Raw genomic sequence first — 115,343 nt, 5'->3', positions numbered from 1 at the left:
TCTTTATCACGCTTGGCAAATACTCGAACCAAACAACCATCGACAGTCAGTATTCGCCCATGTCGATATGTTTCTTGATGGCCAACATGGCGAAATAACTCTTTAATCTGTACCAACTTGCCATGATGATTCTTAACTTTACTGTTCTTCTTAATCCGTATGGCAAAGGGTATGTGATTATTGGTGAGCCAGTTAAACCATTTTTCGCCAACAAACTCTCTGTCCGCTACTATCATCTCAAGGTTATCTTTGCCAAATTGTTTGATAAACCGCTCAATAAGTTCACAGCGTTCAAGATGGTTTGTATTACCTCGCTTATCTAGCATTTGCCAGTATAAGGGGATGGCTATCCCTTTATATACCACTCCTAGCATAAAGATGTTGAGGTTACTTTTACCCCATTTCCAGTTGGTGCGGTCAATGGTTAAGGTGACTTTGCCTAGCCCAAATAGTCGATATATCATTAAAGCCAGTTGATCGTAGTCTATCCTCGCTTCGGAAAAAAATCGCTGTAGTCTGCGATAGTGGCTGTCGGTTTTACCACAGGAAGGTGTCTTGCTATTTTTTTTAAGATTACTGCTTTGAGCAGTAATCAGGGCTATTACCATTAGGCTCAAACAATTGATTCTTGCCTTGTTCATACTCAGGTTTTGGGTTAAAGTTTCACTAAGTCTGTTAAGGTTTGGCATAGTCTGATTCGTCTTAAAAATTACTATTATGCCTTTGCTTTAACAGACTTTTTTGTTTTTTTGTCGTGTGCAGAGTAATGATTTATAAATATTTAGACAAAGCCCCACAATTTGCCGTTCCTTTTGAAGGGTGGGTGGCTGATAGCGCTCGAGTTATTGGTGATGTGTATTTAGGTCACAAAGCCAATGTTTGGTTTGGCGCAGTGATACGGGGTGATAATGAGCGTATTAATATAGGCAACTGTACCAATGTGCAGGAAAATGCGGTTATTCATACCGATGCTGGGATTGAGGTAAATATTGGTGACAACGTTACCATTGGTCATCTGGCGATGCTACATGGTTGCACAGTGGGTGAGAATAGCTTGATTGGCATTGGTGCCGTGGTACTAAATAATGCCAAAATTGGTAAAAACTGTATTATTGGGGCCAAAGCGTTGGTCACTGAAGGCAAAGAGATTCCAGACAATTCATTGGTTATGGGTGCACCGGCTAAAGTAGTCAAAACTTTGACCGATGAGCAAGCAGCCATGCTCAAAATGTCAGCGCTACATTATGCTCATAAGTCAGAGCAATTTAAAACCGGTTTACAGCAGATAGAGGCACCTGAGTAAGCAATTTTTAACAAACGGGCTTGTAGAGAATAGGCTTTGATTAACAAATTTATATTAATTTTTTGGGTAAAGAGGGTGAGGGGCTAAATGCATAACCAAGCAGCGAACAGTTCGCTAAATAACCAGACAGAGGCGCTAAATAACGGTAAAGAATTGGCATTATTCGATTTGGATCATACCTTACTTGATGTCGATAGCGACTATTTATGGGGTGAGTATATTGTCAAAAATGGCTTGGTAGATGAGGCGCAATACAGAACCGCCAATCAGCGATTTTATGAAGAGTACATCGAGGGCACCTTAGATGCGACGGAATACAATGAGTTTGTGGCAGAGTTTTTAACCACTTTGCCGCTAGAACGACTTCATGACATTAGAGAAGCGTATATCAAAACTGAAATTGAACCGCACATTCGCCCCCAAGCTATCGAGGCTATTCAACGACATCTTGAAGCAGGACATGATGTGGTGATTATTTCTGCGACCAACGATTTTGTAGTATCAGCAATTGCCGAGCGCTTTGGTATTGAAGCTGCCAATGTGCTGGCCACGCCGCTTGAAGTAAAAGACAATCGTTATACTGGAAAATTAACAGACAAACCCAACTTTAAAGAAGGTAAAATATACCACCTTAATAAGTGGCTAAAGGCCAAGCAAGAGCAGGGTATTCACTATAGTAAAACCTATGGTTACTCAGACTCAAAAAATGACTTACCTTTATTAGAATGGGCTGATGTCCCAGTAGCAGTCACCCCAGACGAGGTATTACATGCTCATGCATTAGCCCATCGCTGGGCAGTAGAAGATTGGTCTATCCCTAAGCCAAACTAAGTTAGGCTAAATTAAATTGAGCTAAGCTAATAGGGTCTACTCAAGACATCTGTCTCATTGAAAGACAATCGCTTTAAACTTTTGGAATATTTATGGAAATCAACCAGTACCAAGAACAAATTAAAGATTTAACAGCACGTTCACAGGATCTACGGAGGTATCTTTGACTTCGAGGGTAAGTCAGAGCGCCTAGAAGAAGTTAACCTTGAGATGGAAAGCCCTGAGCTTTGGAATGATCCTGAGCGAGCGACCAAAATTAGCAAAGAAAAAAGCCAATTGGACGCTATTATCAATACCATTACCGGACTTGAAACGACGCTAGAAGATGCCGCAGCCATGCTTGAGTTGGCGGTAGAGGCTGATGATGAAAGTTTGCTTTCAGATGTACAGCAAGAGCTAAATGCGGCCCAAGCGCAAGTGGAAGACTTAGAATTTAAGCGTATGTTTAACGGGGAGATGGACCCTAATAACTGTTTCGTTGATATTCAGTCAGGCAGTGGTGGTACAGAAGCTCAAGACTGGGCAGAGATGTTACTGCGCATGTACACCCGCTGGTGCGAGTCGCACGGCTTTAAAGTGGATGTTACTGAGGTTTCTGCCGGTAGTGTGGCAGGGGTTAAATCAGCATCCTTTAAAGTGACCGGTGATTATGCCTTTGGTTGGCTGCGTACCGAGACAGGCGTGCATCGTTTGGTTCGTAAATCACCTTTTGATAGTAATAATGGCCGCCACACGTCATTTGCTGCAGTTTTTGTGTCTCCTGAGATTGATGATGATATTGACATTGATATCAATCCAGCGGATCTGCGCATCGATACTTACCGCTCAAGCGGTGCCGGTGGTCAGCACGTGAACACCACAGATTCAGCAGTTCGTATTACCCATGAACCGACCAATACCGTGGTGCAGTGTCAGAACGAACGTAGTCAACATGGTAACAAAGCGACAGCAATGAAAATGCTACGCGCTAAGCTGTATGAGCTTGAAATGCAAAAGCGTATGGAGAAACAGCAAGCCGTTGAAGACAATAAGTCTGATGTGGGCTGGGGCAGTCAAATTCGCTCTTACGTGTTAGATGATTCTCGCATTAAAGACTTACGTACTGGCGTTGAAACTTTTAATACCGGTGCCGTATTAGATGGTGATTTGGATCAATTTATTGAAGCCAGTTTAAAAGCAGGGTTGTAGGCTCAATAAACTGCTTTAGCTTGAATGTAAAAGACCGTTGGGTAAGAGGTAGTGACCTTAAGCCAGACGGTCTTTTTTAATGGCAGTTTGTGAATGGCAGTTTGTCAATGGAAATTTGGTTATTTTATACTTTGATGAAGGTTTAACTGTTTGCAACCTCAAGCAAAGGATGCAAGACTTTCTGTAAGCCATACTCTTCAATACTCCCAGTAATCCAATCTGCCTTAAGTTTTAAAGCGGGCTGCCCATCACCCATTGCCACAGCAAAGCCTACTGCGTCAAACATTTCTAAATCATTAAACCCATCACCAATGGCCATGGCATCATTAATGTCGATACTAAAGTACTGGCAAACATCACGCACACCTCGTTCTTTAGACGCATCAATAGGCAAAATATCGCCGCCAATTTGATGCCAATGAACCAGCTTTAGTCCAAACTTCGCAAAATCTACTTCCTGCATTTTTTGCTGCTCATCTTTAAAAAATACGGAACACTGATACACAGGGTTGGTTTTATAGTAATTTGGATCAATGATTGAGCTTGGTGTCATAGCGATAAAGGCGCGTATTTGTTCATTGTCATTGGCCCAAGCCAAATGAGTGTCTGAGTCAAACTTATGAATAAGATGATCTTGACGACACAATTCATCTATCTTGCTGGCTTGTTCTAAAGTTAATGGATAATGGCTAATGATCCCTTTTTTATCGAAACTGTATTGGCCATTGGTACAGACAATCGCATCAAAAACCCCTGACTCAAATAACGCTAAAATATCTTCAGGAATGATTGATTTAGAGCGACCAGTGGCAATGACCAGTTTAATATCGGTTTTCGATAGCTGCTCTAAGGTGGCTTTATTATGAGGCGCGATGATTCCGTCACGGCTTAAAGTATCGTCGATATCAAAAAATATAATCTTAGGTCTGAAAGAAAAGGTTTGTGCGGTCACTGTTGGCGTTTTATGCTTATTAATTGTGTCATCTAAAGTTAAATTTTTTGTCATGAGGGTCCTATAGAGCGGAAGTAAAGTTATAGTGCTATGTTTGTAGTTTTAGGTTTTAGTTTTATAGTACTGTATTTATAGCTTTGGTTTTATAGGCTGACTATAGCAAATTACTAAGAGTTTGATTTAACGCTGCTATCTGTTATTAGCTAGGGTCTCATGCAGCAAATTTATTCTATTTAATCGATTTAGGTTTAATGATAATTCGCTGACCTCAGCAAAACTGTCTTCTGATATCAAATCTGCGTAATGAGTGAGTTGATGCGCTACCCGATCTAACAAGTCTTGAGAGCAAGCAGCCACTAACTTTTTAAAAGCCTGATAAGACTCTGAATACTTTTGTAGTTTATAGGCATTGATGCACCATTCATAATAAGACCAATATTTATAGATGTCGGTCACGATAAAGAGCCGATTGCCCACAGGAAAAGGCACTTCACTGGCTTGTTTACCAAAAATATAGGCCAACTCAGTGTGCTTGTTCCAACTGTGTCTTCGAGCAGTGTGATACCAGCACTCGGCCCGATTAGGGTCATGGATTATGCCTTGTTGCCAGTAATATAGCGCCTGTTTAAAGTCGTTTTGTTTTTCGTATAACAGTCCCAGCTCGATATAACTACAATAGATCTCATCGGCCCAACCTGCTTTTATCTCAACTCGTTTTTTGTACCATTCAATGGCCTGCTCAGACATGGCAGCGTCTCTATAAGACTGAGCGCAATAAAAAGCATAACGGGGCAATAGCTCAGTATCTTCAGCAGCAAGGAAAGCCTCTTTTAGAATTTTTGCATCTTTCTGATATTTGTTTTTATCCAGACTGCGATTGCCTTTTCGACCAGAGACAATAGCGTAGTTACCATTAATCTCTGCAACATTTTCAGGGCGGTTGCATTTTAAAAATTCATGCAGCACCCCTTGCCAACTATAGCTGCCGTCATTTTTTATAATCAGCTTGCGAAGGTACTTTATACCGCCTGACTCACTAGTGAACTGCATCATGTAACTGTCTACATCCGTCTTCGAGTTCAGCTGCGGTAGATTAAGTTTGCCTTGAACATGATCATCAGCATCGAATATCAAAATATAATCGCTTTTACCTTCGCACTGCTTTAGCGCGGCATTTCTATTGTGACTAAAGTTTTTCCAAGGCTCATGATGGATATGACCTTCAATGCCTTGGTCTTTAAAAAATTGTTCTATCAAGGCAACGGTATTGTCACTAGAGCCTGTGTCTGAGATTGCCCAATAAGTAATGGGAAAGTTTTGGCAGATATTTTGTAAGGTGGTTTCTATGATGTGGCTTTCATCTTTCACAATCATATTTAGACAAAGTGACATAGTATTACCTTAAGATTATTTGTGGGCGCATTCCGTTGCGTATCAGATGTTGCGTATCAGGTTATAGCAGGTGACTAATGAATAGCATTATCTAAGTATAGACACAGTTATTTTGTATAGCAACCAATGCGAAAGCATAGCCCAATTCACCACGCAAACCTCAATTAAATAGTTGTCTAAGCTTAAGCTTATAAAATTCAGTCTCTACAATTCAGGTAAAGCAAGGGCAACAGACAAAGCGGCAATAGACTTTTAAACTGAGTTTATTTTTAAACATATTTGGAGAGGTAAATGGATACCGTTGGCCTGATTTTCTTTATTATAGGTTTTATTATTATTGTTATTTATGGACTAAAGTTGGCGTTGCTAGCCTTTGAAGAATCGACCGCTTGGGGCTTGATATACCTGTTTGTACCCTTTGCTAATCTGTATTATGTGATAACTCGTTGGGAAAAATGTCGGTCTCCTTTTTTAAAATCTTTAATAGCGCTGCCTTTTTTTGCGGTTAGTTTTTATCTAATTAGTAATCCAATGGGTGGACCTGGCTATCAGATGTTATAGTCATAGCTAAGTAAATAAGAGGCAACGAAATTGAGTGTAAGTAGCGCTTTAATACTGCTTTAATACTACTTTAAACGCAGCTTCGTATAACAAGCTTACCGAGATTAAAGCAGTCACTCTTGATTTCGCTCATGACGACCAGACGACTATATGACTTTAACGATTATAATCATGGTGAGTTAGGATATGCGTTATAATCCCAATCAAACGCGAGATGCCCTAATTAATAAGCAGATTATTGGCTAGGGTGTTTTTTATAATAAGAATAACCATAAGGTAATCCGCAATGATTAATACCAAAATATACAAAGCCATCTACAACTTAGCAGAAGATCTTTTAGAGGCTGACAGTCAAGATGATCAGCAGCAGTTTGACGCCTTATATGCTGAACTAAAAGCGCTTTGTACTGATAATGAAGGGACCGATAAAGACCATCCTGAGCAGTGGGAAACTTTGGCAGATTTCACGGTAGACTTAGAACAAGCGTTGGTTATTTATCAAAAAGCACTCGATAAAGCGGTTAAAATTAATTCAAAAGACCACATGGCCTCCATTGCTTACTCTATGGCAGAGCTACAGCTTGAATTGGGACAAAAAGAGCAAGCCATTGAGAGCCTGAAGAACGCCAAGATTAGTGCCAATAAAATAGAAGACAAAGAGTTTAAGACAGAGATAGATGAACGACTTAATGCACTGCTAGCAGAATAATGTTTTAGGCTGCTTTTTAGGTTACTTATTACTTTAAAAAACGCTACTTAAAAATAGCCACTTAAAAGCAGCTATTTAGAAAAGCCACTTAAAAATGGCTACTTACCATTAGAAGTTTTGTCATTATAAAAAGTCCATTCAATAGGAGCCAGCTTTGCATTCATTTACCTTGCCCACGATACCAACGATTGAAGATGCTGAACTTCGCCAACAATTACAAACCATCTTGGACAATAAGACCAAGCCTCAGGGCTCATTAGGTCGACTAGAATCATTAGCCGTAAAATTGGGTCTGATTCAAGGTACGACTCAACCGAAGATTGAACGTCCACAAATCAGGGTATTTGCTGCAGATCATGGTTTGGCACAACATGGCACTTCGGCGTTTCCGAGTGAAGTCACCGCTCAAATGGTGCTTAACTTTCTAAACGGTGGCGCCGCTATTAATGTGATTGCTCGTCAACATGATATTGCGTTAAAAGTGGTCGATGCAGGGGTCGCGGCTGATTTTGCAGAATTTGGGGTAAATCAACACCCGCAATTATTGGATTATAAAGTACGTTTAGGCAGTCGAGATGCATTGGCTGAGCCAGCGATGACTTTAGAAGAGTGTATTTCTGCCTTGCAGTCAGGTATGGAGATTGCCAAAGCGTTAGAAGGCAACCTACTTATCTGTGGTGAAATGGGGATTGGTAATACCTCGGCGGCCAGTTTATTGTTGGCAAAATTAACCGATACGCCTCTTGCAGAATGTATTGGTCGAGGCACCGGACTTGATGAAACTGGGTTACAGCATAAGTTACAGGTGCTAAGCCAAGTGCTTAAACGCTATGAGGCAGTTACCGAGCCACTTGAAATCTTAGCAGCTGTGGGCGGGCTTGAAATTGCAATGATGGCAGGCGCTTATATTCAAGCCGCGCATGACAGACGTGTCTTATTGGTTGATGGTTTTATTGCTAGTAGTGCGCTGCTAGTCGCTGAGCGTTTGGTTCCTGGGGTATCACAGTTTGCGATATTTGGTCATAGTTCGATGGAGCCGGGTCATAGACATATGTTACAAGCCCTTGATGCTCAGCCTTTGCTTGATTTCGATTTGCGTTTGGGTGAGGGCAGTGGTGCAGCTTTGGCTTATCCCTTACTACAGTCTGCTTGTGCCATTATCAATGAGATGGCCAGCTTTGATGACGCCGGTATCAGCCAAGGCAATTAACAATGAAGCATTCAACTATAGGCTAAAAGGCAATTGTAGCGAAGCCTTTCAATAGCTGTTAAATGCCATTAAATTAAGAGAAACAAGTTATAAGCAGGACACTCAATGTCGATTAAGCATGAACTGCGACTGGTATTGGTTGCCACTCAGTTTTTAACTCGGATACCAATACAGTTAAATCAATATCAGCCGCAGTGGTTGCACCAAAGCAGTCGTCACTTTCCAGCAGTAGGGATATTGGTGGGTGTGCTGTGTGCTTTGGTATATTGGTTGGCAACCCTAGCCTTCAACCCCTTGGTAGCTACTGTGGTGAGTACCGCTTTCGGTATTAAGCTGACGGGAGCGTTTCATGAAGATGGATTGGCAGATACCTGTGATGGTTTGGGTGGCGGCTTAACCCGCGAGCGTACCTTGACCATCATGAAAGATTCTAGAATTGGTACTTATGGTACATTGGGCTTGGCTTGCGCTCTACTACTTAAGATAAGTCTTTTGTCCTCTATGCCCGTGATGACCGCAGTGGTAGCACTGATTGTCGCTCATTGTAGTTCACGCTTATTATGTATAGGTTTGATTGTGGTGCTGCCTTATGGCGGCGAGATTGAACATGCCAAAGCTAAGCCTATGGCCCAGCAGATGAGTGGACGAGAGTGGTTGGCCAGTAGTCTTTGGGTAATAGGAGTATTGGCACTGCTACTATTGCTGTTACCTGAGGCAATGCGGCAGATTACAATGGTGCAATGGCTCTTGGTAGCAGCGTTCGCTTTGATGGGCGTGTATTATATGTACCGTCTGTTGAAACGACGTTTAGCAGGCTATACCGGCGATGGGCTAGGAGCCACTCAGCAACTGACTGAAATTGCTATTTACGCAGGCTTGGCAGTTAACTTTTCTGGCTCTTTTTAATAATCAGTATGACTGTCGATAGCAGTAAAGATGCCTTACCAAAACAAGTTGTCATATTAAGCTGATAGATTATGGACCTATACCTGTGGCGTCACCCAAAGCCTAACAATGTGCAAGGGCTTTGCTTTGGTCAAACTGAGGTGGCGGTTGATGCTAGAAAAATAAAGCGTCTGGCCCATCGAATTAACCATTATGTAAAACTACATAAGTTGCCGAAAGTTATTTGGGTCAGCCCTTTGTCGCGGTGTCGTCATGTGGGTGAGCAGCTACAAAAATTGGGCTTTCAATGCTTAGTCGACAGACGCTTGATGGAAACGCATTTTGGGGTATGGGAGAAAAGATACTGGCATCAAATTAGCAAAGCTGAGATTGATGCATGGTGTGATAACTTTGCCCAATTTGCACCTGAAGGGGGTGAAAGTCTGACTCAGTTGTTTGCCAGAGCCACTGACTGGTTGTCTGAGCTCAATCAACAACAAGCTGTTTTAGCTAATAGCTCTTTAATCAATAACTCTTTAATTAAAAGCTCTTTAATTAAAAGCTCTTTAATCAATAATGCTGTTTCAAGCGATAGTTATGTTGCAAAAGAAAGTGCAGTTTTAGTGGTGGGTCATGCTGGCTGGATTACCACGGTGAAAATGATTGCCCAAGGGCAGGACGTACCTAGTCAAGCTCGTGACTGGCCACGCCCTGTAAAACATGGCCAACTTACTGTGTTGACTGTATCGACTCGTTAGAGCGGTCTTCAGTTTGGACTCGGTTTTGAGATTGTATTTGATTTTCAGTAAAGTGAGAGTCAATATGATGCTCGATGTGGTCTTCGATACGAGATTTGACCAAGGCAAACCAGTAAGCCGGCCACTTTTCATTAGGTTTGATATTGTTGACGACCAACGCTACTGCAATCAACGCTAAAGAACCCGCTAGGACCGGTACTAGCAAAAAATCCCAGTCATAGGTCATTTCATTGGCAGTTAGCAACACGACTAGAGTCGTTGCCCCAGCAGGGGGATGAATGCATTTGAACAGATGCATCAAAAAAATAGACACGCCAACCCCCAATGCAGTAGTAAAAGCTGAAACCCCCACATATTTCAAAATAACCAAGCCAACGAATGCAGCGACAAGATGACCAAAGATAACATTACGAGGTTTTGCCAAAGGGGAGTGAGAAACAGCAAACAGTAAAACACACGTTGCGCCAAACGGAGCCATAATCAACTTATTGCCGCTATATTCACTTAACAGTAATAAGATAAATATCCCCAACGTTCCGCCAATTAGCGAACGTAGTAAGTCAACAAGTGATGCATTTTCAGGAAGCTTTTCTGCTCTATCAAATAAAAAATGCATTAATAAACCCCTAGATAACCTGCCTTTCCTTGGCAAAGAAATTTATGAGACAAAAGTCATTCAACTCAATTAAATCCATTTTCGTTGAGTGTTATTTGTTGGATTAAGGATGTTAGCATAGGTAGTGCTAAGGGCAGTAGCCAGTGAAATATGAAGTAATGAGCGTTAAAAATTCTTAATTGGAATATTAAAGTTAGCGGTAGGTAGTTTGTTTAATCGTCCATAAATACTAAGACACTATAAACACTGAGATGCTATAAATACTAAAAAGCTATGAATATTAAAAAGCTATAAATATTAAAAAGCTATAAATATTAAAAAGCTATAAATATTAAAAAGCTATAAATGCTACAACGTTATCAATACTGAAATGTGGTTATTATTTCTACCAAATTAGAAAAGTACGGTTATAATCGGCGGCTATTTTTTTGTTATTATCGCTGTCTTTAAAAATAAAAATAAATGAAAATCTTATCTTAAGGAGCTTTATGGAAATCTATGCAACAGCACTCACTTTGTTTTTAATTATGGATCCTTTGGGAAATATTCCTATTTTCCTGTCTGTTTTGGATAAAGTGCCGGAAGAGAGACGTCGGTTCATTATTATCAGAGAGTTGCTGATTGCGCTACTGTTAATGATTCTGTTTTTATTTGCTGGTGGCAGTATCCTGCACACCTTAGGTTTAAGCACAGAAGCGGTTGCTATTGGCGGTGGCTTAGTGATGATGATTATTGCCATCCGTATGATTTTCCCAACCCGAGGTGGGGTGATGAGTGATGAAGAAGATGGAGATGGTGAGCCGTTTATTGTGCCATTGGCCATTCCGCTGATTGCGGGCCCCTCTATTTTGGCCACATTAATTTTATTGACTGAAAAAAACCCTGAAAGTATTCCAAAAGCCTTGATTGCTTTGTTATTGGCGTGGTTGGTCTCTGCAATCATTCTATTTTTCTCGACCAAACTTTACAAAATTTTGGGCAACCGTGGCTTAAAAGCGATTGAGCGTTTAATGGGGATGATCCTAATCTCAATTTCAGTACAAATGTTGCTTAATGGCTTTAGTTCATTTATGGGTTAGCAAAAAGCAGTAATAAAGAATAAAAAGCTGACCATAAAAAATCTCGCTAAATTAGCGAGATTTTTTTATAGGTAAAATTTAAACCGGTTAGATTTAGTTGTTAATTGCTAACGGTTAACGCTAACCTGAGAGCGAAGATGGCCATTAACCCAAACCATTTGTAGTGGGTTTAAGCCCATTTGGTAGGCTAAATCTGCAGGACGCTCGATGTTCCAGAGGGTTAAGTCAGCCTGCAGACCCACTTCAATACGGCCTTTATCCTCAATGCCTAATGCTTTAGACGCATGGGTAGTAATACCAGCTAAAGCTTGCTCAGGGGTTAGGCTAAATAGAGTACAGCCCATATTTAACGTCATTAATAAAGAGGTAAGTGGTGAGGTGCCAGGGTTACAGTCAGTAGATAAGGCGATGGCCACATTGTGCTTATAGAGTGCTTCCATTGGCGGTAATTGGGTTTCTTTTAAGGTATAAAAGGCACCTGGCAACAAGACAGCAACCACATCCTGATCGGCCATTTTTATGATGTTTTTTTCTGATAGATATTCTAAATGATCAGAGGATAGACCATTATAGTCCGCAACTAAACCGCTGCCATCCATATCGCTTAACTGCTCAGCATGCAGTTTCACTGGTAGGCCCAATCCTTTTGCTGTATTAAACACTTTGGTCATTTGTTCTTTATTAAAGCCGATGTTTTCACAAAAGCCATCAACTGCATCAATTAAGTCTTCACTGTGCAAAATGGGCAGCCACTCACATACCGCATCGATATACTCATCTGAGCCATTTTTTTTATCTTTATACTCGGTTGGTAGAGCGTGGGCAGCAAGATAAGTGGTTTTTACCGTAATATTGTAATCTTTACCTAGTTGGCGAGCCACTTGTAGCATTTTACGTTCAGTTTCTAAATCTAAACCATAGCCAGATTTAATTTCAATAGTGGTGACGCCTTCAGCCAATAGCGCTTGCAGACGGCGTTCGGTTTGTGCATATAGCTCATCAAAATCCGCTTCTCGTGTTGCCGTTACTGTGGCGACGATACCACCACCGTTTTCAGCAATCTCTTTGTAGCTAATACCTTGCAGACGTGCTTCGAACTCATCACTACGATTACCGCCATACACTAGATGAGTGTGGCAGTCGATAAGACCTGGCAATAACCATTGACGATTGGCATAAATAATTTTGTCATCGGCATCTGCCTGCATAATAGCATTGTGATAGACCGGACTATTTAAGGCACTTTGAGTGTCGCCAATCCAGCTGATTTTGCCATCCTTAATAGTCAATGCTGCGTCTATAATTTGACCGTAAGGGCTGTGATATTTTGTATCGTTTTTAGGTTTTGAGTTGGCCACAGCCAATGCTCTATCAAAGCCATATTGTTCGGAGAAGGTCGCAATATTGGCGTGTAAAATCAGGGTGTCAAAATCTTCAGGAAAGTCTTTGATTATTGAGGATGTCATAACCGACTCCAAGTTTATTGGTGAGTTTGGTATAAATTTTATCGGGCTATTTACAGACTAATGAGATTCTTACGCTTGCAATAATAAATGATGTTGAATCATTAGTGCTAAAAAGCGGGCAGTGACCTTGCAGCTGCGCCCATCAATATCATATGTGGGATTAATTTCAGCAAAATCGGCCATTTTTACTTTACCACTGGCAAAGATAACTTCAAGACAGCGTTCAGCAAAGTCGATAGAAATGCCTTTAGCTGCAGGAGCGCTCACACCAGGTACGATGCTGGCTGGGAAGGCATCCATATCCATAGTGACATACAATACATCTACTTCTTCAATAAATTGATGTAGCTGTCTCACGATACACTCCCAGCTACTGCGAGCACACGAATCATCAGTAATAATGGTAATTCCCAACTCATTGGCTCTGTCGAACAAAGCGGTGGTGTTAGAAAATTGACTGATACCAATGGCACAGTAATGGAATGGCTGACCTTGAGATCGGTTGTGCTCAGCTATCTGTCGAAATGGAGTGCCAGAAGTGCCTTTAGGAGCATTACGAATGTCTAAATGGGCATCGAAATTAATAATACCAATCTTTGGGGCACTCGAAACTGTGGCATTGATATCGTTTAAGTCGGATTTATTATTTAATGCCTGCCAAAGCCCCATATAGCTAGCATAGGCAATGGCATGACCACCTCCTAGACCAATAGCCAAGCTGTCTTGACTGATAATACCTGCTACTTGTTTACTATATTGAGCTTGAGTTTGCTCAAGTATTTCAGGTATTAAGCTATCATTGTCATAACAGACAATATCACCAACATCCGCCAAGAACTTGTCATAGTCTGCTTTATCAAAATTGTTCTGTAGCGCAGAGGGAATCGGAAGTTTCGCAAAGGTTTGACGAATGGCGGGTGGGGCATGCCTAGCACCGACACGACCCAAGTTGCGGCGTACTCCTTGATCGCAGGCAAAACCCACTAAGGTGACTTTTGAGTTTGGCTGATTATGGTGGTGGTGCGACTGAATAAAACCATTTTGTGCGTTAAAGGGAGTGCGCGCTCGAACCAGCTGATACCAATATAGTGCTCGTTCTGACTCATCCGGCTCGTATCGACCTGTCCAGAGGCTGGCATCAAAAGGAATGTGTTCGACACCAATTTTAGGGTTATCCATCAAAAAGGATGACATTGACATAATTAGCACTCGTAAAGGTTAAGGTTTGGTTCAATATAGGGATTAGTCTAGTTAGCGTTAGTCTTGCAAAAACCAATCCGCTCGAAGTTCAGACCAATGTTTATTTAACGCAGCAGTCAGTACCAACTGTTTGGCTGCCTCTATGTCTGGGGCCAAATAGCGATCTTTGTCATAAAAAGCGACTTTTTCACGTAATAGCTGGTGCGCTTTGACTAAGGGTTTTGAGGTGCGTAGTTGTTTATGGAAGTCGATACCTTGCCCAGCAGCCAACAGCTCAATACCAACGATAGTAGCTGTGTTTTGCGCCATATCATAAAGACGGCGGCCGGCAAAGGTGGCCATAGATACATGATCTTCTTGGTTGGCAGAAGTGGGAATGCTATCCACGCTAGCAGGATGCGCCAATGATTTGTTCTCTGACGCTAGAGCAGCTGCAGTAACATGAGCAATCATAAAGCCTGAGTTAACTCCCGGGTTAGCAACTAAGAATGGAGGGAGTCCACCATTTAATGTCGCATCGATAAGCAAGGCAACTCGGCGCTCAGACATAGAGCCGATCTCAGCAATGGCCAAGGCTAAAGTATCTGCAGCAAAAGCAACTGGCTCAGCATGGAAGTTACCGCCAGAGATAGCAACAGGTCCATCTTCATTTCTAAAGATAAGTGGGTTGTCGGTTACCGCGTTGGCCTCAATAAGTAAGGTGTTACCGGCTTGGTTAATAATATCAAGGCAGGCACCCACCACTTGCGGCTGACAGCGTAGGCAGTAAGGGTCTTGGACACGGTCATCGTTTTCGGTGTGCGAAGCGCGGATGTCACTGCCGGCAATTAAGCTGCGGTGCGCCTTAGCAATTTGAATTTGGCCATGATGACCGCGCACTTCATGGATACGCGCATCAAAAGGAGAGTCAGAGCCGCGAGCAGCATCTACCGACAAGGCACCTACCACAGTCGCTGTCGCAACCAAATCACGAGCTAAGAAGTAACCACGTAAAGTAAGCGCTGTTGACACTTGAGTACCATTAATTAAGGCTAAGCCTTCTTTGGCAGCTAAAGTAACAGGCTCAAGTCCTGCTTGTGCCAATGCCTCTTTTGCATCAAGCTCTTGGCCGTTAACATAAGCAGTGCCTTGACCTAGTAGTGTTAATGTCATGTGCGATAAAGGTGCTAAGTCGCCAGACGCTCCCACAGAGCCTTTGGCAGGAATGTGTGGGATGATATTGTGGTTGATTAAGCTAATTAAACCATCAATTACTTCACGGCGTACTCCTGAGACCCCTTGAGCCAAGCTCGCGACTTTCATCACCATAATAAGACGGACCACGCCATCTTCTAAGCGTTCGCCAGTACCGACAGAGTGAGACACAATTAAGTTGTATTGCAATAAACCCAGTTGATCATCGCTAATACGGGTCTTTGCCAGTAGTCCAAAGCCGGTGTTAATACCATAAGCACTTTTGTCACGGGCAATAATCTCTTTTACACAGTCATGCGAGGCGTCGATATCTTGATAAGCAGAGTCAACCAAACTCACCTGTACTGGGGTGTCATACACTTGACGTAGCTGAGCAAAGGTAAGCTTACGTGGAGTAAGACTAAGGGTTTGATTAGAAGACATGAGAAAGTCCTTTATTAATGATTTATATAATTTGTTTAATACGAAGTTTTATTTGGTATCGTTTTTAAATTGTCAGAGCTAAGCTTATTAGCAGATTAAAACTCGGCCTAAGTAATTTTTTGGAGCCTAGACCATTATTGTTATTAGTGTTTTATTAAGTTCAACCTATCCAGCCTGCGGCAATAGCTATATGAGCTAGGGCAGAGGCTAATAAAATACTTAGAACGGTTCTTTGTAGCCAAATAATTAGCATTTTTGGAATAGACAATGGAATTTTTGTCGCTAGAATACAAGGAATCATAGCGGAGAAAAATAGCACGCTACTAATAGATACCACACCAGCCACATAACGGGTCACGAAATCGGCCTCGCTAAGCAGTAAAGCGGGCAAGAACATCTCAGCTAATCCGGCCGACATACCTTTGGCCGCAAGTAGAGGATCGGCTAAGCCGCCAATCAAGGTAAATGGATACAACACTAAGCCTAGGATTTCAAACACTGGAGTATATTTGTCCAATAGCAGACCAGCCAACCCGACAGCGATAATAGAGGGTACGATGGCAGCGGCCATCTCTAAGCCATCTTTAAAATTAGACCAGAATATTTTTGGTAAATTATTTGAGCGTCTTGAGGTTTCAATACCTAACTCGAAGGCTGCACCCAAGCGGTTTTCTTTAATATCAGCTAAGGCCTGCGCTGCAGGGTCAGCGTCATCGTTACGTTCCAAGCTAATGGGCGGAATGCGGGCAGTAATGGCTGTGACGATAAAAGTAATGATTAGTGTGGACCAAAAAAAGAAATTCCAAAGCTCCATTAAACCCAAAGTTTTCGCTACAATTACCATAAATGCTGCTGACACGGTGGAAAAGCCAGTGGCAATAATAATGGCTTCCCGAGTAGAGTAATGACCTTGAAGATAGACGCGGTTAGTGATGAGCAGACCAATAGAGTAGCTGCCTACAAAAGAGGCTACCGCATCAATGGCTGATGTGCCTGGAGTGCGCCAAATAGGTCTCATAATCGGCTGCATGAGCACCCCAATCATTTCAAGCAATCCAAAGCCAATGAGTGAGGCTAAAATTAAGGCACCAATGGGTACAATCATACCCACGGGTAAAGCAAGTTTTTCGAACAAAAACGGCATCATATCTTTTTCCATGATAACGTCTGGGGCCATACCAAATACATATAAAGCTGCCAATATCAATCCAACTACCTTAGCAAAGCTTAAAACGGCATGGGTAAAGCTTTCCTTATATTTACCTGTGACAATCGGCTTAATAGAGCCGTAAGCCATCAAAATAAATAAAAGTCCAACTGCCAAAGTGTGTAAGTCATTGACCAAATAAGAGGCGGCATGATCAAATAAAATGGTACTTTTATCATTAATGGTAAACGGTATAAAAAACGTGGTGATACCAATAATGCTAAAAATAACCAGCTGAAAGATGCCGCGTGATCGAGACAACAGTGAACCGGGGTTGATTGACGCGCTTGGCTGTAATTCTTGCTGATCTACCGTAAGTATTTCGATCTTGTTATCGATTTCCATGATGACAAATCCTTGTCTGTGGGAATAGGTTAAGCTTTATTGAGCTAACTAAATGGTCTGTTGAATAGAGTCAGTTAGTTAATTAATGCCTAATGAGACCCAGTTATTGAACCAATGGCTTAACTTGCCTATTTTGGGTAGGCAAATTAAGCTTGCTTGAAGGAGCTTTCCATAATGGGGTGAAACAAGCTATTTAATCATAGGCAAGTTCAAACCATACTCTTTAGCTGTCTTAATAGCTAACTCATAGCCCGCATCGGCATGGCGCATCACCCCTGAGCCACAATCATTAACCAGTACACGAGCCAGACGCTTGGCTGCCGCGTCGGTACCATCAGCCACAATCACCATGCCCGAATGCTGAGAATAACCCATACCTACACCGCCGCCATGATGCAGCGATACCCACGTTGCGCCACCGGCCACGTTTAACATACCATTTAAGAGTGCCCAGTCCGATACTGCATCCGTACCATCTTTCATACTTTCAGTCTCACGGTTCGGGCTAGCCACAGAGCCGGTATCTAGGTGGTCACGGCCAATAACGATTGGGCCTTTTAACTCGCCATTTTTCACCATCTCGTTAAAGGCTAGACCAGCTTTGTCGCGTTCCCCTAAGCCAAGCCAGCAGATACGCGCAGGCAGACCTTGGAATTTGATACGCTCATTAGCCATATCCAACCAGTTGTGTACATGGGTATTGTCTGGGAACAGCTCTTTGATTTTTTGATCGGTTTTGTAGATGTCTTCTGGATCACCTGATAAAGCTACCCAGCGGAACGGTCCTTTGCCTTGACAGAACAGGGGACGGACATAGGCAGGCACGAAGCCTGGGAAGTTAAAGGCATCTTTTACGCCTTCATCAAAGGCCACTTGACGAATGTTGTTACCGTAGTCCGTTGCTGGAATTCCCATCTCTTGAAAATCCAACATGGCTTGTACATGTACGGCACAAGACTCTGCAGCGGCTTTAGCCAGTTTTTCGTGTTGTGTCGCATCGGCAGCAGCTGCTTTCCACTCATCAACACTCCAGCCTGCTGGCAGATATCCGTTAATCAGATCATGAGCAGAAGTTTGGTCAGTAACTAAATCAGGTTTAATTTCACCGGCCTGAGCACGTTTAACCATTTCTGGCAAAATCTCAGCAGCATTGCCTAATAGGGCGATAGACAGCGCATCACCTGCTGCAGTGTGTTTTTTAATTAAATCATATGCCTCATCTAAGTCTTTGGCCTGCATATCGACATAGCCGGTACGTAGACGAAAATCAATGCTACTTTGTTGGCACTCAATATTTAAAGAGACTGCACCGGCAAATGTGGCTGCTAGAGGCTGAGCGCCGCCCATACCTCCTAGGCCTGCTGTCAAAATCCAACGGCCGGTCCAGTCACCGTCATAATGCTGACGACCTGCTTCAGCAAAAGTTTCATAGGTACCTTGGACAATGCCTTGAGTACCTATATAAATCCAACTACCAGCAGTCATTTGCCCATACATAAATAAGTCTTTACGGTCTAATTCATTAAAATGCTCCCATGTCGCCCATTTAGGCACTAGGTTTGAATTCGCAATTAAAACGCGTGGGGCATCTTCATGAGTTTGAAAAACGCCGACCGGTTTCCCTGATTGCACTAATAAGGTTTGATCATCCTCTAACTCTTTTAATGATTCTAAAAGTTGATCGTAACATTCCCAGTTACGGGCGGCACGACCGATGCCACCATAAACGACTAAGCTTTGAGGGTTCTCTGCCACGTCGGGATGTAAGTTATTTTGTAGCATACGAAAGGGTGCTTCAGTTAACCAACTTTTGCAGGATAAGTCAGTTCCTGTAGGAGAGGCGATATGGCGACTGGTGTCTGTGCGAGTGAATTTAGAGTTTGTCATGTCTAGTCCTTTAGAATTTGAGTTTTGATTTGAAAGGAAATCAAAATACGATAAATTATTTGTATATACAAATTATCAAGAAAAAAATATTGATGCAAGGATTTTTTATTTTTTAAACGTGGGCGTTGTAATGCTCTGTATTTATTTCAAAGCTTATATTTTTTGGAACTTGTTCCAGTAATAGATATGATGAACTAAATTTTTAGTTGTTTTTGATAGAATGGATTATGGTTATTACGATTTAGTTTAATGTTAATTAAGGATGATAGTATTGAGTACAAATATTCTATAATGACTGTTTTTGCTATTATTTAGGCTCACAACGTAATAGTACAAAATGGATAGCTAGGTTATTAAATCAATTGTATTGCTCCTCATATTTTGTTCTATCTAATAGATAAGTCACATACCATGTCAAAAATTAAAACGAATCAACCGAAGCCCAAGCCAGCCTATCAACGCATTAAAGACAGTATTTTAGAAAGCATTCATTCTGGAATATGGCAAGCAGGGGAGGCTATTCCGACTGAGTTTGAATTAGCAGATAAATTTGGTGTTTCACGCATGACCGTTAATCGAGCTTTAAAGGAGCTCAGTGAAGAGCGTGTGTTACAACGCAGACAAGGATCAGGTACTTTTGTTGCTCAACAAAAATATAATCATACTGTAGTAGAGGTGCGAAACATTGCTGCTGACATTAAGGCTATGGGGAAGCAGTATGTTGCTCAGGTAATCAGTCAACGTAGAGTGGCCGCTAGTAAAGTTAGCCCAAGAATTTTACAGCTATTAACCAGTGCAATGATTGAAGAAAGTACACCTTTAGAAAATAGCTTATTTCAACGTCAAAAAAGTGACCTAATTGATGAGGTTAAAATAATTCATATTGCCGATGGTAAACCTATACAGTTTGAAGAGCGCTGGGTGGATGCTTCACTAGTTCCAAACTTTATCGAAAAGGATTTCACTAAAATTAATACTAGCGAATATCTAATCGAACAAGCGCCTTTACAGGGTGGGAACTATACTATTAGAGCGATTGCTGCTCCAAAAGAAGTGGCAAAAGCACTCTCGATAAAAGTTGGTGCCCCTTCTTTATTATTAAGTCGGCAAACCTACTCTTCGGGGCGTGTAGTGACCTATGTAGATATGTGGCACGCGGGAGATAGCTATCAGCTGGCAGGTACTTTGTAGACAAATAATATTAATGAGCTGGTATTAGCCAGATAATATTATTTAAGAGATTCGAAAAAAGACCAATCAAAAATGATTGGTCTTTTTTATTGTTAAATTATTTTTATGTCAGATATAGCCAAACGGCATATACTTATGCAATAATAATATACAAAATTATATAATATATTTATGTGTAAGCTAGATTTGTTGTATATAATAAGCCTCCATAACAAAACGAAGGATGTTACAACAATGTCTACTGACACCTTACATTTACAAAGTATCGACGTAGAGGCTTTAAAGGCCTCTGCCTCTAAAGCATCAGCTCTGCTTAAGTCACTGTCCCATGCTGACCGTTTACTGTTGCTTTGTCAGCTCGTTGAATCTGAAGCTTGTGTCCGTGATTTAGAGCAGTCAACCGGCATTAAACAGCCAAGTTTGTCTCAGCAGCTCGGCGTATTGCGTGAAAATGGGCTAGTGAATACCAGACGAGAAGGCAGACAAATTTTTTATAGTATCGCCAGTGAAGATGCGCTGGCAGTTATGCAAGTCTTGTATCAGCGTTTTTGTGCCACCGACCAATAGCTTTAGCGGTAAGTTTTGATAGATTAGGGGTGTCCTGATAACTAACTTAGTAGTAGCTATCAGAGGTTATTCTAATAGACCTATGCCAACAACCTGATGCGTAGATGCGTAAAAAATATATATTAAATGTTAGGAGTAGTTATGTACGCTTGGATTGATGTGGCAAGTTTCACCCCTTGGAGCGCCCTAGTAGGTGGTCTAATAATAGGACTGGCCGCAGCAGTATTAATAGTGGGTAGTGGCCATATTATGGGGATGAGCGGGATATTAAAAAGCTCAATTGTACAGTTGCCAAAACTCAGTTGGCAGTTGGTCTTCGTGATAGGCATGGCAGTAGCAACTTGGGTCTATGCTTTGGTGTTTGGCTTTCCTGAGATTGAAATGGGTCAGCCTATTTGGAAGATTATTGTGGCCGGTTTGTTGGTAGGCTTTGGTACTAGATTGGGGTCTGGATGTACGAGTGGGCATGGTATCTGCGGTATTTCGCGACTGTCTTCTCGTTCCATCATCGCTACGATTTTATTTTTATCGAGTGGTATTGCCACAGCGACTATTTTTGCGATGCTGCAATCATAAACATTGAATATGAACATTCAATATAGACATTGCCTATAAGCCGTACTGGTCAATCTAATCTTTTGATTCCTAATTTTTACATCGAGCCTACTATAATGACTAACAATCGATTAACTCTAATTTTCAGTTTTTTATCTGGCATTATCTTTGCCATTGGACTGATTGTCTCGCAGATGGTCAACCCTGAAAAAGTACTTGGGTTTTTGCGTATATTTCACAATTGGGACCCCTCATTGGGCTTGGTTATGGGTGGCGGTATTGCACTGGCTATGCCTGTATTTTTCTATGTGAAATCTCGCAAAAGTGAAGGCAAAAAAGCTTTAAATCATGAGGGCTATGAGCTACCCACGGCGACCAAAATTACCCCTCAACTGGTCATTGGCAGTCTAATATTTGGGGTAGGTTGGGGGATACTTGGATTTTGTCCTGCTCCAGCCCTAGTGACTGCATTAGCGGGTTATAGTGAATCTATGCTGTTTGTGGTGGCAATGTTAGCAGGATTCTGGCTACACGCTAAGCTAATTAAAAACTAATTAACAGCTAAATTTAACCCGCTCAATCTAATGATAATGGAGGGTTAATAGTGCAAAAGTTGATGTTTGTCTATTAGCCCCGTATAATTTGTCTACTTTATTATCCAATCACTTGCTTTATAGCAGCGCAAACTGCATATGAGCCACAACCTACGGAGGATTCAACATGTCATTGTCTAAAAAGACTGTGTTCAAGATAATGCAAAGCAATACGATGTTTATGATGACTTCGCTCAGGTTAGACCAAGCTCAATTTAACTAAGCTTTTCCCTCTAGTTCTGACCCTAAGCGTCACTTCAAACTTCCCCTGCTTTCGTATTTTTGACACTCATTGACTTTAGGTTAATGGGCTTTTATGCGTTTGTCATTTAACACAGTCCTCACTCCTATTTCTCTATTTTGCATTTCTCTGTCTTGCATCTTTCTATTTGCAATAAGCAAACCAATATAAGTAAGTTTGTGCTTTCACTTTCTATATCAAATGAATAAATGCATGACTCAAAAAGCGGGCATAAGCTCAATAAAACTAATAAAAATTAAGGTAAGACAAAATGGGCATACAGCTAATTTTGAATGAAAATGAAAAACACGGTGTTCCGGTTAAGGTATACACCAAAGACATCGCGCCAGAAGCAATTGAGCAGTTACGCAATATGGCAAAGCTTGAATTTGTGCACTCGCACATTGCGGTGATGCCTGATGTGCATTTGGGCAAAGGTGCTACGGTAGGTAGTGTCATTCCAACCAAGTCAGCCATTATTCCAGCAGCGGTAGGGGTCGATATCGGCTGTGGTATGAATGCGGTTCGTTTGTCGCTAACTGCCAGTGAGTTGCCAGACAGTTTGCGCCGCGTACGTACAGCGATAGAGCAGCAAGTACCGGTTGGGTTTAATATGCACAACCAAATTACGGCGAAAGCTTCTACACTTGATCCACTGGGTAAACGACTAAAGCGGATTACCGACAAACACCCTGGGCTGCTAAAAATGCTTAAGAGTTTCGACCAAACCTGGGCCAAGCAGTTAGGCACGCTGGGCGGTGGTAACCATTTTATCGAAGTTTGTCTCGATGAAAATAATGAGGTGTGGGTGATGCTGCACTCTGGCAGTCGCGGTATTGGTAACTGTATTGGTCGCTACTTTATTAATCTTGCCAAAAAAGAGCATCAGTCTCGTTTTGGTCATGTTCCTGATAAAGACTTATCGTATTTTGCTGAAGGATCTACAAGCTTTGAGGATTATGTCGAAGCAGTGCAGTGGGCACAGGATTATGCGGTACAAAATCGTAGGGAAATGATGCGTTTGGTGCTAGATGCGATGCAGTCTAAGCAAGCAGGTTTACCACCATTTACGCTGACTAAAGAAGCCATTAACTGTCATCATAATTATGTGGAACAAGAGGTGCATTTTGGCGAAAGTGTCTATGTGACCCGTAAAGGCGCCATTAGTGCTTATAAAGATGAGCTGGGTATTATTCCTGGCTCAATGGGGGCTAAGTCTTTTATCGTACGCGGTTTGGGTAATGAGGAATCTTTTTGCTCTTGCTCACACGGAGCAGGTCGTAAGATGAGCCGTACCAAAGCGGCTAAAACCTTTACCATTGAGCATTTAAGAGCACAGACTCAAGGCGTTGAATGCCGTATAGATAAAGGGGTTATTGATGAAATCCCTGGGGCATATAAAGACATTGATGAGGTCATGGCCAACCAAAAAGACTTGGTAGAGGTGGTGCACACGCTGAAGCAGGTAATTTGCGTTAAAGGCTAATAGTGCTAACAAATGTAGAGCAAGACCTTATTGATTTATTTAAGGTCGATGACGCCTACCTTAGGCACGCTGCAACCCCCGAAATCTTAGAATAATCTGTAATTTAGGAATATAAAATGAGCTTAAAACAAACGTTAAAACAAGCAAAACGCTTAGAACGTGAGCTTGAGATGCGCAAACAAGCAGATGACAACACCACTGGCTTAAATCGGCCCTCTCAAGTTCTAAAACCCCGTAATCCGTTGGCTTTTAACCCTTTGCTTAAAAAGGGTGGGGTACACCAAGAGGATAACGTAAAAGCGGTACATAGAAATAGCCGACGTCAGACCAAGCAAAGTCTGCGTAAAATGGATTGGACACAACAGTAATTAGAACAATAGGGTCATTAATCACAACTTTATCTATTGACAATTTTAGTGTTAGTATCCATTGGTTATGATAAATACCTTATTATAACTGGTGTATGATAATGAGCTCATCATAGTCATGAGCCTGCTATAAAACCAGTTAACTATAGAAAGCCAATCCGCTCCAAACTATTTGACTGCTAATGCAGGGGGTTTGGTATTAACTCTCTAATCATCAACAACATAAATCATTAGGAACATATTATGCCAAGTGTAAATCAATATTTTGACAATAAAGTAACTTCAATCGCTTTTCAGACGTCTACTAAGCCAGCCACCGTTGGCGTTATGGAAATTGGTGAGTATGAATTTGGTACCAGTGAGTTCGAAACCATGACTGTGGTAAGCGGTGCGTTAACGGTTAAGCTACCCGGTAGCGATGACTTTGAAACTTACGAGGCGGGTCAAAGCTTTACCATTGAAGCCAACCAAAAGTTCCAAGTTAAAGTTGAGGTCGAAACCGCCTATCTTTGTACTTATGGTAAATAGCCTAAGCATTTAATCTCTATATGCCCTCTATATGTTGGTGGCTTAAATAATGCTTGGTTGAAAGCAGCAGTGATTATTTCATTGCTGCTTTTTTTAGGTACGGATTTTATAAATCGATACAAAATGTATTGATATATTGAGAAAAATCAGCTATTAATAGAGAGTATTAACAGGAAGTTAATGCGAAAAAATTGGGCTGTGAGGATAGCTCAATTTGTTATCTATCATTGTAGCCCGCTAAAGGAGTAGCGCTTATGTCACATACTATCGATAATCCAACCCTTATCCCAGACTATCTCGATTTCTATCAGCAGTTTACTCAAGCCAAGCTGATGCAAGACATCTACCAAGACCATTCTCAAGATGCGCTGAATGCCTACAATGCTTGCTGTGGCCGACATGTACGTAATGGCCTAGGTGACAAGATAGCTTTGGTGCATGAAGATACGCAACAGCAAGTGACTAAGCTAACGTACCGTGAGCTGACAGAGAAAAGTGCTCAAGTGGCGCATATGTTGCACAATTTTGGGGTGAAGCCTGGTGATAGAGTAGCCACTATGCTACCGCGCACACCAGAGTTGTTGATCGTGGTATTGGCTACTTGGCGTATTGGGGCTATTTATCAGCCATTGTTCACTGCCTTTGGCGTTGAATCTATCGAATATAGATTGGACAAAGCGGATACTAAAGTAGTATTTACCAATTTAGAGAATCGGGCAAAGTTTGATGATATTGCCAACTTGCCACAGATGGTATTGATCATTAAAGAAGAGGGCGTTACTAGCGATTATGCAGACGCGAATTTCAATGAGGCAAGCCAGTTCGATACTGAGTTTGAGCCCGTTAATTTAGAAGCAGAGGCGCCTTTTTTACAGATGTTTACTTCAGGCACTGTCGGTAAGTCAAAGGGAGTGAGCGTACCTCTTGCAGCATTGTCCACGTTTTATTTGTATATGCGTTATGCCATTGATTTACGTGAGACAGACAATTATTGGAACATGGCGGATCCTGGCTGGGCCTATGGTCTTTATTATGCCATCACTGGTCCTTTATTAATGGGTGCGACAACACACTTCAACGAAGCAGGGTTTGATGCGCAAAATACTTTTGACTTTTTAGTACGTCATAAAATCACTAATCTTGCTTCATCGCCCACTGCCTTTAGAATGATGAAGTCGAGCGGGGTGTTTGATAATGTGGCAGATAAGTTGTCGCTTCGCGTTGCCAATTCTGCTGGCGAGACTCTAAATACTGAAGTCGTGAGCTGGGTGCAACAAAATCTAGGCTGTGCTGTATTTGATCAATATGGACAGACAGAGACCGGCATGACCTGCTGTATGCACCATGCACTATCACATGATGTACCGACGGGTAGTATGGGTGTGCCAATGCCCGGGCACAAGTTAGTTGTGCTAGATGCAGATTTGCGGCCTGTGATGGATGGGATTCAAGGTCAATTGGCAGTAGTGGTTAGTGAGTCCCCCGCCTTTTATTTTAGAGGCTATAGCTGGAATGAAAAACAAGCGTTTTTTGATGATTACTATCTCACTGGGGATGTGGTTGAGCGTCATGAAGATGGTACGTTCTGGTTTGCAGGGCGTGATGACGATATTATTATCAGTGCAGGCTACCGTATTGGCCCAACCGATGTTGAAAACTGTGTGATGGAACATGATGCCGTTGCCGAGTCTGCGGCTGTTGGCGTGCCCGATGAACTACGGGGTGAAGTGATCAAGTCTTTCGTGGTACTAAAGCCAGGGGTCGTTGGTACCGAAGAATTGGTCAGTGAGATTAAGTCATTGGTTCACAAAAGACTGTCTGCCCATGCCTACCCACGTTTTGTCGAATTTGTCGAGTCGTTACCGAAAACGCCCAGTGGTAAAATTCAGCGTTTTTTATTGCGTCAATAAAGTATATTATTAGGAAAGCTAGGCTGGCATGGTCAAAAGGGTCTATTTGAATCAAAGACTTACGCGGCATGATCCAAGACGGTTTTGCCAAATTCAAAGTTATTGAACTCAAAATTACTAACTCCAAAGCTAGCAACTTTAAAGTCACCCATTTTAAAATCAGCTTTTTAACTAAATTTAGTTTGTAAAAACTATAGAAAAGCGGCCAGTCAATGGCTGTCTATGTGTTAACTTAATATATTATAAGGATATTATATGAAAACCGAATCGCAAACTTTTATCGTTACCGGCGGTGCATCAGGACTTGGTGAAGCAACCACAAGAGAATTAGTGGCACGTGGTGCGAATGTGGTCATTGCTGATCTAAATGAAGAGACGGGTGAGGCGCTGGCCAAAGAGCTTGGTGATGCGGTCCGTTTTGTACGCTGTGATGTGACCAGCGGTGAGCAGGTACAAGCTGCGGTAGAGACAGCTGAAAAAGAGTTTGGCGGTCTGGCAGGTAGCATTAACTGTGCCGGTGTTGCCATTGTGCAGAAGCTACTTGATCGTGACAATAATCCAGCGGATTTAGATAAGTTTAGTAAAGGGGTTCAAATCAACTTAGTGGGTAGTTTTAACGTGGCTCGCTTGGTTGCGGCCAGTATCGCTAAGCGTGTGGCGGCTGATGGTGGTGCTAAAAATGAAGACCGCGGTATTATTATTAACACTGCCTCAATTGCAGCTTTTGATGGTCAAGTTGGTCAAGGCAGTTATAGTTCCTCTAAGGCAGGTGTGGTTGGTATGATGCTACCACTTGCCCGTGAGCTAACACGTCATGGTATTCGCGTTATGACTATCGCCCCAGGTATTTTTGCCACACCTATGATGGCAGGTCTTCCTGAAAAAGCACAAGAAGAATTGAAAGCCAGTGTGCCTTATCCTAAACGTTTAGGTGAGCCATCAGAGTTTGCGAAATTAGTGGCTCATATTATTGAGAATGCTTATCTAAATGCGGAAGTCATTCGTTTAGACGGCGCTATCAGAATGATTTAATAGGGGCGGAAGACAGTACAAAGATTGCTGTCTAAATTGACCTTATTAATGATTAAAACTTTTGATGAGTTTTTGAAGGCTGTTCCTAGTAAAGGGATGGCCTTTTTTGTTTAGCGTCTGATTTGACCTTTACAGCCTAAGCAAATATCAACCCACCAAAAATGAAATTACATGGATTAACAGTTCTACTAAGCGGTTCCTCTGTGTTAGTACGCTCAGTATCTTTAAAATAACGATCACATAGCATATAAATATTTCAGTCATATTTTTTAGTTACAGGGGCAGTAATGAGTCAAATGAATCAATCAAAGAGCCGTTCAAAATCTGTCGTTTGTGATAGTGATATTCGACATGACTATGAAGCACTCGCTAAGCAAGCTAAATTGCGTTACGTCAGTGATGATGTGCCTGGCTACTCACGAAAGCGTTGTGGTAAAGGGTTTAGTTATCGAGATATTGAAGGTAATACGGTTAAAGACAAAAAGCTGCGTCAACGTTTTGACGCGTTGGCCATTCCACCAATGTGGTCAGAGGTGTGGATATGCGAGTATGAGAACGGTCACTTGCAGTGTACGGGACGCGATGAAAAAGGGCGTAAGCAGTATCTATATCATGAGCAGTGGAATAAAGTCCGAGATGAGGCCAAGTTCGATGCAATGATTGGTTTTGGTAGAAAGCTACCCAACCTGCGTGCTCAGATTGAACAAGACCTTGAGTCCGAGATGCTTAGCCGCGAAAATGTGTTAGCTGCAGTGGTTAAATTGCTAGAAACCACGCTAATTCGTATTGGTAACGACAGGTATGCTAAAGAAAACAAAAGCTATGGTTTGAGCACCTTAAGAAGTAAGCATGTGACTGAAACTGAGGAGGGGTTGGCTTTTGATTTCGTGGGAAAAAGTGCCAAAGAACATCACATAGAGTTGCAAGATGAGCGTCTGATAGACATCGTCACAGCCTGTTCAGACTTACCCGGCTATCGCATTTTTAAATACATCGATGAGGCGGGTAATAAACAGATTATAGAGAGCGAAGATATCAATGAGTATCTACGTGAGCATACGGGTGAGGAATATAGTGCGAAAGACTTTAGAACGTGGATGGCGTCAGTTTTAGCCGCTGATTATTTGTATCAACATGCAGATCAGACTGTACTTGATAGCGCAGCCGATAGCAATGAACGGCAGCAGTTGGTGGTTAATATGGTAAAAGAAGTGGCAGCAAATCTAGGCAATACCCCAAGTGTGTGCCGTGCCTCATACATTCACCCTAAAATCATCAATAGCTTTTTAGATAAGCAGTTTATAGAAAGCTATAAACTAGGACGTCGAGGCCGTACCCAACGTTATCAGCAGCCAAAAGAAAAAGCATTATTGGCATTTTTGACAGCAAACGAGTAATCTATCGTTTAGCTTTTATTCCTTCCTATTTATCTTTACATTAATCCTCAAATTAGTCGTATACCTCATGAGTCGCTTTGCTCCCTCTTCAGTCGTCTTAACTGCTCAATCCGATCTAATGCAGCAATTAGAGACGTTAACGGCATCGATAGAATCTATCTCGGCTGGAGACTGGGCTTGGGTGGGGGTATCGATTCACTTGTTATTAACTGTGTTCATGGTTGTGCGGATTTTGTCGACACAGCGCAACACTGGCATTGCCATTGCCTGGTTGGTCTTATTATTTGCCATTCCTTTCTTTAGTATAGTTGCCTACATCTTGGTCGGAGAGCCTTATCTAGGTAAAAGTTATAAGTTGCGTAACGCCCAAGCTCAGAAAATGCTTCAAGGAGTGGCGAAGCGTCAAGATATTCAACTGGCAAAAGTAGATGATACCTTACCTAAGCGCTACCAAGGGGTAAGCCGTATAGGTACCTTTGATACTGGCTTTGGAGTGTATGACAAACACCAAATGCAGCTATTAACTTCTGCCGATAGTATTTTTGATTCGTTAATAGCGGATATTAATGATGCCTCGACCTTAATTTTGATGGAGTTTTATATTATTTACCCTAAAGGGCGGGTTAAGGAAGTGTTCCAAGCATTGATTGATGCAGCTGAGAGAGGCGTAGAGTGTCAAATATTGGCCGATAGCGTGGGCAGTTTTAGTTTTTTTACAGATGACTGGCACGAGAGGTTAATTGCCGCTGGGGTCATTATTCATCAATCGTTACCGGTGGGCTTATTTAAAACCTTATTCAAACGCAGTGACTTGCGTAATCATCGCAAGATTGTGGTGGTAGATGATGATATTGGCTATACCGGTAGCTTTAACTTAGTTGATCCTGAGTTTTTTAAACAAGACAAAGCAGTGGGTGAGTGGATTGATCTCATCATGCGTATTCAAAGTGAAAATCCGGTCAGTGTGGTCACCGCTTTGGCTGCGGTAAATGTGACTGATATTGGCGCGGAGAGCACCCGTAACTTAGAACAGCTAGGTTATCGTATTGAAAATAACATAAACATGTATACCCGTAAGCTTTATCGTCCTAAGCCCGCAATTAATGATATTAATGGTAAAGCATCAGGATATTTGGCCAGACAGATATCTTCTTTCAATCTTAGTGATGAATATGGTCATGACTTTAAAGCCTCAGAACAAGACCCTGGTTATGAGATAACCCTAGAGGGTGTTGACCATGATTTACCCCACTATCTGCAGACTATTGCAGACATGCCTGTGATTGACAATGTCATGGCACAGCTTATTCCTTCAGCGCCGCGTATCACCGAGCATGTAATTTACAACACGTTACTGACAATATTTCATAGAGCCGATAGTCGCATTCAGATAACCACTCCTTATTTTGTGCCAGATGAGGCCTTATTGGCAGCTTTAACCACGGCCGCCAAACGTGGTGTAGATGTCACCTTAATTTTGCCCAAAAAAGTAGATTCGTTTTTTGTACAGCATGCTTCACAAGCGTCCTATGCTTTATTGATGGAGGCGGGGGTAAAAATTGCGCTGTTTAAAGGGGGACTATTACATGCGAAAACTATTGTTATAGATGATGACTATTGTCTGTTTGGGACGGTTAATATGGACATGCGTAGCTTTTATCTCAATATGGAAATTAGCTTGGCTTTATACACCCCAAGTATCGTTGAACAAGTCTATGCCTGTCAAAAGGCTTACTTAACACAGTGTGAAATGTTACAGTTGAATGATTGGGAGGCCCGGCCGAATTATAAAAGACTTTTTGATTCGGGCATTCGTCTGTTCAGCCCCCTACTTTAGGGGATAAATTATTGATAGCAATTGCTATTTTATAAAATTCAAATGCGGTAAAATAGCCGCTATTTTTTATACGGACTGTTTAAAGTATGTGCTTGCTGGGTTTTATGGTTTACCCAATAAGGGGATGCAGTCATTTTCTTTAACTCGGTTTTCTTTAGATTGATTTTCTTTAAAAGGTGACAATAGGTTGATTATGCCAGACAACAAAGACGCCAACGCTTCTAATTCAGCCTACACTTCAGTATCAAATGTTGCAAAATCTACCGAGGTAGTACCGCCACCTCGGTATTATAAACTGGTAATGAAGCTATTAAAGCCTGCCTATAGACTAGTATTGTGGCGCCGTCATAGTAAAGCCAAAAAAGGCGAGATACCAGTTGCTAATTATAAGCAGGAAATAGATGCCCGTTATGGGCGCCGCTATCCTGAACCTCCGGTGACGCAGCTTGCTTTAACCCAATCTACAAAATCTGATAAGTCGACGCCTTTGAACGGTGCTAATATATGGTGTCATGCTGTTTCATTGGGAGAGACCAATACCATTGCCCCTATGTTAAAGGTCATGCTACAGAAAGGGGCACGGCTTTGGGTGACCAACACCACGCAGACTGGCTTTGCACGCACAGAACAGATTTTTGCAGAGGCCATCGCTAGTAGACAAATGGTTCATACTTTCGTGCCAGTCGATGACAAAGCGGTGATTAAAAAGTTCGTTAACAAAGCCCAACCTGATTTAGCCATGTTTGTAGAAACTGAACTTTGGGCCAATATATTGTCTGTATTGAAGGAGGCAGGCATTCCTTCAGTATTAGTGAACGCTAGACTGTCGCAAAAATCATTTGAAAACTATGCCAAATATGAGTCTGTCAGCAAAAGTATGATGCACAATATTAGTATGATTATTGCGCAAGATGCTGATTCAGCAAAACGCTTTCGCCATCTGGGCACTGAAGTGGCAAAGATACGCCGAGCAAATTCTCTAAAGTGGTCTACCGGTTCAACTCAGCCAAATTCTGAAGCACTTACTGATGATGATTTGAATCTATCAGCCAAATTCAGTGCCCATAGTGATGCCATAAATAGACCTATTTGGGTAGCGGGCAGTACTCATGAAGGGGAAGAGCAAGCCGCTATTGATGCTCATAAACAGCTGATAGCACAGTCTAAGTTGGCCAATGCGCTACTGATCTTAGTCCCTCGCCATCCCGAACGCTTTGATGCGGTTGCAGCACTGCTTGAACAATCGGGTTTAATTTATCGCAGACGGAGTCAAGAGCAGCTTATCGAATCGGATACGCAAGTTTATCTTTCGGACACTATGGGAGAGCTAACAGCTTGTTATCAATTGGCGCAGGTGGCTTTAGTGGGTGGCTCTTTGGTGAATATTGGGGGTCACAATCCGATAGAAGTGGCCAGTTTGGCCAAACCTGTGATCATGGGACCCTATACTCAGTCTTGTCATGAAGTAGTGGCAGCCCTAAATGAAGTAGGGGCGTTGACCATCGTGGCTGCCGTAGATAATAGTCGCAAAAATAAAGGGTCTAAATCTGCTGAAAATTTGGCCAACACCACATTAGCTGAGAGTATTATTTATTGGTTAACTCATCCTGAGCTTGCTCAACAAGCCGGTAAAAAGGGTCAAGATCTGGTTAACAGCAAAAGTGATGCCATGCAAAAGCAGTTGGCCATGATAGAGAGTCTATTAAAAACCAGCCAACTTCCCCCACCATCTCCCGATCCTAAAGAGGAAGAGGTAGACTTGGATTATTTTAAAGTGCGTAAACGTGGTGAGGGCGAGATACAGTGAATATCTTACTGCTGCCTGAGATTGAAAAAGGACAGACTTGTTTAACTCTTACTGAAGTGAATCAGATTAAACATGTGCAACAAGTGTTAGAGTTAGAGACAGGCGATCGTTTAAAGGTAGGCAGTTTGCAAGGTAATTTAGGATCAGCGGTAATAGAAGCGGTGTCGGATACGCAGCTAAAATTGACCGATATTACTTTAGATATACCGCCGCCAATCAAGCTTGACTTGACGGTGATTTTGGCCTTACCAAGACCCAAAGTGCTACGCCGTTTGATTATGGACATGACTGCTATTGGCGTCCGTAAGATTATTTTAGTAAATAGTTATCGTACTGATAAAAGCTATTGGCAAAGTCCTATGCTGGCACGAATTGACGAGTTTATTAAAGAAGGTCTACAACAAGGCGTGGACACCATACCGCCGGTAATTCAATTAAAAAAACGCTTTAAACCTTTTGTTGAAGATGAGCTTAGCCAATGGGCTACAAGTCATACGATGGTGGTGACTCATCCTTATAGCACCTTATCATTTAATGAATTTATTGAGCAGACAGGCCTGCCGCAAGTCCTATGTATAGGGGCAGAAGGTGGCTGGATAGAGTATGAAGTGGGGTTATTGCAAGACCATGGCTGTCAGGCGGTTACTATAGGTCAAAGAATTTTGCGGACTGAAGCGGCGGTTAATGCGCTTTGTGGTCGTTATTTATAGTGTCGTTTTCGGTTATACTTAGTGTTTAACAAGATTTATCTTTAACCAGAATTTTGTCTGATAATATTTTCGTTCTATCCTCTACAGTCACTGTTCGCCCAGCTCATTTGCTTATCCAAATCCTATAGGTTTCCTTTCATGCTCAAGGTGGTTAGTTTAAATAGCAGTTTCTTAAACAAGACGTTGTCTTTATTGGTTTTTGCGGCAATAAGCTTAACGGGGTGTTCAGATACCCATAAAGATGAGCAAAAGCAGACGCCTAACAAAGTGCAAATTAGTCAAGAGAGATTTCAGGTAGGAACTGACCTTGATATCAAAAACTTAAGCGCGCTTAGTGAAGCGTATCGCAAAGAAACAGGTATCGTGATTGAATGGGTACCCGTGGATAAAAGTGTGTTTACCATTAGCTTTGATGAAGAGCCACCGTTGCACTTTGATGTTAAATTGCCCAAAGGTGTGGACATGTTAATGATGCACAGTGCCTACACCTTAGCTAATGCCAAAGCCAGTCATGTTTTACAGCCGATAGGATCAGAAGCCCTTAATTCGGCAGTGCCGATGCACTATCGAGATGCCGATGGGGAGTGGTTTGGTGTTGGTAAATATGCTCGAAGCATTGTTTATAACAAAGAAAAAGTTAATGAACGCGAATTGGTAAACTACGCGGGTCTAGGGGCAAATAAGTGGCTTGGAAGACTATGTATGACCGATATCTATAGCCCTGAAAACCAAGCCATAGCTAAAATGATGATGTCTTACAATGGCACCAAGCTTACCCCTGAGATTCTTGCCAATTGGCAGACCAATATGGGCAGCCCTCTGGCCAGCAATGCAGAAGTACTAAGCCGAATGGAGCAAGGCTATTGTGACGTGGGTATTGTAGATAGTGATGCGTTCTGGGGTTATGCCAAAGCCAATCCTCAGACTCAAATTCGACTTATGTGGCCCAATCAAATTAACAGAGGGGCGATTACCAATGCGATTAGTATAGGTATGGTTGATACGGGTGAAGAGGTGGGACAGGCTTTACGATTTATGGAATGGCTGGTCAGCGATCGTGGACAGGCGTTATTGGCCTTTTATACTAGCACTTTCCCTGTGGTAGATATTAAAGATGAAACGGTTAACCTTGATGCCATTCGTCCTGAGTGGACACAGTTTGAAGCAGATGTGACCCCTTTAAGTGATATTATGAGTAATCACAGTAAGATAGAACCGGCGAAAAAAGAACCTGAAATTAAGGAAGAAGATGCGAACAATGAGCTAAAAGTAGAGTAAATTCTACAAGATAAGCAAAAAACAAACCGCTACAATGACTAAATTAATGGCCTAGTTAACAGGCTAGATAAAAGGGTTAAATTGATTGAATATCAATTGCTATTGATAATTATTACCATTTGTATTAAAATGCGTTCTGTTGCTTAAGTAAACACTTTAACAACAATAAAAAATAGCTCAATAAATCATACGCTTAATTCTTCAAAGAGGCCAAAATGGGTACATCACGAGAAGCGAAATCAATTGTTAAATCTAGCACTAAATATTCAATGTTAAGTGCTGCTGTTATCGGTGCAATGGCATTGGTAGGTTGTAATCAATCTACTGAAGAGAGCGCAACCACAGCAGAGACCGAACAGAAAACAGAAGTGCAGGCGACTGATAAAGCTTCAAATGATACGGTAACTATTTACTCATCACGTAATGAGCAGCTTATCCAGCCTTTATTGGATGAGTTCACTAAAGAGACGGGCATTCCTGTTGAATTAGTCACAGATGATAGCGGCCCATTAATGGCTCGCTTAGAAGCAGAAAGTACCAACACCCCTGCTGACGTCCTGCTAACTGTTGATGCTGGTAACCTATGGCAAGCGGGTCAACAAGGTTTATTACAACCAATCAAGTCAGAAGTGGTCAACAGCAATGTTCCTGAAAAATACCGTTCAGTAGACGATCTATGGACCGGTCTGTCTTTACGTGCCCGCACTATCTTCTATGATCCAGCCAAAGTTCAGCCAACAGATTTGTCTACTTATGCTGATTTAGCTGATCCTAAATGGAAAGGTAAGCTGTGTTTACGCACCTCTAAAAAGGTATATAACCAGTCATTAGTGGCCAGTATGATTGAGCATTATGGTCCTGAAAAAACAGAAGAAATCGTAAAAGGTTGGGTAGCTAACTTAGCGGCACCTGTATTTAGCAATGATACTAAATTGTTAGAAGCTATTGCTTCAGGTCAGTGTCAAGTAGGTATTGCCAACAGCTATTATTATGGTCGCATCTTAGATGAGAACCCTAAATTCCCAGTGAAACTATTCTGGGCAAACCAAGGTGAAGGTGCTGAAGCCACAGGTACTCATGTAAACGTATCTGGTGCCGGTATCATCAAAAACTCTGATAATGTTGAAGGCGCCCGTAAGCTTATTGAATGGTTATCTTCAGATACAGCACAAGGCAAATACGCCAGCAGTGATAAAGAATATCCTGTTAAAGCAGGTATCGATGAGTCAGATATGCTGCGTTCATGGGGCAGCTTCAACCAAGATAATATTAACGTTAGTATCTTCGGTCAGCGCCAAGCAGAAGCCGTTCAGTTAATGGATCGTGCGGGTTACGAATAACCGTTTAGGATTAGTTAATAGGTTATATATAACAAGATAAATGAATGCTATATAACAAAACCATAAATAAATGCTAGAAATAAGGGCATCTGTCACAGGTTGCCCTTATGCTTTGCAATAGGGTTTTATGAGAGCAAATATTTCTAAAGGGTCAGTATTGGCGAAATCAGTCTTAGGATTGGTTTCGCTATTTATGTTGATACCTGTCATTATCGTCATGCGTTCTTGGTTTGAACCCATGGCGGACGTCTGGACCCATTTGGCTGAATTTGTACTGCCTCAGGTCATCAAAAATACACTACTAATTTTAGCTTTAGTCACTGTATTGGCCGGCAGCCTCGGGACTTATTTGGCGTGGCTAACCAGTATGTATCGCTTCACCGGACAAAGGTTCTTTGTCTGGGCACTCATGCTTCCCTTTGCCATTCCTGCCTACGTTTTGGCTTTCGTCAGCGTAGGACTCTTCGATTACAGCGGCTTTATTCAATCTCTGCTTCGTGAGTGGGGCATCAATGGCTCCTTTATCCAAGTACGTAGTGTTTGGGGCGCGGGTATTATTCTCTCCTTGGTTTTTTATCCCTATGTTTATCTGCTAGCCAGACAAGCGTTTTTATCACAAGGGCGTCGTGCTTTAGAAGCCGGACAAATGCTAGGTCTGACTCGCAATCAATCCTTTTTTAAAGTGGCATTGCCTCAAGCCATGCCTTGGGTCGTGGGTGGGTTATTATTAACTTGGATGGAAACACTTGCTGATTTTGGGGCAGTATCGGTTTTCAATTTAGATACCTTTACCACCGCCATCTATAAATCTTGGTTTGGTTTTTTTAGTTTGACCACGGCTGCTCAATTGGCCGCACTGCTCATTATCACGGTTTTTATCATTCTGTTGTTAGAGCGTTATTGGCAGAAAAAACGCAGTTATCTACCCAGTGCGGGCAATCGTCGACGGGAAAAGCTAACGGGCCTGCGTAACGTATGGGCAGTTGTCTTTTGCAGTTTTGTTTTTATCATAGCCTTTGGGCTGCCCATGGCTCAGCTACTAACCTGGGTGGTTAAAAACTATCATATTGATTTGGATGCTAGGTATTGGGGTTTTGTCAAAAATACGGTGGTAATAGCGGGCTCTACCGCGGCAGTTATTGCTATGGTTGCCTTGTTAGTGGCTTGGTTATTACGTCAATATCCGAATCGAAGCAATCAGCTTTTGGTGTCTATGGCCAATTTGGGCTATGCGGTACCCGGCACAGTATTGGCAGTCGGAGTATTTATTCCTATTGCTTGGTTGGATAATCTGTTAATCGCCCAACAAATTACAAGCGGTCAGGTACTTAGTGGCAGCGTGATAGTGATGTTGTTCGCCTTGGCAACTCGCTTTATGACGGTCGGATTTCAGCCTATCGATAGACAGCTGAACAGACTTACGCCAAGCCAAGAACAAGCCGCACAGCTGCTAACAACCAACCGTTGGCAACGTTGGCGCCAAGTGTATTTGCCGGTCATTAGTCCAGGCGTTTTTACAGCACTAATTATGGTTTTTGTGGAAGTAACAAAAGAGATGCCGATTACACTGATGACGCGGCGTCAAGGCTGGGATACTTTGGCGGTACGAGTGTTTGAGATGACCTCTGAGGGCATGTATGAACGTGCTGCCTTGCCGAGTTTAACCATCGTGCTAGTAGGTTTAATCCCGGTTATTTTATTGATACGCCAGTCAGATAAAACTTAGACTCTATAATCAATCAGCCTTTATGTAATTCTCGCATAGAGCACAAAACTTTATAACGATAATCTTTCATAATAGCCTAAGCAAAAAATGGTGAATTTAATGCAGTCAATAGTAACGCCACAGTCTCAATCAAATTCACATTATCTGATTCTGGATAACCTGAGTGTTAGCTTTGGGGATACTGAAGTCGTCAAATCATTGTCTATGCGCTTAGAGCAGGGTGAGATTGGCTGTCTACTTGGATTTAGTGGCTGTGGTAAGACTACGGCATTACGTGCCATTGCAGGTCTTGAACAGCCGCAAAGTGGTAGAGTGATTCTTAATGGCAAAACCTTAACCGACATCAATCAAGGCAAAGTGAAAGTTCAGATCATGCCTGCCAAGCGTGACATGGGTATGGTGTTTCAGGATTACGCCTTATTCAGTCATTTAACAGTTAGTGAAAATATTGGTTTTGGGCTGCACCGCTGGAGTAAAGCAGATAAGGTTGCTCGTATTAAAGAAATGCTAGAGCTTGTTGAGCTGACTGCCCATGCTGATAAACGTATTAATCAGCTTTCTGGCGGGCAACAGCAGCGTATTGCCTTGGCGCGTGCCTTAGCACCAAAGCCTGAGCTATTGCTGTTAGATGAGCCTTTTTCTAACTTAGATATGATGCTTCGTGAGTCATTAGCGGCTAAAGTACGCGATATTTTAAAGCGTACTAATACGACCGCAATTTTAGTGACTCATGATCAGCACGAAGCCTTTGCCATTGCTGACAAGATAGGGGTAATGCATAAGGGCAAGCTGGCACAATGGGCAACTCCAGATGAGTTGTATCATGAGCCAAACAGTCCTTTCATTGCAGAATTCATTGGGGAAGGGGCCATGATAAATGGCATCATCGAACAAGGCATAATCAAGACGGCTTTGGGCGATATTAAGCGTTATCCTGAACCAATTCACTCCGCTCAGCAACCTTTAGATTATGAGACCTACTTTAGCCAAGGAGAGGTGTGTGAGTATGACTTCCCTAACGGCACCAAGATTAAAGTTTTGATTCGACCCGATGATATTGTTCATGACGATAACAGTCCACAGCAAGCCATGGTAGTTGAGCGGGTGTTTCGAGGGGCAAACTTTTTATACCGCTTACGTTTAGACAATGGAGAGGATGTACTGTCTCTCATATCGAGTCATCATGACCATCCAGTAGGGTCTATGATAGGCTTCCGTCCGTTAATGGCCCATGTGGTACTGTTCCAAGGCAATGACTTAGACGTTACCACTTGGCAGCGTATTTAATTTTGTCGATCTATTGAATCAAGGTTCATTCGCATTTTTGAGCCAACACGTGAAGGTAACGTCCTAGCCATTTATAAGGGGCTTGGCCTGAGTAACGTAGCTCCATATCTATCACTGCTTCAGGATTGGTGTGGCCACCACGTTTTAACGGCGCATAATCATGAAATACTCTTAAACCGCTGACCTTGTTTATCTTAAAGCCTTGCTCTATAAGCCAGTTTTCTACTTCTTCGTAGCTTACTGGATTATTAGGGGTAAGGCTTTTTTTATTATCTGATTTAAATTCTGGATTATTTAATAGATTAAAGTTGCCCATAATTAGGTTGCGATAAACGAAACTAGCGGGGTTATAAAAGCACAAGGAAAGTATCCCAGTAGGGGCCAACCATTTATTAAAAAAGGGCATTATTTGCTGAGGCTCACCCAACCATTCAAGAAGGGCATGACACAAAATCAAATCATAACCAGCTATTTGCTCTGACGGCAATAATTCTTCGAGCTCTTGATAGGGGCAGACAAGCCAGTTAATACTTTCTAATACACCCAACTGCTGAGCTTGGGCTTTGGCTTCAGTAAGCATGTTGTGAGAAATGTCATTGATAGTGACGCTGTGACCGTGCGTCGCCAGTTCAATCGACAGTTGTGCCAGACCCGCCCCCACGTCCAATATTTTTAACGGACGACCCAGTTGGGCAGACAGTTCTGATACTGTCGTGCCAAGATCACGCTTTAACACGGCCAGTCTTATATCGCCTTTTAGTCCGCCATACACTTTTTTGACGAAGTGCTTAGTGATGGGATCAAAGTTACGGTCTTCTGTGATAGTCATGGGGGTCATACCTGCTTGATTAAATAGGAGAAATACTCGCTAAATTATAGCGGTATGTATGCTAAAAAAGTTGCAATTGTAACCAACTAATCCATTTTTACCAAGTAATATTAAAGTAACCTTAAGGTCAACAGTTGCATCAGATTTTTAATCACCAAAAAAACGCTAATTTCGTGCAGTGTTTCACAGTTAATGTCAGTAAAACCGCCCGTTTAAGCGTAATTTATGCTAGAATACGGCAGGTTATTATTAGCATAAAAAATTAAAAAATAGTTTGCAGTTTTTTGCCTTTGATAGTTTATTCATAACCGTTTCAAAGCAAGCCAGCTGCTAACATGGAGATGTATGTATGAGTGATTCGGTCAGTCCTATTGCCATCATTGATGAGATGAAGCAATCCTACCTAGATTACGCCATGAGCGTTATTGTATCTAGAGCCTTACCTGATGTACGGGATGGTCTAAAACCTGTGCATCGCCGTATCATGTATGCCATGCATCAGCTGTCAAATGATTACAATAAGCCTTACAAAAAATCTGCCCGTGTGGTCGGTGACGTAATCGGTAAATATCACCCTCACGGTGATACTGCAGTGTATGACGCCATTGTGCGTATGGCTCAAGATTTCAGCCTGCGTTATCCAATGGTAGATGGTCAAGGTAACTTCGGTTCTATCGATGATGACCCTGCAGCAGCGATGCGTTATACCGAAGTACGTATGACTAAGCTGACGCACCAAATGCTGGCCGATCTTGATAAAGATACGGTCGATTGGGAAGACAACTACGATGGCTCTGAGCGCATGCCCAGTGTCTTACCTGCCCGTATTCCGAACTTATTGGTTAACGGAGCGACAGGTATTGCAGTGGGTATGGCGACCAATATGGCGCCACACAACTTAACCGAAGTGCTCAATGCTTGTTTGGCGTATGCTGACAATCCTAATATCTCTAGTGAAGAGTTGACCAATTATATTTCTGGTCCAGATTTCCCTACTGGCGGTATTATCTATGGCCGTGCTGGTATCGTGGATGCATATCGCACCGGTAAAGGCCGTGTGCATATTCGTGGCCGTTACCATATCGAGCCGATGAGTGACACCGGTGTTAACCGTGATCGTGAACGTATCGTCTTTACTGAGATTCCTTATCAGTCGAACAAAGCTAAGCTGATTGAGCGTATCGCTGAATTGGTACGTGATAAGAAGATTGAAGGTATTTCAGAGATTCGTGATGAGTCTGACAAAGACGGTATGCGTATCGCCATTGATTTACGCCGCGGCGAAGTGGCTGAGGTTATTGTTAATAACCTGTTCTTACAGACGCCACTAGAATCTAGCTTTAGTATTAATATGGTTGCGCTTGATAATGGCCAACCAAAGTTGATGACCCTACGTCAGTTAATTGCTGCGTTTGTGCGTCACCGTCAAGAAGTGGTGACTCGCCGTACTATTTTTGAATTAAATAAAGCCAAAGCCCGTGGTCACCTATTAGAAGGTTTAACCGTAGCCTTAGCCAACATCGATGATATCATTGCTACCATTAAAGAGTCGGCCAACCGTGGTGAAGCACGTGAAAAGCTATTGGGTCAAATTTGGGATTCAGGTACTGTAGTAGCGATGCTACAGGCAGCTGGCCGTGGTACTTTAGAGGCAGGCGATTTACGCTCTGTACGTCCTGAATATATCGAAGGTGAGGATTTTAAAAACCCATTTGGCCTAATTGATAATGGCAATAATTATCGCTTATCAGTTGAGCAAGTTAATGCCATCTTAGAGATGCAGTTACATCGTCTAACGGGTTTAGAGCATGACAAGCTAACCGAAGAGTATCAAGATTTATTGCGTCAAATCGCTGAGCTAGAATCTATTTTGGCGGACTTTGATAAGCTAATGCTGGTTATCAAAAACGAAATGCTTGAGATTTTAGAGAACTTTGGTGATGAGCGTCGCACAGATATCGTTGACTCTCGTACTGACTTTAGCCGTGAAGATTTAATTCCTGAGCAAAGCGTGGTATTGACCGTCTCGCGTACAGGTTATGCTAAAACTCAGCCAATCAGTGATTATGTGGCCCAAAAACGCGGTGGTAAAGGTAAATCTGCTACTGCTATGAAAGAAGATGATGTGATTGACCATCTAGTAGTGACGTCGACCCATGCGACTGTATTGTGTTTTACCGATAATGGCCGTGTGTTTAGCTTAAGAGGCTTTGAAGTGCCAATCGCCAGTCGTGGTGCTCGTGGTCGTCCATTGGTCAACATCATCGGTCTAGATGCCGATGAAATTGTTACTACTATTCTACCGATTCCAAATTTATCGGAAGAAATTGACAGCCGTTTTGTGTTCTTTGCTACTGCCAACGGTACGGTAAAACGTGTTGAACTATCACAATTTGCCAATATCCGTTCTAATGGCCTCATCGCTATCGGACTAGAAGAAGGCGATAAGCTGGTATCGGCCCGTATTACCAATGGTGAGCAGGAAGTTATGCTGTTTGCTTCAAGTGGTAAAGCGATTCGTTTTGATGAAAATGATGCTCGTGTGATGGGACGTACCGCCAAAGGTGTCCGTGGTATGCGCATCGCCAAAGATGAGTCCATTAAGTCATTAGTTGTCATCGAAGATGATGTTAAAGAGATCTTGATTGCTTGTGAAAACGGCTATGGTAAGCGTACGCCAGTTGATGAGTTCAACGCTCAGAATCGTGGTGGTGGTGGTGTTATCGCTATCAAGACCAGTGAGCGTAATGGGGCACTGGTACGCGCTACTAAAGTTCAACCTGAAGATGATATTATCTTAATATCTAATAAAGGCACGCTGGTTCGTACTCCAGTAGCACAAGTTGCGACTTCAGGTCGAAACACGCAAGGCGTTACTTTAATTCGTTTGGGTGCTGATGAAGCGTTAGTTGCTATGGCACGCGTCGAGGACAGTGGTGAAGAAGATGAACTTGTTGAGGCCATGAATGAAGATGGCTTGTTATCTGATAGCAATATTGACAGTGACATCGACAATGAATCTTTTGATGAGTCACTAGACAGTGATACTGAGGCGAGTGCTGATAAGGGCTTAGATGAAGATGAGTAAATCGATGAGGATTAACCTTATTGTATAAGGCTTTATACAGTATGGGTTAACAAATTACCTCTATCAGCCATTGACGATAATCTATAAAATGCCGACATAATATGTTGGCATTTTTATTGCCTATAAATTAAGGAAGGTTTATGTCTGATTTACATTTACATCATTTACAAAATTCACGATCATTTCGTATTCTTTGGCTCTTAGAAGAGCTTGGTGTGGCGTATGACTTAACCACCTATGAGCGTACGAAGTCTTATTTGGCACCCAAGGCTTTAGAGCGGGTTCATCCTTCAGGCAAAGCACCTATATTAGAAGTGACAGGCCTCAATCCAAAGGACCCTGAACAAAAAACACCGCTGATAGAGTCGGGTCACATTATCGACTACTTGATGGCCAAATATGACACAGAATTTAAGCTACACCCTGAAGTAGAGGCAGACAGTAAAACTTGGCGTGATTATGATTTTTGGATGCATTATTCAGAAGCGTCAGCGATGCCTCCTTTGGTGATGCGTTTGGTGTTTAGCAAAGTGGTTGAGCGTTCTCCTACATTAATTAAACCCATTGCTAAAGGCATTCGTAAGCAAGTTGAAGCGCTTATGATTAGTAAAAATATCAGTATCGCTTTGGACTTAGTTGAAGCAAAATTGTCCTCTGATCAATGGTTCGCCGGCAGTGAATTCAGTGCAGCAGATGTGCAAATGTGTTTTGTTATTGAAGCGGCAAATTCACGCGAAGGTTTCGATACTGTCAGATATACCAACACACTTAATTGGTTGAAACGTTGCCAAAGCAGACCTGCTTATCAAGCCGCTGTCAAAAAAGGGGGTAAGCTTGAGTTCTAATCCGTCAAATCAGGTCAAAGACGATTCTATAGTTGCCAAACCTGAAGTATTAAAAAACTGGAAAATGAAACTGTTAGTTTTACTACTGTGTGGGGTTAGTTTTTTTGCTGGTTGGCAAGCAAGCCGCTCTCATATGGTAAAAGAATGTCAATTGGCAGGCGCTCAAGTCACAGTAGAGAATCGGATGGTGATTTGTGATATGCCTCAATAACATTAGTATGACTGATTTGGGTTGCTAGATTGATGCTAGTTAGACTGCCGCTAGATTTAGAGTGCTATTAATTAATTAACTAATTAATTAATCTCGTTCTCCACTGTGTTCTATTTTTTGAACCCGTATCCAATGTATAAGCATTGGATACGGGTTTTTTTTGGGGAGTTCATTAGGTATAGTTAATGGCATTAACTGGTTTATCATGGTTAATAAAGACCTTAAGATGGGCTTAGCATTAACAAATCAAAAGAGGACTCACATAAGGGTAGCCACTTGATAGTCACCTAAAAACATTGACAGGGTTAACAATTATAATTTTTTACTTGAAATTAATCAGCGCAGATAGCATATATAACTCAGAACCAAGTGATTTGAGAGCGCTGTCTACCGTGAATTTTTTAGGTAAGCAGAGCTTGAAAATTACTGCATTTAAATAGATATAAAAAGTATAAATTATTATAAGGATTAATCGATGAGATTTGAAAAGTTCACTCAAAAATTACAGGCTGCTTTACAGCAAGCGCAAAGTCTGGCTATTGGTCGAGACCATACCAGTATTAGCCCGATTCATATTATGGCGGCGCTGTTAGAAGACGAGTCTAATATTTCAATATGCCAACAGGCGGGTGCCAGTATTCCAGGCCTTAAAAACGGAGTAGCTAAAGCCCTTGAAAATGAAGCCGTGATTGCCAACCCTACGGGCGAAGTTAACCTTAACCCAGAGTCGGTACGCGTACTTAATTTAGCCGATCGTCAAGCCCAAAAAGCGGGAGATGATTATATCGCCACAGAATGGGTCATGTTGGTATTAGCAGAGCAAGGCGACACTAAAAAGATTTTTAAAGAAGCAGGGGTTACTTCAGAGAAATTAAAAGCCGTTATTGAGCAACTTCGTGGAGAACAAACCGTGGACAGTCAAAACGCTGAAGATCAACGTGATGCCTTAAATAAATACACCATCAACCTTACTGAACGTGCAGAAATGGGTAAACTTGACCCAGTGATTGGTCGTGATGAAGAGATTCGTAGAACGATTCAAGTGTTATCACGCCGTACCAAAAACAACCCAGTGCTAATTGGTGAGCCAGGTGTGGGTAAAACGGCTATCGTTGAAGGTTTGGCTCAAAAAATCGTCAATGGTGATGTACCTGAAGGTCTGCGTCGTAAAGAAGTTTTGTCATTAGATTTAGGGGCGTTGATTGCCGGTGCTAAATACCGTGGTGAGTTTGAGGAGCGTCTAAAAAACGTTCTTAATGACTTAGCAAAACAAGAAGGCAACGTTATCTTGTTTATTGACGAGCTGCACACTATGGTTGGGGCGGGTAAGAGTGACGGTGCAATGGATGCAGGTAACATGTTGAAACCTGCACTGGCACGAGGTGAGCTACACTGTGTGGGCGCCACCACTCTAGATGAATATCGTCAGTATATTGAAAAGGATGCGGCCTTAGAGCGTCGTTTCCAAAAAGTATTGGTTGATGAGCCTACCGTTGAAGATACCATTGCTATTTTGCGTGGCCTTAAAGAGCGTTATGAGCTACACCATGGTGTCGACATCCAGGATAGCGCTATTATTGCTGCGGCGCGTATGAGTCATCGTTATATCACTGACCGTAAGCTACCGGATAAAGCCATTGACTTAGTGGATGAAGCAGCCAGCCGCTTGCGTATGGAGATGGACAGTAAGCCTGAAGCATTGGGCAAGCTTGATAGCCGTCTCATTCAATTAAAAATGCAACGCGAAGTGCTTAAAAATGAAGAGGACGCAGGGGCTCAAGCTGAGCGCAAAGTTCTTGATGAGCAAATCGAAGAGCTTGAAAAAGAATACGCTGATCTTAATGAGATTTGGCAGGCTGAAAAAGCTCTGGTGAAAGGCAGCCAACAACTAAAAGACGAGTTGGATAAAGCACGTATTGCTTATGACAAAGCGAGCCGTGAAGGTGACTATGAAACCATGAGTAAACTGCAGTATGAGACCATTCCGCAGTTAGAGAAGCGTATCACTGAATCTGACCTTGCTGAACAGAAAGAGCAGGCAGGCGAAGGCGACCGTATCAAGTTATTACGTAATAAAGTGACGGATAATGAGATTGCCGAAGTGGTGGCTGCAGCGACAGGTATTCCAGTCAACAGAATGCTTCAAGGTGAGCGTGAGAAAATGTTGGCTATGGAAGAACGTTTGCATGAGCGGGTAGTCGGTCAGGATGAAGCCGTACAATCAGTGGCCAATGCGGTACGTCGTAGCCGTGCGGGTCTGTCTGATCCAAACCGTCCTTCAGGTTCATTCCTATTCTTAGGCCCAACAGGGGTAGGTAAAACTGAATTGACTAAATCACTGGCCAATTTCTTGTTTGACTCAGAAGATGCTATGGTTCGTATCGATATGAGTGAATTCATGGAAAAACACAGTGTGAGTCGTTTAGTGGGTGCGCCTCCAGGGTATGTTGGTTATGAAGAAGGTGGGGTATTGACAGAAGCGGTACGTCGTAAGCCTTATAGTGTGATCTTGTTTGATGAGGTGGAGAAGGCGCACCCTGATGTATTCAATATTCTGCTACAGGTATTGGATGATGGCCGCTTAACAGACTCACAAGGCCGAGTGGTTGATTTCAAAAATACGGTTATCATCATGACCAGTAACTTAGGATCGCATAAGATTCAAGAGATGGCAGGGGATGACTATGAAGAAATCAAATCTGCGGTGATGGAATCTGTGGGTCAGCACTTCCGTCCTGAGTTTGTGAACCGTATCGATGAGATTGTGGTATTCCATCCGCTTGGCATGTCACAGATGGCAGGTATCGCTGACATTCAGTTAAATCGTCTGCGTGATCGTCTCAAAGAGCGTGAAATGGACATCAAATTGTCTCCAGATGCGATGCATATGCTAGTGGCAGTGGGTTATGACCCTGTTTATGGGGCACGTCCTTTAAAACGTGCTATCCAGCAACAGATTGAGAACCCACTATCATTGAAACTGTTGTCTGGTGAGTTTGTTGCCGGTGACACCATCAAGGTTGATGTTGATGAAGAAGATAACTTAACCTTCTCCAAAGCATAAAGGCTAATTAATAACGGAAACGTTATTAATCCTTAGCAGTGATTTCAAAATGACCCCTTATCTATCTAATAGGTAAGGGGTTTTTTGGGTTAATAAGTAATGAGTGTTTCGATAGGTGATTTCGATAGGTGACAGTGCTGTAAATAGCAGATTGTTCGGATATTAATTAATCATAAAATATTAAAAATTGCCCTTATATTAGTAAGGATATTGCTTACCCTGTGCGCTTTGTTTATCATGTAATGTTTCTAGCAATCTTTTGATAAGTAAATATATATTGGCTTATCTGTCTGTACACTTTCTCCTCATTTACTAACCTCCATCCGTAAGGAAAATACGATGACTTTAGCCACACCATTCAAAAAGACCAAACTTATTGCCCTGTTACTGGTGAGTCTCTTCGCCGCTTCTTCTTGCAGCACATTAAATTCAGAAACCCAAAGCCAAACCCAAAGCTTGAATGGTCAACAGTCTACCGTAGCCAATAGCGAGATTACAGACGTTAAAGCTTCAAAAATGGCAACACTAGATACCACTCAATGGGCCCAGAAGTTAAGCTCATGTAGTGCCGACTACAAAAAGTTAATCGAGCCAGAGATTAAAAAGTTTGCCAACCAAACGTTAACGTACGATAAGTTGTTTGACCAGAAAAATAGTAACATCGACTTAGCCAATCAGCTGTCAGAAACTGAATCACTGCTGTGTAAGAATGAGTCTTTGACCATTGTAGAGCAGATGAATCTGGCTAAAATTGAGGCAGCCCAACAACAACTTCAAAAAGCAAACTTATCAGAAGCCGACAAAAGAGATGCTTTATCAAACTTACTATATGCTCAACAAGCTCTGTTTTTCAGCTATGTCCGTCATGGTGTACTCTCTGATGAACAACAAGATGTACAGTTATGGTTGAAAGCAAATGATATATGGAAACAATGGTTAAATGAGCCGGTAGCTTTTACCGATGCGGACGCCATGGTGACCACGTTAATGACTAATAAAGCCTTAATTTCTACGGTTAAACAATTGACTGATTATTTGCAAAAATCTTCAGTTGAGTTAAAGCAGCATCCTAAGAAAAAAGAATTGCTATTTAACCAAACGCTGATTTTCCTAGCACAATCTGAAACCAATAACAGAGAAGTTAGACAGTCACTCAGTAAGTCTACCGAGTCTTTACCGTGGCTGAAACAAATGACAGAGCAACTCTCTGACCATCAGCAAACCGATAAAAAAGCCAAAAACACATCACAAGAGTTGACGGTTAACCAGACAGAAAAGGCCTTATCTGAGGTGCTTCAGCGTGATGAGAGTCTATACTTTACTCAGTTATTAAAGTTAACTGCCATTAGATATCAAGACTTTAATGAAGATAAATCACTTGAAAGTGCCAAAACTTTCTTAACTGAAGAAGTAGAAGATCTAGCAATAAGTGAGCTGCTTGGGGCAATGGACTATGCAAAAATAGGCGATCAAGAGTCTAGTAAACGTTGGTTAGACAAAGCCTTTGCTCATAATGATATAGCCACTGAAATTTGTCAGTTACCTAAACTGAATCCTGCCAGCTTAAACCCTTTCTTTAATGAGAAGAATGGTAAATGGTTCTTATCTGAGGTTAATAAGCAATGTAGTTAAGCTTATCTAAACAAAAATTGTATTTACTAAATTAGTCATAAAAAGAGGCTCGGTTAATAACTGGGCCTCTTTTTTTAATTACCGTCTAAATAAATCTGAAATAGTCTCATTTAAACGCTTTTATTGATCAAAAATAGTATAAATCATTAATCTTTTATTCTAAAGAAATCAAAACAGTCAATTATTTTTTGTTGTTTTATTACAATTAACCTGTTTCAAAAATTGCTAATTATTAAGCCAGTTGATACAGTGGCCTCTTTTTTGACAGGACACAAACAAATGAGTGATTTAAAGATTGGGCGTTTAGGACCCTTTCCTCGGGTCAATAAACCAGTATTTATAGCCTCAGTTGTATTGATTCTTGGGTTTATTGTATTTGGTGCTTTGTTTCAGGAAATGGCAAATGCTGTTTTCGGTGAAATGCAAAGCTTTATCACCCACCGATTTGGTTGGTTTTTCATCCTCGTAATGAATGCCGCCGTCTTAGTTTGTCTGTATTTAATCTTTAGTAAATATGGCGATATTAGGCTTGGGCATCAGACAGAAGCGCCTCAATATAGTTTGCCTTCTTGGATAGGGATGCTGTTTTCAGCCGGTATTGGTATCGGCATCATGTACTGGGGAACAGCTGAACCGGTTTATCATTTCATGGCGCCGCCATTGGGTGAAAAAGAGACCGTTGAAGCCGCTAAGCAAGCGATGAATATCTCCTTCTTACACTATGGGATTCATGCGTGGGCTATTTATGCGGTTGTCGCTTTATCATTGGCTTATTTTCACTTTCGCCGAGGTTTACCATTAGCGATACGCTCAGCTTTATATCCTATTTTGGGCAAGAGAGTGAATGGGCGTTGGGGCCATACAGTAGACACGCTAGCAGTGTTTGGTACTATGTTTGAGGTAGTGACTACCTTAGGCTTGGGTGTGCTACAGATTAATTCAGGACTAGAGGGACTGTTTGCTCTACCTAACAATATCACCATACAGATTGTTTTAATCGCTTTGATTACTTTATTGGCATGTGGTTCATTGATGCTAGGTCTGGATAAAGGAATTAAGCGCTTAAGTGACTTAAACATATTTCTTACTTTTGTGCTACTAACTTTCGCCTTCTTGTTAGGCCCAACCCAATATATTATGGACAGTTTTGTCGAAAATATTGGTAACTATGTTCAAAATATAGTGCAACTGGCATTTTGGAATGAAGCTTATTCTAAAACCGATTGGCAGTCATCTTGGACGATTTTCTATTGGGCATGGTGGGTAAGTTGGTCGCCATTTGTTGGGGTGTTTATCGCGCGTATTAGTCGTGGCCGTACCATTCGTGAGTTCTTATTGGGAGTACTGTTTGTCCCTATGACCATTCTGTTCTTCTGGTTCACAACTTTTGGTGGTGTGGCAGTGAATATGGAGTTAATGGGTAACCCAGGCTTTATTGAAGTGGTGCAGAATGATTATGGTAATGCTATTTTTAAACTGATAGAATTCTATCCGTTTACGCAAGCGACAACGCTACTCATTGTTATCATGATTGTGCTTTGGTTTGTGACCTCTTCAGATTCTGCCAGCTTCGTTATTGATATGCTAACCTCAGGCGGTGATACCAACCCGCCTAAGATTCAGCGTTTATTTTGGGCACTAACACAAGGCGTGGTAGCTGCAATATTATTGGCCGCAGGTGGACTAGGTGCACTGCAAGCAGCCGCTATTGTGGCCGGTTTCCCCTTTGCCGTGGTGGTGGTGGTAATGATGTATTCGTTAATGCGAGGTCTAAGCCGTGATAGACTCATTTTATACCGTGCCCAACAGAAGTTTATTACTGAAGAATCTGCTGAGCACAACACTGCCGATGAATTTGTCGATGAAGAGTTGTTAAAAGGTCCGCCAAAGATTGTTTCTGGGGACTAAGTCTCAATAAGAGAATAAGTTTTGATTTATATAAAAAAGGCCAATTCCATCGAATTGGCCTTTTTTATAGTTTAGTTATTTATAAAGGGTAACTTATAACTGCGCCTTACGTTTGATAAACTATTGGGTGGGCAGTCCTGTACCGCATTCGCCCGGGGTATAGCTGATAGCAGTTGCAGTAGTGCAGGCTGAGCAAGCATTGCCTGCTGTCTTATAACTGATTTGACCATTAGTTGCTTTGTGTTTGACACATACGGGATCATATTGCATGGTACACATAACTTGTTCTTTATCGGGCGTAAAAGCACCACATTGCGTTATCATGATGCTATTGTCAGGAGTAGGCGTGTTAGTGTTAGGGACTGAATTAGACTCTTCTGCTGTCACACAGCCTGTCATCAGTAAACCTGTGGTAAGCGACAAAGCCATGATTTTAGAAACAGTAAATCGCTTGTGCTGTCTGTTAAGAATAAATGTCATCATAATAATACCTCATCCTTATTGAGTGATTTCCAGATTCTTATATCTTAACAAAAAAAATAGCCCACCAAAGGTGAGCTATTTATCTGTATTGTATTCAAAATATTGCTTGTTTTTAAATAAACTAGTTAGATAGCCATCTAAAAAAGTCTACTTTTCTACTGAGTCAGTTGGCACATATTTATCAAAGTTATCAGCGTAATCATCTAAGTTATCACTTAACATTTGACGATATTGTTTGGCATAAAACTCAATGATTTCATTTTTTTCTGAAGCCAAATCGCTACCTTTGACGAAGCCAATAGAGGCGACTGATGCACTATAACGGGCGGCTGCATATAACAATGAAGCACCCACTTGGCCTGAATGAGAGTCTGGACCTAATTGACTGTTAGCCAGTTCAATAATGGCATCAGCACGTTTGTAAAAGGCTTCAATATCTTTTGAAAGCTCAGGTTTTTCGTTGCTATTTGGAATGTCGGTCATAATTTTTAACTTCAATTTTTAAATTTATGGGGACAATGCTGCACTGTTTATCACATAAACTAAAGTGCAGCTTGAAAGAATCAATAACTAGATATTGGCGTCTGCTCTTAAGATATCTGCCTTATCCGTTTTTTCCCATGTGAAAGCAGTTTCACTGCCTTCGCGGCCGAAGTGACCATAAGTGGCCGTTTGCTGATACATAGGTTGTAGAAGATTCAACATATGAGTAATGCCATAAGGACGTAGGTCAAAGTGAGTACGGATAAGCTCAATAATCACCTCATGGCTTACTTTTGACGTGCCAAAAGTATTCACCGCAATAGAGGTCGGCTCAGCCACACCAATGGCATAACTAATTTGAACTTCACAGCGCTCTGCAAGGCCCGCAGCCACGATATTTTTTGCCACATAACGACCGGCATAAGCGGCACTACGGTCAACTTTAGAAGGATCTTTACCACTAAAGGCACCACCACCATGACGCGCCATACCGCCGTAAGTATCTACAATGATTTTACGACCTGTTAGACCTGCATCACCTACAGGACCGCCGATAACGAACTTACCGGTTGGGTTAATATGATAACGCGTGTCTTTGTGTAGCAGCTCAGCAGGAATAACCTGTTTGATGATGCTTTCCATGACCGCTTCTTGTAAATCTGCTTGCGAAACATCTGGATCATGTTGGGTTGATAACACGACAGCATCGATGGCAGAAGGGATACCGTTGGCATATTTTAGGGTCACTTGAGCTTTGGCATCAGGACGTAACCAAGGTAACTCGCCTGAACGACGCAATTTAGACTGACGTTCCATTAAGCGGTGCGCATATTCAATAGGCGCTGGCATTAATACTTCGGTTTCATTGCTGGCATAGCCAAACATTAGTCCTTGGTCACCAGCACCTTGATCTTCTGGATTTTGACGATCAACCCCTTGAGCAATCTCAGGAGACTGTTTACCAATCATATTGATAACCGCACAAGTGCTGCCATCGAAGCCTAAATCAGAATGGTTATAACCAATCTCATTAACGGTATCGCGAACAATGCGCTCGATATCAATATTGGCAGTAGTTGAGATTTCACCTGCTAAAACAACTGCCCCTGTTTTAACTAAGGTTTCACAGGCCACACGGGCATGTAAATCTTCACGCATAATTGCATCAAGCAAGGCATCTGAAATTTGATCTGCCATTTTATCAGGATGGCCTTCACTTACAGATTCTGAGGTAAAAAGTTGATAGTCATGCATAGTAGGAGAGTCACTTATATTCGGGGCTTGACTTCACAAATTCGAGATTTTAGCTCTACACTATTATAGGATACAAATTATAGGAAACAATAGTGTAGTATGTTGGCAAAATCTGAAAAAGACAAACGTAAGATGTAAATAGCCTATTTTACCCTTTACTCACTTAAAACTCTAGTCACTTGGTCACTATTCAGCGGTTTTAAAGGCGTTTAACTTTGATTAGCCCTATTAAAAATAGGTAACCCTATGAGGGAACAAGCTCTTAGCAGATAAGCGGGTCTTTAAGTAATAAAAGTAACTAAATTTTGCTGAAAATTATTAAGGCTACTGAAAATTATATGGGTTATTGACAGTTATAAAACTTACTTTAGAAAATTATAGCTCAGCAAACACCTGTTTGTCTTTAAACATACATTCTTCATAAACTGGACATGCTCCGCATTTGGGAGTCCGTGCTTGGCAAGTATAACGTCCATGTAAAATAAGATAATGATGGGCGTCTAAAATATAGTCTTCAGGGATTCGCTCAACTAGTTTTTGTTCAACGGCGAGCACTGTTTTGCCCGTGGCCAGTCCGGTGCGGTTACTGACCCGAAAGATATGGGTATCGACTGCCATGGTCGGTTGACCAAAAGCAGTGTTTAACACCACATTGGCTGTTTTACGACCCACTCCGGCCAGGGCTTCTAAGTCTTTACGATTATCAGGTACCTGACTGTTATGCTTCTCAATTAAGTCTTTACAAGCTTTAATGACGTTTTTGGCTTTTGAGTTATACAAACCTATGGTTTTAATATAGTCTTTTAAGCCTTCCTCGCCTAACGCATAAATGGCTTCAGGCGTATTGGCTACCGCATAAAGCTTACGGGTGGCTAGGTTAACACTGACATCAGTCGCTTGAGCGGAGAGAATGACCGCAATGAGTAGCTCAAAGTTACTGTTATATTCAAGCTCAGTAACCGGCTCATCAATGGCAGCAGCAAGTTTCTCAAAAAAGGGTCGCACATTGCGGTTGGGCAGGCGTCTTGAAGGGGGCGTTTCTGCTGTCTTATGTTTAACCACTTTACTCATATCGATTCAGGTTTTAATCCGTTTAAATTGTTTATAGATCAGAGGCAAAGCTGTAAGCAAAAGGATCAAGTCTCACTAATCAGCAAGTTGTGCCAACTCCTGCTTTAAAGCTTCTAGCTCCGCCTGTTTACTTTCGTTAGGGCGTGCGGTCAACTGCTTCTCTAGCTTTTTAATTTTAGTGCGTAGTTTTGCGGCCGCAATAGTGGCTTTGGCTTTAGACTCATCAATATCTAAGCTTTGATGAGAGGCATTGCCAATCATGGTTTCTATCACACTAGTAACAGGCTTAGAATGAGTATTGTCGACCATTTGTTCCGCCACTCGGTTTAAATGAGTGTGATAGCGGTATCTTAGATGAGCTTGTTCTTTGGCTCTATATTCTGCTGTTTCAATAGCAGGATCACGAGGCACTTCAATCAAGTCGATACAATCGACCGGGCAGGGTGGTAGACAAAGCTCGCAACCCGTACATAAATCGCTGATGATGGTGTGCATGTGCTTGCCAGTGCCGACAATAGCATCTACTGGGCAGGCAGGAATGCATTTAGTACAGCCAATGCAATCGTCTTCACGGATAATGGCTCTGACTTCTGTAGGACGATGGGTGTTGGGGTCAACCGGCCACTGAGACTCACGAACGATTAAGGGTTCTCTGTCTAGTATTTCAGCGATAGTATCACTAACGGGCTGACCACCAGGCACACATTTATTATGCGGCTCATTGTCTACCACCATAGCGATGGCGTAGGGTAGGCAACCATCGGGATGGTCGCATAATCCACATTGAGTTTGAGGTAAGGTGGCGTCAACAGTAGCAATTTTCTGGCGTTGATCTTCTGTCAGGCGCTCAAGTCCAAAGCGATTAAATAAAATAGGCAGGGCGTTTAATCGTTCAGTGCTCACAAGTACCTCATAACAAATAATGAATAAATAGCTTTAAAGCCAGTACCGAATGAGTGCTGGCCAAGGATGTATTGTAATACGTTAAGACAGATTAGTTAACAATTTAGGCATATAGACAAAGACTAAGAGGCAATAAACAAGTTATTGGCTAAATTAGGCGCTATAGAGGTAGTTGCCGCTAGAGAGTGCTGGCTTACGATAGACTTTTGATACAACAAATGCGCAGCTTTAGAAGCGTCGTCAATCTTATAAAAGCAGCTCACGCCTTGAGTCTCTGCCAAATCAGGATATTTCTTTAGCAACTTGCTGACCCAACTAACATGATTATCTAACGAGGTATTAGCCTTCAAAATTTGAGAAGCTAAATGGCTAAAATCTGCATGAGAGCCTTCGCCTTCGGACTGGGTGTCTTCGTCAATCGCCAGCGCTACCTGACCACCCGTCATGGCCAGATAAACTTCTGCTAGAATCTCTGAGTCCAATAAAGCGCCGTGGAAGGTACGGTCCATCTTACCAACGTTTAGACGACGTACTAAAGCATCTAGCGTGTTCTTTTGACCAGGATATTGCTGTTTGGCCATGACCAAAGAGTCGGTAACCGTCACTTTTTCTGCAAAATCGCTCAGGCCCACTCTATCAAATTCCATCGATAAGAAGCTCATATCGAATGGAGCGTTATGGGCAATCAACTCAGCACCCAGCATAAATTCGTAAAGGGGTTTCGCCACCTCTTTGAACTTAGGTTTGTCTGCTAAAAACGCTTCTGTAATACCGTGGACTCTGATAACTTCATCATCCATACCACGTTCAGGGTTGATATAGACGTGTAGTTTCTCACCGGTAAATTTGCGGTTAACCAATTCGATAATACCTACCTCAATAACCCGATCGCCTTTTAAAGCGTCAAGTCCGGTGGTTTCCGTATCCATAATCAATTGACGACCCGTTTTTCCTCTGTTGATCGGTTCAGGCAAGAGAGGTCTGAAGTGCGGGTTGGCACGACTGGTATCTCCATCGAACTCAATTTCTTCAGTTTGCTGTGACACTTGTGGTTCAGCTGCTGCTAGGGTAGGTGAGGCTTGTTCGCTACTTGGAACTTCTGGGTTTGACATAGGCATAGGCGATATAGGGTCTGAGATGGAAGCGGATGGTTGATGACTACTAGACTGTGGCACAGAAGCCGTTTCTTCTTCAAAGGCTACTTCTGGGCCGCTTTCATAAAAGCCTAAAGGATCATCCATAATCCAATCAATGTTATCTTGGGGAGAATTCATGGCAACGTTAGAGTCTATTGGATTAAAGGGGTGATTTAAGGGGCTATTTAGTTTTTTTTTAAGCTCATCATCATTCGTAAAGTTGTCATTACTAGCACGGTCATTAGTTAAGGCGTCGGTAGACTCAGAAGAAGATAAGATGCCACGGTTGGCAAGCTCATCAGCTTTTTCGTTACCTTCATGACCGGCATGGCCTTTTACCCAGTGCCAACTGACATCACGGCTGGCTTGTAAGGCATCTAAACGTTGCCATAACTCTTGATTCTTGACCGGTTTATTGCCAGAGGTTTTCCAGCCTTTATTTTTCCAACCTTGAATCCATGAGGTAATGCCATTCTTGACATAGCTTGAGTCGGTCCAAATCTCTAAATGTTGATCGTGAGGACTTTTTTCAAGCGCTATAATGGCACCCATCAACTCCATTTTATTATTAGTGGTATGAGCATCCCCACCAAAGTATTCTATTTGTTGGCCATCACTCAGTACCAAAAAAGCCCCCCAACCACCAGGACCGGGATTACCTTTACAGGCACCATCGGTAAATGCGATTGTGGTATTGGGCTTTGGATTAAGAACAGACATGGCGACTCACATTACTTAGATTATGATAGGACTTAGATTATGATAGAGAAATAGAGCGACTAGTATAGCAAATATAGTGCCTCTGTTTGAGCGAGATGGCTTAATATATTGCACAATAGCAACCATATAGATAACAAGTTTGCTAAAATACAGTATTCTTACAGCTGTCATTTTTTGACATCTCTATAATTTAGACCTAAGTCGTCTTAACCTGTTGTTGTTATTAACCTTAGCTCAATCTAAATCCCATTTATACTTATCTACTGGAACTGTCTTTTGAAACCACTTAATTTATCAAAAATTTCTTCGGCTTTGTTTCTCACCGGTGCTGCACTTATGTTGAACGCCTGTGATAAGTCTGAAACCACCGACACAGTTGTTAATACCGAGGCGGGAGCAAAGCAGCAAGATTCTGAAGCGCTAATTAAACAACATGCGGCTATGTTTTCTGGCTGTTATACCGTCAGTCATGACGAGCCTGCACAAATAAAAGTAAGTCAGCAGCAGCAGGGTTTGGTCATGCAAATGAAAGAACCTAAATCAGCGAATAGAGTCTGGGATGATCCTGAACCGCTTGAAGTCATGCCAATGGATAAAGTATCAAAATACTTCTCAGTAGATCCGAAAAACGTAGAAGGCATTATAGGGCGTCCCGACCGAGTTTTGGTCATGGCCCAAGTTAAGCAAGCGTATGTTAATATCGATCCTACCTTAGACAGTCAGTACTTAGGGTACATTTTGCAGGGTGCAAATACTATTTATAAAGTTGAGTGTGATGACACGCCAGCTGAAGAGCTATCTGAGAGTGCTGCCCAAAATAAAGACAGTGTGGGTAATATTACCATTAAGCCTGCAGGTAATGTGGCCACTCAATAACCACCGCTTAGCTTAGATTATTAACTCGTTATACCATTCATTGAGTGAGTTAACGCTTAAGTTATTGGTTTAATAGGAATAAAAATGGGTTTTCTAAATTATTTATTAATGGGAACATTGGCTTATGCGGCAGGATGGGCAATTCGCTTATATGTGTTAGAAAAAGGGCCTAAGCCTGAGCAGCCATACAGCCTGTCTCATCCTAAGATTAGAATCTACTTGGCGATCTTCTTTGTCATTATGTTGATCATATCCGCTTTATTAGGACGCTTTGTATTAGGGCATAACGGTCTTGATATAGCGTTTGTTATTGTTAACAGTTTAGTGGCTACTTTTGTCTTCTCTTTCGGTTTAAGCCCTGATCATATTCGACATGATTTGCCAGATTAACGATTGGCTATCATAGCCTGATAATAGGATAGGTAAGCAAAATAGTCGGACCAATGAAATGTCGTGATTAGCAAGACTAGTTAGAAAGCTTATTTTATCAACAAAAAAAGGCGCTAATATTAGCGCCTTTTTTTAGAGTTCAGATACAGGTTTTAAGGTTTTACAACCTTCATACCTTCTTTGGTTTCTACTACTTTAGAGCCTGCAGGCTGAGTGGTAGTTTCCACAACAGAGATATAAGCATCTGTACTATTGTCATTGTTAACATCTACCGGTCTCATCTGCTTTTGTTCTACCACTTTAACCGGTTGGTTGGCTTCAATAGCGTAAGCTTGAGCAGGTGTCACAATAGCTGGACCGCGACTGGATTCAACAGCTTGGACCGCTTTTTGCTTGTCACTTTGACCATCAAACACATTAACTAAGTTACGGTATTTAGAAGTAGGTACAGCGATAGTCCCTAAGTTCGCGCCGCCACCCAATACTTGATATAGCTCAATTTGGTTATTTAAACGTTCTTGCTCTAAGTTCAAAATAGACTGTTGGGTTGAGAACAACGAACGTTGAGCGTCCAATACCGCTAAATAGTCATCGACCTGTGCTTTAAATCGAGCTTCTGAAATATCAAATAAACCTTGATAGTTCTCTTGTAGACGATACTCAGCTTGTGTTCTTTGATCCAAAGTAGCACGGTCCGCTAGAACATCGTTCACTTCTTTGAAGGCCGCTTCTACAGTGCTTTCGTAATTAGCAACTGCTTGATCACGTTCAATCTGAGCCACTTCATAGTTGGCATCACGTTGACCGGCATCAAACAAAGGCAATTTGATAGAAGGACCAAATGACCAACTTGAGCCATTGCTTCTGAACAAACCTGATAGATCGTCACTTGAGTAACCAAGATTACCCGTCAAGCTAATTGACGGATAATAAGCAGCTCGGGCCACTTCAATATTGGCACCGGCGGCTTTTAAATTGTATTCCGCTTGAAGTACGTCAGGACGGTAGCGTAGTAGATCACTAGGCAAACCTGCACTTAATACTGTGCTTGACGCAATAGAAGGAACCGCTGGCTCTGGCATCATGTCATCGCTAATGGGGGCCCCCACTAAGAATTTAAGGGCATTTCTAGCTCTTAATACCCCACTTTGAGCATTTAGCGCCGCAATACGAGCTGTCTCAGCAGAAGCTGCCGCTTGTAAAGAGGGGGCTTTAGAGTCAATACCTGCCTCTAAACGAGCTCTGGTAATACGCAGCGACTCTTCACGAGTTTGCAAGGTACTAATTGCCAACTCTAATTGCTTTTGCTGATAGCTTAGGTTGACATAGCTTTTGGCAATATTAGCAATCAAACTGACTTGAGCAGTATCGCGAGCAGCAGTGGTGCTTAAATAGTTTTGTAGCGCTTGGTCTTTTAAGCTAGCTATCTTACCCCAGAAATCGAGTTCATAGGCAGCCATACCAAGGCCGACACTATAGCTATCGCTAGGATTACGATCTCTTGCATTGTTTGCACCACGGGAATAATCACCATTCAACCCTATATTAGGCGCATCATTACTGTCAGTAATGCGGTATTGAGCCTGAGCTTTTTGGATAGCTAACACTGCTTGCTTAACATCTTTATTGTTATCAAGTCCCATCTGAATAAGCGCTTTAAGCTTAGGGTCAGTATAGAAGCTCTGCCAACGTACGGCAGCAAGACTTGAAGGCACTTGGTTGTTGCCATAAATCTCGTAGTTCTCGCCTGGCATTAAAGGAATGTTAGGGCGAGCGACCACAGGATTGGTATCGGCCAAAGGTACGCTTTGACAAGCACTAATAGCGACTGTCAAAGCAGATAGACCAAACAAACGTGCCCATTTAGTAGATGTATTCATAGCAAGTGCACTCACGGCTCGACTTTTTAGGTTAATAGTTGATTTTACAGATGTCGTCATTGAGTGTTGTCTCCAAAATTAGCGGGGGTAGAGGCAGTACTCGTCTCATTGGTCACTAACACTGTCTTAGGCTCAGTTGGTGTGCCATTATCAGAATCATTATTGGTACCATTACCCTTATATTTAAAGATAGTACGAACCCATACATAGAACATAGGGATAAAGAAAATACCCAATAAGGTTGCGGTCACAACACCACCTACAACACTCGTACCGATGGCGTTCTGGCTTCCCGCACCTGGACCTGTTGCCAAGAATAAGGGCAATACACCAAGACCAAAGGCTAATGAAGTCATAATAATAGGACGTAAACGCTGTCTAGCTGCCAACATTACCGCATCTCGTAGAGAGTTGCCAGCCTCTTGGTGTTCCTTGGCGAATTCGATAATTAAAATCGCGTTCTTTGCAGACAGGCCGACCACAGTGAGTAGACCAACCTGCAGATAAATATCGTTCGCAAAGTCCCTAAACCAAGTGAATAATACAGCACCTAGTACCCCTAATGGTACCACTAATAGTACTGCAAATGGGATTGACCAGCTTTCATATAAAGCCGCTAAACATAAGAAAACAACTAAAATCGATAGGGCATATAGCATAGGTGCTTGAGCCCCTGATTTTTTCTCTTCAAGAGACATACCTGTCCATTCAAAACCAATGCCTTCAGGTAATTGTCCGACCATTTGTTCCATAGCCGTCATTGCTTCACCAGTACTTAGACCAGGTGCCGCACTACCTTGGATGTTCATAGATGGGAAACTGTTATAACGCGTTAATCGTGGAGAAGCATACTGCCATTCACTATCAGAGAAAGCGTCAAAAGAAATCATCTCACCATTGTTATTACGAACATACCATTTTTGAATATCGTCAGGGTTGGTACGACTGTCCGCATCGCCTTGTACAAAGACACGTTTCACACGTCCTCTGTCAACGAAGTCATTAACATACGCTGAACCCCATGCGGTTGATAATACGCTGTTAATAGCAGACAAAGGCAATCCATAAGCAGCAGCTTGCTCTTGATTGATATTAACTTTTAGCTGAGGGGCATCTTCTTGCCCGTTAGGACGAACGCCTGCCACTTGATCACTCTGCGCAGCCATACCCAATAGCTGGTTACGAGCATCAAGCAGACCTTGATGGCCTACGTTACCTACGTCTTGAATCATTAAGTCGAAACCACTCGCGTTACCCAATTCAGTAATAGCAGGTGGAACAATAGCATAAACCTGTGCTTCATTTAACTGAGTGAAGAAATAGCCCATTGCTCGTTCCGCGACAGCTTGAGCACTGTTCTCTTCACCTGAACGGTTTTCCCAGTCAGAAAGACGGACGAAGGCAAGACCCATGTTTTGACCTTGACCGGCAAAACTGAATCCAGCAACCGTAAACACTGACTCAATATTCTTACCTTCTTGAGTATGATAATAGGCATCTACCTTATCCAATACTGCCTGAGTCTCTTCTATATTAGAACCCGCAGGTAGCTGTACCAAGGTGACCATAATACCTTGGTCTTCTTCTGGTAAGAATGAACCAGGAATACGCAAGAATAAGACGGCCATAATACCAATGATAGCGGCATAGGCTAGAGCGTATAACCATTTTACATTAATACTCTTACCGATAAAGCGCTCATAATTTCTACTGGTCTTTTCAAAGCTACGGTTAAACCAACCAAAGAAGCCTTTCTTTTCTTCACCATGATTTTTAGAACGTTTTAACAGGGTCACACATAGGGCAGGGGTGAAAACCAAGGCCACAATGGCAGACAGTACCATACTGGTAATCAAGGTAATTGAGAACTGACGATAAATAACACCCGTTGATCCACCAAAGAAGGCCATTGGTACGAATACCGCTGATAAGATCAGAGCAATACCAATAACCACTTTACTAATCTCACCCATTGATTGGATAGTGGCTTCTTTAACGGTTAAGTCCGGATGCTCTTCTAACAGACGCTCTACGTTTTCAACAACAACAATCGCGTCATCCACCAGTAGACCAATGGACAATACCATAGCGAACATGGTCAATACGTTAATACTAAATCCAGCCACGTACAGAACCGCAAAAGTACCTAACAAGACAACAGGAACCGCAAGGGTTGGAATAATAGTAGCACGCCAGTTCTGTAAGAATAAGAACATCACTAGGAATACCAAAATAATGGCTTCAACTAGCGTGTGCACTACTTGTTCAATGGATAACTTAACAAAAGGTGTGGTGTCATAAGGTACAACAGAGGTTAAGCCTGGTGGGAAGTTGGCTTCAAGCTGTGCCATACGATCTTCCACAAGTTGTCTGGTATCAAGCGCGTTTGAACCTGGCGCTAATGAGATACCAATACCTGAGGCTTCTTTGCCGTTATATAACGCTTTTATACCATAGTTTTCACTACCTACTTCAACTTTCGCCACATCACGTAGACGAACTTGAGCACCTGAGTTGTCTGTTTTTAATAGGATATTGCTAAACTCTTCAGGTGTTTTTAGATAGCTTTGAACCGTAACAGTAGCGTTAATAACTTGATTCTCTACGTCAGCAGGTGCCTGACCTAACTGACCTGCAGAAACTTGAGCGTTTTGAGCACGAATAGCATCGACCACATCGCTTGGTACTAAGTTATAACTACGCAGACGTGCAGGGTCTAGCCAGACACGCATGGCATATGATGAACCAAATAATTGAACTTCACCCACACCTTCAACACGGCTGATTTGGTCAACAATATTTGAAGCCACATAGTCAGCGATGTCGACTCTATCCATCGAACCATCTTCAGAGATAAAACCTTGAACCATCAAGAAACTACTTGATGATTTGGTAACGTTAACCCCTTGGCGCTGTACGGATTCAGGAAGCGCACTCATAGCCGCTTGTAGTTTGTTCTGAACCTGTACTTGAGCGGTATCAGGATCGGTTCCGTTTTCGAAAGTAAGCGTAACAGAGCCACTACCGTTAGAAGAACTTGATGAGGACATATACATTAAGCCATCAAGCCCTTTCATACGTTGCTCAATGACCTGAACAACTGAGTCCTCAACGGTTTGCGCGTTGGCACCAGGATATGAGGCGCTAACGTTAATCGTTGGTGGAGCAATACGTGGATATTGCTCAATCGGTAAGTTAATTACCGAAATGACACCCAGTAGCATGATTAAAATTGAAATTACCCATGCAAAAATAGGGCGGTTAATAAAAAATCTTGACATGATATTTCCCTAGTCAGCCTATTTTTGAGTTATTTGGCAGCGCCAGTCTCAGGAGTTTCTTTCTTCTGAGGCGCTACAGGGCCTTTTGGCATTCCAGATTGGTTTGCTACCGGGCCTTTTGGTTGGGCTGCACCTTGTTGTGGCGCGGCATTACCTTCTGCTGAAGCAGGTTGATAGGGCTTGCTGACCACTTCTTGCTCAGGCTTAACTTTCGAGCCACCTATTACTACTATGTTTTCACCTGCCTTTAGACCATCAGTGACAATCCAGTTGCCATTGTAAGTTCCTTGAACTTTAACCGGACGAACTTGAATCTTATTGTTGTTGTCGACAATATAAACTTGAGTTTCACCCTTTGGCGTGCGAGTTAAGGCGCTTTGTGGTAATAAAACCGCATTGTTAATTAAGCCCTGAACAAGACGTGCTTTTACATACATACCCGGTAATAACATATAGTTATCATTATTGAAGATTGCGCGTAAGGTAACTGCACCCGTATCTTCTTCTACTTTAGCTTCTGCCAAAGACAATTGACCACGTACTGGATAGGTACTGCCATCTTCTAACACCAATTCAACTGTGCTGTTACCTGCTTGTAGGGCACCACTGGCTTGTTGTTGTTTTAGTTTCAATAATTCAGATGAAGACTGACTGATGTCCACATAAATAGGGTTAATCTTAGAAATTGTGACCAAAGGATTGGCTTGGTTGGCATTGACTAAAGCACCAGCAGTAACATTCGAGCGCTCGGTCATGCCAGAGATTGGGGCACGTACAATGGTGCGGCTAATGTCTAATTGTGTGCCTGATAGTTGAGCCTTGGCGGTATTTACAGCCGCTTGTGAGCTGGCAATATTGGCTTGAGCCTGTTGAGCTGCTGCTTGAGCACTGTTTAAACCTGCTTGAGCGGTTTTAAGCTGAGTAATCGCCTGCTCGTATTGCTGTGCTGAGATAGCTTGTTGAGAAACCAAAGGTCTTAGTCTTTGCACATCGGCTTCAGCTTGTTGTAACAATGCTTTTTGAGACTCAATATTCGCTAATGCATTGTTATAGCTCGCTTTGGCTGTCTGTACGTTGGCCTCGGCTTGTTGTACCGCTGCTTGACCTGCACTTTGACTTGATTGGTAGTTCTCAACACTTAGTCTATAAAGCGGTTGGCCTTTTTGGACCATACGTCCTTGAGGATAGAGAATCTCATCGATAACGCCCGTGACCTGCGGTCTAATATCTGCTACCTCATACGCTGCTGTACGGCCAGAGAATTCATGTACTAAAGGTACCGTTTGGAATTGAACTGGCATCACATTAACAACGGCAGGCGGCATTTGTTGCTGGGCGGCTGCAGCATCTGCTTGGTCTTCTTTTTTATCGCAGCCTGCAATGAATAGGCCGGATACCGCTAAACTAATAGCAATGAAAAGGTGCGAATGTTTCATGTACAAAACCTTAATAGTGGGTCATTACAAGCAAATATTTACTAGCTTGTTACGCAAGAGAATAATGTGTGGTTACAAATTACACGTACTGTAGCAATGAAAAGGCTAGTGCTTGTTTTAAATTTGTAAATATCGTGGTGGCTAATTGTTTATCTACGACAGTTTATAAATAAATAAGTAACTTATAAACCCCTTTAGTAATAATACAACTGTTATATTTAATATACCAAAGGCGTAAGTATTCTATTTTTAGAAGTCACTATGATAGCTTAATACTACATAAGCAAAGGCTTTAGGAGATAAAAACTGTTTTTAAATCAACCGATAAGAGACGATATTTTTTTTGATAAAACGGCTATTATATATTACAGATGTAAAATATAACAATCATTAAATGAGAATTACCCTCTTTTACCCCTTATTGGGTACAAATAATTCAACACAAATTGTACGTGATAGATAGCAGGTAACCTATCCCAAAAAAGGTTAAGAATGGTTAAGAATGAAGATATTCAACAGCCATCATTGATGTTTAAATAACGTCTTTAGAAAGAGAAATACTTATTTAGAAAGTAAAGTATTCAAGATTCAGCCAATTACGGCAATGTAAAAAGTTGAAGTAATAAATGAAGTGACAGTAAGGGAAGTAATAAAACTAAATACTATAAAGTAGAATAAGCTAAAGGGTAAGGTTGTCAGAGAGCAAGGAAAATAAGGTAATGATAAAAAAGTAGGCATAAAAAGAGTAAGCTAAGACTCTATCAAACTATACTTTTCGTTCCATAGCAATTAGTGCTGTGTTAATAAATAATGCTGTGTTAATAGAATACAATTTAATGGCTGAGCTCAAATTAAATAGCATGAAACTGACAATAAAAGAGAGCTTTTATAGGGCTAAAGTATCTTATATGGCCCAAGTACCTTATAGCCAAAATACTTTAACGCTTCATTTAAAATTTAAATAAGAAGTAGGTATTCATCTAAAGTAAGTTGACTCGGTCATTGACACTGCCTATGCCAAGTCAACTAACTGAAACTCAATAGAACAATCTCAATAAACTAAAGCTATTAAGCCAAGCGTGCGCTGGCAAGCTCAGTAAGTTGCCATAATCCTTGGCGATATTGGTTGTCTGGTAGTTGCGATAATGCCTGCTGTGCCAATCGTGTTTCTTCCAAAGCACGTTCACGGCAATATTCTAAGGCACCAGACTCTTGAACCAATTTAATAAGGCCTTGAGCATCATCTACTTTACCGGTTTGAACCGCAATACGTAGTTTATTGTAGTTGGCTTCATCGCTTTGTTTTAATAAACGTAGGGCAACAATAGTTGGTAAAGTAGGCTTTCCTTCTGCCAAATCATCACCCAAGTTTTTACCCATCACTTCACTGTCACCCGTATAGTCTAAAACGTCATCAATGATCTGGAAGGCATTTCCGAAGTGCTGACCAAAGTCACTGAAAGGCTGCATGAATTCGGGTTTGTCTTGTAAGATAGCGACCCCACAGGTAGCCATCATAAATAAACGTGAAGTTTTACCATCAATGATTCTCATATAATCATCTTCAGTAGCCTGAGGGTTATGCTGATGCTGTAACTGTAATACTTCACCTTCAGCAATGTCACAAGTGCCATCTGAAAATAGCTTTAATAGAGGCAAGCTTTGAAATCCTACCAACAGGTTAAATGCACGAGCGATAAGATAGTCACCTACTAAAACAGCAGTAGGGTTGTCCCAAGTAGCATTGGCAGTAGGACGACCGCGACGTAAACCTGACTCATCGATAACATCATCATGTACCAAAGTGGCGGTGTGCAGCATTTCAGTAATAGCAGCAAGGTGCATGGCATCTTCTGATTGCTCATCACGACACAGACGTGAGCACAGTAGCGTAATAAGAGGTCGCATTCTCTTACCACCGGCATTAATAACATGCTGAGAGACACTCATGACTAATTGTACTTTAGAGTTCAAACTGCCAAAGACTTGCTTGTCCATAATGGCAAAATCATCAGCAATAATTTGTTGAATGTCGGCATAGTCCACAAGCGGGGAGGTGTTGGTAATAGAAGATGATGAAGTGTTATTTGATGTGCTCATATTTATGGTCAACTAAAATTAGAATAATGAAGGAGATTATTATAACAATGATTCAATCTACGACAGCCCAATTAAAACAGTTGTCTTATCATTAAACTTAAATCACTGAAGCTAATTAAAAAATTTATGCATTAAAATTATAAAAATAAATAGGGTGTAGTGATTATAGTCACTTTAAAGTATAAATATAGCGTATAAAAAGTCAGATTATAGTATTTACACCACTATGCTTTATATTTTTTTGGTACGGCTGTTTTTAGTACAGTTATTTATTTAGAGATTAGAGAGAAAGGCTGCAAAATTAGCTAATGATATCACTAACTATAAAAAATCCTGTGCTATAAAAACTCATTTCGTATAAAACATTCACTATAAAGAAAAAACATCCACTATTAAAAAGTAGTAGTGGTCATTCTAATACAGTTTAAGGTTTTTAAGAGTTAAACTATCGTTTCAGCATTGTTAAAAATAATGCCACAAATAAAGTATTTGAAACATACCCTTACCTATACACATATAACACTTAACTGCCACTCAATATAAGCTGCCTAATTAACCGTATAGCGCATAATAACATAGGCTTAATTTGCAATCATCTATTGCAATTTAGCCCATAAGTGCGTAAAATTCCGTCTTCATATTCAAAGCTTATGGCAATAACGCAATAACTGATAATAAAAGCTTTCTTTTATTTATTGGGTACTCGGAATTGTTTTAAAGCTATTTTCTGTAACTTTCCCTGTCGTGTACGTAGATCAGGCAAAAGCTGAAGTGTTATTTGAGATACTTTCAGGTATTTGGATAACCACGGCACACGGGTTAAACGGAGTCATAAGATGTACGCAGTTATTAAAAGTGGTGGTAAACAGCATCGTGTAAACGTTGATGAACTACTAAAAGTTGAGCTACTTAAAGCTGAAAAAGGCGAAACCATTAAAATTGAAGATGTATTAATGGTTGTTGATGGCGATGATTATAAAATTGGTCAGCCAGTTGTTGAAGGCGCAAGCGTTGAAGCTGAAGTAGTAGAGCACGGACGTGGTAAGAAAATCCGTATCGTTAAGCACAAGCGTCGTAAGCATTATCATAAAGAGCAAGGTCACCGTCAGTGGTACACGCTTCTTAAAATCAAAGCGATTAATGTTTAATAGCTGGTTTTCCCCTTTACAAGTATGTAGATAGCTTGTTTTTACATTAAACATTTTACAGTGATGGTTTGCTGTTCTAATATTAGCTATCTATATTGTATAAAGTTTTTATAAATTAGTCTCAGTAAGGAGATTTCTCATGGCACATAAAAAAGCCGCAGGTTCAACTCGTAACGGTCGTGACTCTAACCCTAAAATGCTTGGCGTAAAAGTATTTGGTGGTCAAGATGTTGTGGCTGGTAATATCATCGTACGTCAACGTGGTACAGAATTCCACGCAGGCGAAGGCGTAGGCATGGGTCGTGACCATACTCTATTTGCTTTAACTGATGGTGTTGTTAAGTTCGATACTAAAGGTAAATTCAACCGTCGTTACGTTTCTGTTCAAGAAGCCTAATTTACGGACAATCGAATCTTAATCTGTGAATTATGGTTTGATTAACTGAATTTTGGTTATTTGATTCTATATAGATAACCCAAAAAAAGCCCTGATATTTTTATCAGGGCTTTTTTTAATGTTTTTGCACTGTGAAGCGGGATTACACAAATTAGATACGTGTCACAAACTTGCACTTATAACGATTTAAATCATAACATTGTAACAAGCCAGAAGTTTTTTTTGCAATTATCGTCTAGTCACGTAATAAAAGAAATGGCACACTACTCAGCATGTTGGATATAACCAATTTATATTAATAATTATTGTTTTAATATTATTTATTGTTTTAACCCTATAGAGTATTTTTAACGGCTCAAAAGTGTGTCTTTAATAGATACGAGATTTGATAGCTTTGGGCAAGACACTTTTGAAAACGATAAGTACTGTACTTAACCTTTTAAGGATTATGAAATCATGCAAACGCAATTAGAGAATAACAAAACAAAATCAATGATGAAAAAAGTAATGGGCACGGCATTATCAGGGGCACTAATTTTTGGTATGCCAATTATGGCGGTATCACAAGCGGCTCAAGCAGCTACTGCAGCAGATAACTTAACCGCCGCAAAACGTTTAAATACTTTATTAAGCAATACTAAGAGTATGACCGCTAATTTCACCCAAACTACCAAAGGGGCAAATGGGGGCAAAAGTGGTCTAAGTGCGAAAAATGGTACTTTTTCAGGTAATGTTAGCTTACAGCGTCCTAATAATTTCCGTTGGAACATTACTTCTCCCTCTGAGCAATTGATTGTTACTGATGGTAGTGCACTTTGGGTATATGACAAAGATTTAGAGCAAGTTACCCGTCAAAGCACAGATCAGCAAGTGGGTAATACACCTGCCTTATTATTGTCAGGTGATCCAAGTAAAATTGCTAAAAACTTTAAAATCACTCAGCCTAATGCTACTAAGAACTACTATGTTTTATACCCAAAAAACAGCGGCAGTAACTTTAATAGTTTAGCAGTGAGCTTTAATGGTGGTAAACCAGTAATGATGGTATTAAACGATTCGTTAGGCCAAGTCACTTCTATTAAATTTAGTAATGTGAAAACAAATACTAGCATTCCAAGCAGCCAATTTAAATTCACACCACCTAAAGGTGTTGACGTAATTAATCAGTAATTGTTATTTCAGTGTTAGCTTTGTAGTAATGCCTGAGTAGCTGTTTATGTAGTAGTACTTCAGTACCAAGGTTAATATTAAAACTGTGTAGTGGAATGAATAGGGGCCCAAGCTTATGCTTGGGTCTTTTGGGTTTATAATATATTGTAGAAAGTATAATTAATAAGAAGATATGGTAGACTCAATATTCCCAGAGCATAGTTATCTATCTTTTTAATGTATATTTAGCTGATGAGAGTTTTTTGTGGCTCATCGATTAGATTTGAGGATAAAATGACCGTTAAAGCAATAAAATCAGCCCCCAAACGCTCAGAGCAAAAGCGTTCACGTGAGACGAAGTGCAAGATTTTGAATGCCGCATTAACCGAATTTTCCTCTGCAGGATTTGAAGGGGTATCGACTCGGGCAATTGCTCATACTGCAGGGGTTAATCATACTTTGATTACCCATCACTTTGGCACCAAAGAAGACCTTTGGAAGGCGGCAGCTGAAGCTATTTTTGATACCTATACTGAGCAGTCTGAAAAATATTTACAGAGTTTAGGCGATTTAGAGCAGGAGCAGGTAGTACGTGAGTTGCTCAGACATTATATTAATTTTAGTGCAGAGTTTCCTGATTTTCATCGCTTTATGATTCAGGCCAATCGAGGTGATTCAGAGCTACTGAATTGGTTTACTGATCAATATATTAGTCCTTATTCAGATTCTGAGCTTGATCTTCTGAAACAGGCACAGAAGTTGGGGCTTATGCCTGAAGAGGATAGCTTACACATTCGTTATTTGTTTATGGGTGCAGTCACCTCTATTTTCACTTTTGCCCCGCAATTTAAGCGGTTGTCAGGTACGGATCCTTTTTCAAAGGAAGTAGTAGAGCAGCATATTGATTATATCTTTAGAATCTTTGCTAAATAACAAGATAGAAAATGGGTGGTGGTTCAAAAAGTAGGCTGACATTAGACATATCCATGATTGATGTAAAAGAAAGCTAAATCAAAGGCTTTAAAGTGATTTTCCAGCTTTTTAGAAAAGTTACAACTTCGCCTAAATGCTCGCCTTACTCGATGTCTGATAGTGCAATTATTACCTTCAATACCGACCGTGAAAAACTTGCCAATGACTTGGGTAAAGCCCTTAAAACCGGTAACAAAGCTATCCCAGGTATCACTAGCGATTCTAGCACAACTTACGCCTAAGGCTTGCAGTTTAGCTTTAAGCTTTTTGACAGTGTTAAGGTCTCGTTTTCCCCACACATAGGCAACAATTTCACCTGTGTCACGGTGATAGGCATAAATTAGCCATTGTTTGTTGGTCTTCTTGCCTACGAATGTCCAAAGCTCATCGACTTCAAGACAGTCGTATTGCCTTTGCTTGGGGGTTATTTGGTAGTGACACTTTTTTAGGGTGGCCAGTACTTTGCCTTTGCTGATTCTCTCAACGCAAGCGATGTCTTTTATGCCACTGCCTCGAACCATAAGATGGCGTATTTTGCTATCTTTTTGGGAGTGACAGCCTTGGTACGTTAAGGCATGGTCGCCAATAAACTGCCGTTTGCAGTCTTTGCATTTATAGTTTTGTTTACCATAGCTTTTGAAGCCATTTTTCTTTATACTGTCACTTAGACAGGCTGGGCATTTGATGTATAGTGTGATTTGCATTTCACTATTTTATCAATTTCTCAGCCTGTTTTTTTTCAGCCTACTTTTTGAACCACCACCGCCATTTTTTGCAAAAAGAACCAAACCAATCAGAATAAGGGCGATGCCAATAAGCCCTATTGTAGAAGGCATAGCATTACCTAAAAACAGCATGCCACCGAGTAAAGCAAAAATAACCTCGCTGGCCTGAGTCGCATCGACTCCCGCTACTTCGCTTGAGGTTTCAGCCCTTTCCCGTGCATATAAGAAAATACTGGTGGCTATCACTCCTGATAAAAGAGCCACTAATAAGCTATTGGTAATTTGGCTCAAATCTGGTGATTTAGGCTGAATAAAAAGCCCTAAAACCAGCCAAAAAGGAAGGCTGCCGACGGTCATTAACCACACTTTATTAAAAGAGCTACTCAGTAAGTCAGTATCGATAGTCGGTATCCTTGCTATCAATATGGCTAACTTAGATTGAGGCAGGGGTTGTACTTTAGCCTGTGGACCTTCTGTATCGATATAATCATCCATTTCAAGAGACACAATTCTCGGTGAAATCGTGGTCAAGGCTTCGAAGGTGTTAAGCCCTTGATTGTCGCAGTCGGTCTGGCCCACAGAGATTTTCACTCTTTTAGTGTCTACGATTTCTTCTACATTTAATTGTCGAGCATTATAAGATGCTTGCCATACCAGCTGGCTGCCAATGGGAAAACTAAAAGAAGCAATAATGCAGGGCAGGGCGCCGTATAGCAAGACAGTCGATAATGGGATATCAGTCATTAAGTTATTAGAAGAAGCACCTATAGCTTCACTGACATTCACTAGAATGACACCGAGAAGTACCAAAATGGCATAAAGCACGAATTTTTTATCAAACCGGTGACCAAAGGCTATTAATACTATTAAGCTTGCCACCACAGTAAACATAAAAGTGGCGGCAACTACCCAGCCACTGACATGATCTGCAGCGTAGCAGAGACCAGCATAAAAAATACCAAAGCCAATACTGCCAGTTACTGTCCAAAACCCCCAATGCTCTTTAAAAATAACCCAAAGTTGTTCAATACGCTTGCCGCCATTTTGTAGGGCAATGACTACAGTAAGGATAATAAGCGTGAATAAGTAACGCAGGCTTGCTGACCAAAACCAATGCCCCCCTGAGTTGCTCATCAGTTCATTTAAAATATAAGTTGAGCTAAAAAAAGCACTGGCAATTAAGGTAATTAAAATCAGCCTGACCATGGGGAGCTCCTTCTAGTTCGGCTGTGTGCATTCATTTTGATTATAAATGTCGATTAATAGACTTTAGTCAATAAGGATTAACAGCAGATTATTAGCAATATCAAGTTAAAAACATTTATTTAGCCGTATATTATTAGCATTATTAGACCATCAATCAATAGAAAGGACGCTTAAAAATAAGCGTCCCACTGAGTCTAATTATCGGGCTAAACTAAAATACTATTTACCTTTGGCATCTGCCCAGATTATTTTATGCAATTGTAGCTGTAATCTAACGGGGATAGCATCTTCCAAAATCCATTCTGCCAATTCACGAGCTAAATTTGGTACCTCAACCGCTGAATCTTTGTTGTCATGGACATTGAACATGGGAGAAAACCAGACAGTACCTACTTTTTGATCCAACTTATAATCAATGAGTTGTTGTTTTGACCATTCATAATCACTGCGGTTCATAATCACAAATTTTAGCTGATCATGCTGGGTCAGGTAGTCAAGATTTGACCATAAGTTTTTATCTGATTCCCCGCTACTTGGCGTTTTAACATCCATTACCTTACTGACAGCTTCTGGAACGTCGGCCACTGATAGAGCACCTGCTGTCTCTAGAGATATCTCATAACCTGCTTCAAGTAGCCTGTTAATAAGTGCTATGCAGTTAGGCTGTGCTAAAGGTTCACCGCCGGTTATGCAAACTCGTTTACAAGGATATTGAGCAATATCTGCCATTATGGCCTCTAAAGACAGGCGTTCTCCGCCTGTAAAAGAGTAGGTGGTATCACAGTAAACACAGCGTAATGGACAGCCAGTCAAGCGAACGAAAACAGTAGGTAATCCCGAAGTTAAGGCTTCACCTTGTAGTGAATAGAAAATCTCAGTCATACGCAAGCCGGCTTCAGGATCCGTAACAGGAATAGATTGGCTACGTAAGGGTGTGGCTTGAGTCATGAATATGAACCTTTGTAAGTAAGCTAAATATGAGGGTTATATAGGGGTGATGATATAAAGAATAAAGGTGCTTAGAATGACTCTAAGCACCTTACTTTTTTAGACTAAATTAGTGTTATAAAAAAACTATTCTAAATTAAGCTAGACGCAGTAACTCGTTAATGCTAGTTTTGGAGCGAGTTTGGGCATCCACTTTCTTAACGATAACGGCACAATATAAGCTATGTGACCCATCTTTTGAAGGTAGGTTGCCAGAAACCACTACTGAGCCCGCTGGGACACGTCCATAATGGATTTCGCCAGTTTCACGGTCATAAATCTTGGTAGACTGACCGATATAAACACCCATCGAAATAACTGAACCTTCTTCAACGATAACGCCTTCCACAATCTCAGAACGAGCACCGATGAAGCAGTTGTCTTCAATAATAGTCGGATTGGCTTGTAGCGGCTCTAATACCCCACCGATACCTACGCCACCTGATAGATGAACATTTTTACCAATTTGAGCACATGAGCCAACTGTTGCCCAAGTATCTACCATGGTTCCTTCATCAATGTAAGCACCGATATTGGTATAGCTTGGCATCAATACCACGCCTTTAGCAATAAAAGAACCACGACGGGCAACGGCAGGAGGTACCACACGTACACCAGATTCAATAAACTGCTGCTCAGTCCAATCTGCAAATTTAGTCGGCACTTTGTCATAGAACTGTAGGTGTTCACAGCTAGGCATTTGATAATTATCATTCATACGAAAAGACAGTAACACCGCTTTTTTGGCCCACTGGTTAACTACCCATTCGCCGTCTTTTTTCTCAGCAACACGTAGGCTACCATTGTCTAATTGTTCTAAAACGTCATTGACCGCATCTTTTACATCTTGAGGCATAGTCTTTGGACTATATTCAGCACGTTTTTCAAAAGCTTGTTCGATAATCTGTTCTAATGACATATGTTTATCCATAATAAATTTAAGTGACAATGAACCCATGATAATGACAGGCTTACACGCTCTATATTGTCTCTAATTTCAGGTCATTTAGCAAACTAAGTCTGCATAAAATTAAGGGGACAGATCTGAGTTATGGACGTGCCAATATCAAATCTGTCCCAATTTTTAAACCTGTTTGTTGAGTAGAATCAGTAGGTAATTAAGCTGACTTTTCCAATTGACCTTCAAGCCAATTTAAAAGGTCCTGATAGACTTTTTTATTTTCAACTTCATGTAATGGCTCATGACGCATTGAAGGGTATAGTTGCTTTTCGACATGCTTAAAGCCCTGCTTTTTCAAGCGTTTGGTTACTTTGGGTATGGCTTTACCCATATAGCCTACTGGATCGTTTTTCCCACTCATAAACAACATAGGGAAGTCATGCTCGATGGTTTCTGCCCAGTCTTTAGCCAAACCGCCTTCCATCAATTTTAATAGGGTCCAATAACCATTGTTGGTAAAATCAAAACCACATAAAGGGTCTTTTTCATACTCAGCAATGGCCTCTGGATTATTACATAGCCAAGCATGATCAGAGTCCATTTCTTTATCTTTTAATTGAGCATTAAACATGATGTTCATGGCACTAGATATAACAGAGTTATGACGTTTAGGCTGTACTTTATTAAGTATCTCCATAACCGGCATCATAGGTTTAAGCAGAGGATTATAATCACTGCTACCCATGATGATAGCACCCTCAAATTGATCGCTATGAACTTGCAGTACATTTCTTACTACAAATGAGCCCATCGAGTGACCCATTATGAAGTGCGGTACGTCAGGATGTTTTGCTTTTAGCTGGTCTGCCATTATCACTACGTCTTTTAACAGCTTTTGCACAGGATGCGACTTGGCGAAATAGCCGAGTTCTTCAGCATTACTGATGGTGCGACCATGACCCAATTGATCGTAAGTAAGTACCGCAATATCATGCTCAGTTAAAAATTCCGCAAATTGATGATAGCGTCCGCTGTGCTCAGTCATACCGTGCACAATTAGCAAAGTGGCTTTGGCGTCATTTTTTGGCTCGTAAAAAGTGTGATGTAAGGTATGAATTTTATCCGAAGAAAGAATGGTCTTAGCCATGAAACAGTCCTTGAAACAATGAAAAATAATATGGTTAACGGCTTAAATAGAACCAACAGTTAAAATAGAAGTAATTTAAGTAGACATAGTATAAATAGTCAGTCAAGTAACGGGTTAAGTTCTTATCTAAACAATCATTTAAAGAATAATGAGTTTTAAAAGTCTAACTATCTCAATACATAGGCTTTATTTAGAATTATTAATTTAGAGTTTTTATAAGTTGAACCATTAAGATCTTTAATTATGAAGTGTCTTGAGCCTTTAGATTATAGCGAACTTTAAAACAGGAATTACCCATAGTTACATTTAAATTCAAATATGGACTATTAGATTACCTTAGCAGTTAAAAATTATAACAATAGCAATGACATAGAATATTATAAAGCTAAGTAGGGAATAATCGGCAAGCCAAACTATTGAGTTTGATAGTTAGAATGAGTAACTGCTTAATATAGTCAAAGAACGAATAAAGTGGGACACTAAAACTTATGGCATATTCAAAAGACTACCGACAAATGATTCTTAGCAAACTTGACGAAGGCTACAGCTTTCGAGAGTTAGCCGAAGAGTATCAAATTAGCCCAACCAGTATACAAAACTGGAAGAAACGGCTTGAGCGAAAACAATGCAAACGAATCCCCAGTAAGATAGACAACGATGCCCTTATAGCAGATGTCAAAGCCTATCCTGATGACTATCATTATGAACGAGCAAGGCGATTTAACTGTAGCGACAGAGGCATAGGAAAAGCTCTCAAGCGTCTCGGCATTACTCAAAAAAAAGACACTAAATCACCCTAAAGCAGATGACGATCTAAGGCGTCTATTTCTTGAACAACTGTCTGAGTTTGAAGAAAGCGATAGAGCTATTATTTATTTAGACGAAAGTGGTTTTAAGTCTCATGAGAACCGACCACACGGCTATTCCTATAAAGGCAAACCGTGCTTTGGCAGTTATAACTGGCAACTAAAGAATCAAACCAATGCTATCGGTGCTATTCACAATAATCAACTATTCGCCATTGGCCTTTATGATTGTAATGTCAATGCCGACGTCTTCTATAGCTGGGTGACACAATTGCTACTGCCAAACCTACCTAAGAACAGCGTTGTTGTTAAGGACAACGCCACCTTCCATAAAAGACTTGATTTTCAAGAGCTTATTAATGATGCAGGACACTGTATTTTATGGCTACCACCTTATAGCCCAGATTTAAATCCCATCGAAAAAGCCTGGGCTTGGATCAAGCGTAAACGTAAAGACTGGCGTCTGCAGTGTATCGATACTTTGTTCTTTTATTTTCTTTGGCTTTGTGACAGTTTATAAGTTCTTTCACTATAGTATTGTCCAGAATAATACAATCGTCTGATAAATATATTTGTCTAAATATATATAGCCGTCTAATATGGACTCGTCTAGACAGTCAATAAATAAAAAAGGAGACCTATCTAAATAGGTCTCCTTTTTTGTCTTAAAACACATTATAGGCTAAAGATAGTTACTAACAGCCTAACTTCTTGCCTTCTGCTTCGGCAGCCAACGCTTTCTTACTGCGAACAGGAGCAGGGCAGTCTTCCCCATAGAATTGACGGTCTGCAAAATAGCTTGAGCGAACCATAGGGCCGGCCCAAATACTGAAGAAACCAATCTTTTTGCCATAATCCATATAACGTTGAAACTCATCTGGATGGACATAACGATCAACGGGGGCATGGTTTTTACTGGGCTGTAAATACTGACCGATGGTAATCATATCCACATCATGGGCTTTTAAATCATCTAATAAGGCGTAAACTTCTTCTTCCGTTTCGCCTAAACCCACCATAAAGCCGCACTTAGTAGCAATGTCAGGACGACGAGCTTTGTACTGTTTAAGCAAGTCTAGTGAATGCTGATAGTCTGAACCTGGACGGAAAGCTTTATATAAGCGAGGCACCGTCTCAATGTTATGGTTAAATACGTCAGGCGCAGTTTCAGTCAGTAAGTCCAACGCCACTTCCATACGGCCACGGAAGTCGGGCACTAAGATTTCAATTAGGCAATTTGGGCTCAATGCTTTTGATTCATTGATCACATCAACAAAATGTTGAGCACCGCCATCTTTTAGATCATCACGGTCTACCGAAGTAATCACCGCATATTTGAGACCAAGACCTTGAATAGTCTCTGCTGTATGACGTGGTTCATCCTTATCAAGCTCATTAGGACGACCATGTGCTACGTCGCAGAACGGGCAGCGACGGGTACAAATATCACCCATAATCATGAAGGTTGCGGTACCATCACCAAAGCACTGAGGTAGATTAGGGCAGGCCGCTTCTTCACAAACGGTATAAAGCTTCTGTTTACGAAGGGTCTTTTTGATACGGTCTACTTCAGCAGGAGACGACATTTTAACCCGAATCCAATCCGGCTTCTTAGGGGCTTCAATCGTTGGAATCACTTTAATTGGGATACGAGCGACTTTGTCATAGCCGCGTAGTTTTTCACCTTTCACCGCTTTTTTGGGTTTAGGTTGCGCTTCCGGTACGAAGGTTTGTACTGTAGTTGTCATAATCAGCTTCTGTCCTAACCCTTGATAGTATTAGGGTTTATTAATTGTTCAAAGTATAAAAATGAATGCATTTATTATATCAGATATTAGGCTATAGGCGGATAATTCAACCCATTAACTTAACCCAAATGAATGGGCTCTAAATTAATTGAAACGAAAAAAGCCGAGCCTAAACTGATTAAGACAACCGTATCCTTGTCAAAACTTTTATAAATTTAAGGTTGTTGTAAATCTATACCTAAATCTGTTAAAGCCTCTATCGCCGCACGGAATGCGTCTTGGGTAGCTGGAGCACCGCAGTAAGGCAAGCTATGCATCAACACTTCACGAATCTCTTCCACAGTTGCACCGTTATTAATGGCACCTCTCACATGCCCTTTTAATTCATTAGGACTTTTTTGAGCAATTAAAAAAGCCAAGGTAATTAAGGAGCGATATTTACGAGGCAATATTTCTTCATCTTGCCAAGTACTGCCCCACGCATGTTCAATAATCCAATCTTGTAAAGGCTGAGTAAACGGTGTCGCAGAATCAAGAGAGCGCTTAACATGAGCTTCTCCCATCACTTCAGTACGTACTTTTAATCCATTTTGATAAGTATCAGTTTTAGGGTCTGCCATAATAATTTTCCTTACAAATAACGTGTTGGTAGAGAATGAACGGAATGAAGATGAGAACTAATTAAAATTTAGTAGAGTAGAGACATCCATAATAATTTTAATAAAATGAACGCTGTTAATTTATTGTATTGACATTTTTAAACTGACTTTGTTGTCCTGAAATATTTGCCGTACTGAAATAATTGCATTCAAATCATTGTACTTAAATTATGGTACTTAAATTATAGTACTTGGCTTATTGAACAATCATAGCCATTTTTAAGGAAACTTCTAAGCTTAATCTAGTACCATCATAAAATATTACTATAAGCCTTTGAGTTATAGTTTGTATTTCCTAAATAAATGTTCGATATGGCCTTAAAAAACATAGGGTTTACAGTTTGGTGATTAACTTTTTGAGCATTTTAGGCTATATTAGTGACCAGAGTTAAACCCACCTGCAAGGTACTGGAAGCCACCACAAAATCTGACTGTTATTATCCAGTTAGGACGGTAATTTACCCTCGTGGCAGCTACCTAACCTGCGTAAAATAATGAAAGAGGACGCTTATTGTGTTAGACGCATATCGTAAACATGTCGAAGAACGTGCCCAACTTGGTACAGTACCCCTACCACTATCTGAGCACCAGACTGCTGATTTGGTTGAATTATTAAAAAATCCACCAGCAGGTGAAGAAGAGTTCTTAATGGACTTATTGGTTAACCGTGTACCAGCAGGTGTTGACCAAGCAGCTTACGTGAAAGCCGCTTTCTTAGCTGCTATCGTAAAAGGCGAAGCAGTATCACCACTTATCGATAAGAAAAAAGCAGTCGATATCCTAGGTACTATGCAAGGTGGTTATAACGTATTACCTTTAGTAGAAGCGTTAGATGATGCTGAAGTAGCTGAAAACGCAGCAGCAGCACTGAAAAAGACCCTATTAGTATTCGACGCATTCAATGACGTTACTGAAAAAGCAGAAGCGGGTAACGAGAAAGCGAAAGAAGTAGTTCAGTCATGGGCTGATGCAGAATGGTTCTTACAGCGCCCAGAAGTACCACAAAAATCAACTTATACTGCGTTCAAAGTAACGGGCGAGACCAACACAGACGACCTATCTCCAGCACAAGACGCATGGAGCCGTCCAGACATCCCATTACATTCATTAGCTATGCACAAAAACTCTCGTGATGGCATCCAAGCTGACGAAGAGGGCGTACGTGGCCCAATGAAGCAAATCGAAGCACTAAAAGAAAAAGGCTTCCCTTTAGCCTATGTTGGTGACGTAGTAGGTACTGGCTCTAGCCGTAAGTCAGCGACTAACTCTGTACTTTGGTTAATGGGCGACGATATTCCTAACGTACCTAACAAACGTGGCGGTGGTCTAGTATTAGGTGGCAAAATCGCTCCTATCTTCTATAACACTATGGAAGATTCAGGTGCGCTACCAATTGAAGATGTAAAAGTAGATAACATTGAAATGGGTGATGTATTTGATATCTACCCATACGAAGGCAAAATCACTAAGCATGATTCTGACGAAGTTCTATCTACCTTCAAATTAAACTCAGCAACTCTTCTTGATGAAGTACGTGCTGGTGGTCGTATTCCATTAATCGTTGGTCGTGCTTTAACCAATCGTGCTCGTGATTACTTAGGTCTAGAGCATTCAGACGTATTTGCTAAGCCAGAACAACCAGCATCTTCAGACAAAGGCTATACGTTAGCTCAGAAGATGGTTGGTAAAGCTTGTGGTATGGAAGGCGTACGTCCAGGTATGTACTGTGAACCTAAGATGACTACTGTTGGTTCTCAAGATACCACTGGTCCTATGACTCGTGACGAACTTAAAGATTTGGCTTGTCTTGGTTTCCAAGCTGACCTAGTGATGCAGTCTTTCTGTCACACTGCTGCTTATCCAAAGCCAGTTGACGTTGAAACTCAGCACACACTACCTGACTTTATCATGAACCGTGGCGGTGTAAGCTTACGTCCAGGTGATGGTATTATCCACAGCTGGTTAAACCGTATGCTTCTTCCAGATACTGTTGGTACTGGTGGTGACTCGCACACTCGTTTCCCAATGGGTATTTCATTCCCAGCAGGTTCTGGTCTGGTTGCTTTTGCCGCAGCGACTGGTGTTATGCCACTAGATATGCCTGAATCTGTACGTGTTCGTTTCGTAGGTGAGCGTCAGCCTGGTATCACTCTACGTGACCTAGTACACGCTATCCCATTACAAGCGATCAAAGAAGGTTACTTAACTGTTGATAAGAAAGGTAAAATCAACGAGTTTAACGGCCGTATCTTAGAAATTGAAGGTCTAGAAGACTTAACAGTTGAGCAAGCGTTCGAATTATCAGACGCGTCAGCTGAGCGTAGTGCTGCCGGTTGTACCATCACTCTATCTGAAGAGTCTGTGACTGAGTACTTAAACTCAAACATCACACTTCTTAAATGGATGATCTCTGAAGGTTATGGCGATGCTCGTACTCTAAGCCGTCGTATCGAAGCTATGCAAGAGTGGTTGAAAAACCCAAGCTTGATGCGTGCTGACGAAGATGCAGAATACGCCATTGACATGACTATCGATATGAGTCAAATCAACGAGCCAGTATTGTGCTGCCCGAACGACCCAGATGACGCCAAAACTTTATCTGATGTAGCGGGTGATAAGATTGATGAAGTATTCATCGGTTCTTGTATGACTAACATCGGTCACTTCCGTGCCGCTGGTAAATTATTACAAGAAGTACCTGCCGGTAGCTTGAAAACTCGTCTATGGATTGCACCACCAACTAAGATGGATGCTCGCCAGTTGATGGAAGAAGGCTACTACAACGTATACGCACAAGCGGGCGCACGTACTGAAATGCCAGGTTGTTCACTATGTATGGGTAACCAAGCACGTATTGCTCCAGGCTCTACTGCGGTATCTACCTCTACCCGTAACTTCCCTAACCGTCTAGGTCAAGGTGCTAACGTATATCTAGCTTCAGCTGAATTAGCTGCTGTTGCTGCTGTACTTGGTAAGCTACCTACTAACGAAGAATATCAGCAGTATGCTGGCATGCTAAACAGCATGGGTGAAGAAGTATACCGTTACATGAACTTCGATCAGATGGAAACTTACTCTGAAGAAGCAGATAAAATTAACGTTGCTCAATTGTCTTAATTTCGATAGTTGAACGCTTAATTTAAGCGGTCAAAAAGACCCTCGTATTTTAGAATACGGGGGTCTTTTTTGTGGCTAAAATAAGCACTGAAGATTAGGTATAATAGGAATACAGGCGGAAACCGTGGCACTGTCTTTGTAAACTCATCAAAATTTCGGGACGGACCGATACTTTAAGTGCGCACAATAGGTGTGCTTTGGGGTTGTTGTTGATCACTTTATCACCGCTGAAACGCCGTTTAATCTATGTGGTTGTTTTTGAAGGCATTGCTATTATTCTATCGACTTTTATATTAATGTGGCTAAGTGGTAGTGATGCTTTGCAGTCTTTGCCCGTCGCCGTTATGGTGTCATTGGCTGCAGTCATCTGGAACTTTATTTATAACACTGGCTTTGAAGCTTGGGAACGCCATAAAAAGATTGAAGAACGTACGGTCTTGATACGCAGTGCTCATGCTATAGGATTCGAGGGCGGTCTAGTATTGATCTGCTTGCCACTGTATATGCTATGGTATGGAGTAGGTGTGTATGAAGCATTTATGATGGAGGTAGCATTGCTACTTTTCTTCTTGGTATATACCTTTGTCTTTACTTTGATATTTGATAAGATTTTTACTTTGCCGCAGCACTATCAATGAGTCATGGAATTAAAATCTAATTATTAGTTCTCTGCACACGACAAAAAAACAAAAAAGTCTGTTAAAGCAAAGGCATAATAGTAATTTTCAAGACGAATCAGACCATGCCAAACTTTAACAGACTTAGTGAAACTTTAACCCAAAACCTGAGTATGAACAAGGCAAGAATCACATGTTTGAGCCTAATGATAATAGCCCTGATTACTGCTCAAAGCAGTAATCTTAAAAAAATAGCAAGACACCTTCCTAAGGGTGGTAAAACCGACAGTCACTATCGCAGACTACAGCGATTTTTTGCCGAAGCGAGGACAGACTACGATCAACTGGCTTTAATGATATATCGACTATTTAGGCTAGGCAAAGTCACCTTAACCATTGACCGTACCAACTGGAAATGGGGTAAAAGTAACCTCAACATCTTTATGCTAGGGGTGGTATATAAAGGGATAGCCATCCCCTTATACTGGCAAATGCTAGATAAGCGAGGTAATACAAACCATCTTGAACGCTGTGAACTTATTGAGCGGTTTATCAAACAATTTGGCAAAGATAACCTTGAGATGATAGTAGCGGACAGAGAGTTTGTTGGCGAAAAATGGTTTAACTGGCTCACCAATAATCACATACCCTTTGCCATACGGATTAAGAAGAACAGTAAAGTTAAGAATCATCATGGCAAGTTGGTACAGATTAAAGAATTATTTCGCCATGTTAGCCATCAAGAAACATATCGACATGGGCGAATACTGACTGTCGATGGTTGTTTGGTTCGAGTATTTGCCAAGCGTGATAAAGACTATGATTTAGTGATTGTGGCAACCAATCAACTAGAAACAGTGGATGCGATGACAAGCTATGCTAAGCGTTGGGAAATTGAGACTTTATTTGCTTGTCTAAAGGGGCGTGGCTTTAATCTTGAAGATACCCACTTAACCCATCTTGATCGGGTCAGTAAATTAGTCGCAGTGAACGCCTTAGCATTTTGTTGGGCTTATCATGTCGGTATTTATAAAGACAAAGATAAGCCGTTAAAACGCAAGTTAAAGTCAAACGCTCGACCTCAAGCCAGTTTGTTTGCGCTTGGCCTGGATTTATTGATCGAAGGTCTTCGCTTGGTGTTTTTTAACAATGATAAGACTGTATTTCGACAGTTAGTTAGCTTTTTAACCCCTAAACCTATGAAAATCGGGTGGGGATGATTTTTTTGTCGTGTGCAGAGAAAAAAACATAGTCTTTCTGGTAGGGCTGAAGACCAAGTTAATGATATTGAAACAACAATTAAAGATAAAAACAAAGTTATTGAAGAATTAGAAGATTTAAATGCTAGTTTAAATAAACAGGTTAAGCTTAAAGAAGATAAGGTGGTCGAATATAACAGAATGATCGATCAGTCAGCGCCGCAAGTGTCTAATTTTAACAGGGACGAACTAGTTAAAGAAAAAAACTCATTGCAAGATAAGATTTCTAATCTAGAGAATGAGTTCAATGTTTTAGGTGAAGTAATACCTTTAGTAATCCTCTCAGGTAAGTTGCACGAAGTAAAAGAGCATTTAATTGCGCAGGATGAGAACGAGCTTATCGAGATTACTGCATCTACAAATATGAAAAAAATTGATAGTTTTATAGAGGCTCTTTTCAATGAACCACCACAGCCAGAAGGTTCAACGTTATCATTCAAAGACAAAGTGTTTTTTTATGATAAAGCTAGGCACTTAGGACAAGAGATTTTTGGTGATGTAAAGTTAAATACTTCTATAAACTTTGAGCATGATTTTACCAACGCTGATAGAAAGTTAATAGATGATGCACTATCTGTTATAAATTTATATAGTGAAAAAACTTTAGAAAATATCTTGATTCAGTTAAATACCTTTGAAAATAGAGTTTCAGAAATTAACTCAATATTAAGTAGGATTGATGCAGATCAAGTAGATGAGTATATATCTGAACTTATCAATAAACGTCAGCGATTAGAACAAGAAATTAAAGATACTATTTTAAAGATAGGAAGTAATACAGAAAGTATTAACCGAGAGACCTTTGAGCTTGATAGAAAGGAAAAACAACGAGATAATCTTTTAAAAAGGATCGAAGTATCAAATGAGAATCAAGTAAAAATAGATAAAGCAGAAAAATTTATAGATGTTTTGAAAGAATTTATTAATAGTCAAAAGCAATCTAAAAAATCACGTCTTGAAAGTAGTATTTTGAAAGAGTTACAGAAACTTATGCACAAACTAAACACCTCTAATAATAGCTTTATAAGTGAGGTGTTAGTTACTATCTTGCCCGATGGTCATGGTATGAAAGTGTTCTTATATGATGATAATGATGAAGAGTTGAAAAAAGAGTCATTATCACAAGGTGAAAAGCAATTATATGTTTCAAGCTTGATTAAAGCGATCTTGAAAGAATCAATATATCCTCTACCAATATTTATTGACACACCTCTTGGTCGTTTGGATGATGAGCATATTTCTAATATATTAGAGCACTATTATCCTACCTTATCCGATCAAGTTGTTCTCCTCTCTACGAATAACGAGATTACCCCCGCTCGCTACCATAATATAGAACAATTTGTCGCAAAATCTTACTTAATTGAACATGATGGTGGGAATTCGAAGTTTATAGAAGGTTATTTTAAAGGGGTTAAGAATGATTAGGTTTAAGCTGAGTCAAAGAACAACTGAGCATCTTGAAAAACTTACTAAACTGTATGATTTTAAATATGAAACAGTGACTATGAGGATTGCATTTGCTATCAGCTTAGCAAATGACAAAAGGTTTTCGGATGAAGAGCAGGATAATGGCAAAGATGGAAAAGAATTTTCTCCAACAAGTAACGTATTTGGTCGTTATATAAATGATGAAGATAATGAGTCTATATATTATGCTGTATTATGTCAGCATTACGATAGAGCGTTAACAAATACAGATTTTACTCGTTTATATAAATTACATTTATCTGATGGGCTTCAGTATTGGTCAGATCAACTGAGATTAACTGATACAATTTCAGGTGGGCATGTGAAGTATCTAGCAAAGATATTTAATAAAGGTTTGGCACTTAAACCAAATGCTGTCAATACCGCTTCAAGCAAGCCAAAAATTGATATTCCAGAATATAAAGCGCTGTTAAAGTTTAATCTAGGTGAATATAAAGATGGTAGTAAGGTTGAAATTAGATTAAATGACTTAAGAGAGTTTGATAATAGAAATATGGCTATAGCAGGCATGGCTGGTTCAGGTAAAACACAGCTAATAAAAGATGTGCTATATCAAATTTCACAAAATACGAACCATGAATTGAAGTTTACTTTTTTCGATTATAAAGGTGAAGGTGACTCAAAGTCTTTAACTACTTTCTTAGATTCAACTAATTGCAAGTTTGTTGACATAATCAATGATGGTGGCATAGACTTCAATCCCTTATCAGCAATTCAAACTGAACCCAATCAAAGAACTTTTAGCATCAAATCTTTCGTTGAGACAATTGCTACTTTTACACCTGATATAGGTGTTAATCAGAAAAGTATATTAGCTGATGTTCTTAATGGTTTAATTGATAAGCTAGGAGATAGAATACCTACAGTCAGTGAATTATTCGAGTCTTTGAAAGAGTATTATAAGAAAAACAATAAAAAGCCAGATAGCCTATTTGCAGGTATCGATAATTTAAGTAGTAATTTATTTAATTGTAGCCACTCAGAAAGCGTGCTTTTGAATGAAAGCATCTATTTAAATTTACCCCCTATGCTTTCTGATAGTTTAAGACAATTAATAGTATTTTTAATATTGAGATATATAGTAACTTATTATAGTTCTACAAATGACTGTATTCCAGAGGACAATATATTTCCTTTGCGACATGTTGTAGTTATAGATGAGGCGCATATTTATCTTAAAAATAGGAGTGCTAGTACTGCTTTAGAGGAAATGTTGAGGCTGCTTCGATCCAAAGGAGTAGTAATTATAATGCTTTCTCAAGGTGCTGAAGATTATAAAACTAAGAACTTCGATTTTGTGTCTCAAGTTAAGATTCCTATATGTTTGAATATTCAAAACAAGGATTACAGAACAATAGAGCATTTCTTAGGTACTCCTAAGAGTAGTATGCAGATGCAAGAAGCCATTGATCAGTTAGCTCCAGGAAAAGGAATTATAAATTTAAACGAGCCCACCTCTTTTAAATTAGCACAATGGTGGCAGACTGAGCAGTTACTACGCTAGAATAAGCAGTTGGTAACTTTAGTTTCGAAGCTAAAATTTTTAACGTAGAAAAAAGGGTTGTCATCATTAATGGCAACCCTTTTGTTTAAAACGTAAGCATCCGACCATCCCATCTTTTTTTCTATTAAAAAATGCGAGATAGTGTCCACGAACAAATAATCGTGGACACTAACATGACAACACAACCCCCTAATAAGCCCAAACGCAGAACTTACAGCGGCGAGTTTAAAGCACTTTTAGTAAAAGAAGCGACAGACTCAGGTCGATCAATTGCCAGCATTGCCCGAGAGCATGGCATTAACCAAAACCTTCTACATAACTGGAAACGCCAGTATCAGCGCACGCAGACTCAAGCTGACACATTACCTGGTGCTATAAACAGTCCTCATGATCCAAACCCGCACTTTATTCCAATTCATCTTGAGCCTGGAATCACGCATCTAGGCTCAGCCTCCGTCATAAAGAACATCAAACTGCAAATCACAGCTCGAGCATCTGGGGCGATAAGCCTCAACATTAGCCAAATAGACACTCAAAGTTTGATTGACCTACTACGAGGACTGCAATGATACCCATCACTCACATCTGGCTATCCACCGCACCTATGGACATGCGATGTGGTAGTGGCAAACTACTGGCCCACATCATCACCGAACACCAAAGCATTCGCCCTCACTGTGCCTACCTGTTTTACAACAAAGCAGGCACACGCCTAAAAGTATTCATTCATGATGGGCTTGGCGTATGGCTTTGTAGCCGTCAGCTCGATGACAATAAATTTCATGGCTTAACCAAACAGCTTACCACCACTCAAACTGGCATCAGCATCAACCGTGAACAATTTAATGCCTTAATCAGTGGACTGCCTTGGCGTAACATGGGCAAAGATAAATTAACCCCCATCCTATAAATAGCAGATGACAGGCAAATAAAACTCTGGCAACATATCGCCATGACTGTTGCCAACTTATCCGACTTATCAAAAGACCCCACTTACGCCGAGCTTCTGGTGAAAATCCACCTGCTTGAACAGCGTAATGAGCACCTGCAGCAACAAATTGATCAAACAAATACAAGTCACGATCAACTACAGCAGCTTTTTAACCAAGTGGTTGAAGAAAACCACAAGCTGTATGAACAAGTGCTTGAACTCATCGAAAAACAAAAGCGGCTTATTCACCGGCTCTATGGACAAAAAAGCGAAGGCATCACTGACAGACAAACCCACTTAAACTATGAGGCGGCGCAAGAGGACTTAGCGCAGCTTGAACAAATCCGAGATGAATACCTTAGCGGCTTAAGCCAAGATGAGCTTGCCAAGCTGCCTGCTATTGAACTTACTCAGGCAGAAACCCTCATTGATCAGGGTGAGCTTAAAGCCGTCAAAGAGAGCACAGATGAGCTGCCAGCTTCAGCTACTGATCAGCCTAAAAAAACAAAGCGTGCTAAATACACAGTGATTCCTGACAACCTTGAGGTGAAAACCCAGGTTCATGAACCACTTACCACCGTCTGTGACTGCGGCTGTCAAATGAAGCGAATTGGGGAGGATAAACAAGACAAACTTGGCATTATCCCTAAGCAGTTTTATATTGAGCGTCACATCTACCCTAAATGGGTATGCCGTGAGTGTGACATCATTCATCAAGCGGCTACCCCCAAGCAGATTATTAACAAAAGCATCGCCACCCCAGAGCTGCTTGCACACATCCTTATTAGCAAATATGCAGACCATCAGCCGCTATATCGGCAGAATATTATCTATCAGCGAAGTGGGGTAAATATCCCCGATGCTACTATGGCAGATTGGGTAGGACGCTGCGGCGTCGCCCTTGAGCCTTTAGTCAGTCGCTTGCATGAACTATTACTGTCTGAGCCTATCTTACATGCCGATGAAACCCCGGTATCTATCATGAAGAACCATGTAAAGGTAGGTGGTAAATCATTAAAAAAAGGCTATGTCTGGGCGTATCTTACGCCACAGCACAACTCATTAAAAGCGGTGGTCTATGACTTTGCCGAAAGTCGTCGTAATGAGCACCCTAAAGCCTTTTTAGATAAGTGGCGCGGTAAGCTGGTTTGCGATGATTACAGCGGGTATAAGTTCTTATTTCATCAAGGTGTGACTGAAATCGGTTGTCTGGCTCATGCACGGCGTAAGTTTCATGAACTGCATGTCACTGGGCAAAGTATCGTGAGCATTGAGGCATTAACGTTATTTAGGCAGTTGTATGCTGTTGAACGTGAGATTGATGAGCGATTTGAAAAAAATACACCTCCAATACCAAGAGATCCCCAAATAGTTCGGCAAATCAGGCAAGAAAAAGCCAAACCGATTGCCGATAAGCTGCACCAATGGTTACAAGAAAAAAGGCAGTTAACCACTAAAAATGCCAGTATTAGTAAGGCGATGGATTATTGCCTGAAACGTTGGCAGGCGCTGACTCAGTATCTAGATGATGGCAGGCTGCCGATTGATAATAATTGGGCGGAGAATCAGATGCGTCCGTGGGCACTTGGGCGTAAAAACTGGTTGTTTGCCGGTTCGCTGCGAAGTGGGCAGCGGGCTGCGAATATTATGTCAATCATTCAGTCAGCTCGCTTAAATGGTTTGGATGTGTCTGCTTATTTGACAGACGTGCTAAGACGCCTGCCTACTCAAGAGGATCTGGATGAGTTGTTACCTCATCGCTGGGTGCCACCGCAATAGGGGGTGGTCGGATGCTTACGAATTACTTATTATAAACCGGCTTACGCTTTTCGATAAAAGCGGTAATGCCTTCAATAAAGTCATCAGTCTTAGCCAATCTGGCTTGCTGATGTACTTCCATATCCAATGCTTCATTAAGTCCCATATAAGCATGTGTATTTATCAAATGCTTCATGGTAGCCAAGGCAGTACTAGGTAACTGACATAAGCGATTTGCCAACGTCATAACAGCGGCATCAAGTTCATCAGCGCTAACCACTTGGTTCACTAGGTTTAAGTCTGCCATGTCTTGAGCACTAATCTTATCACCTAACATAACCAGCTCTGTGGTCTTCGCCGGCCCAATTAGCTCATTAAGTAAATATATGCCACCCGCATCTGGGACTAAGCCAATATGGACAAATGCTTGAACAAACTTAGCGTTATCTGCAGTAATACGGAAATCACAGGTTAAAGCTAGGTTCATGCCTGCACCAGCAACGGCCCCTTCAAGTTTGGCAATAATAGGCTTGTGGATCTTACGTAATTGTAAGCTCACCTCTCCAGCGCCAGTAACCATCGCTTTCAACTTTTCTGAAAGCACTTCTTTCTCAATACCATCAGACAGCATTTCTTTGATATCGCCGCCACTAGAGAAGTTACCTCCGGCACCTTGTAGAATGATGACACGAACTTGGTCATCTGCTTCAGCGTCTTGTAACGCTGTCATTACTGCATTTTTTAAGGGGGTACTAAAAGCATTTAAACTTTTAGGGTCATTTAAAGTAATGGTCGCAATATGATTTTCAACATTATAAATTACAACATCTTGGGATTGGGTCATAATCAATATCCTAATGAATTTAAGAGGGCGTCACATATAGGTAGCGGCAAAACTGCCAGTTGTATCCTAATTATCAGTTATACACTTTTATAGCGAAGGATACAAAAAGAATTATTGAAGGCGAAAGAAACACTTAGTTATTAGATGTGTTTTCTTTTACCTTTTCAATAAAACGATCTACCTGGCTTTCAGGGGTAGCCCATGAGGTTACTAAACGGCTAATGCTAAAGCCATTGTCTAATTGTTCCCACTCATAAAAATCAAACTCATTTTTTAATATTTGGATAAGACCTTGTGGCAATATGGCAAATACTTGGTTGCTTTGGGTCGGTACAAACAACTCAATACCACATTGCTGTAAACCTTGAGATAGCTTTTGCGCCATAGCATTGGCATGTAAACAAAGCTCTAAATATTTATCGTCTTTTAATAACACTTCAAACTGCAGGCCAAGCAAATAACCTTTGGCCATCAGACCGCCATGACGTTTTAAATAGATATTAAAATCAGTGGCAATTTTCTCATTGGGAATAATTAAGATTTCACCAAACATAGCCCCCATTTTAGTCCCACCAAACCAAAATATATCGGTGAGCTCCGCAAAATTAGCAAAAGTTAACGTGCGTTCATTAGGATTGCTATGAGTGTGGGCAATGGCCGCGCCAAGTCTTGCACCATCCATAAATAAGTACATGTCGTTTTTACGGCAATAATCTGATAAGGCTTTTAGTTCCTCATAGGTATAGACCGTACCCAGCTCGGTGGTATTAGAGATATAGACTGCTTTTGCTCTCACCACATGAGGTGTAAAACTATGGCGTACTCGCACTTTCTCCAAAGCCTCAATGGTCAGCTTGCCCTGTTTCGACTCCGCCAAGATAACTTTATGACCTGTAGCCTCAATAGCGCCGGCTTCATTTACGGCAATATGACCGGTATCACAAGCAACGATACCATCGATAGGAGACAACATAGCATCAATACATACTAAGTTGGCTTGAGTGCCGGTAATGCCAAAATGAATGGCAATATCTTTGTTGTTTAATTGAGATTTTATTTGATCACGTACCCGCTCAGAGTACTCATCGAAGCCATAGCCTTTATGTTGTTGTAAATGGGCGTTTTGCATGGCAGTGATAATGTCAGGGTGAGCACTTTCGCTGTAGTCGTTTAAAAAGTGAAACATAGCTTGGTTTTAAACTCTCTATAAGGTTGAACAGAATATGGGCCGAGGCCGGGTGAATTAAACAAAAAGGAGCTACTAACCCTCAGGTTAAGTAGCTCAATTAAATAATTAGTTAATCGGTTTTTTATATAAATTTGCCAGTCGTCAGTTATAAGTTATAAGTTATAAGTCATCAGCGAATGAGAATGCCAGTTAACGATAGCAATTTATACTAGGTCAGTTTGTACTGAGTCAGTATTATTCATCATTCTCAAAACTGGCATCTGCCATATAATGATCAGGCGTTAAGTTAATAAAGCGGGTGTATTGGCCTTCGAAAGCCAGACGCACGGTGCCAATAGGTCCGTTACGCTGCTTACCAATAATAATTTCAGCCACCCCTTTTAGGTCTGAGTTCTCGTTATAAACCTCATCACGGTAAATAAAGGTAATTAAGTCAGCATCCTGTTCAATAGCGCCAGACTCACGTAAGTCAGACATGATAGGGCGCTTGTTAGGACGGTTCTCTAGGCTTCGGTTTAACTGCGATAAAGCAATAACCGGGCAGTTTAGCTCGCGTGCTAACGCTTTTAAGCTACGTGAAATCTCAGAAATCTCCTCAACACGGTTGCCACTTAAGCTCGGCACTTTCATCAACTGTAGGTAATCCACAATGACCATACCAATTTTACCATCATGATTTTTGGCGATACGGCGACACCGTGAACGTACTTCAGAGGGGGGGAGGGCAGTACTGTCATCAATATACAAATGTTTGTCTTGTAAATGGGCGACAGCAGTCATCATACGTGCCCATTCATCCTCATTCATCTGGGCCGAACGCAAACTGGTTTGGTTAATCTGACCCCATGATGACAATAAACGCATCACAATCGATTCAGCCGGCATTTCCATTGAGAACACAATCACTGGTAAATTTTCGTGAAATAACACCCCTTCGGCTAAGTTCATAGCAAAGGTGGTTTTACCCATAGAAGGACGGGCAGCAACAATGATCAAATCACCAGGCTGCAAACCTTGAGTTTTATTATTGAGCTCAGTGAAGGGCGTTCTTAGACCAATCATCCCGTCGGGGTTATTTTTCAGCTCATCCATTTGATCGATAACGTTGACCAATACGGCGCCGACATCAACAGGGCCTCTTTGTTTGGCTCGTTTGTTATGCTGCTCATTAATCGCGAAGATCTTTGATTCAATGTTATCTAAAATATCGCTAACGCCGCGCTCTCTTGGGTCATAAGCCAAAGCTAGCATCTCATTACCTGTGGTAATGAGCTGACGCAAAGTCGACAACTCCCGTACCCGTTCTGCATAAGAGACAATGTTGAACATGGTACTGGGACTTTGGGTAACAATGTCAGCAAGATAGCTTTCGCCACCGGCTTGTTTAAGCAGCTTCTGTGAGCTTAGCCAGTCATGTACCATGACGGTGTCATAAGGCTCGCCTACTTGCGCCAGATAAGAGATAGCGGCGAAGATATGTTGGTGACGGCCGGCATAAAAGTCATCTTTTGACACGATATCAGATATTTTGTCATAAGACTCCTCAATGCTCATTAATGTCGCTAATAAAGCTTTTTCAATGTCTACGTTATGCGGAGGTTGTTGACTCAATAAGTCGGTTAAACCAACATCATTGTTGTCATTTTTTTCGGTTTTCTTTTTACTTTCGGCCATAATTCTACTGTCGTTATTAAATTGCAATGAGGTTAATAGGCGCAGTTAATCTAAATCACTGACGAAAATCGAGTATCGATATTTATGATGCGACTAAAAAAGCACTTTAAATAGAGTTGTTCTAATTAGAGTGCTATCGGAGTTTTATTAATTTAGGGAGTTGGTTTAATAAAGTTTGAAACCAAGTTTATTAGGCATTAAGGTTAAGCACTACCGGTTAGGTATTATCTAATATGCTTCTGCTAATTACGTATAAAGCCTGAGTTAAGTTTTACGATTTGGTCTGCGAAGTTTAGCACATTGGCACCCGTCATAAGTCGAAATTAAGATGATTTTATTTTTATAATTCTCGAGTTTTAATTAAAATTTAGACGCTTATTTTCTTGTAATTGGGGTGGCTTACTTTATTTATGAGGGTAGAATGGAGACTTATCAAGCAGGATAAACGGTTTGTTATAATCAATAAAATTGAATAAAAACATTTGGCTCAAACTTTATTAGTTATGCCTTTTAATAACTATATCTTCTAACCTCCTACTCATTACTAAAAAGGTGCTACTAATGACAGCCCAATTTTCTAATACTAATAATAGTAACAATAACCGGCCGCTTATCGTCACTACCGGAGAGCCGGCTGGAATAGGTATGGATATCGTACTGCAGTTAGCAGTAGCAGGAGAGCTTAGCAAGCTAGATTATCCTGTGGTGGTATTGGCCGATGAAAATGCTCTCAAACAACGCTTTGAACAAATTTATGGTGCTCAGACTGACGGCTTAGTAAAGCCATTATGGCGACACATTGCAGAAGCTACTGATTTATTGGATAACTTAGAGGGTAATACTGATTCTGAAAGTTTTTGGCAAGCTATTCAACCCATTCAAAATATCCAACAACAGCAGGAGGGAAAACAAGCTAGCGCAGAGGATGATTCTTTGCCTTGTTTTTATTTAATAAACGTCAGCTGTGATGAACAGGTTACTGCGGGCAAGTTATGTATAGACAATGCCGCTATGGTTGTCAGGCAGCTAGAGTTGGCCCATAGGCTGGCTTACTCAGGAATGGCCAGTGCTATCGTCACTGGACCTCTACAAAAGTCAGTATTGATTGAGGCGGGTATTACTTTGGAGGATGGGTCCATGTTCACCGGTCATACTGAATTCTTTATGCAAAAAAGTGGCCGCGATAAAGTGGTGATGATGCTTGCCAATCAAGCAATGAAAGTGGCACTAGTGACCATTCATTTGCCGCTTAGAGAGGTAGCCAATGCCATTACTGCGGACAATGTTCGTCAAACGGTACAGATTGTGATGGATGACTTACAACAAAAATTTGGCTTAACACAGCCTAAAGTCTTAGTCTGTGGTCTTAACCCCCATGCTGGCGAAGATGGTCATCTGGGTCGTGAAGAGATTGAGATTATTAACCCAGTTTTACAAGAATTTCAGGATAAAGGAATGGATATCTCTTCTGCTATGCCAGCAGATACTCTATTCACTCAGCGACATTTGCAGCATTGCGATGCGGTTATCGCGATGTATCATGACCAAGGGTTGCCTGTGCTTAAATCGCATGGCTTTGGTGACACGGTAAATTTGACTTTAGGTTTGCCTTATATCCGTACTTCAGTAGACCATGGTACGGCTCTAGATTTAGCTGGTAACAGTCAAGTAGCTACTGAGGCGGGTTTAACGCTGGCAAGCAGTAGCAGCTTATGGCAAGCCCTGAAGATGGCCAATGATATGGCCCAATCAAAAAGTGCTCTCAGCTAAGCACCTTTTTGGAAATATCTTAAACAAGTACGACCGCTAAATATGCTAAACTAGACCCCTTTTTTAATTGATATCTATCGACTTATGACTCATTCAGACGCTTCAAAACATCCTTTACACAGTACCTTACAGAAGGCTGCTAAGCACCAACCTAGAAAAAGGTTTGGTCAAAACTTTTTGCATGATGACAGTATCATCAGTCAAATTGTCGACTCTATTGGCCTTAACCGTGATGATAATTTGGTTGAGATTGGGCCGGGCATGGGTGCCTTGACTGAGCCTTTACTTGAGCAAGTCGATGCCATGACGGTGATTGAATTGGATCGTGATTTGGCAAGCAGTCTTAGAATTCGTATTGGCGCTAATAGTCATCCTAACTTCCATATCGTCAATACCAATGCGATGCAGTTCGATTATTCGACGTTATATAACAAAGAAGGTGAGGGCGCTGAAACTAAGAAGCTGCGCATTGTGGGTAACTTACCTTATAACATTTCTACCCCGTTATTATTCACCTTGCTAGACTATTCGGATATTATTGAAGACATGCATTTTATGCTGCAAAAAGAAGTGGTAGAACGTATTACCGCGGATGTGGGCAGTAAAATTTATGGCCGTCTATCAGTTATTATGCAATATCACTGTGAAACTGAATATTTGTTAACAGTTCCAAGAGGCGCTTTTAATCCGCCACCAAAAGTGACCAGTGCTGTGTTTCGTTTGCGTCCGCATCTTACCAAGCCGGTACAAGCAGAAGATGAAAAGCTATTTGCTTTGGTGGTTCGTGAGACCTTTAACCATCGCCGAAAAACGTTACGGGCTATTTTTAAACAGTCCTCTTTAATGGCGACGTTGACTGATGAAGACTTTGCTTCTATTGGTATTGAAGGTACAGCACGCCCTGAAACATTAGATGTTAAGGATTTTGTGGCTCTAAGTAATTTGGTGAATAGCAAACTACAGAGTCCGCAATTATAAAGACTACTATGGAGTTGAGTACTATATACTCATACTTAAGAGTAGGGGTATACTTTATTAAGTAATAGAGATAAATAAGTCGCTAAAGACGAATTCAATTAAGAAGCCTAAAGAGTAAATACTATAAATAAAACTGAGTGGAATATATGACTTACCGAGCCGAATATGTAATCGGAGACCTACAAGGATGTTATGCAGCCTATGTTGATCTCCTGGATAAAATAAATTTTGATCCTAAGCAAGATAAGCTATGGTTTGTGGGAGATATAGTCGCACGAGGTGAGGACTCCTTATCTACTTTGCGTCATGTAAAGAATTTATGTGAGCAAGGGGCAGCAGCCACCGTGCTGGGTAACCATGATATTAATCTAATTGCAGTATGGCGCGGTTTCGCTCCTCTAAAGAAGAAAGATCAAACCGAAGATATTATCAATGCACCTGACTGCGATGAGCTACTTAATTGGTTGCGACGTCAGCCTTTAATGGCTTTTCCTAATGAGCACACGGTATTGGTTCATGCTGGCATTCCACCACACTGGAAAATAAGCGATGCCAAAAGGTATGCCCGTGACGTTGAAGTACAGCTTTCAAGCAGCTTATTTCAATTGGATAGGGTATTACCTCACCTCTATAGCGGTGAAGCTGATGAATGGTCGGATAGTCTCAATGGATTTACCCGTATTCGGGCCATTACTAACTATTTCACTCGGATGCGCTTGTGCAAAAAAGATGGTTCACTTGAATTCAGCTTTAAGTCGAGTCTAACCGATGAAATGCCGGATGAGTTCCGCCCTTGGTTTGAGTGGCAAGTGCCACGCAGTCGTAAAATTTTATTTGGACACTGGGCCGCTTTAAAAGCTGATGTGGATTTACCTTCTGCAAGGGCGTTGGATGGGGGCTGTGTTTGGGGTAGCTGCTTAGTCGCTTATCGTCTTGAGGATGGCCAAATAACCACCTCATCAGATAAATGTCCTGCCAATTAAAACAGACTTAGAAAACACATTAAATAAAAAGCGCGAGTCATCGAATGGCTCGCGCTTTTTAATAGCGGTTAATTTAATAATATCTATCTGTGATGGATCAAGGACAAAAACATTAGCCCTTTAAACAGTTATTATCATTACTATCTGGTTAATCGCTATTGTGCAGTTATACCACCATCTGCGATAAACTCTGAACCTGTCGAATAGCTGGAGTCGTCTGAAGCTAAAAATAGAATTAAGCCACTGATTTCTTCAGGTTGCGCCACACGCTTCAATGGAATAGTCTTAGCGAACTGCTCAACCGCATCTTTGGTATCGCCCTGCATAATCATAGGTGTAGCAATGACACCAGGATGCACGGAGTTAACCCGTATGCCATAATTGGCCAACTCTAAAGCGGCGGCTTTGGTCATCCCACGTACTGCAAATTTAGAATCGGTGTAGCCAATAGCGCCACCTACCAAACCATTGATAGACGAGATATTAATAATAGAACCATTCTTAGTCTTTTTCATAGAAGGTGTAACTGCCTTCATACCTAAGAATACAGAGACTTGGTTAATCTCAAGAATTCGGCGATAATCCTCTAAGGACGTCTCTAACAAGGATTTTGCCATGGTGATACCGGCATTATTCACTAAGACATTAATAGGCCCGAATTTGGCTTCTGTTTGTTCAACCACATTGGCCCAGTTCTGCTCATTAGTGACATCATGTTTGATGAATAAAGCATTCTCACCAAGAGAGGCAGCCAAGTCCTCTCCTTTTTCAACATTGACATCAGTTAACACTACTTTTGCGCCATGTTCTAAACATTTGCGTGCGTGGGTTTCGCCCATACCTTGCGCAGCACCAGTAATAACAATAACTTTATCTTGTAATCGTCCCATTCTGTTCTCCTTATTATTCTAAGACGTTGAAGAAGATTTTATGATTAAACCGCTGAAGTCATTTTAAACAGCACAAATTATTCAAATGAATGAGTTAAATGAGTTATTTAAATAAACTATTTAAACGATCTAAAATTTATAGTATTTATTATTCTAATTATACTTAAAATTATTATATGAAAATATTATCTATTGGTTACATATTGGCTTGATAGTAGGGAATTGTGTTAAAAAATAAGGGGCGCTTTTTATTTATAGACAGCATGAATAATTTATATAGACAAAGGGTGATATATCCCTCATTTAGAGTCGCTCAATAATAAATCCCAGTGACTAAACCTAATCGCTAAGTTAAATCACTGGGATTCATTGTTCAAATAAAGTATTAAGTAAGCTATTAAAATAATTTCTTAATTTGAATTATTAATAGCAACCACGAAGCTAGAAAAATCTACTCAGGTAGCTTAGGAGGATTTTTCGGCTTCGGTAGAGGCGTTTTGGCATTTTTCGTTTTATCTTCCTCAGTACTTACTATGGTTATTCCTTCATCGGAAATACTTTCAAAGACCTCTGGCGTGAGTAACTCAAACTCTTTGTCATCTAAGTTAACTACTTTCTTTTCGACAGTTTCTAAGGGTTGGTCACTGCTTAATTTTTTATTAAACTCGTTTTTCTCGTTCATTTCATCAATACGCTTAGTATCAATAGAGGTGCCTTCTGGGATAACCCTGACACTGGATAATCGTCGTACTGCAAAGTGTTTTGGAAAGAGCTTATTTTTCTGAGTTTTATTGGTTTCTTCATGAATCATATAGCCTTGACTGTCAATCTTGGCATATTTCATAGGTTCTGGACGTGGTAAGAAAAAATCTCTAGGCTGAGTAAATAGGTGAGTGTACATGAGCTTAGCTAACGTCTTCCACTCAACAACCTCAACCCCTTTAGAACGTAAGGCCACTATCATTGCTAGAGAAAAACTTACCAACAAGTTGACTATACCAATTAGAGCTACCCCCAATAAAGATATCAACACAATACCAAAACCAAAGTCTTCTGCAGCGATGTTGAATATACCGTGTGAGAAGTTGGCAGAGGCAAAGGCAATATGGCGAATATCCAACGGCATACCAAAGATAAAGCCCACTGTTGCAGTACTGCCTAGGAACACACCAAATAAGAAGTTACCCATGATGGCGCCTAAGTTGTTCTCAACAAAGATGCCGAAGCGTCGTAACCCAGATTCGGAAACAAATCTTAATAAAAACTTATGACGGGAAATACGCTCACCAATATTGTTAAATAAGGCTAAGTTATCATAGTAACCCGCAATCAAGCCGGACAAGAATAAGAACACACCAGCAATGGCCGCATGGAAGATCGCCAATGAGTGAAAAGGATCTAAGTCGTGTAATAGATGATCCGCTTGGTCAGTATCAATCATTGGCGCGCCACTCACTTGTAGCCATACGATGGATATGATCAAGGCCAAAGGCATGGCAACCATTACGTTACCCATAATCGCAATAAACTGAGTACGTATGATATCTACCATCAGCTCTGAAAGCTTGGCAAGTTGATGTGATTTCTTACCTGAGCTGTCTGAGATAGTAGAGGCAATAGCGGCAGCAGTCATCGCTGGCTGTTTGGTCGCAACTGTCCCGTGGATAATATGAATAAATACGAAGCCTAAGCCATAAATCATACTGTTAACAAAAGCCCGACTCATTGGCGCGAGCTCTAAGTCGTAAGATAAAATTTTGGTAGTGGCCATAAAGGCGATCATAAAACCACCGACCGCCGCCATTTTGAACATTTTTTTATAGCCGGCCTTATCGGTACTAATGTAATGCTCACCAACACGCCCTGAGTTTTCAGTAATTTTTCTAGACAGTAGCTTGGTATTATTATCAATCAAATAGCTAATACTATAGCGACGTTTAACACTGACAATAATGGCTTGGGTTAGCTCAACGATGGCTTTATCACGATTTTTATCATTCTTTGCTAGCAGCTCACTTAAAATGTGCATACGGTTTAAGCTTTGCTCAAGGCGCAGTAGCATATTGGTCGAACGAATCGAAATCCCAGTCTTGTAAATACGCTTACGTACCGTGTTCACAATATTGTCACACTGCTCAAGCATTACCAATAAAGGACCTGGGTCAATCTCACGACCAGGAACGGCATCTTCATAATTGTCTAATTGATGTATTTCTCGGTATTCGTTAGCAAAAAGTACGGCTTCTTGGTTTTGAGCCACAAAAGCGGCTGAGTAATCGAGCATTTGCGGATAGGCTTTCATCAAATCAGGATGCAGGCCGATACCACTCACGCGGTAAGATAAAATAACTAACGCATTTAGAATATTGTTTTTAGCAGTCGCTACTAGGTTAGAGTGCGCATCATCTACCATGATGAGGTCTACTAGCTCATCCCATAGTTCGTCGTTAATAGACGCCAACCAGCGCTCATCATCCTTGCCGTCAAATAAGTAAGCAACGAGTTCTACAATAGAATCATCTTCTGGCAATAAGGGCACAAAGCGATGTCCAATTAGTCGCATCAAGCTATTGGAAAAGGTTTGGTCTGATAAGATACCGGTGTCGGTATATAGCGACATTCTATGGTATTTATTGAGTAAGGTTAGAACAAAGACGGCCAGACCATTAGCATACTGAGGATATTGTCTTAGAAGTGAATTTAATTCCCGTATTCTCTCATTAGGAAGGTCGGAGTTGGTCTTAAATTCAGCTTCTGACACCCGTAAAGTATCAATTAATCTTTTGAGCACATAAGGCTCAGGGCTATCGCACAATGCATTGATTTTATGCAAAATATCTTTTAATTCTGCCACTTAATTACCCTTATTCGATCAGATATTGAGAAGGTATCTTAAAGTGCTATTAATTTCAATTAATTTAATAGCATATTTATAGTTATAACGAAGATAGATACCTATAATTAGCGGAAGGCAAGACAGTCATATAATGACAAAAAAAACAGCTACGAGAGCTGTCTTCTTGTAAAGTTAAGATGAATTATAAACTATTTCCGAGATTCAAGTCGGCTTTTAATTAGCTAATATTTTGAGCAAAATAGTCTAAGTCAAAGTTCATAATTGGATCACTACCTGTCTTAACCATCTCAGCATGTGCTTTGATACGAGGTAAGATACGGCCTACGAAATAGGTAGCAAGTTTTAGCTTATTAGCATAGAACTCACCTTCTTTATCATGGGCTGCTTCTACCATCATAGCGAACATAAACGCGTAGCATAGATAGCCCATTGCGTGTAAATAATCTACCGCGCAGCCATTGATCTCGCTCTTACGATTGCTAATGTTAGTCAATACAGTGGTCGTTAATTCTTCAATTGTGCTTGCTGCATCTAAAGTAGCTTGTTTAATCTCATGATCCGCTTTCATGTTAGCAACAAAGTCACGGATTTCAGCTAGGAAGTTTTCAAGGTATTGACCTTGGTTACGAGCAATCTTACGACCTAGTAAGTCTAGTGCTTGAATGCCGTTAGCGCCCTCATAAATCTGAGCAATACGCGTATCACGAACGATCTGCTCCATACCCCATTCACGAATATAACCATGACCACCAAATACTTGTTGGCAATCTACCGTCGCTTCTAAGGCTTTGTCAGTTAAGAAAGCTTTAGCAATTGGCGTTAATAACGCAACACGAGCTGCAGCTGCTTTGGCGTTTTCAGGGTCAACACTGAACTTAGACTCATCTAACTGTTTTGCCACATACATTGCAAAGCAGCGTGATGCTTCAGCGTTAGCACGTGCATTTAACAGCATACGACGAACGTCTGCATGGTGAATGATTTGGTCAGCAGGTTTCTCTGGGCTTTGGATTTGAGTGTCGCTACGACCTTGTGCACGGTCTAGGGCATAAGCTGCCGCATTTTGATAAGCAAGTTCAGTACCACCTAGGCCTTGTAAGCCCATAGTCACACGCTCATAGTTCATCATAACGAACATAGACGCTAGACCGGTGTTTTCTTCACCAATCATCCAACCTTTAGCGCCATCAAAGTTCATAACACAGGTTGCTGAACCTTTGATACCCATCTTGTGTTCGATAGAACCGGCTGCTAATGAGTTACGCTCACCTAAGCTACCGTCTTCATTGACTATGAATTTAGGCACTACGAATAAAGAAATACCTTTAGAACCTTCTGGGGCATTCGGTGTTTTGGCCAATACTAAATGGATAATGTTTTCAGTAAGATCATGTTCACCACCGGTAATGAAGATTTTGGTACCAGAAATGCTGTAGCTGCCATCATCGTTAGGGTTTGCTTTGGTTTTGATGATACCTAAGTCAGTACCGGCATGTGGCTCAGTTAAGCACATGGTACCCGACCATTCACCTGAGTACATTTTCTCAAGGTAAAGCTGCTTTTGTTCTTCAGAAGCAGAAGCCAATAAACAAAGCGTCGCACCAACAGATAAGTTAGGGTATAGGGCGAAAGCTTGGTTCGTAGTGAAAACCATTTCTTCACTTAACATAGTTACCATTTTAGGGAAACCTTGCCCGCCGTACTCAGGATCACCACCTAGGCCAATCCAACCTGCTTCAGCATACTGTTTGAAAGCCTCTTTGAATCCAGCAGGTGTAGTAACAACGCCGTCACCTTGGTAAGTTGCGCCTTCTTCATCACCCGTGCGGTTAAGAGGAAGTAGTACGTTTTTAGACAGCTTAGCCATCTCTTCAAGCACCATGTTGACGGTATCCATATCAACATGAGCTAGCTTTTCGTTAGCTTGCCAAAATTTTTCAACATCAAAAACGTCATTTAGCATGAAGCGCATTTCATCTAAAGGTGGATTATAAATAGCCATAAAAGTCCTTTGATATATTTAGAATTAATTTATTAAGTTATTGTTTTAAAATGATTAGTGCTACCCATAAATAATAGCACCAATCCAAAACACTAAATAGTAGTTAATAGTAGCGTTTAGAATGCAAATTGGTCAACATCCATGCTCATGTAAGGCTCTACGCCGGTATCAATGCGAGCAACATAAGTACGTGTACGAGGTAGTAATTTGCTGAAGTAGAAATGAGCCGTTTTAATCTTCGCCTCATAGAAGCCTGTTTCAGTCGTACCGTTTGCAAGCGCTTGTTTAGAAACAGCAACCATACGTGCCCATAGGTAGGCTAAAGTTACATAACCACTGAAGTACATGTAATCTACTGCTGCTGCGCCTACTGAATCTGGGTTTTCAGTGGCTTGTTTGCCAATACGCGCAGTCAATTCAGCCCACTCAGTATTCAACTCAGCAAGAGGACGGATGAATTCACCCATTGACTCATCACTTTCCTGCTCTTTACAGAAGTCGTTAATGACTTTGGTGAAGTTGGCTAGCATTTTGCCTTGTGAGCCTAATACTTTACGGCCTAGAAGGTCTAATGATTGAATTTCAGTAGTACCTTCATATAGGCAGGCAATACGGGTATCACGTACGTTTTGTTCCATGCCCCACTCACGAATAAAGCCATGACCCCCATAAACCTGTACACCATGGTTGGCAGATTCGTAGCCGGTCTCTGTTAAGAACGCTTTAGCGATTGGGGTTAATAGTGACAACATTTGGTCAGCATATTCTTGTTCTTCACCTGTACCTTTTACCACAACATCGGCAAAGAATGATAAGTAATAGGCTAGAGCACGGCCACCTTCAGCAAATGCTTTTTCCGTTAATAGCATGTTGCGAACCGCTGGGTGAAAAATGATTGGATCCGCTACTTTATCTGGTGCTTTAGCCCCTGACATTGAGCGCATTGCTAGACGGTCTTTGGCATACTCAAGTGAGCCTTGGAAAGCAATTTCAGAGGCAGTTAAACCTTGAATAGCGGTACCGATACGGGCTACGTTCATAAAGGTGAACATACACTGTAGACCACGGTTTTCTGGGCCAATTAAGAAACCTTTAGCACCGTCAAAGTTCATCACACAAGTGGCAGACGCTTTAATACCCATTTTGTGTTCGATAGAGCCACAAGTAACTTGGTTAGGTTCTGCTAGGCTGCCATCTGCGTTAACATTTATTTTAGGTACGATAAATAGCGAAATGCCTTTAGTACCAGCTGGAGCACCTGGTAGGCGTGCTAGAACGATATGAACAATGTTGTCCGTCATATCATGTTCACCGGCCGAGATGAAGATTTTTTGACCAGTGATGCTGTAAGAACCATCATCATTAGGCTCAGCTTTAGTGCGGATAATACCTAAGTCAGAACCGGCATGCGCTTCCGTCAAGCACATAGTGCCAGACCATTCACCAGTAACCATTTTCTCTAGGTAAATTGATTTTTGTTCCTCTGTACCATGATGCTCAAGAGTTTGAATAGCACCGTGAGACAGACCAGGATACATTGAGAATGACCAGTTAGCCGAGCCCATAATTTCGTTAACTACGGTACTTAATGAGAAGGGCATGCCTTGGCCACCGAACTCTTCATCGGCTGCAAGCGCTGCAAAACCTAGTTCGCAGTATTGTTTATAAGCTTCTTTAAAGCCTTTAGGTGTGGTCACTTTACCATTATCGAAGGTACAACCTTCTTCGTCACCACTACGGTTTAGAGGGGCAATTTCATTTTCCGCAAAGCTGGCAGCAGCTTCAATGTAGCTGTCAACAATATCTCTTTCAACTTCTTCGTACTCAGGAATGCTTTTGTAGTGAGAAGTACTGTCTAAAAGCTCATGTAGAACAAATTGCATATCACGAAGGGGCGCTTTGTATTGCATGTTGTTATCCTTTAAAGAATGGTTTGAGTTGACTACTTAGGGTTTTAGACTGTACAAATTATTTTATTAGTTAGAAGGCACCAGTCAGCAAGGTGCTGTATCGATGCTTATAAATAATTTGACAGTAAATTAGATAAAGAAAATTAGATAAATTTGATAGTTATCTATTTTTATATGGCGATGAGAGGGCTTAATAACACATAAAGTCATAGTTAATAACGACTTATATTAAGTATAGATATCGCAAATAAAAATTTCTAAGTGAAAAGATAGAGGCTAAGCCGTTATTTTACAAGCACTTGCAAAGACTTACGGGTCACAAAAAATATTTTTAATTATCAAAAAATCGTTTTTTATATTTTTACTATCGTCTTCTGAAAGTCAAAAAGCCGGCACAAATTTATCTCGTGCCGGCCAATTATAATTCAATATAAGTTAGATAATAGAGAACCAAAAAACAGATTCAGTACAGAAGATTTATGGGTGAATAACGGGTTAGAAATTTTCGCTAATATACATGAGAGTGGCTAAAGCAACCACGGGTGCTGTCTCGGTACGTAATACTCGGTTGCCCAGTTGCCAAGGCAGATAGTCGCTGTCACGTGCTTGACTATATTCTGATTCTGACAATCCACCTTCTGCGCCGATTAGGATATCAAATCTAGGTTTAGATGGGGTCTGTAACGCTTGAGCAAAATGTCGCTTAATCGAGGCATTAATGTCCAATTGCTGTTTTTCTTGTTGGCTGGGCACGGCCAACACTAAGGGCAGGGTGGGCTGATTAAAATACTGTTGATAATAAGTGTCATTTGCCAAATAGCTTACGTCACTGTGCGGTTCACCGCCTTGTTGTTGTATGCACTGTTCAATAGACACCGGTGACATTACCAAAGGGGGACGATTAAGCCCACATTGTTCACAAGCAGATAGGGCCACTTGTTGCCAGTGATTGAGCTTTTTGTCGACTTGATTGGCTTTTAATCTTACCTCACCGTGCTGGCTAGTGAGTAACTGAATGGCTGTAGCGCCTAATTCGGTAGCTTTCTGAATGGCATAGTCCATTCTATCACCGCGACTCATGACGATAGCAATGGCACTGTAATAAGCTGTCGTATTATCGTCAGTATCATGAGCAACGATACGGACTTGAGCGGATTTTTTGTCAATTGACTCAAGCTCTACGATGCTCTGACCGCCTAAACCATCAAAGATTAGACTTTGTTCGCCTACTTTGGCACGTAGCACACGGCACCAATGATGATAAATATCCTCGGTTAGGGTAAGGATGCTACCTAGCGGCTGTTGGCTCAGGGTCATCAGTCCTTCATTGCCAGTGCTGTGGGTTGTATTTGAGTAATTAATAGAGTCCGAACTCAATACACTTGAGTTCGGATTAAAGAAAAAACGACGCATGCGATTAAGCCTGTGTGCTGTGAGAGGTAAGTCCTAAAGATTCAACTAGGCGCTTATTGGGTTCGACACGGTTCATGCTATAGAAATGAAGCGCTGGTACGCCTTCAGCAATTAATATTTCACATAGACGATGTACTACTTCAAAGCCAAATTCACGAATTGATTTGCTGTCATCGCCATAATCTGCCAACTGCTTACGAATATAGCGGGGGATATCAGCCCCACAACTGTCAGCGAAGCGAATCAAGTTGCTTGAATTGATAATCGGCATAATGCCCGCAATTAAGCGATGTTCAGTGGTGTCAATCCCGCGTTTCTCCAATGCATCACGTAAATATAAATAGCTTTCAGCATTATAGAAAAACTGAGTAATGGCAGAGTTGGCGCCGGCTTGAAACTTATTAATTAAGTTTTGGATATCAGCATCAAAGCTACGCGCTTGAGGGTGCATCTCAGGATAAGCCGCAACTTCAATATGGAAGTGGTCGCCAGTGTGCTCACGAATAAAACGCACTAAATCTACGGCGAAGGGTAATTCACCCATGCCCACTTGGCCGGAAGGTAGATCACCACGCAATGCCACAATGCGATTAATACCGATTGATTTGTAGTGTTCCAATAGCTCTCCGATTACTGATTTATCATCCCCAATACAAGAGATATGGGGAGCAATCGGGGTGTTGGCACGATTGTGCAACGTTTCAACAATACCTATCGTGCGTTGACGAGTCGTACCACCAGCGCCATAAGTTACCGAAAAGTAAGCAGGTGACAGCTCATTTAAGGTATCAAAGGTTTGGCATAATTTGGTCACGCCGTCATCAGTTTTGGTAGGGAAAAACTCAAATGAGAAATTGGGTTTATTCATATTCGTTCCTTGATGAAAAATATATACGGCCCTAATAAGAGGCTGAGAAATCAAATTGATTCCTCAGCCTTTAATATAATCAGCAGATACTATAATAAGTTTAACCGCTAAAGTTAAATACTAAAAAGTATTAACTTTAGTACGCTATGAACTTTAGTACTTGTTTATAACCTAGTACTTATTAATTCATATTTATTAATTAATACTTATAGTCATCAGGCTTGAATGGACCTTCAACAGGAACGCCTAGATATTCTGCTTGTTCTGGCGTTAGTTGGGTCATAACACCGCTGAAGCCGGCAACCATTGCTGCGGCTACTTCTTCATCAAGTTTCTTCGGTAGTACTTTGACATATAGACCATTAGCACGTTCATCAGAAGGTAATTCTGAGAATTTTTCTTCATGAAGGTACATTTGTGCCAACACTTGGTTAGCAAATGAACCATCCATAACGCGTGACGGATGACCTGTGGCATTGCCTAGGTTTACCAAACGGCCTTCGGCCAATAAGATTAGATAATCGCCTTCATTTTCTGAACGATATACTTGATGAACTTGTGGTTTGATTTCTACCCATTTCCAAGTATCACGCATAAACTGTGTATCGATTTCAGTATCGAAGTGACCAATGTTACAAACTACAGCACCTGACTTTAAGGCAGCAAGCATATGTTTGTCACAAACATGGTAGTTACCAGTAGTAGTAACGATTAAGTCAGTATCTTGTAATAGGCGAGTGTTGATACCTTCTGCTGAGTTAGCATTTTTGCCATCGATATAAGGAGATACTAGCTCGTAGCCATCCATACAGGCTTGCATAGCACAAATTGGATCAACTTCTGATACGCGAACAATCATACCTTCTTGACGTAAGCTTTGTGCTGAGCCTTTACCCACATCACCATAACCGATTACTAGCGCACGGCGGCCAGCAAGTAGCATGTCAGTAGCACGTTTGATGGCATCGTTTAAGCTGTGACGGCAACCATACTTGTTGTCGTTTTTAGATTTAGTAACGGCATCATTTACGTTAATAGCAGGTACTTTTAGAGTCCCTTTATTAAGCATATCGATTAAGCGATGAACACCGGTGGTAGTTTCTTCTGAAATACCATTAATGGTTTCTAACATTTGTGGGTAGTCATTATGGATAAGAGCGGTTAAATCACCGCCGTCATCTAAAATTAAGTTGGCGTCCCAAAGTTGACCATTTCCTTCGCCACCGACAAACAACTGTTGACGTAAGCACCACTCATACTCTTCTTCAGTTTCGCCTTTCCATGCAAACACTGGAACACCGCTAGCAGCAATAGCAGCAGCAGCATGATCTTGGGTAGAGAAGATATTACATGAGGTCCAGCGTACTTCAGCACCTAGAGCTACTAGGGTTTCAATCAGTACAGCGGTCTGGATAGTCATATGAATACAACCCAGAATTTTAGCACCCGCTAAAGGCTGTGTTTCGCTATAGCGTTTACGTAAGCCCATTAAGGCTGGCATTTCAGCTTCAGCTAATGAGATTTCACGGCGACCATAGTCTGCTAAGCTAATGTCAGCTACTTTATAGTCATTGAAGTTTTTCGAATTGGTTCTTGAATCGATATTAGACACTGCGTCCATCTCGAGCTCCTTGGTATTAATGAAAGATAAGGTGAAAGAAACGCAGGTGTCGTTGTTTGCCATTAGCAACAGAGGGGTATAAATTTGGTTAACATAACTCAATTCTATATTGCTTATATATCTAACACTTATTTAGCGAATACAGAACGAATTAGATAAATACCATTTTTAATATCTAAGCTATTGTAATAAAAGGCCAACCGAGCCTGACAGTAAGATTTAACTATAGACGTATTAAATGCTATAATACAGTCATCCATTAAAACTACTGGCGCAACACCTCTCGGCAGGTGCCTATTGTAATAGATGCAGCTACTGATGTCATCTGGTGTGTTCAGTTTTTCAGTTTGGACCAATACTTATATTTGTAATTAAATTATTAGGTTTTAAACCTGATGATAGGGTATAATGCAACCCAACTTACAAATTGTAAGTAAAAATTACAGAATCTCTATTAAAAGGTTACTTTTAGGGGATGACATTAATTGTAAAAAAGTGTTTAATACACATATGGATACGGGAAACCTCAATAGGGTGTCTCATGGATGAGCAATTCGAGCTACCTTTTTATAAGCTCGTGTATCGCAGAGAGATTGCGTACATGACTATGATAGATTGCTTGAATTGCTCTTTTGTTTATTAGACACTTAATCATGGTTCATTAAGTTATATATTTTGGAGATGTTATGAAACTTTTTAAATTAACCGCAGTTGCTACTGCAGTATTAGGTTCATCAGTAGCTGCTATGGCTGCTAACCAAGCTGTTGTATATGAAACACAACCAGCAGTAGTAGTAACAGACGTTCAACCAGCTAACCAAGTAGTTGTTGTTGATGCTCAACCAGTTGCTTACCAATATGACCAAAATGCTGGCGTTATCGCTAACACTACTGGTGCTGTTGTTGGTACTACTAGAACTATCTTTGACACAGTTGTTCACCCAGCTGCAGTAAGTGCTGAGATTGGTACTTTAGGTTATGGTGCTAACATTGCTTGGGGCTTAAACGATACTACTGAACTAACTGCTGGTTGGAACGGTTTCAGCGACGACGGTACTAAAGATTTAGATGCTAGCGATTCTTGGATCAACTGGGGTAAAGCACTAGGTGATGGTTACGGTAACTTCCAAGGCGACATGAAATATGACGCTGACTTCAGCAACCCATACCTTGGTGTTAACTTACGTCCATGGGCAACTAACTTCACTGTTGGTACTGGTATTATCGTTCCAGATAACGAGCTTAAAGCTCGTCTAACTACCGATAATGCAAATGGTGCTGACATTAAGATTAATGGCACTAAATATACTGTAGCTAATGCACAAGCAGGTGGTTATGTTGATGCTAAAGTAGAAAACAGAAACACACTAGCTCCTTACTTAACTATCGGTTATCATCCAAATATTGATCAGAAATGGGGTCTATTTGGTGAAATCGGTGCAGCCTATATGGGCAAAATGGATGCCAACATTGATGCGAAAAATGTAACTGTAAATGGCGTTGATGCTACTGAGAAATTCAAAGAAGAAGCTCGTAAAGACATCGAAGATAATGATGTTTGGTACCCAATCGTTAAAGCTGGTTTAACTTACCGCTTCTAATTATTTTATTGGTTAAGCCAAGATTGTAAAAAAGCACTCCTTCGGGGTAATGCCAGTCAGTTAAGGCTGACTGGTATTTTTTTTGGATATTTCGGTGGTTTCCCCTTAACCACCCTTGGGCAAGATCGCTTTCTGCGTTCAGGAATAACAAACAACTTTCCTTCCTCTAATAGTGCATCTAACAACTTAGGAAAGAGTCCTGCAGCCTGTAAAGGAGCAAACCGTAACAGATCAACAATCGTAATAGACGGCATATGAAAGCTAATTCGTAGAGGGCTAACGTTAGCTCTAATTGCCATATATCGCATCAAACGTCTTATTAGATTATAAGCAATCATAAGCCCCCAGAACTCTTGTAACACAAGCTGTGGCAGCTTACTTCTTAGCAACAGCCCCTGCTATAAATCAGACTTAATCTCTCGAGACGCCATCTCAATCTCCCAGCGCTGCAAGTAAAACTGTGCCACTTTATCCTTAGTAAAGCGTTTATCATCTATTAAAGAGGTGATGTATCGTCTTGTCTTACCCTCATAACGACACTCAATTAATCGAGCTTGCCAAGTATCGGGTAGGTTTGGATTTTTCTTTTGAGCCTGAAAAGAGACGGGCATTTGTATTAAGTAGTCCCCTTCGCTGAAGGTTTCAATCACAGTGTAACGCAGATTATCTTTAGCCCGCATGAGCCAGTGACTGTTTGGATAGGCTTGTTGCCAACTAATCAGTAGGTCTGCTGAGAAATAGGCTCTATCAAAGAGCGTAATGCTATTGTCTTGAATATTTAGCTGACGGGCTAAGGTGATCTGACCCATATCTCCAAGGGTTGTGTGAATGATCTCATGCGTGTCAGTATTGATCAGACATACCGAACGCATTTGGGGATAGGGCGCCTCTTTAGTTCTGCCTTTGCTTGAGCTAAAGTGCTGAAGGTTCTCATCAGTGTATGGGAGTGAGTATACGACACCGTCTACAGCTTGGACGCTAAGTCCCATGAAGTCTTGCTGCTGGGCTCGTGATTCTGTTTGGTAGTGAGCATGAAATAGCTGCTTTAGAGGCTCATGCCCGAGGCGTTGTCTTGCTTTTACCACAGCGCTGGCTGGGTACGCAGGCCTGTGAGTCTATATTAAGCCGCATCTGCTCTGTGATATACCAAATTGAACGGTTTCGATATAAAGCTGTGCCGATGACTATCCAAACAACGTGTTCGGCAGGTAGCTTACGTCTTCTAATGCTCGCTTTGCCGGTATACTCTAAAGCTTGCTGTATCCACTCAGGGTCTATTAATTCACTAAATTGTTCTAGGGTGTCTGGGATCCTTTTATGCGTCTCATTAATAGCGTCTTGTAGTCTTATAGTAAAATAGCCCATCTACTTATTAGATGGGCTATTTTATTACTTTTATTGAGTTTTTGCCTTAACTGACTGGCATTACTCCTTCGGGGGTGCTTTTTTGTGCTAGAAATTTTTTGTTATCTTTGACCTATGGCTTACTCAGCTATTTATCTATTTTAATTAAGAATAATTTGATTTTACTAAGAAATAGTAACTAATAAAGATAGGATTACACTTAATTCATTTTGTAGTAAAGATTGCTTTACCACATAGCAATTAAATTATATTTAGGTAGATAAACATAAATGGTATTCTTTGAAGGTTTGCTTATAGTTTGAGAGGAAACAGTCCTAATGGTATTAAAAGAGCTGCGCTTTTTATTTTGATATGAAGGCAATAGGTCCTTTGCAGCAAGCAGCATATTTTTTTTAAGCCCAGACAATAATTTGGCTTCATTTGCCATGGTTTTCTTTATTAAAGTTTCTTTTAACATCCATAATACGCTTATGGCCTCTGATCGCTGATCGGGGCTTAGCTGCTGTAACCATTGAATTTCTTTACTACTGTAAAAACGTTGTGCTACCTGTAGTGATATAGTATTTATTTCGGTATCAATGCCAATAGGGCAGTATTTATTAATAGCGCAAGTGACTTGATTACTTGAATGACTAAAGCAAACGTAATAATTAAAAGGCAGTAAGCGATAAGGGAAATTGGTATCAATAAGGGCTAGATGTTGTTGACTTAATAAATCATAAGGTTCAGTAGCTTTATTGTTTTCACTATAGATTTCTCTATAATCATCAACATACTGGAAGCCAGCTGCTTCAAACCGTTTAAATGCCAATTGGTAAAGTAGCTTTCTTACGGCATATTTCTGAAGTTGGTTACTAACCGGTATAGTGCTTAAAGGTTTAGCCAGATCTCTACCATCATTGTCTCCATACTCTAAGGTGGCGACAGCGATCCAAGTAGTAATGAGCGGTGAAGATAGGGGTAAATCATTACCTTTATCATCAAAGCTGAAATAGTGTACGTCTTTTAATATTATATTACTCATAGTGATATCCACAATAATACTAACTCTTAAATGCAAAAGACCCAGCCTAAGCTGTAATGCCAGTCAGTTAAGGCTGACTGGTATTTTTTTTGGATATTTCTGTGGTTTGCCCTTAACCACCCTCGGGCAAGATCGCTTTCTGCGTTCAGGAATAACAAACAATTTTCCTTCCTCTAAAAGTGCATCTAACAACTTAGGGAAGAGTCCTGCAGCCTGTAAAGGTGCAAACCGTAACAGATCGACAATCGTAATAGACGCCATATGAAAGCTGATTCGTAGAGGGCTAACCTTAGCTCTAAGAGCCATATATCGCATCAAACGTCTTATCAGATTATAAGCAATCATAAGCCCCCAGAACTCTTGTAACACAAGCTGTGGCAGCTTACTTCTTAACAACAGCCCCTGCTGTAAATCAGACTTAATTTCCCTAAAAGCCATCTCGATCTCCCAGCGCTGCAAGTAAAACTGTGCCACTTTATCCTTAGTAAATCGTTTATCATCTATTAAAGAGGTGATGTATCGTCTTGTCTTACCCTCATAACGACACTCAATTAATCGAGCTTGCCAAGTAGCAGGTAGGTTTTGATTTTTCTTTTGAGCTTGGGGAGAGACGGGCATTTGTATTAAGTAGTCCCCTTCACTAAAGGTTTCAATCACAGTGTAACGCAGATTATCTTTAGCCCGCATGAGCCAGTGGCTGTTTGGATGGGCTTGTTGCCAACTAATCAGTAGGTCTGCTGAGAAATAGGCTCTATCAAAGAGCGTAATGCTGTTGTCTTGAACATTTAGCTGACGGGCTAAGGTGATCTCTCCTTGACCCATATCTGCAAGGGTTGTGTCAATGATCTCATGCGTGTCAGTATTGATCAGACATACCGAACGCATTTGGGGATAGGGCGCCTCTTTAGTTCTGCCTTTGCTTGAGCTAAAGTGCTGAAGGTTCTCATCAGTGTATGGGAGTGAGTATACGACGCCGTCTACAGCTTGGACGCTAAGTCCCATGAAGTCTTGCTGCTGGGCTCGTGATTCTGTTTGGTAGTGAGTACTTAGTTGATGAAATAGCTGCTTTAGAGGCTCATGCCCGAGGCGTTGTCTTGCTTGTACCCCAGCGCTGGGCACACAGGCCTGGGAGTCTATATTAAGCCGCATTTGCTCTGTGATATACCAGATGGAACGGTTTCGATATAAAGCTGTGCCGATGACTATCCAAACAACGTGTTCGGCAGGTAGCTTACGTCTTCTAATGCTCGCTTTGCCCGTATATTCTAAAGCCTGCTGTATCCACTCAGGGTCTATTAATTCACTAAATTGTTCTAGGGTGTCTGGGATCCTTTTATGCGTCTCATTAATAGCGTCTTGTAGTCTTATAGTAAAATAGCCCATCTACTTATTAGATGGGCTATTTTATTACTTTTAGGGAGTTTTTGCCTTAACTGACTGGCATTACAGCCTAAGCTAGGTCTTTAAACGGTCATTTCAAATTTACTTTATTAATTTATGTGTTTAAATTCGGTTTATCTTAACAAGGTATTTCTTAACATAAATAGATTAATAAGATAATTCTGCACGACGGTTTTGAGTGTGAGAGGCTTCATCAGTACCAGCGGCAACCGGACGGTCTTCACCATAGCTGATAGTTTCAACTCGAGCATCAGTCACACCTTGGCTAGCCAAATAGTTTCTAACTGCTTGTGCACGGCGCTCACCTAATGCATGGTTGTATTCACGGCTACCGCGTTCATCAGTATGACCAGCTACTAATACTCTAGCATCTGGGTGGCTGGCTAAAAAAGCCACTTGATCATTCAAAATGCTAGCTGCTTCAGCTTCAATCTCACTGCTATCAAATGGGAAGCGAACAATGCTACGCACATTTTGAGCAGCGGCTTGTACTTCTGCTGAATTATTCACCAAAGGACCTGTTTGGTAAGCTGCATTACCAGGTACAGCCATAGGAGCTACCACAAACTCAGAGTTTTTAGGCTTAGTGGCACAACCCACTGTACTTAAAAGCGCTGCAGAAACTAGGGTAATTGCCGAAATTTTTAATGATGAATACATATTAGATCCTCAGATTTCTAAAAAGTGTTGCGAGCTTATGCGGTTACTTATGTTGTTGTATATCGCTCGATAACCAACACTACATTAATGGCTAGATACTTTGATGGTAAATATACCACATTTAAAAGCAGATGTTACTTTATGTAAGTAGTCTTACTGTAAATTCATATCGAGATAATGACAAAATTTGAAAAATTAAACAAGCATTTTATCACCATTCGCCGTAAACCACCCACTTCAGGGGGTGGTTTTACGGCGACACACACTGTCGTCAGAAGTCGTTAAAGGGTTGTAAGTTAAAATTAACCTGGCCATACTAAGCATATGAAAACACTCAAACTACGCATCAAAGACAAACATGCAAACCAGCTAAACAAACTAGCTGGGAGTGTTAACTATGCGTGGAACTATGTTAATGCATTAAGCTTTGAGCATTTAAGACGCACAGGTAAGTACTTTTCAGCCTATGATTTAAGCCAATACACCAAAGGTAGCGGTGAGTATTTAGGTCTACACAGCCAAACCTTACAAGCCATTAACGAGACTCATGCTAAATCTCGCAAGCAGTTTAAAAAAGCGAAACTTAACTGGCGTACTAATAGACCTGATGCCAAGCGTAAATCATTGGGATGGATCCCCTTTAAGAAATCTGCTATCAAGTATTTGCAAACAAGGCAGACAGGTAAGAAGGGTAAGCATCCGACCATCCCATCTTTTTTTCTATTAAAAAATGCGAGATAGTGTCCATGAACAAATAATCGTGGACACTAACATGACAACACAACCCCCTAATAAACCCAAACGAAGAACTTACAGCGCTGAGTTTAAAGCGCTTTTAGTAAAAGAAGCGACAGACTCAGGTCGATCAATTGCCAGCATTGCCCGAGAGCATGGCATTAACCAAAACCTTCTACATAACTGGAAACGCCAGTATCAGCGGGCACATGCTCAAGCTGACACATTACCTGGTGCTATAAACAGGTCTCATGATCCAAACCCGCACTTTATCCCAATCCATCTTGAGCCTGAAGGTGCGCATCTACGCTCAGCATCCGTCATAAAGAACATCAAACTGCAAATCACAGCTCGAGCATCTGGGACGATAAACCTCAACATTAGCCA

At 41.1% G+C, this 115,343-nt stretch carries 93 protein-coding genes and 3 pseudogenes (2 of these 96 running past the window's edge); 53 read left to right on the top strand and 43 right to left on the bottom strand.

Features of this window, described 5'->3' with window-relative positions; all coding sequences use genetic code 11:
* Positions 1 to 689, bottom strand: partial view of an IS4 family transposase gene (locus tag LK453_RS13085; RefSeq protein WP_227954002.1) — the 5' portion only. Its footprint begins 403 nt before the window's first position; 689 of the gene's 1,092 nt are visible here — the first part of the coding sequence; the start codon lies at positions 687 to 689; the stop codon falls past the left edge of the window.
* Between the two features lie 77 nt (positions 690 to 766).
* Here LK453_RS13085 and LK453_RS13080 point away from each other — a divergent pair, with 77 nt between their 5' ends.
* The 3 genes from LK453_RS13080 to prfB all read left to right on the top strand — a co-directional run bounded on the left by LK453_RS13080 (position 767) and on the right by prfB (position 3,322).
* A complete protein-coding gene (locus tag LK453_RS13080) occupies positions 767 to 1,303 on the top strand; it encodes a gamma carbonic anhydrase family protein (protein ID WP_044297960.1) in 537 nt (178 codons plus the stop codon).
* Positions 1,304 to 1,390: 87 nt separating this feature from the next.
* Complete coding sequence (locus LK453_RS13075) at positions 1,391 to 2,134, top strand: HAD family hydrolase (protein ID WP_201537018.1); 744 nt, start codon at positions 1,391 to 1,393, stop codon at positions 2,132 to 2,134.
* Positions 2,135 to 2,226: 92 nt separating this feature from the next.
* A protein-coding gene (gene prfB / locus LK453_RS13070; RefSeq protein ID WP_201527740.1) for a peptide chain release factor 2 occupies positions 2,227 to 3,322 on the top strand; the annotation gives its coding sequence in 2 pieces (ribosomal slippage) (positions 2,227 to 2,298 and positions 2,300 to 3,322; 1,095 coding nt in all).
* A 142-nt stretch (positions 3,323 to 3,464) separates the two neighbouring features.
* On the opposite strand, the gene LK453_RS13065 is transcribed toward prfB, so the two are convergent.
* Together LK453_RS13065 and LK453_RS13060 are read right to left on the bottom strand one after the other, a co-directional pair.
* Positions 3,465 to 4,328, bottom strand: a complete 864-nt coding sequence (locus LK453_RS13065) for a Cof-type HAD-IIB family hydrolase (RefSeq protein WP_201537020.1) — start codon at positions 4,326 to 4,328, stop codon at positions 3,465 to 3,467.
* A 135-nt stretch (positions 4,329 to 4,463) separates the two neighbouring features.
* Entirely contained in the window at positions 4,464 to 5,666 is a 1,203-nt protein-coding gene (locus LK453_RS13060; RefSeq protein WP_201537023.1) for a glycosyltransferase, read from the bottom strand.
* 847 nt (positions 5,667 to 6,513) lie between these two features.
* Between LK453_RS13060 and LK453_RS13055 the strand changes: the two genes are divergently transcribed.
* The 4 genes from LK453_RS13055 to LK453_RS13040 all read left to right on the top strand — a co-directional run bounded on the left by LK453_RS13055 (position 6,514) and on the right by LK453_RS13040 (position 9,789).
* Positions 6,514 to 6,936, top strand: coding sequence for a tetratricopeptide repeat protein (locus LK453_RS13055; RefSeq protein WP_201537026.1), 423 nt, complete (start codon positions 6,514 to 6,516; stop codon positions 6,934 to 6,936).
* Positions 6,937 to 7,090: 154 nt separating this feature from the next.
* Entirely contained in the window at positions 7,091 to 8,146 is a 1,056-nt protein-coding gene (gene cobT, locus LK453_RS13050; protein ID WP_201537029.1) for a nicotinate-nucleotide--dimethylbenzimidazole phosphoribosyltransferase, read from the top strand.
* Between the two features lie 105 nt (positions 8,147 to 8,251).
* Positions 8,252 to 9,052 carry an adenosylcobinamide-GDP ribazoletransferase gene (gene cobS, locus LK453_RS13045; protein WP_201537032.1) on the top strand — a complete coding sequence of 267 codons (801 nt, stop codon included), beginning with the start codon at positions 8,252 to 8,254 and terminating at the stop codon, positions 9,050 to 9,052.
* Positions 9,053 to 9,123: 71 nt separating this feature from the next.
* A complete protein-coding gene (locus LK453_RS13040) occupies positions 9,124 to 9,789 on the top strand; it encodes a histidine phosphatase family protein (RefSeq protein WP_201537035.1) in 666 nt (221 codons plus the stop codon).
* Between the two features lie 88 nt (positions 9,790 to 9,877).
* On the opposite strand, the pseudogene LK453_RS13035 reads toward LK453_RS13040, so the two are convergent.
* Positions 9,878 to 10,405, bottom strand: a pseudogene (locus LK453_RS13035) (HPP family protein); the annotation flags it as partial.
* Between the two features lie 488 nt (positions 10,406 to 10,893).
* Between LK453_RS13035 and LK453_RS13030 the strand changes: the two are divergent.
* Complete coding sequence (locus LK453_RS13030; protein ID WP_007393849.1) at positions 10,894 to 11,484, top strand: YhgN family NAAT transporter; 591 nt, start codon at positions 10,894 to 10,896, stop codon at positions 11,482 to 11,484.
* A 107-nt stretch (positions 11,485 to 11,591) separates the two neighbouring features.
* Here the strand turns inward: LK453_RS13030 and hutI are convergent, their stop codons facing one another.
* From hutI to hutU, 5 genes are all read right to left on the bottom strand, one after another.
* Positions 11,592 to 12,950 carry an imidazolonepropionase gene (hutI, locus tag LK453_RS13025; RefSeq protein WP_201537038.1) on the bottom strand — a complete coding sequence of 453 codons (1,359 nt, stop codon included), beginning with the start codon at positions 12,948 to 12,950 and terminating at the stop codon, positions 11,592 to 11,594.
* Between the two features lie 69 nt (positions 12,951 to 13,019).
* A complete protein-coding gene (gene hutG / locus LK453_RS13020; protein WP_227674387.1) occupies positions 13,020 to 14,150 on the bottom strand; it encodes a formimidoylglutamase in 1,131 nt (376 codons plus the stop codon).
* A gap of 57 nt (positions 14,151 to 14,207) precedes the next feature.
* Positions 14,208 to 15,767 (bottom strand): histidine ammonia-lyase, encoded by a 1,560-nt coding sequence (gene hutH / locus LK453_RS13015; protein WP_201537041.1) that lies wholly within the window; start codon positions 15,765 to 15,767, stop codon positions 14,208 to 14,210.
* A gap of 160 nt (positions 15,768 to 15,927) precedes the next feature.
* Positions 15,928 to 17,319, bottom strand: a complete 1,392-nt coding sequence (locus LK453_RS13010; protein ID WP_201527758.1) for a YjiH family protein — start codon at positions 17,317 to 17,319, stop codon at positions 15,928 to 15,930.
* A 189-nt stretch (positions 17,320 to 17,508) separates the two neighbouring features.
* Positions 17,509 to 19,206 (bottom strand): urocanate hydratase, encoded by a 1,698-nt coding sequence (gene hutU, locus LK453_RS13005; RefSeq protein ID WP_201537044.1) that lies wholly within the window; start codon positions 19,204 to 19,206, stop codon positions 17,509 to 17,511.
* A 411-nt stretch (positions 19,207 to 19,617) separates the two neighbouring features.
* Between hutU and LK453_RS13000 the strand changes: the two genes are divergently transcribed.
* The 17 genes from LK453_RS13000 to LK453_RS12920 all read left to right on the top strand — a co-directional run bounded on the left by LK453_RS13000 (position 19,618) and on the right by LK453_RS12920 (position 39,059).
* Positions 19,618 to 20,397, top strand: coding sequence for a UTRA domain-containing protein (locus tag LK453_RS13000; protein WP_007393843.1), 780 nt, complete (start codon positions 19,618 to 19,620; stop codon positions 20,395 to 20,397).
* Between the two features lie 234 nt (positions 20,398 to 20,631).
* Positions 20,632 to 20,964 (top strand): ArsR/SmtB family transcription factor, encoded by a 333-nt coding sequence (locus LK453_RS12995; protein WP_044297958.1) that lies wholly within the window; start codon positions 20,632 to 20,634, stop codon positions 20,962 to 20,964.
* 141 nt (positions 20,965 to 21,105) lie between these two features.
* A complete protein-coding gene (locus tag LK453_RS12990; protein ID WP_201537047.1) occupies positions 21,106 to 21,540 on the top strand; it encodes a YeeE/YedE family protein in 435 nt (144 codons plus the stop codon).
* A 95-nt stretch (positions 21,541 to 21,635) separates the two neighbouring features.
* Entirely contained in the window at positions 21,636 to 22,073 is a 438-nt protein-coding gene (locus tag LK453_RS12985; protein WP_201537050.1) for a DUF6691 family protein, read from the top strand.
* 551 nt (positions 22,074 to 22,624) lie between these two features.
* A complete protein-coding gene (locus tag LK453_RS12980) occupies positions 22,625 to 23,839 on the top strand; it encodes an RtcB family protein (RefSeq protein ID WP_007393839.1) in 1,215 nt (404 codons plus the stop codon).
* A 116-nt stretch (positions 23,840 to 23,955) separates the two neighbouring features.
* Positions 23,956 to 24,207 (top strand): hypothetical protein, encoded by a 252-nt coding sequence (locus tag LK453_RS12975; protein ID WP_007393838.1) that lies wholly within the window; start codon positions 23,956 to 23,958, stop codon positions 24,205 to 24,207.
* Positions 24,208 to 24,450: 243 nt separating this feature from the next.
* Positions 24,451 to 24,735, top strand: a complete 285-nt coding sequence (gene ppnP / locus LK453_RS12970) for a pyrimidine/purine nucleoside phosphorylase (protein ID WP_007393837.1) — start codon at positions 24,451 to 24,453, stop codon at positions 24,733 to 24,735.
* Between the two features lie 254 nt (positions 24,736 to 24,989).
* Positions 24,990 to 26,645: an AMP-binding protein gene (locus LK453_RS12965; protein ID WP_201537438.1), complete on the top strand. Its 1,656-nt coding sequence runs from the start codon at positions 24,990 to 24,992 to the stop codon at positions 26,643 to 26,645.
* A gap of 255 nt (positions 26,646 to 26,900) precedes the next feature.
* Positions 26,901 to 27,677, top strand: coding sequence for an SDR family NAD(P)-dependent oxidoreductase (locus LK453_RS12960; protein WP_007393834.1), 777 nt, complete (start codon positions 26,901 to 26,903; stop codon positions 27,675 to 27,677).
* Positions 27,678 to 27,973: 296 nt separating this feature from the next.
* Positions 27,974 to 29,074 (top strand): DNA topoisomerase IB, encoded by a 1,101-nt coding sequence (locus LK453_RS12955; protein WP_227674388.1) that lies wholly within the window; start codon positions 27,974 to 27,976, stop codon positions 29,072 to 29,074.
* Positions 29,075 to 29,141: 67 nt separating this feature from the next.
* Positions 29,142 to 30,911 carry a phospholipase D-like domain-containing protein gene (locus LK453_RS12950; protein WP_201537434.1) on the top strand — a complete coding sequence of 590 codons (1,770 nt, stop codon included), beginning with the start codon at positions 29,142 to 29,144 and terminating at the stop codon, positions 30,909 to 30,911.
* A gap of 193 nt (positions 30,912 to 31,104) precedes the next feature.
* A complete protein-coding gene (locus LK453_RS12945; protein ID WP_201537432.1) occupies positions 31,105 to 32,718 on the top strand; it encodes a 3-deoxy-D-manno-octulosonic acid transferase in 1,614 nt (537 codons plus the stop codon).
* A complete protein-coding gene (locus LK453_RS12940; protein ID WP_201541722.1) occupies positions 32,715 to 33,428 on the top strand; it encodes a 16S rRNA (uracil(1498)-N(3))-methyltransferase in 714 nt (237 codons plus the stop codon). Before LK453_RS12945 ends, LK453_RS12940 begins: the two co-directional genes overlap by 4 nt.
* A 138-nt stretch (positions 33,429 to 33,566) precedes the next feature.
* Positions 33,567 to 34,706, top strand: a complete 1,140-nt coding sequence (locus LK453_RS12935) for an extracellular solute-binding protein (RefSeq protein ID WP_201537428.1) — start codon at positions 33,567 to 33,569, stop codon at positions 34,704 to 34,706.
* A gap of 215 nt (positions 34,707 to 34,921) precedes the next feature.
* Positions 34,922 to 36,046, top strand: a complete 1,125-nt coding sequence (locus tag LK453_RS12930) for an extracellular solute-binding protein (RefSeq protein ID WP_201537426.1) — start codon at positions 34,922 to 34,924, stop codon at positions 36,044 to 36,046.
* A gap of 127 nt (positions 36,047 to 36,173) precedes the next feature.
* Positions 36,174 to 37,772: an ABC transporter permease gene (locus tag LK453_RS12925; protein ID WP_201537424.1), complete on the top strand. Its 1,599-nt coding sequence runs from the start codon at positions 36,174 to 36,176 to the stop codon at positions 37,770 to 37,772.
* 99 nt (positions 37,773 to 37,871) lie between these two features.
* Positions 37,872 to 39,059, top strand: a complete 1,188-nt coding sequence (locus LK453_RS12920) for an ABC transporter ATP-binding protein (RefSeq protein WP_227674389.1) — start codon at positions 37,872 to 37,874, stop codon at positions 39,057 to 39,059.
* Positions 39,060 to 39,084: 25 nt separating this feature from the next.
* On the opposite strand, the gene LK453_RS12915 is transcribed toward LK453_RS12920, so the two are convergent.
* Positions 39,085 to 39,888: a methyltransferase domain-containing protein gene (locus LK453_RS12915; protein WP_201527797.1), complete on the bottom strand. Its 804-nt coding sequence runs from the start codon at positions 39,886 to 39,888 to the stop codon at positions 39,085 to 39,087.
* Between the two features lie 349 nt (positions 39,889 to 40,237).
* Here LK453_RS12915 and gyrA point away from each other — a divergent pair, with 349 nt between their 5' ends.
* The 6 genes from gyrA to LK453_RS12885 all read left to right on the top strand — a co-directional run bounded on the left by gyrA (position 40,238) and on the right by LK453_RS12885 (position 50,636).
* A complete protein-coding gene (gene gyrA / locus LK453_RS12910; protein ID WP_201537420.1) occupies positions 40,238 to 42,976 on the top strand; it encodes a DNA gyrase subunit A in 2,739 nt (912 codons plus the stop codon).
* A 140-nt stretch (positions 42,977 to 43,116) separates the two neighbouring features.
* Positions 43,117 to 43,821 carry a glutathione S-transferase gene (locus tag LK453_RS12905; RefSeq protein WP_201537418.1) on the top strand — a complete coding sequence of 235 codons (705 nt, stop codon included), beginning with the start codon at positions 43,117 to 43,119 and terminating at the stop codon, positions 43,819 to 43,821.
* Entirely contained in the window at positions 43,811 to 44,032 is a 222-nt protein-coding gene (locus LK453_RS12900; RefSeq protein WP_007393822.1) for a hypothetical protein, read from the top strand. Before LK453_RS12905 ends, LK453_RS12900 begins: the two co-directional genes overlap by 11 nt.
* A 475-nt stretch (positions 44,033 to 44,507) precedes the next feature.
* A complete protein-coding gene (gene clpB / locus LK453_RS12895; RefSeq protein WP_201537416.1) occupies positions 44,508 to 47,096 on the top strand; it encodes an ATP-dependent chaperone ClpB in 2,589 nt (862 codons plus the stop codon).
* A gap of 339 nt (positions 47,097 to 47,435) precedes the next feature.
* Positions 47,436 to 48,728, top strand: coding sequence for a hypothetical protein (locus LK453_RS12890; protein WP_201537414.1), 1,293 nt, complete (start codon positions 47,436 to 47,438; stop codon positions 48,726 to 48,728).
* Positions 48,729 to 49,007: 279 nt separating this feature from the next.
* Positions 49,008 to 50,636, top strand: coding sequence for a BCCT family transporter (locus LK453_RS12885; RefSeq protein ID WP_201541724.1), 1,629 nt, complete (start codon positions 49,008 to 49,010; stop codon positions 50,634 to 50,636).
* A gap of 120 nt (positions 50,637 to 50,756) precedes the next feature.
* Here the strand turns inward: LK453_RS12885 and LK453_RS12880 are convergent, their stop codons facing one another.
* The 6 genes from LK453_RS12880 to dnaQ all read right to left on the bottom strand — a co-directional run bounded on the left by LK453_RS12880 (position 50,757) and on the right by dnaQ (position 56,686).
* Positions 50,757 to 51,119: a hypothetical protein gene (locus LK453_RS12880; RefSeq protein WP_201527815.1), complete on the bottom strand. Its 363-nt coding sequence runs from the start codon at positions 51,117 to 51,119 to the stop codon at positions 50,757 to 50,759.
* A gap of 147 nt (positions 51,120 to 51,266) precedes the next feature.
* Positions 51,267 to 51,602, bottom strand: a complete 336-nt coding sequence (locus LK453_RS12875; protein WP_201527817.1) for a DUF3144 domain-containing protein — start codon at positions 51,600 to 51,602, stop codon at positions 51,267 to 51,269.
* Between the two features lie 87 nt (positions 51,603 to 51,689).
* Positions 51,690 to 52,856 carry a methionine adenosyltransferase gene (gene metK, locus LK453_RS12870; protein ID WP_201527819.1) on the bottom strand — a complete coding sequence of 389 codons (1,167 nt, stop codon included), beginning with the start codon at positions 52,854 to 52,856 and terminating at the stop codon, positions 51,690 to 51,692.
* A gap of 375 nt (positions 52,857 to 53,231) precedes the next feature.
* Positions 53,232 to 53,927: an endonuclease III gene (gene nth / locus LK453_RS12865; protein WP_007393814.1), complete on the bottom strand. Its 696-nt coding sequence runs from the start codon at positions 53,925 to 53,927 to the stop codon at positions 53,232 to 53,234.
* Between the two features lie 75 nt (positions 53,928 to 54,002).
* Positions 54,003 to 54,830: an RnfABCDGE type electron transport complex subunit B gene (locus LK453_RS12860; RefSeq protein ID WP_201537410.1), complete on the bottom strand. Its 828-nt coding sequence runs from the start codon at positions 54,828 to 54,830 to the stop codon at positions 54,003 to 54,005.
* 122 nt (positions 54,831 to 54,952) lie between these two features.
* Positions 54,953 to 56,686 (bottom strand): DNA polymerase III subunit epsilon, encoded by a 1,734-nt coding sequence (gene dnaQ / locus LK453_RS12855; protein WP_201537407.1) that lies wholly within the window; start codon positions 56,684 to 56,686, stop codon positions 54,953 to 54,955.
* A 276-nt stretch (positions 56,687 to 56,962) separates the two neighbouring features.
* On the opposite strand from dnaQ, the gene LK453_RS12850 reads away from it, so the two are divergent.
* Together LK453_RS12850 and LK453_RS12845 are read left to right on the top strand one after the other, a co-directional pair.
* Positions 56,963 to 57,562 carry a hypothetical protein gene (locus LK453_RS12850; protein WP_201537404.1) on the top strand — a complete coding sequence of 200 codons (600 nt, stop codon included), beginning with the start codon at positions 56,963 to 56,965 and terminating at the stop codon, positions 57,560 to 57,562.
* An 84-nt stretch (positions 57,563 to 57,646) separates the two neighbouring features.
* Positions 57,647 to 57,952: a hypothetical protein gene (locus LK453_RS12845; protein ID WP_201537401.1), complete on the top strand. Its 306-nt coding sequence runs from the start codon at positions 57,647 to 57,649 to the stop codon at positions 57,950 to 57,952.
* Between the two features lie 152 nt (positions 57,953 to 58,104).
* On the opposite strand, the gene LK453_RS12840 is transcribed toward LK453_RS12845, so the two are convergent.
* From LK453_RS12840 to LK453_RS12825, 4 genes are all read right to left on the bottom strand, one after another.
* Positions 58,105 to 59,832 carry an efflux transporter outer membrane subunit gene (locus tag LK453_RS12840; protein WP_227674391.1) on the bottom strand — a complete coding sequence of 576 codons (1,728 nt, stop codon included), beginning with the start codon at positions 59,830 to 59,832 and terminating at the stop codon, positions 58,105 to 58,107.
* 56 nt (positions 59,833 to 59,888) lie between these two features.
* Positions 59,889 to 63,113 (bottom strand): efflux RND transporter permease subunit, encoded by a 3,225-nt coding sequence (locus LK453_RS12835; protein WP_201537395.1) that lies wholly within the window; start codon positions 63,111 to 63,113, stop codon positions 59,889 to 59,891.
* A gap of 29 nt (positions 63,114 to 63,142) precedes the next feature.
* Positions 63,143 to 64,549, bottom strand: a complete 1,407-nt coding sequence (locus LK453_RS12830; RefSeq protein WP_201527852.1) for an efflux RND transporter periplasmic adaptor subunit — start codon at positions 64,547 to 64,549, stop codon at positions 63,143 to 63,145.
* A gap of 1,068 nt (positions 64,550 to 65,617) precedes the next feature.
* Positions 65,618 to 66,649 carry a polyprenyl synthetase family protein gene (locus LK453_RS12825; RefSeq protein ID WP_201537392.1) on the bottom strand — a complete coding sequence of 344 codons (1,032 nt, stop codon included), beginning with the start codon at positions 66,647 to 66,649 and terminating at the stop codon, positions 65,618 to 65,620.
* 836 nt (positions 66,650 to 67,485) lie between these two features.
* Here LK453_RS12825 and rplU point away from each other — a divergent pair.
* From rplU to LK453_RS12805, 4 genes are all read left to right on the top strand, one after another.
* Positions 67,486 to 67,797: a 50S ribosomal protein L21 gene (rplU, locus tag LK453_RS12820; protein ID WP_007393805.1), complete on the top strand. Its 312-nt coding sequence runs from the start codon at positions 67,486 to 67,488 to the stop codon at positions 67,795 to 67,797.
* A gap of 139 nt (positions 67,798 to 67,936) precedes the next feature.
* Positions 67,937 to 68,194, top strand: a complete 258-nt coding sequence (gene rpmA, locus LK453_RS12815) for a 50S ribosomal protein L27 (protein WP_007393804.1) — start codon at positions 67,937 to 67,939, stop codon at positions 68,192 to 68,194.
* 456 nt (positions 68,195 to 68,650) lie between these two features.
* The gene (lolA, locus tag LK453_RS12810) at positions 68,651 to 69,364 is read left to right on the top strand and encodes an outer membrane lipoprotein chaperone LolA (protein WP_201537388.1); all 714 of its coding nucleotides are present in this window, start codon (positions 68,651 to 68,653) and stop codon (positions 69,362 to 69,364) included.
* 273 nt (positions 69,365 to 69,637) lie between these two features.
* Positions 69,638 to 70,276: a TetR/AcrR family transcriptional regulator gene (locus LK453_RS12805; RefSeq protein ID WP_201541726.1), complete on the top strand. Its 639-nt coding sequence runs from the start codon at positions 69,638 to 69,640 to the stop codon at positions 70,274 to 70,276.
* A gap of 41 nt (positions 70,277 to 70,317) precedes the next feature.
* Here LK453_RS12805 and LK453_RS12800 read toward each other — a convergent pair whose 3' ends face one another.
* The 5 genes from LK453_RS12800 to LK453_RS12780 all read right to left on the bottom strand — a co-directional run bounded on the left by LK453_RS12800 (position 70,318) and on the right by LK453_RS12780 (position 75,281).
* Positions 70,318 to 71,019, bottom strand: coding sequence for an IS1 family transposase (locus LK453_RS12800; RefSeq protein ID WP_227953986.1), 702 nt, complete (start codon positions 71,017 to 71,019; stop codon positions 70,318 to 70,320).
* Positions 71,020 to 71,031: 12 nt separating this feature from the next.
* Positions 71,032 to 72,246, bottom strand: coding sequence for a multidrug resistance efflux transporter family protein (locus LK453_RS12795; protein ID WP_201542292.1), 1,215 nt, complete (start codon positions 72,244 to 72,246; stop codon positions 71,032 to 71,034).
* Between the two features lie 219 nt (positions 72,247 to 72,465).
* The gene (gene queE, locus LK453_RS12790) at positions 72,466 to 73,194 is read right to left on the bottom strand and encodes a 7-carboxy-7-deazaguanine synthase QueE (RefSeq protein WP_201527867.1); all 729 of its coding nucleotides are present in this window, start codon (positions 73,192 to 73,194) and stop codon (positions 72,466 to 72,468) included.
* Between the two features lie 136 nt (positions 73,195 to 73,330).
* Complete coding sequence (gene dapD / locus LK453_RS12785) at positions 73,331 to 74,152, bottom strand: 2,3,4,5-tetrahydropyridine-2,6-dicarboxylate N-succinyltransferase (RefSeq protein ID WP_201527869.1); 822 nt, start codon at positions 74,150 to 74,152, stop codon at positions 73,331 to 73,333.
* Between the two features lie 199 nt (positions 74,153 to 74,351).
* Positions 74,352 to 75,281: an alpha/beta fold hydrolase gene (locus LK453_RS12780; protein ID WP_201538527.1), complete on the bottom strand. Its 930-nt coding sequence runs from the start codon at positions 75,279 to 75,281 to the stop codon at positions 74,352 to 74,354.
* Positions 75,282 to 75,769: 488 nt separating this feature from the next.
* Here LK453_RS12780 and LK453_RS12775 point away from each other — a divergent pair, with 488 nt between their 5' ends.
* Positions 75,770 to 76,081, top strand: a complete 312-nt coding sequence (locus LK453_RS12775) for an IS630 transposase-related protein (protein ID WP_201535551.1) — start codon at positions 75,770 to 75,772, stop codon at positions 76,079 to 76,081.
* Between the two features lie 31 nt (positions 76,082 to 76,112).
* A pseudogene (locus tag LK453_RS12770) lies at positions 76,113 to 76,607 on the top strand (transposase); the annotation flags it as partial.
* 175 nt (positions 76,608 to 76,782) lie between these two features.
* Here the strand turns inward: LK453_RS12770 and lipA are convergent.
* Together lipA and LK453_RS12760 are read right to left on the bottom strand one after the other, a co-directional pair.
* The gene (gene lipA / locus LK453_RS12765) at positions 76,783 to 77,835 is read right to left on the bottom strand and encodes a lipoyl synthase (RefSeq protein WP_201527880.1); all 1,053 of its coding nucleotides are present in this window, start codon (positions 77,833 to 77,835) and stop codon (positions 76,783 to 76,785) included.
* Positions 77,836 to 78,050: 215 nt separating this feature from the next.
* On the bottom strand, positions 78,051 to 78,455 hold the full coding sequence (locus LK453_RS12760) for a carboxymuconolactone decarboxylase family protein (protein WP_201538511.1): 405 nt from the start codon (positions 78,453 to 78,455) through the stop codon (positions 78,051 to 78,053).
* Between the two features lie 552 nt (positions 78,456 to 79,007).
* Here LK453_RS12760 and acnB point away from each other — a divergent pair.
* From acnB to tnpC, 8 genes are all read left to right on the top strand, one after another.
* On the top strand, positions 79,008 to 81,611 hold the full coding sequence (gene acnB / locus LK453_RS12755) for a bifunctional aconitate hydratase 2/2-methylisocitrate dehydratase (RefSeq protein WP_007393792.1): 2,604 nt from the start codon (positions 79,008 to 79,010) through the stop codon (positions 81,609 to 81,611).
* 203 nt (positions 81,612 to 81,814) lie between these two features.
* Positions 81,815 to 82,249 carry a PACE efflux transporter gene (locus LK453_RS12750; protein WP_201538513.1) on the top strand — a complete coding sequence of 145 codons (435 nt, stop codon included), beginning with the start codon at positions 81,815 to 81,817 and terminating at the stop codon, positions 82,247 to 82,249.
* 185 nt (positions 82,250 to 82,434) lie between these two features.
* Complete coding sequence (locus LK453_RS12745; RefSeq protein WP_227945131.1) at positions 82,435 to 83,448, top strand: IS4 family transposase; 1,014 nt, start codon at positions 82,435 to 82,437, stop codon at positions 83,446 to 83,448.
* Between the two features lie 12 nt (positions 83,449 to 83,460).
* On the top strand, positions 83,461 to 84,915 hold the full coding sequence (locus LK453_RS12740; protein WP_201542311.1) for a hypothetical protein: 1,455 nt from the start codon (positions 83,461 to 83,463) through the stop codon (positions 84,913 to 84,915).
* Positions 84,908 to 86,482 carry a DndE family protein gene (locus LK453_RS12735; RefSeq protein ID WP_201538485.1) on the top strand — a complete coding sequence of 525 codons (1,575 nt, stop codon included), beginning with the start codon at positions 84,908 to 84,910 and terminating at the stop codon, positions 86,480 to 86,482. The genes LK453_RS12740 and LK453_RS12735 overlap by 8 nt, the downstream gene beginning before the upstream one ends.
* A gap of 173 nt (positions 86,483 to 86,655) precedes the next feature.
* Entirely contained in the window at positions 86,656 to 87,051 is a 396-nt protein-coding gene (locus LK453_RS12730) for a transposase (RefSeq protein ID WP_201535522.1), read from the top strand.
* A complete protein-coding gene (gene tnpB, locus LK453_RS12725) occupies positions 87,048 to 87,392 on the top strand; it encodes an IS66 family insertion sequence element accessory protein TnpB (RefSeq protein ID WP_193031469.1) in 345 nt (114 codons plus the stop codon). The genes LK453_RS12730 and tnpB overlap by 4 nt, the downstream gene beginning before the upstream one ends.
* A 42-nt stretch (positions 87,393 to 87,434) precedes the next feature.
* Positions 87,435 to 89,192: an IS66 family transposase gene (gene tnpC / locus LK453_RS12720; RefSeq protein ID WP_227945138.1), complete on the top strand. Its 1,758-nt coding sequence runs from the start codon at positions 87,435 to 87,437 to the stop codon at positions 89,190 to 89,192.
* A gap of 22 nt (positions 89,193 to 89,214) precedes the next feature.
* On the opposite strand, the gene LK453_RS12715 is transcribed toward tnpC, so the two are convergent.
* The 3 genes from LK453_RS12715 to dnaB form a co-directional block, all read right to left on the bottom strand.
* Positions 89,215 to 90,015, bottom strand: a complete 801-nt coding sequence (locus tag LK453_RS12715) for an enoyl-CoA hydratase/isomerase family protein (protein WP_201538157.1) — start codon at positions 90,013 to 90,015, stop codon at positions 89,215 to 89,217.
* A gap of 133 nt (positions 90,016 to 90,148) precedes the next feature.
* Positions 90,149 to 91,201, bottom strand: a complete 1,053-nt coding sequence (locus tag LK453_RS12710; RefSeq protein ID WP_201538159.1) for a threonine aldolase family protein — start codon at positions 91,199 to 91,201, stop codon at positions 90,149 to 90,151.
* 237 nt (positions 91,202 to 91,438) lie between these two features.
* Positions 91,439 to 92,878 carry a replicative DNA helicase gene (dnaB, locus tag LK453_RS12705; RefSeq protein WP_201538161.1) on the bottom strand — a complete coding sequence of 480 codons (1,440 nt, stop codon included), beginning with the start codon at positions 92,876 to 92,878 and terminating at the stop codon, positions 91,439 to 91,441.
* 561 nt (positions 92,879 to 93,439) lie between these two features.
* On the opposite strand from dnaB, the gene pdxA reads away from it, so the two are divergent.
* From pdxA to LK453_RS12690, 3 genes are all read left to right on the top strand, one after another.
* A complete protein-coding gene (gene pdxA, locus LK453_RS12700) occupies positions 93,440 to 94,648 on the top strand; it encodes a 4-hydroxythreonine-4-phosphate dehydrogenase PdxA (protein ID WP_201538163.1) in 1,209 nt (402 codons plus the stop codon).
* Between the two features lie 84 nt (positions 94,649 to 94,732).
* A complete protein-coding gene (gene rsmA / locus LK453_RS12695) occupies positions 94,733 to 95,626 on the top strand; it encodes a 16S rRNA (adenine(1518)-N(6)/adenine(1519)-N(6))-dimethyltransferase RsmA (protein WP_201538165.1) in 894 nt (297 codons plus the stop codon).
* 146 nt (positions 95,627 to 95,772) lie between these two features.
* Entirely contained in the window at positions 95,773 to 96,609 is an 837-nt protein-coding gene (locus tag LK453_RS12690; protein ID WP_201538167.1) for a symmetrical bis(5'-nucleosyl)-tetraphosphatase, read from the top strand.
* Between the two features lie 155 nt (positions 96,610 to 96,764).
* Here LK453_RS12690 and LK453_RS12685 read toward each other — a convergent pair whose 3' ends face one another.
* The 7 genes from LK453_RS12685 to ahcY form a co-directional block, all read right to left on the bottom strand.
* The gene (locus LK453_RS12685) at positions 96,765 to 97,499 is read right to left on the bottom strand and encodes a glucose 1-dehydrogenase (protein WP_201538169.1); all 735 of its coding nucleotides are present in this window, start codon (positions 97,497 to 97,499) and stop codon (positions 96,765 to 96,767) included.
* A gap of 451 nt (positions 97,500 to 97,950) precedes the next feature.
* Positions 97,951 to 100,353, bottom strand: coding sequence for a site-specific recombinase (locus LK453_RS12680; protein WP_201538171.1), 2,403 nt, complete (start codon positions 100,351 to 100,353; stop codon positions 97,951 to 97,953).
* A gap of 220 nt (positions 100,354 to 100,573) precedes the next feature.
* Entirely contained in the window at positions 100,574 to 102,358 is a 1,785-nt protein-coding gene (locus LK453_RS12675; protein WP_007393782.1) for an acyl-CoA dehydrogenase C-terminal domain-containing protein, read from the bottom strand.
* A 116-nt stretch (positions 102,359 to 102,474) separates the two neighbouring features.
* Entirely contained in the window at positions 102,475 to 104,268 is a 1,794-nt protein-coding gene (locus tag LK453_RS12670; protein WP_201530361.1) for an acyl-CoA dehydrogenase C-terminal domain-containing protein, read from the bottom strand.
* A 495-nt stretch (positions 104,269 to 104,763) separates the two neighbouring features.
* Positions 104,764 to 105,681: a 16S rRNA (uracil(1498)-N(3))-methyltransferase gene (locus LK453_RS12665; protein ID WP_007393780.1), complete on the bottom strand. Its 918-nt coding sequence runs from the start codon at positions 105,679 to 105,681 to the stop codon at positions 104,764 to 104,766.
* 4 nt (positions 105,682 to 105,685) lie between these two features.
* A complete protein-coding gene (gene metF, locus LK453_RS12660) occupies positions 105,686 to 106,549 on the bottom strand; it encodes a methylenetetrahydrofolate reductase [NAD(P)H] (RefSeq protein ID WP_201530362.1) in 864 nt (287 codons plus the stop codon).
* A 199-nt stretch (positions 106,550 to 106,748) separates the two neighbouring features.
* Positions 106,749 to 108,170: an adenosylhomocysteinase gene (ahcY, locus tag LK453_RS12655; RefSeq protein WP_201530363.1), complete on the bottom strand. Its 1,422-nt coding sequence runs from the start codon at positions 108,168 to 108,170 to the stop codon at positions 106,749 to 106,751.
* Between the two features lie 686 nt (positions 108,171 to 108,856).
* Here ahcY and LK453_RS12650 point away from each other — a divergent pair.
* On the top strand, positions 108,857 to 109,771 hold the full coding sequence (locus LK453_RS12650) for a hypothetical protein (protein ID WP_201530364.1): 915 nt from the start codon (positions 108,857 to 108,859) through the stop codon (positions 109,769 to 109,771).
* A gap of 56 nt (positions 109,772 to 109,827) precedes the next feature.
* On the opposite strand, the gene LK453_RS12645 is transcribed toward LK453_RS12650, so the two are convergent.
* The 6 genes from LK453_RS12645 to pal all read right to left on the bottom strand — a co-directional run bounded on the left by LK453_RS12645 (position 109,828) and on the right by pal (position 114,221).
* Entirely contained in the window at positions 109,828 to 110,070 is a 243-nt protein-coding gene (locus LK453_RS12645) for a hypothetical protein (protein ID WP_227954001.1), read from the bottom strand.
* Positions 110,071 to 110,169: 99 nt separating this feature from the next.
* Positions 110,170 to 110,856: an IS4 family transposase gene (locus LK453_RS12640; protein ID WP_227945164.1), complete on the bottom strand. Its 687-nt coding sequence runs from the start codon at positions 110,854 to 110,856 to the stop codon at positions 110,170 to 110,172.
* A complete protein-coding gene (locus LK453_RS12635; RefSeq protein ID WP_227945163.1) occupies positions 110,825 to 111,136 on the bottom strand; it encodes a transposase domain-containing protein in 312 nt (103 codons plus the stop codon). The genes LK453_RS12640 and LK453_RS12635 overlap by 32 nt, the downstream gene beginning before the upstream one ends.
* Positions 111,137 to 111,362: 226 nt before the next feature.
* On the bottom strand, positions 111,363 to 112,160 hold the full coding sequence (locus LK453_RS12630) for a 4'-phosphopantetheinyl transferase family protein (RefSeq protein ID WP_201538620.1): 798 nt from the start codon (positions 112,158 to 112,160) through the stop codon (positions 111,363 to 111,365).
* 63 nt (positions 112,161 to 112,223) lie between these two features.
* Positions 112,224 to 113,543: an IS4 family transposase gene (locus LK453_RS12625; protein ID WP_227945162.1), complete on the bottom strand. Its 1,320-nt coding sequence runs from the start codon at positions 113,541 to 113,543 to the stop codon at positions 112,224 to 112,226.
* Positions 113,544 to 113,708: 165 nt separating this feature from the next.
* Positions 113,709 to 114,221, bottom strand: coding sequence for a peptidoglycan-associated lipoprotein Pal (gene pal / locus LK453_RS12620; protein ID WP_201530072.1), 513 nt, complete (start codon positions 114,219 to 114,221; stop codon positions 113,709 to 113,711).
* A gap of 324 nt (positions 114,222 to 114,545) precedes the next feature.
* On the opposite strand from pal, the pseudogene LK453_RS12615 reads away from it, so the two are divergent.
* Positions 114,546 to 114,929 (top strand): annotated as a pseudogene (locus tag LK453_RS12615) (RNA-guided endonuclease InsQ/TnpB family protein); the annotation flags it as partial.
* A 64-nt stretch (positions 114,930 to 114,993) separates the two neighbouring features.
* Positions 114,994 to 115,343 carry the 5' portion of an IS66-like element accessory protein TnpA gene (gene tnpA / locus LK453_RS12610; protein WP_227945149.1) on the top strand. 46 nt of this gene lie beyond the right edge of the window, so 350 of the gene's 396 nt are visible here — the first part of the coding sequence; its start codon is at positions 114,994 to 114,996; the stop codon falls past the right edge of the window.

The organism is Psychrobacter sanguinis (assembly GCF_020736705.1).
Lineage (GTDB): Bacteria > Pseudomonadota > Gammaproteobacteria > Pseudomonadales > Moraxellaceae > Psychrobacter > Psychrobacter sanguinis.
This window is presented reverse-complemented; position numbering and strand designations above follow the sequence as displayed.

Bases quoted from the DNA above. Each gene is read 5' to 3' on its own strand.
- LK453_RS12735 (WP_201538485.1), top strand. From the start codon at position 84,908: ATGATTAGGTTTAAGCTGAGTCAAAGAACAACTGAGCATCTTGAAAAA.
- LK453_RS12775 (WP_201535551.1), top strand. From the start codon at position 75,770: ATGGCATATTCAAAAGACTACCGACAAATGATTCTTAGCAAACTTGAC.
- LK453_RS12955 (WP_227674388.1), top strand. From the start codon at position 27,974: ATGAATCAATCAAAGAGCCGTTCAAAATCTGTCGTTTGTGATAGTGAT.
- LK453_RS12830 (WP_201527852.1), bottom strand. From the start codon at position 64,549: ATGAAACATTCGCACCTTTTCATTGCTATTAGTTTAGCGGTATCCGGC.
- LK453_RS12825 (WP_201537392.1), bottom strand. From the start codon at position 66,649: ATGAGCACATCAAATAACACTTCATCATCTTCTATTACCAACACCTCC.
- LK453_RS13000 (WP_007393843.1), top strand. From the start codon at position 19,618: ATGTCAAAAATTAAAACGAATCAACCGAAGCCCAAGCCAGCCTATCAA.
- LK453_RS13055 (WP_201537026.1), top strand. From the start codon at position 6,514: ATGATTAATACCAAAATATACAAAGCCATCTACAACTTAGCAGAAGAT.
- LK453_RS13040 (WP_201537035.1), top strand. From the start codon at position 9,124: ATGGACCTATACCTGTGGCGTCACCCAAAGCCTAACAATGTGCAAGGG.
- LK453_RS12995 (WP_044297958.1), top strand. From the start codon at position 20,632: ATGTCTACTGACACCTTACATTTACAAAGTATCGACGTAGAGGCTTTA.
- LK453_RS12710 (WP_201538159.1), bottom strand. From the start codon at position 91,201: ATGTTTCACTTTTTAAACGACTACAGCGAAAGTGCTCACCCTGACATT.
- LK453_RS13010 (WP_201527758.1), bottom strand. From the start codon at position 17,319: ATGGAAATCGATAACAAGATCGAAATACTTACGGTAGATCAGCAAGAA.
- LK453_RS12920 (WP_227674389.1), top strand. From the start codon at position 37,872: ATGCAGTCAATAGTAACGCCACAGTCTCAATCAAATTCACATTATCTG.
- LK453_RS12885 (WP_201541724.1), top strand. From the start codon at position 49,008: ATGAGTGATTTAAAGATTGGGCGTTTAGGACCCTTTCCTCGGGTCAAT.
- LK453_RS12645 (WP_227954001.1), bottom strand. From the start codon at position 110,070: ATGGCAATTAGAGCTAACGTTAGCCCTCTACGAATTAGCTTTCATATG.
- LK453_RS12795 (WP_201542292.1), bottom strand. From the start codon at position 72,246: ATGGTCAGGCTGATTTTAATTACCTTAATTGCCAGTGCTTTTTTTAGC.
- rpmA (WP_007393804.1), top strand. From the start codon at position 67,937: ATGGCACATAAAAAAGCCGCAGGTTCAACTCGTAACGGTCGTGACTCT.
- hutH (WP_201537041.1), bottom strand. From the start codon at position 15,767: ATGTCTTCTAATCAAACCCTTAGTCTTACTCCACGTAAGCTTACCTTT.
- LK453_RS12715 (WP_201538157.1), bottom strand. From the start codon at position 90,015: ATGACCCAATCCCAAGATGTTGTAATTTATAATGTTGAAAATCATATT.
- LK453_RS12985 (WP_201537050.1), top strand. From the start codon at position 21,636: ATGACTAACAATCGATTAACTCTAATTTTCAGTTTTTTATCTGGCATT.
- LK453_RS12845 (WP_201537401.1), top strand. From the start codon at position 57,647: ATGGGTTTTCTAAATTATTTATTAATGGGAACATTGGCTTATGCGGCA.
- LK453_RS12800 (WP_227953986.1), bottom strand. From the start codon at position 71,019: ATGCAAATCACACTATACATCAAATGCCCAGCCTGTCTAAGTGACAGT.
- LK453_RS12915 (WP_201527797.1), bottom strand. From the start codon at position 39,888: ATGACTATCACAGAAGACCGTAACTTTGATCCCATCACTAAGCACTTC.
- LK453_RS12960 (WP_007393834.1), top strand. From the start codon at position 26,901: ATGAAAACCGAATCGCAAACTTTTATCGTTACCGGCGGTGCATCAGGA.
- LK453_RS12625 (WP_227945162.1), bottom strand. From the start codon at position 113,543: ATGGGCTATTTTACTATAAGACTACAAGACGCTATTAATGAGACGCAT.
- LK453_RS12925 (WP_201537424.1), top strand. From the start codon at position 36,174: ATGAGAGCAAATATTTCTAAAGGGTCAGTATTGGCGAAATCAGTCTTA.
- LK453_RS12685 (WP_201538169.1), bottom strand. From the start codon at position 97,499: ATGGGACGATTACAAGATAAAGTTATTGTTATTACTGGTGCTGCGCAA.
- LK453_RS12835 (WP_201537395.1), bottom strand. From the start codon at position 63,113: ATGTCAAGATTTTTTATTAACCGCCCTATTTTTGCATGGGTAATTTCA.
- pdxA (WP_201538163.1), top strand. From the start codon at position 93,440: ATGACAGCCCAATTTTCTAATACTAATAATAGTAACAATAACCGGCCG.
- LK453_RS12880 (WP_201527815.1), bottom strand. From the start codon at position 51,119: ATGATGACATTTATTCTTAACAGACAGCACAAGCGATTTACTGTTTCT.
- LK453_RS12675 (WP_007393782.1), bottom strand. From the start codon at position 102,358: ATGGCTATTTATAATCCACCTTTAGATGAAATGCGCTTCATGCTAAAT.
- LK453_RS12665 (WP_007393780.1), bottom strand. From the start codon at position 105,681: ATGCGTCGTTTTTTCTTTAATCCGAACTCAAGTGTATTGAGTTCGGAC.
- hutG (WP_227674387.1), bottom strand. From the start codon at position 14,150: ATGTCAATGTCATCCTTTTTGATGGATAACCCTAAAATTGGTGTCGAA.
- LK453_RS12690 (WP_201538167.1), top strand. From the start codon at position 95,773: ATGACTTACCGAGCCGAATATGTAATCGGAGACCTACAAGGATGTTAT.
- ahcY (WP_201530363.1), bottom strand. From the start codon at position 108,170: ATGGACGCAGTGTCTAATATCGATTCAAGAACCAATTCGAAAAACTTC.
- pal (WP_201530072.1), bottom strand. From the start codon at position 114,221: ATGTATTCATCATTAAAAATTTCGGCAATTACCCTAGTTTCTGCAGCG.
- LK453_RS12805 (WP_201541726.1), top strand. From the start codon at position 69,638: ATGACCGTTAAAGCAATAAAATCAGCCCCCAAACGCTCAGAGCAAAAG.
- LK453_RS13080 (WP_044297960.1), top strand. From the start codon at position 767: ATGATTTATAAATATTTAGACAAAGCCCCACAATTTGCCGTTCCTTTT.
- rsmA (WP_201538165.1), top strand. From the start codon at position 94,733: ATGACTCATTCAGACGCTTCAAAACATCCTTTACACAGTACCTTACAG.
- ppnP (WP_007393837.1), top strand. From the start codon at position 24,451: ATGCCAAGTGTAAATCAATATTTTGACAATAAAGTAACTTCAATCGCT.
- LK453_RS12635 (WP_227945163.1), bottom strand. From the start codon at position 111,136: ATGGGCTATTTTACTATAAGACTACAAGACGCTATTAATGAGACGCAT.
- LK453_RS12840 (WP_227674391.1), bottom strand. From the start codon at position 59,832: ATGAATACATCTACTAAATGGGCACGTTTGTTTGGTCTATCTGCTTTG.
- LK453_RS12875 (WP_201527817.1), bottom strand. From the start codon at position 51,602: ATGACCGACATTCCAAATAGCAACGAAAAACCTGAGCTTTCAAAAGAT.
- LK453_RS12780 (WP_201538527.1), bottom strand. From the start codon at position 75,281: ATGGCTAAGACCATTCTTTCTTCGGATAAAATTCATACCTTACATCAC.
- LK453_RS13030 (WP_007393849.1), top strand. From the start codon at position 10,894: ATGGAAATCTATGCAACAGCACTCACTTTGTTTTTAATTATGGATCCT.
- LK453_RS12730 (WP_201535522.1), top strand. From the start codon at position 86,656: ATGACAACACAACCCCCTAATAAGCCCAAACGCAGAACTTACAGCGGC.
- LK453_RS12935 (WP_201537428.1), top strand. From the start codon at position 33,567: ATGCTCAAGGTGGTTAGTTTAAATAGCAGTTTCTTAAACAAGACGTTG.
- LK453_RS12980 (WP_007393839.1), top strand. From the start codon at position 22,625: ATGGGCATACAGCTAATTTTGAATGAAAATGAAAAACACGGTGTTCCG.
- LK453_RS12650 (WP_201530364.1), top strand. From the start codon at position 108,857: ATGAAACTTTTTAAATTAACCGCAGTTGCTACTGCAGTATTAGGTTCA.
- LK453_RS12630 (WP_201538620.1), bottom strand. From the start codon at position 112,160: ATGAGTAATATAATATTAAAAGACGTACACTATTTCAGCTTTGATGAT.
- metK (WP_201527819.1), bottom strand. From the start codon at position 52,856: ATGCATGACTATCAACTTTTTACCTCAGAATCTGTAAGTGAAGGCCAT.
- cobS (WP_201537032.1), top strand. From the start codon at position 8,252: ATGTCGATTAAGCATGAACTGCGACTGGTATTGGTTGCCACTCAGTTT.
- LK453_RS12670 (WP_201530361.1), bottom strand. From the start codon at position 104,268: ATGCAATACAAAGCGCCCCTTCGTGATATGCAATTTGTTCTACATGAG.
- LK453_RS13075 (WP_201537018.1), top strand. From the start codon at position 1,391: ATGCATAACCAAGCAGCGAACAGTTCGCTAAATAACCAGACAGAGGCG.
- nth (WP_007393814.1), bottom strand. From the start codon at position 53,927: ATGAGTAAAGTGGTTAAACATAAGACAGCAGAAACGCCCCCTTCAAGA.
- hutU (WP_201537044.1), bottom strand. From the start codon at position 19,206: ATGACAAACTCTAAATTCACTCGCACAGACACCAGTCGCCATATCGCC.
- metF (WP_201530362.1), bottom strand. From the start codon at position 106,549: ATGAATAAACCCAATTTCTCATTTGAGTTTTTCCCTACCAAAACTGAT.
- LK453_RS12975 (WP_007393838.1), top strand. From the start codon at position 23,956: ATGAGCTTAAAACAAACGTTAAAACAAGCAAAACGCTTAGAACGTGAG.
- dapD (WP_201527869.1), bottom strand. From the start codon at position 74,152: ATGTCATTAGAACAGATTATCGAACAAGCTTTTGAAAAACGTGCTGAA.
- hutI (WP_201537038.1), bottom strand. From the start codon at position 12,950: ATGACATCCTCAATAATCAAAGACTTTCCTGAAGATTTTGACACCCTG.
- LK453_RS12930 (WP_201537426.1), top strand. From the start codon at position 34,922: ATGGGTACATCACGAGAAGCGAAATCAATTGTTAAATCTAGCACTAAA.
- lolA (WP_201537388.1), top strand. From the start codon at position 68,651: ATGCAAACGCAATTAGAGAATAACAAAACAAAATCAATGATGAAAAAA.
- LK453_RS12905 (WP_201537418.1), top strand. From the start codon at position 43,117: ATGTCTGATTTACATTTACATCATTTACAAAATTCACGATCATTTCGT.
- rplU (WP_007393805.1), top strand. From the start codon at position 67,486: ATGTACGCAGTTATTAAAAGTGGTGGTAAACAGCATCGTGTAAACGTT.
- LK453_RS12760 (WP_201538511.1), bottom strand. From the start codon at position 78,455: ATGGCAGACCCTAAAACTGATACTTATCAAAATGGATTAAAAGTACGT.
- LK453_RS12890 (WP_201537414.1), top strand. From the start codon at position 47,436: ATGACTTTAGCCACACCATTCAAAAAGACCAAACTTATTGCCCTGTTA.
- LK453_RS12990 (WP_201537047.1), top strand. From the start codon at position 21,106: ATGTACGCTTGGATTGATGTGGCAAGTTTCACCCCTTGGAGCGCCCTA.
- LK453_RS13065 (WP_201537020.1), bottom strand. From the start codon at position 4,328: ATGACAAAAAATTTAACTTTAGATGACACAATTAATAAGCATAAAACG.
- gyrA (WP_201537420.1), top strand. From the start codon at position 40,238: ATGAGTGATTCGGTCAGTCCTATTGCCATCATTGATGAGATGAAGCAA.
- LK453_RS12965 (WP_201537438.1), top strand. From the start codon at position 24,990: ATGTCACATACTATCGATAATCCAACCCTTATCCCAGACTATCTCGAT.
- LK453_RS13060 (WP_201537023.1), bottom strand. From the start codon at position 5,666: ATGTCACTTTGTCTAAATATGATTGTGAAAGATGAAAGCCACATCATA.
- lipA (WP_201527880.1), bottom strand. From the start codon at position 77,835: ATGACAACTACAGTACAAACCTTCGTACCGGAAGCGCAACCTAAACCC.
- dnaQ (WP_201537407.1), bottom strand. From the start codon at position 56,686: ATGTCTGTTCTTAATCCAAAGCCCAATACCACAATCGCATTTACCGAT.
- tnpC (WP_227945138.1), top strand. From the start codon at position 87,435: ATGACTGTTGCCAACTTATCCGACTTATCAAAAGACCCCACTTACGCC.
- dnaB (WP_201538161.1), bottom strand. From the start codon at position 92,878: ATGGCCGAAAGTAAAAAGAAAACCGAAAAAAATGACAACAATGATGTT.
- LK453_RS12745 (WP_227945131.1), top strand. From the start codon at position 82,435: ATGATAATAGCCCTGATTACTGCTCAAAGCAGTAATCTTAAAAAAATA.
- LK453_RS12945 (WP_201537432.1), top strand. From the start codon at position 31,105: ATGCCAGACAACAAAGACGCCAACGCTTCTAATTCAGCCTACACTTCA.
- tnpB (WP_193031469.1), top strand. From the start codon at position 87,048: ATGATACCCATCACTCACATCTGGCTATCCACCGCACCTATGGACATG.
- LK453_RS12950 (WP_201537434.1), top strand. From the start codon at position 29,142: ATGAGTCGCTTTGCTCCCTCTTCAGTCGTCTTAACTGCTCAATCCGAT.
- queE (WP_201527867.1), bottom strand. From the start codon at position 73,194: ATGACTCAAGCCACACCCTTACGTAGCCAATCTATTCCTGTTACGGAT.
- clpB (WP_201537416.1), top strand. From the start codon at position 44,508: ATGAGATTTGAAAAGTTCACTCAAAAATTACAGGCTGCTTTACAGCAA.